Source organism: Lentimonas sp. CC4 (genome assembly GCF_902728235.1).
Taxonomy (GTDB): domain Bacteria; phylum Verrucomicrobiota; class Verrucomicrobiia; order Opitutales; family Coraliomargaritaceae; genus Lentimonas.
Genome location: NZ_CACVBO010000001.1, coordinates 2,122,358 through 2,237,700 on the forward strand (window position 1 = coordinate 2,122,358; position 115,343 = coordinate 2,237,700).

Below are 115,343 nucleotides of genomic sequence, written 5' to 3' on the forward strand. Positions count from 1 at the left end.
CTTAATCTAAGTTGATGCACTGACTGGGGCCGGCTGCTTTAGCTACCGAATGGTTGAAGCCTCCGAGACGGTCCGCTTCTGTGAGGGATTAAGAGTCAGAATGGAAGAGTGCCTCTTCCATTACTTTTCGGCAGGCTGGAGCTGGCTGGCTTGGATGGTGCGTTGCCAGAGTTCTTTGCCTTCCATACTCATCACTTTGATGCTGATCGCGCGGTCTTCTTCGGGGCCGGTGAAGTCGAGCAGTGCGAAGTGGCGTTCGAAGGTGCTAGTGCCGGGCATGCGGAAGAAGTTTAGCTCGTCCTGATTTTCCTTCGGGTTCGCAGTGAGTGGCCCGAGTGTCAGGTCGAACAGGTTGTAGCTGTTGGCGTGCACGAGTCGGGTGAGCTCGCCATAGTATTTGCCGCCACTGATGAAAAAGAGGCCTGCGATACGCTCGTCGCGGAGCATTTGCAGGAGGTCGGAGTGCTCGCGTTCGGCGTAGCTGAGATTGCTACGGTTGTCGGCGGGGTTGAGGATCGGTGCGCCAGCGACGATGACTTTAAAGGTGGCGGTGCTGTTGATGATCTCTTGGCGGAGCCACTCGATTTGCGCTTTGCCGAGCATTTCAGGTAGGTGATGGCTGCTCGCGGCGTCGTCGCGGTAGCTACGAGTGTCGAGCATGAAGAAATCAACGTCGGAGCGGCGGAAACGTGTAGTGATGCCGTCTAGGCTGACGACTTCGACTGGCTGAGGCCAGTAGGCTTTAAAGCTGTCTTCGGCGTGCTGGCGGTAGGAGTAAAACTTGCCAGCGTTTTCGGTGCCGTAGTCGGCGTGACTCCAGGTTGCGTAATGCGGAAGGCTGGCGAGCAGCGGTTGGAGTTCGGAGACGCTGCGTGCTGTGCTGAAACGCTTGAGTGTGCCGCTTTTCGATGCCCAGTCGCTATCGCGCAGGTGGGCGGTGTTGCCTGTCCAGATCATGAGTTCGGGCTTCTCGGCAAGGATCGTGGAAAAGATCCCGTAGCCGCCGCCCAGTATTTGATAAGGTGGTTCGAAGCCTTCTTCAGTGACGTAGTGTGAGCCACCGACTGCGATCCTAAGGTCGGGTGGCGGAGTGCGGCCGAGGTAGTTGTCGGGCGTTGTAAAGGTGTTTTGATCTTCGGTCAGCTTGCCGTCGAGCTCGATGCGGTAGTTGTATTTTTTGCCTGGCTCGACTGCATTGAGCATGAGTGTGGCAGTGTTGTTTTCGGCGTATTGAGTCTCCACTGTGTGGCTCCACCGAAGTGCATCGGACTTGCCTTGCTCGGCATAGGCAACGCGCACTTTAGTGGGGGCATCGGTCTGCACCCATACATTGGCTTCGCGCATATCGATGTGTCCGAGCATGGGGCCGGCGACGATGTCGGCTTGGAGCGCGGCGCTGGTAGCGATGAAGGCGAGGGGAATCAGTGCGGAGAGGTGGCGGGGGGATAACAACATTATGCTACGATACTTTGATTTTTGAATGGCGTGAGAAGTGCACGGTATTGACCATGCGATCTACGAGTGCGGGGCGCTGCATCGCCTCGGCAGCAGTGGCATCGAGTATATTGGAGAGTAGTTCTTCGCGATCTTCTAAGTTGAGCACATAGCGCATGCGCACTTCGACTAGCTCGGGGCGTAGCTCCAGCCATTGAGCTTTAATTTCCATAACTCGGGGGTGCTTGCTGGTGCGTTTGTTCAGGGCTTTGTTGGCGCTCACAGACGAGCAGGTGTCGAGCGTCGCACTGATTGCTTCGAGGCATTCACGTTCTTCGCTGGAAAGTGATTCCCAGCTGATACTGCACAATTCGCAGCGTGCTTGAGAGAGCAGGCTGTGTAGCGCTGGTGTTTTGATGCGCATGACGAGCGCTACCCAGCGAAGTGGCCAATTGCCAAAGGCGTAGGCGAGACATGCAAAGCGAGAGGGGGCGTTGAGCAGTCGCAGTTTGGTGACGAGTGCCTGCTTTGATGTTGTCAGCTTTTGATCTGAAGTGCTGTCGATCAGTGCTTGAGCAAGCATGAATTCAAAGTCAGAGAGTCGCTCTGCGTAGGGTAGGTTTTGCCAGAGCTCGTTAAATAGCTGCGTGACGCGTGCCATGCGCAGACCGGTGGGCTCTGAAAAGGAGCAGCCAAAAAACGTCTGTGCGAGGTCGGTATAGTTGGCTGCAAGTGCCAGATATTGCTCCCGGTCACCGCGTTTAGCGGCTTTGAGGTGAGAGCGTGCCGCTTTACGGGCAGGATCTGATCGTTTGAGCCAACAGAAGATACGGCGTATGAAACCCATGGTCCTCTTCCTGGTTAATATTAGTCTAGGTCTCCGCCGGGGCGACGTTGGCATTCTATGCGGCAGTCGCTCATCACGCGGATCCATACCTCGCGTAGGTCAAAGATACGGATGTGGTTTTCCTTGCGAAAGCCTGCAAGGAACTCCGGATCCGGATGTGTGACTTGGTCGAGCAGGGCTAAAGTTTGGTTAAGCGCACTCAAGCTGTTCTTGAGGTGGCAAATGGTCAGGCCAAAATCACCGAGATCGATGGCCTGAATGGATAAAAGCACGTTCATCTCGGCCTGATGCAGGCTGTTGGCATATTTCCAACAGAGTTGCGGCGAGAGATAATTCTGGCTGTGCGCCATGTAGTGTTCCCAGCTCTGGTGCAGGTAGCGGTAAAGGGCGCGAGTCACTACGATCACCGGGTGGCGGTGCAAAGTGTAAGGTGCGTCGTGAGCGTCAAAAGGTGTCTCTCCTTCGCCCTCGTCCTCGGGTTCAGGTGCGCTGAATTCGTCTGTGAGCGAGATGTCTTCTGCGTCCCAGCCCATTTGAATCGCCACTTCATCGAGGTGATTCGGCTTGTCCTTGAGACTATTGTAGATCGAAAGGAACTTGGCGGTATCTCGGTCGGAACCTGTCAGATATTTTCGCCATTGGGATTCACCCCAAGTCGGTTCGCTGGGAGTGTCGTCCCAGTTGCCGTCGGAATGTTCAAAATTTGGATCGCTCATAGTTTTCGGATCAGATCCGATGGGGCTGAATCTGTGTTCTTCCTCTCAAAAATCAACTCCCTTTTCAGTTTGAGCTGATTTTGATTTGATTGAAGAGAGAACGCATACATACATTATCAAATATAAGGCATATCTCGTGCCATTTTCGCACTAACTCCCCAATTATTCCAGTAATGTCTCAAAGTGTTTTTCGTATGAACTGTTGGTTTGAAGGCCACGTCCAAGGCGTCGGCTTCCGCTACCAGACTATGAGTGTGGCGAAGGGCTTTGAAGTTTCTGGCACCGTGCAAAATCTGCCCGACGGTCGCGTGCTCCTCTGCGCCGAAGGCGAAGAGTCCGAGGTGCAGGCCTTCCAAGAGGCAGTCGCTGACGAACTGAAGAGCTACATTCGCAAATTTGATATCAAGACCGACAGCGGTTCGCGCACCTGCCAGAGTTTCCGTATTCTACAATAAATATGAGTCATCCAGCTATCAGTATTAAAGGTCTGACCAAGGATTTCTCCGTCGGCATGCGAGGCGTGAAGCTGCGCGCGGTGGACGATCTGAATCTAGAAGTCGGCGATAACGAAATTTTCGGTCTGCTTGGGCCGAACGGTTCTGGTAAGAGCACCACGATTAAGGTCATTCTCGGTCTGCTCGACGCCTCCGTGGGCGAGTGTAAAATCTACGGCAAGCCCAGTCATACGGTGGCGGCGCGTCATAGTGTAGGCTTTTTACCGGAAGCCCCATATTTTTACCGCTACCTCTCAGGTCGTGAGCTGGTGCGGTTCTATGCTCGAATTTGCGGAGTTTCGCGCGGTCAAATTAACGCGCAGGTCGACGAGGTGATTGAGCTTGTCGGTATGACGGAGGCGGCGCATCGCCGCGTCGGCACTTATTCGAAGGGTATGTTGCAGCGCATCGGACTCGCTCAGGCGCTGGTGCATGATCCGCAACTGGTGATTCTCGATGAGCCCACTGCGGGCGTCGATCCGCTCGGCTCGGCAGCAATTGCAGAAATTATTCGCGAGTTGAAGCGCCGTGGCAAAACCGTGCTGCTGTCCTCGCACTTACTCGCTCAAATCGAGGGCTTGTGTGACCGCGTCGCGATTTTGCACCGCGGCAAGCTGGTGCGCGAAGGCCGTGTGGATGATTTGGTGCAGGATAAGAATGCGGAGTCGCTCGTTGTTGAGGGGCTAAGCGCCGAGGGGCGTGCTGCGGTGGAGCAGGCAATTGCGGAACAAGGCGGGAAGCTTTGCCGGGTGGAAAAGCCGCGTTTGAGTTTGGATTCGCTCTTCTTACAGGAAGTGGAGCGTCGCGAGGCAGAGCGCAGCACAGGATCTAAGACAGAAGGAGGCGCACAATGAGCGGATTAATTGGTTCTATTTCTCGTATTCGGCTGATCGCCGGAAACACATTCTTGGAGGCGGTTCGGCAGAAGTTTTTCAACTCGTTGCTGCTGATTTCGGTGGCGCTGGTTGCGAGCTCGACCTTCTTTCAGCAGTTCGATTTCGGCACGGGTGAGCTCAAGTTTATCACGGACTTCGGCTTTGGGGCGCTATTTTTCTTTGGCTCGATTCTATCGATTGCGGCGACGACACAGCTGTTCTTTAGCGAGATCGAGAATCGCACTGCGCTGACGATGCTGGCGAAGCCGATCTATAAGTTGGAGTTCCTTGCCGGGAAATTTCTTGGTGCGCATTTGCTGATGTTGGTCTTTACCACAGTAATAATGCTCGTGCTTGCTGGGATTCTCTACTGGCGCGAGTCGGCCTTGATGTTGCGTCTCGGTGAGGAGTTTGCCGATGGGCGATTGATCCGCTATAGCGATTTGTTTATCTTCGGTCTGCTGCAGTGGATCAAGTTTGGCATCTTGAGTGCGATGGCGCTGTTTATTGCGAGTTTCTCAAATACCAATCTCTACACTGTGGTGGTGTCGTTCTTTATGCTGATCATTTGCCAGCTGCAATATATTGCCCGAGATGCGTATTCCAGTATGGAGCAGGGAATCGGTCAGTGGTTGGTGCGTGTGCTCGGTCTGGTCTTTCCGAACTTCCAATTGTTTAACGTCGGCGATCAGCTGGTGTTCAGTGGGAGTCGTCCGCTGCCGACTAGCGCGGTGCTGCAGATCGTGGGATATGGGCTGATCTATACCGTCGCCTTCATCCTGCTTGCCCAGGTGAATTTTAAAAAGCGGGAGATTTAGACAATGTCTGAGAGTCGTTGCCTAACTCATCCCTTTTTCTTGCGAGTGTGCAATGTGTGCCTCGTGCTGCTGGTATTGCTCGTGTTGGGCGTGGTAACACGTCCGATTGAAGCACCAGCATGGAACCTAGTGAAAGCCGGGCAGCCTGAGATGAATCTGGAAGCGATCGAAGGGTCGCTCGGGCAAGGATTAGTGGTCGGTGTGCTGGGTGGTTTTCGCGCGGTGATGGCGGATTTCTTGTGGATTCGCACCAATACGATTTGGGAGCGGCGTGATCGCGTGAAACTCGATGCGATGGTGCGGTTGGTCACCACTTTAGATCCACGGCCCGATTTTTTCTGGATCAATGGTGCGCGTATGATCGCGTATGATGTGCCCAACTGGCGGATTCGCGAAGAGGGGGGCTATACGGATGTGCCGGAAAGTCGTCAGCAAGAGTTAGACCTGGAACAAGCCGAGCAGGCTTTCGTGATGTTGAAGCGTGGGCTCGAATTTCACCCAGAATCGGCCAAACTGTATCTGGAGATCGCGCAGATTTATTTGAATCGTTTGGATGATATACCGAATGCTGCGAAGTGGTTTCTGCTCGCGTCGCAGCAGCCCTATGCGCCGTTTTTTGCTGCCCGTATTTATGGCGAACTCTTGCGCCGTCAGGGGCTAAATGCCGAGGCCTATAGCTTCCTTAAGCAGTTACATCGTGATTTACCCGACGATCCTTACGCGCAGAAACCTATCATTCTTGACCGTATTCGCGAGTTAGAGGGAGAGTTGGAAGTCCCAGTTTGGGAGCGTTTTCAGCCGCAGGCGTCTGATACAGTCGTGCCTGAAGCCAGCTTGCAGGACAAGGTGCGTGCCTTCGAGCAAGCGCATAGCCATGATCATGGGCATGCGCATTGATGAGCCTGTGTGGTATCTGGAGTCGGAGCCCTCCGGACCGGCTGAATCGACACCGATCCTCCAACGGTCGAGCACCTAAAGGAACTCGACTACGCGCGCATTGAGTTTATCGGTAGTTGCATTGAATCCGATAGTAGTAATACTAGATGACTCTAGTTGACTGCGTTAGTATTTAGTGCTATGACTGGTAGCTCACTTTAACAGAAGGAAATATTATGATGATAGCATTGATTATATTAGGAGTTTTAGCCGTATTTTGTATCGTTGTGGGGCTCTGGGTGATGGGCATCTACAATGGTCTGGTGACCTTGAGGAATCGCTTTAAAAATGCGTTCGCGCAGATCGATGTGCAGTTGAAGCGCCGCTACGATTTGATCCCAAATCTAGTTGAGACTGCGAAAGGCTATCTCTCACATGAACGCGAGACGCTCGAAGCAGTGATTGCGGCGCGTAATGGTGCGGCCTCTGCCGGGCAAGCGGCCGCTGCGGATCCGAGCGATCCGAATGCGATTAAGCAATTGATGGGTGCGGAGACCGCTTTGACCGGTGCGATGGGCAAGTTCTTCGCGCTATCGGAAGCGTATCCCGATCTGAAAGCCAATCAGAACATGATGCAATTGACCGAGGAGCTGACTTCGACTGAGAATAAAATTTCGTTTGCACGTCAGGCCTACAACGACTCGGTGATGACGTATAACACCAAGCGCGAAGTGTTCCCGGCGGTATTGTTTTCCGGTGCATTAGGCTTTCGTGAGGCGCAGTTGTTTGAAATTACCGAAGAGCGTGAGCGCGATGCGGTAAAGGTCAGCTTCTAGTCGATATCGTAATCCGACAAAATGGACTTTTTCGAAGCACAAGAGTTGGCTCGCAAACGCACACGCCTGATGGTGGTGCTGTTCGCTTTGGCTGTCCTTAGTATTGCTGGCGCGCTTTATGGCGTGGTGGTGTATGTCATGGAGTCGGGTCTGCTCGATTCCAAAGACGCCGTGCCGACGCCGATGGTGCTATGGCAGCCGGATTTGTTTTTCTATACGCTGGCGGGTGTTGTGGTGTTGGTGACATGTTGCTCGCTGTTTAAAGTGGCGCAGTTGCGTTCCGGTGGCGGCTATGTCGCTCGATCCATGGGCGGGCGCGAAGTCGAGCAAACCACGAAGGATGCCGATGAGCGCATGTTGATGAATATCGTCGAGGAAATGTCGATTGCATCGGGCGTGCCTATGCCAGAAGTCTATATCTTGCCCGAAGAAGGGATCAACGCCTTCGCGGCTGGTTTCAATCCAGCCGATGCGGTGGTCGCGGTCACGCATGGCTGTATTCGCACCTTGAATCGCGATGAGTTGCAAGGCGTCGTCGCGCACGAGTTTAGCCATATTCTGAATGGCGATATGCGTCTGAATATTCGCCTGATGGGTGTGTTGTTTGGGATTCTTGCGATTGCGGTCGTCGGGCAGTTGGCGTTTCGTAGCACTGCTGAGGCCAGCTTCTGGAGCGGTCGCCGCCGGAGTAAAGAGGGCGGTGGTGCGGTGCTCGTCATTATGGCGATCGGCCTCGCTGTCATGGCGATCGGTTATATCGGTGTGTTTTTCGGTCGTATGATTCAAAGTTCGATTTCGCGTCAGCGTGAGTTTCTGGCCGATGCGGCTGCCGTGCAATTTACGCGTAATCCCGATGGGATCGCTGGCGCATTGAAAAAGATCGGTGGCACTCCGCTGCATGGCGCCGTGAGCAATGCGCACTCGCAGGAAGCCGCGCACTTTTTCTTTGCGAGTGCGTTGAAGTCGAATCTGGGCGGTGCGTTTGCCACGCATCCACCGCTGGATCAGCGCATTGCCGCGATTGATCCGAACTGGGATGGCAAATTCGTCAGTGGCGCGCGCAAGTCAGCGCGTCGACAATCCGGCCAACAGCCTCCGAAGATCAATCGTGCCGCCGCCCAGTCACATGATTTTATCAATGCCATCGGACAGGTCAGTGCGGCGGCAATCCTCAGCGCACAAGAAATTCATGGGCAGATCGGCAACGATTTAGATCGCCTCCATCAGAGCAACGACTCCGCACGCGGCGTCTTGATCGGGCTGCAAATCTCAGCCAGTGACGCAGGGGATGATGCGGCTCAATTAAAAATGGTGAAGGGGCGCATTGATGGTGCGGTGTATCGTGAGCTTGAGGCATGGTTGCCACGTTTGCGCGCGCTTAATTTGAACCAGCGCTTTGCCTTGTTTGATGCTGCGTTGCCAATGGCAGCCGGGCGCGACCTCGATACATTTGCTCAGTTGAGTCAATTGATCTACGATCTTGCGCACAGTGATGGTGCGATTGAGTTGGAAGAATTCGCGCTTATGCGTGCGGTTGCTGGCTATTTAGAAGACCGCAGGAATCCTTCGCGTAAGGTGGCGCCGCTCTCGCCAGCGAAAATGGAAATGCCACTGTGCGTGATGCTTTCGGCGATCACTTACACCGCAGCGGTTGAACCTGCAGAGCGCGAAGCCGCGTTTAAGGCAGGTGCTCGTAAATGTAGTCGTTACTTACTTAAGGAGCCGCTCTTGTTGCCGGAAGAGGCGATTACCTTTGATGCCTTGGAAGCCGCGTTAGATCTTTTTGTGCAGCTGCCGTTGCCGCAAAAGAAAGTGATTTTTGAAGGTGCGCTGGCTGTCGTGCTCGCCGATGAAAAAGTTGCGCAAGAGGAACTTAGTTTGATTCGTGTGATTGCGACCAGTCTCAGTTTGCCGATGCCGCCATTGATTAGTGAAGAGGCCGCGTAGCTGGGCGAAATTTTATTTAGATATTCTTTGATATGAGTCCTGAAGCGATTCCTTTTATATTTATTTTCTTCATTATCATTGCGATCTTGTTTCGTCTCGCGGCGGGTTCGTTTGATGGAGACCGTGTTAAAGGGTATATTGAGAATACTCTTGGCGGCGAATTGATTGACCAAAGCTGGGCACCTTTTGGTCCTGGTTGGTATGGGGAGAAGGACTCGCGCATTTATGAGATCATCTACAAAGATCGCGCCGGGGCGACGCATCGGGCCAACGTAAAGACTTCGATGCTTAGCGGTGTGTATTTGACGAATGATACAATCATTGAGCAACCTGCGGTTGCGCAATCGACTGTGCGCCGATCATTGGATGAAGAAGCGGAGGCGCTCAAAGCGCGTCTGCGTGAGATCGAAGATCTGAAGGAACGAGGGTAGTTTCTCCGGCTATCGCGTTCATACTGCCTCGCGCAGCATTTTTTAAAAGCTGTCATCAGTAGGGGCTTTGCTTTGTCAGCGACCATGAGCTTGTCGTATTGGCGAAGACCGCGCACAGGCCACGAGCACACGAAGGTTCGGAACGCCTCAAGCACCACAGACCTAGCAAATTACTTGCGCGCCTGTTACTCTCTTAATCTTACTCTTTATCGTAATCTTAATCGAAGCGTAGTGATTGAAGACCTTACGAATGAGTCCAGAGGATTAAGATTATGAGTAAGATTACGATTATGACGTCGAATATCCTTATATCTCTATTTGTGAGACAGTCTCCAAGCAGCACCCCTGCAGAGTTTACGTAATTGAAACAGGACTGTCACCTGTTTGAGCTGGTTGTCATATATTCTTCGCAGTGTGAAAATTGCATTGGTGACAGAAACCTATCCGCCAGAAGTCAATGGTGTGGCGATGACGCTACATCGTTTAGTTGCTGGTATTTTGTCTGTGGGGCATACGATGCAGTTGGTGCGTCCGCAACAAGCTCCTCAGGTTGAACCGACTGACTTAGAGTGGCAACTGGAGGAGTTGCTCGTTAGTAGCGTGCCACTTCCAGGCTACGATGGCCTACGTATTGGTATGCCTGCCATGGGGCGCATGAAGCGTTTATGGAAGCGCTCGCGGCCAGATGTGGTGCACATTGCGACTGAAGGGCCACTCGGCGCTGCGGCACTTTGGGTGGCACGGCGCATGCGGATTCCAGTGGTTTCGAGCTTTCATACCAATTTTCATAGCTATGGGGCGCACTATGGAGTGGGTCTGCTACAAGGTGTGGGCTTCGCCTATCTGCGAGCCTTTCACAATTATACGGCAGCGACGTTTGCGCCGACGCGCGCCATTTGCGAGGAGCTCGCTGCGCAAGGCATTCGTCATACACGAGTGATGAGCCGTGGGGTGGATTGTGATTTGTATCAACCGAGTGCGCGTTGTGAGGCACTGCGCGCGAGTTGGCTGGGTAACATGACTGCTCCAGTGGTGCTCTATGTCGGACGCATTGCGCAGGAGAAAAATATGGCTCTAGCGATTCGTGGGTTTTACGAGATCCAGTGCAAGCAGCCTAATGCCTGTTTCGTGTTGGTGGGCGATGGGCCGATGCGTGCGGAGCTGGAAGCGGCGCATCCCGAATTTATTTTCACCGGATTTCAACGCGGAGCGGATCTAGCGAAGTGCTATGCCTCGGCGGATGTCTTTTTATTTCCGAGCGTGACCGAGACGTTCGGCAATGTGCTAACCGAAGCGATGGCGAGTGGCTTAGCCTGTGTCGCCTATGACTATGCCGCTGCGAGGGAATATGCAACAGACGGTGTCCACGCACTCTTGGCTGCTAAAGGGGATGAGGCTGGCTTTATTGCGGCCGCCGGGCGGTTGGTAAATGATGAACGATTGATTGAACAACTGGGCGCTGCCGCTCGGGAATTGGCACTGCAGCTAAGTTGGAGTTCCGTCGTTCGTGCTTACTTAGCCGATACCTCCGCGATTCTGCAGGAGGAGCACACCGCTGTGGATGCTCCCTTACACACTTTAGAAACGATATGAAAAAAATACACTACAAGACGATTATACTATCGGACGTTCACTTGGGAACGCCACATTGCCAGATTGATGAGGTAAATGATTTTTTGAAATACACACGTTGTGACCAGTTGATATTAAATGGCGATATCATTGATGGATGGCAGCTCCGGCGATCCGGGAAATGGAAAACCAGTGATAGTCGGTTTGTGCGATTAATTCTTAAGAAGATGGAGAAGCAAGATACAGAAGTAATTTACCTGAGAGGGAATCACGATGATGTGCTCAGGCGGTTTTTACCGTTAAATTTCAGTAAGCTTCGGTTTTGCGAAGACTATATCTTCGAGACGAACCAGAAGAAATATCTCGTGCTACATGGTGATGTCTTTGACCTTGTAACGACGCATATGAAATTTCTCTCACACATTGGTGATTTCGGTTACCAATGGCTATTGCGCTTTAATCGACTTTATAGCCGCTGGTGGCGTTGGAAGGGCAAGGGCGAGTTCTCTCTCAGTAAATATATTAAAGGGCGCGTTAAGTCGGCTGTGAGCTTTATCTCTAACTATGAAGAACAAGTGGCGAAGTTAGCGAAAGCACGTGGCTGTGATGGTGTGATGTGTGGTCATATTCACAGTGCAGATGATAAGATGATTGATGGTATTCACTATTTAAATTCAGGTGACTGGGTAGAGTCCAAAACTGCGATCGTGGAACACTTCGATGGGCAGATGGAATTAATCACTTACGATCAATTTCGTGCGCACCTGAATCACCAGGTCTTTGAAGGCGGCGATGACGATCTCAATGACGAGGATGAAGATGGCTTCGAAGTGGTCGAAGATGGTATCGATGTGCTCGAAGATGTGATGGCAGTCTAAGGTGGCTTTGTTATTGTTGTTTTGTGCCGTTAGTGGTTTCAACTTAACTGTCTAGCGCGACCAAATCTTGCCTCTGTTAGGTCCAGTCGCTTATCAAGGGCCGATCGTTCGAGTTGGCTCAATCATGAGCATTTTTCGTGTTAAAAGATACCCCCAAAAAAGGCGCAAAGGACGCAGAATATAAGTGAATATGCCCGAATCGCACGAACTTAAGGGGCTTTGAGATAGTCAAGGCTAACTGGGATCGGCTGCTTCAGCTGCCTACAGTGTGCATGTATACGTATACTCACGCGTATCATGATTTGTGAAAAGTGCATTCAAGCGACTTCTCTGCCTAAGGTAGGGGCTTTGCTTTGCGAAGACCGCGTAAAGGCCTTAAAGTCATGGAGTTTTACAACGTCTCCTGCCTTCGCGGTTCGCGCACGCACGACCCCTACGCATATTTCTGAACCATCAAGAACCACAATTCTTGATGCGCGGCAGTATATGTTCGTAGTTGCTTTTGCTCGGCGGTAGCTAAAGCAGCCGGTCCCAGTTTGCCAGTGGAGGGGCATTAAGTGCGTGCCATTCTGCAGACTCCGTGGTGTTTCAGTCTTTTGAGCCGTCGACCTTTTTTTCGACAATCGTGCGCAAGGTGCGGATGTCGTTTTCCATTCGCGAGAGCAGGTGTTTGAGGTCGGCGTCTGGCACATTGGGGTCGGGCAAATTACTGAGTTCCTGCATGGTGGATACGATGATGCCGATGAAGAGATTCAGAATCGTGAAGGTGGCGATCACAATAAAGGGCACGAAGAACATCCATGCGAACGGCTGCACTTCCATGATGGGACGCACAATGCCCATGGACCAGCTCTCCAGTGTCATGATCTGAAAGAGTGAGTATAAGCTGAGCCCAAGTGAACCAAACCAGACCGGGAAATCTTCACCGAACAGATGCGTGGCTAGCACACCTGCGGTGAAAAAGAAGATACACATGATCGCGATCACACCTGTGAGCCCTGGAATCGAATGCAGGAAGGCGGCCACCACTTTTCGCAGTGAGGGAATGGCAGTGAGTAAGCGTAAGACGCGAAAGACACGTAAGGTGCGCAGCACGGAGAGTGGGCCGCTGCCTGGGACGAGCGACACGGCGACAACAATGAAGTCGAACCAGTTCCAGGAGTTGCGCCAGAAGATGCCGCGATAGACGCAGAGTTTGATCAGTAACTCGACGACAAAGACCGCTAAGCAAATTTGATCCACCCAGTGTAGCAGTGCTCCGTGCTGTGCTTCAATGGATGGGAAGGTTTCCAGCCCGAGCACGGCGGCGTTGATGAGTATCACTGCAATGATGAAGCCTTGTATGCGCGAAGATTCCACCCAATGCGCTAGCTTTGAACGCCAATGGGGCAGGTTGTCTATACGTAGCAATCGAATCAGATCTAGGTCGCTCATGTGCGATATTAGCGCTTAGTGATTCATGAAATGCAACTCGTAAGATGGCTGTTTACGGCGCGAGAAAGTTGGACGGCAAAATCCATGATGGCATTCAACTGCGCCACGCTTTGGAGGCGCATCGCACCATCGGTGATGTTTTAGAGGTGTTGGTGGATCGGTAGTTTTATGTGGGCAAATAAGTGACACAGGCATTGCTACGCCATCTCCGGACTTCGGCGAGCTCAGTCGAGTCGCAGACCTACGTCCTGCCTGTTTTTTCCTTAGCGTTCGATATTCGATGCACTATCGCTAGGGGCGCGGACAGACAGGAATGTCTGTTTCACTTCTACACACTAGCGCGCAAAGCGCTTGTTCTGTCGCACACACTCAAACAGGACGATGGCTACGAATATTAGGATCATACCGACGAAGGCGACGCCTCTGGGTGCTGAGTTACTTAGAATCCAATAACCGATGAAGGGCGCCATGGTTCCACGGAAACCAGTCAGTGCCATGTGAATGCTCATGTAAGAAGAGACTTTTTCGTGAGGTGCGATCTTCGTAACCCACAGGCTCCAGATGATTTTGCCACCGCCTGTGGCGAGGCCGACTAAGGTCATCGCAAAGGTCAGCATGAAAATATTCTTGGTGAAAAAGAAGCAAGCGATGCCGAGCAGAAAGAAGAGGTTCAGCAAATTACGCGTAGTGATAAAGTGTAGCTTGTCGAACAGGCTGCCCCAGACCTTGGTGCTGAGGATGCGCCCCGCAGCGGGCACGACGACGAGGAGAAATGCGATCGTGGCATTGTCGGCGTTGATGCCAAACTCAGGATTCGCCAGATACTCGACGCGGATTGGAAATGTGATGAGGTTCCCTAGTCCGAGCAGCATCCAACTGCCGAGCAGGTAGCCGAATAGCTTATCCTTCCAGATCAGGCTGAAGTTTTGCCATGGATTGCCGACGTGCTCGATGGAGAGCGGTGTGCACGGTATACGATTTGTTGCCCAGCCACAGGCCGCGGCAGAGAGCACCATGATGACAAACAGGATGTGGTAGTAATTGATCGAGATGTCGAGCAACCAGCCGCCGAGTAGTGAGAACAGAATCATACTCGATGCGGTGAGTATGAAGGGCGTCGTCATACGTTTGCCACGTTCGCTGGCAGGATAGTTCTCCGAGTAGATTTGAATCATCAACGGGCCTTGCTGAACGGTGGCCATTTGGCTGGTGATGATGAATACGGTGAACACTGTTAGGCTCTGAACTACAGTGGCACCGACCATGAGCAGTGCCGCGAGCGAGAACATACTAGCAGATGCGAGGCTCGGACGAAATTGTCGCTTGGCGACGAAGTAAAGCGTGAGCGGTGTGAGCAAAAAACCAATTGGCCACGCTGCTGCGATAAACGCTTTATAGCTTTCCGGCGCATCGAAGTGGCGAATCGCAATCAGCAGAGCAAAGGTCGACCAGCCTGCCTCTAGAATGCCATAAAAAGGCGCGCGCAGGACGTCGTTACGATACGTCGCTTCCGCGCGGTCGTCGTCAGGGAGACTTGAGGACTGAGAGCTGAGACTTGAGATGGGAGGAGATTAGAGGTTTGAGAGCTGAGAGCTGAGACTTGAGATGGGAGAGCTGAGACTTGAGACCTGAGGGTTGAGGTGGGAGAACCGACGAAGCGTGCGTGATGGTCTGCTAGGACGGCTGAGTTTGCCCCGTCGGTCTGACGGCTTTGGGTGCCCGTTGGACAGCTGAAGGAACAGGATTGAAGTGTTTCAGTTCTGAGCCTCAGGTTTCAAGTCTCAGACCTCAGGTCTTAGTTTTCAGCCCTCAGCTCTCAAGTTTCAGGTCTCTTCTCCTCCTACTTGCTCCAATCAAGCATACGCTTGAGGGGCACGTAGGCTTGTTTGCGCACGTCTTCGTCCATCTCGATCTGTGGGCTCATGTCGCGGAGGCAGTTACGCAGCTTTTCGATGGTGTTCATCTTCATGAAGCGGCAATCGTTGCAGGCGCACGTATCCGTCGGGCCAGCGATGAACGTTTTGTCCGGGGCTTCACGTTGTAAGCGGTGGATCATCCCGGTTTCGGTGATGATGATAAATTGCTGAGCGTCGCTATTTTGGCAAAAGCCGATCATCTTCTCGGTGCTGCAAACCACGTCCGCATTGTCACGCACGGTTTCCACGCATTCTGGGTGAGCGACGACGAGTGCTTCTGGGAATTTGAGCTTAAGCGCTTCAATGGCTTGCTGAGTGAATAACACGTGCGCGTAGCATGAGCCCGGCCATAGTTGCATTTCGCGGCCAGTCTGCTTGGAGACCCATTGGCCGAGGTTCTGGTCTGGCACGAACAGGATGTCGCGATCGGCAGGCACATTCTCGATGATGGTCTTGGCGTTGCCGCTGGTGCAGATCACATCGCAGAGCGCTTTAACTGCAGCCGAGCAATTAATGTAAGCGACCACGTAAACATTTGGATTGGCGGCTTTGTAGGCAGCCAGTTTTTCCGCTGGGCAGGAGTCGGCGAGCGAGCAACCTGCTTCCATATCGGGCAGTAGCACTGCTTTGGCCGGATTGACGATCTTGGCAGTCTCAGCCATGAAGTGCACGCCGCAGAAGACGATTGCGTCGGCGTCGGCTTCGGCAGCCTGGTAGGCGAGTCCGAGGGAGTCGCCCACGTAGTCAGCTACGCGTTGTATCTCATCCACTTGGTAGTTGTGCGCCAAGATGACGGCGTTGCGTTCTTTTTTGAGCGCCAACACCTCAAGTTGCATTGCGGAAAGTGGCGCTTCTTCCCCGTTGCGTGGGTTGAAGACCATAGGTTCGTAGTTGAGAGTCGTAGTTGCCATGGGTGGAGTCTTAGGAAAAAGCCGACGAACATCTAGTGAAGTGGCACTTAAGTCAAGCTGGCAGCCGCTGTGTTCTTTGGGGGTGAATCGTGGGGAGGGACGGCCTCTGCGCCGTCAGCCGAGCCGCAGCACAGAACCAAAACACTGGCACACCGCAAGACGAGGCAGAGCTCGTCTCTCCCGGATGTGTTGTATTGATAAATCACAAAACATGATGCATCTCAGTATCAGATGCGGTAGACTACTTTTGAATATTAGAGATTTGACGGTCTTAGATCGTTTGCGCTACAACGCGTTACATATGGCAAAGCTTTTATTATTCTGCATGATATCCCTTTCATTATGCTTGGGTGCAATCGGTGGTGAAGTTGGATTCCCGTCGTCTGTGAAGCTAAAGGATGGGACTTCCTATGAGGGGGTGAAGCTAATGAGTCAGACGCCTGCTGAAGTCGTGTTGAGGCATTCGAATGGAGTGGCGAATATTAAGATTTCTGACCTCAGCGATGAGCTACAGGTGTTGCTCAATTACTCAGAGGAAGAGGCAAAGGCTCTTGAGGCGGCGCAAGCGGAGGCAACTGCCTTGCGGCTGAAGCAGGTGGAGCACGATAAGCAAGTGCGTGAAGCCGCTAAGATACTCGCCGAGAAGAAGATGAATATGTTTATGGTCCGTGGCTATGTGCACCGAGTGCTGGAGGAGGGGATCGTGGTTCAAGCAGGTGTGGCGACTAATTCGGTCTATAACCGGATTCGAGTTTCAGAAGAAGAGGTCTCGAAGCGACAATATAAAGCTTACCGAGTTCCTCGGCCAATACGTGAATTTGGGTTTGTCTATATCGAAGGGCACCCGCGCTTTGAGTCACTCACAGATCGGGATGTCATTGATGTGGACGTGTATCGCGATGGGATCTTTAGATCTGGCGGAGAGACGATGAAGCGGTTTGTCTATTTACAGGAATTCTAGTGCCTCAGCCTTCAAGTCTCAAACCTACCTCAGTCCAGCTGCGGTCAAAATTTCAAATGCCTTTTGGCTATGCTCCATCAGCTTGCCGAGGTTACGTAGTGTCAGGAGTTGAAAGGTCATTTCGCTCTCTGTCACATGAATATGCAGATCCAGCGGAATTAGGCGCAGCTCAAAGCTGCTGCCGTCGGGTTCGTAGGCCAAGCTATCCGCAATTTCGGGCATATCCTCGATCGCATCGATCTTGTCGTCGATATTGATCGATCCCGGGAATTCGACAACGAGCGTCTCGCAGTGGTGCGTGAAGCAGGCTACAAAGCGCTCGTCCGTTCCGATGTCGGGCGTGTGCAGTGCGACGATTTCGGTGGTTAGCACGTAGTTTTTCGGATCGTCTGGGCTTTGATCAATCCGCACCTGCAGATCGAAGTCAGGTGTCTTGATACAGCCAAATCCATCCTCGCAGGTGTATTGAAACTCGCGCCGCTTGTAGCCGAATAGGCTACGAATGTCGGCGTAGAACTGATCGATGATCTCTTTGACGTCTTCCTGGCCGATCTTACGAACAAATGCTTGAGCGGCGGGATGATGACCGTCCGGCAAATGATGATTCTTTGCGTAGCCTTTGAGTCGGCGCACGCGTCCCTCCACGGTGCCGAAGATGCGGCTTTGCGGGGCTGGAGCATTCAAATCTGAAGTTGTGGCTGTGATGGCTGAACGAATCGGACGGTGGGTCAATAAATGAGAGCCGAAGTTGTGCCACAGCCAGCGGAGTGGCGTCAATGTTTACAGGCGCTCCCTCATATCTTTTAGAGAGCTGCGCGTGTTGCTTGCGCACTCTCAATTGTAGCGGAAGCGGGAGCCGGTTTCGACCAACCGAGCAAGAGCCATTCAGCGGCGCACGGTTTCATTTTACCTTAAGTCGTCGCTTCCTGCGCATGAGGATGGGGATGAGGAATAGATAAATGCCAGTTAGCCACAGTAGTAGTAGAATTGCGGCTGCGGGTAGAAAGAGCCAGATGCTTGCCTTGGAGTGAAAGAAGGTGCCCTCGTGTAGGGATAAGATCCAGGCTGAGCGTTTGTAGGCGACTTGTAGGATCTCTGCGCTCTGGCCATCTATTTGAACTTCCCATTGATTCTTCGCTAGGACTTTAATGACCCCGTGGCTAGGGCGTATGTCGACTTTCTTGATGTCTGCCCAGTCGGCGATCTGTGCTTCAGGCACGCTCGCTGCGGTATCGATGACTTGCTGCAGGCTGATAGTTGGCGTGTTGCCTTGCCCCTGCATGGTTGCTGGCTGAACCCATGCGATGTCTTTGCGTAGTAATAAGAGAATGCCAGTGATGATGATAATCAGCACCGGAAGAGCGCAGAGTAGTGCACCCCAATAATGGACTTTTCTCCAGAGTAACTTCCAGTTGGTTTTCATTGCTGATATTTCGATTGAGCTATGGGAGTGTGTAAATGCTTAATTTTTTGTTTTAGAGGAGGGCTGGCCGCGTCGCATTTTTTGTGGGCCTCCTGAGCCGTGCTCCTCAGTGTAATGTTGGTCATACCAACCTGGTTTTTGCAGGTCTGCGTGCCTGAGGAAGTTGGCAATTTGTTTGAGGTCTTCGTCCGGTAAGGGCAGGGCGGGCATCAGGCCGAATTTTTCGTGTGCGCCAGGCATTAGCGAGCTCTCTTCGGTCGGGTGCTTTACGTAGTCGACTACGGCTTGGATCCATTCGTCATCGTCTTGATAGACGCGGTTATAGTGGTCGCGCAGTGCAAAGACTGGAGGTGCGAGCATGGGTTGCCCTCGTTGATATTTATGGCACGCCATGCAAATGGCTTCGAATTTCTGCTGCCCGACTGACACTGCCTCGATGGTAGCTGTTTCGGTCTGGTCGGTTTTGCTTTGTTGCTCTAGTTGGCTCACGCGTTGTTCCAGTTTTTGCACGGTTGCCTGTAGTTCGGCGATCGTCGCTTGCAAATCAGTGGCGGGGGGATCGGTGGCTGCCATGAGTGCTAGCGGAGCTAGTGCGTAGAGGGTGAACCATGTTCGTTTCATGTGGAGGATTGTATTTAGATACACCTCTTCTGCCAATCTGTATCAGGTAATGTCGGGGATCTGTAGCAGGACTTCTGAGTGCCATTAGTGTGGTGGACGCGCTAGGGCTGTGGGAGTTTTTGAAGCAATTTCATATTCTAGCTTGCTGTTGTGGGAATATTCCCATAACTATGTGGGTATGTCAGATAATTTAGATCGCTTTCAGTTGCTTGAGTCCGTGCAGGTGTCGCTATTGGTGGAGAATACCGCGCGTGGTGCGGGGATCCTAGGCGAGCATGGTTTGTGTTGGTGCTTACAGTCAGAGGGCAATCAAGTGTTGATGGACCTCGGTCAGGGCCAAGTGCTGGAGCGCAATGCGTCTCGTATGTCGGTGGATTTGACGGCAACGGATGCGGTGGTGTTTAGTCATGGGCATTATGACCATGTCGGGGGCTGGCAGGTGGCTGCCAGTGCATTGGCTCAGGCAAAGGTGTTTCTGCATCCGGATGCGTTGCAGGCAAAATTTCAAAAGCGCGCGGATGGGCGTATGGTGCGCGCAGGGATTACGTCGTTTGCCGCTGCGGTTCAGAATGAAGCGGTGAAGTTGGTGCGTTCGACGGAACCGTGTGAAGTCGCTCCTGGCATTTGGATGACTGGCGAGGTGCCGCGTTCGAATACGGTCGAGGATACGGGCGGAGATTTTTATTGTGGGCCTCAGGCGGAGCAGGTGGATCAAGTGCTCGATGATCAATCGCTGTTCTTTAAAACGACTCAAGGCATTGTAGTCGTGCTTGGCTGTGCGCATGCGGGGGTGGTGAATACTTTAAACTATGTCTCTGAACTGACTGGAGAACGCATTCACGCGGTGGTGGGTGGTATGCATCTATTACATGCGACTGCAACGCGGATGGCTTTCACAGTGGATGCTCTGCGTGAGATCGCGCCAGACTGGTTGGGGCCGAATCACTGCACGGGGGATGCCGCAGTGGCTCAGCTGTGGCAGGCTTTTCCCGGGCAGATGTTAGAGATGCATGCGGGGCAGTCATATGCGTTCCCGCTACCAAATAAGAATTCAATGAAAGGAACCCATGCCTAGACCCTGTAAATCTCGCACTTTAGAGGGAGTGCCGAATCCGGTGCTCTATATCCCATCTGGTTGGACGCGCGATCAAATCGATCCTGCGAGTTTGGCGATCGAAGATTTCGAAGTCTTACGCTTGGTGGATGGACATGTGCATACGATCGAAGAGGCCGCAGCGAAGGTGGGTGTTTCGCGGAGCACTGCGGGTCGCATGCTAGAGCGTGCGCGACGTGTGCTTGCGTTGGGACTGGAGCGACGTGCGCCGATTCATATTGATGCGTCTGATTCCAGTGTGATTGCACCACCTGTGAGTGATCCTGCTGTAGCTCCGATCGATTCGGGTGTGCTAGCAGTTGCTGTGAAGGATTCGAATCCGGATTGCGAGGTGGCGCGTGTCTTTGGGCGCGCGGCAGCGTTTGCTCTAGTGGCAGCGGATGGGCAAGTGAGTTTCGTGGTCAACCCAGGTGCGAATGTCAAACGAGGAGCCGCCACGCTGGCCGTCGATTTACTGCGTTCGAATGGAGTCGGGCGTGTCGTCGCTGGGCGCTTTGGAGCCGATGCCTTGGAGGATTTGGGCACTGCGGAAATTGAGCCCTGCCTGATGGTCGGCGTGAAGCTTCGGCAGGCAATTGAACTTTTAACCGTAAGAATATAATGAATACATTCATAAAAATAGACAGATCCCGCATCGCGATACCAGTCGTCGGGCATAACGGAATTGACTCACGCGTCTCGAAGCACTTTGGCAGCGCGCCGGGTTTTATTGTGACGGATGATACCGGTGGCGAATATGTCTATCTAGATACTGCGAAGGCGAAGCAGGGCAGCGAGTGCGCGCCTGTTCGCGCCTTAGCCAGTGCGGGGAGCAAAGTGGTCATCGCTTCTGGAATGGGGCGTGGCGCGATGCAGCGCTGCCATAATGCTGGGATGCGGATTTTGCATGCAGTCGGAGGTAACACAGTTGCAGAAGTGCTGGAGTCGTATCGTGCGCAGAGCTGTCCTGATTTTCCTGATTCGGCGCTTTGTGCGCACCACAAGCATGATCATGATCATTCGCATGATGACGGTGAGTGCTGTAGTCAAGGAGGAGACGAATGAAAGGCGCGAGTGTCATGAAGTTGAGCCGTTTGCGTCGGTCGGGACATCATCACTGCTTGGCGTGCACGCATCCGGATTTGAAGTTGAATTTTACCTTGGATGGGCCGCACCGTTTGCGCAGTTCTATCGACTTTACTAAGGAGATGACGAGCTTCAATGGTATGATTCATGGCGGGCTGATTGCCCTGCTGATCGACGAGGCGATGACCTGTGCCTTGATGGCCGAGGGGCATTACTGCGCGACGGGCGATCTTAAATTGCGCTACCATCAACCGACGCGACCGGAGCCCACGGCTTATATTACCGTCACGGTGGATTCCAAATTTGGTAAGCTATATCGATTGAGCGCCGAGCTAAAGCAGAAGGGTGTTCTGTGCGCCAGTGCGCAGGCGCGTTTCATGAAGCAGGCGATTGCTAGTTAGAGAAGGAACAGGGAGTAAAGAGGTGTTGGTTCGGTTTGTATTATGCTCATTCGCATCATGTATTGTGATTCTTGATGGTTTAGAAATCTTCGCAGGGGTCGTGCTCGCGCGAACCGCGAAGGCAGGAGGCGTTCGAAACTCCATTACCTTCTGGTCTTTGCGCGGTCTTCGCAAAGCAAAGCCCCTACCTTAGGCAGGGAAGTATAATGAAGGCACTTTTCGCAAATGATGATGCGCGCCAGTATACCATCGGAGCTTTTTTCTGTTCAAAATTTTTTTGCAAAAATCTGGACTTCACTAAGTCATTGATCGAAAAATTACAAATAGGGCGACCATCCGTGAGCGGGTTCCATGCTCCCGTTTTGGTCTGTGCTGAACAGCTGGCAGTTTTCCTCAGGCCTTGTGGTGAGCAGTTGATAGTGCTCCAGTTGTTGGCGCACTCGGCGTGCCACGGCTGCACCGGTGTCGATGAGCTGCATCTCTGGGCCGGCGACTTCACGGATGACAGGTGCCAAGAAGGGATAATGCGTGCAGCCGAGCACGAGTGTGTCGGCGCCTGCTTGCAACAGGGGCAGGATGGTTTCTTCCACCGCCGCTTGGACTTCTGGGCCAGTGAGCATACCCGCCTCGACCAACTCGACGAAACGCGGGCAGGGACGGGTGATGACTTTGATGTCGCCAGTGGCGTGGTGATTGAGGAGTCGGTGGAATTTCTCTCCAGCGAGCGAAGTCTCAGTCGCCAGCACGCCGACGACGCGGCTCTTGCTGAGTGCGCAGGCGGGCTTTAATCCGGGCTCCATGCCGACGATGGGGATGAGTAATTCGGCGCGCAGTGTCTCGACAGCGGCGATGGTGGCGGAATTGCAGGCGATAACGATGAGCTTGGCTCCACGCGCAATTAGCCAGTCGCTGAGATGGCGAACCCGCTCGATTATGACCTCTGTGGTCTTCCCGCCATAGGGGCAAAACGCGGAATCGCCGACGTAGAGCAGCGACTCATCAGGCAACTCGCGACGGATTTCCCGCAGCACGGAAAGGCCTCCCATGCCTGAATCTAAGATGCCAATTGGTGCGCTGCTACTCATGGTGGCAGAGCATTGCAGTGTCTACGGTCAGAGCAAGTCGATTGGTTTGGGAATTGTGCGGGCAGGTATGAGCCATTGAACGAGTGCTTGGGGGCGCTTGTGTTAAAACGTAGATGCACGCGGATGCCGCAGATTTGTAGAGATTCTGATTCACTGCGGTTCGTTGATCCTAAATTCGGCAGTAGGCTTAGGCTCTGTTTTAGAAACCACGAATGGACACGACGTAGGTCTGCCGTCGATGGCGTAGCAATGTCGGTGTCACGCGATGGCTTTGATGCATCAACGCTCATTTTTGGTTCACCTTCAGTTCATTGGTATCTAATAGAGTGTGTTTTATGAAACTACCCACGATGTTCGTATGCTCTCGCCTAGTGCTTTGCTTGGCTGCCTTTTTCTCTATGAGTGCCTTATCGGCTGCGCCTCTAGTCGTGGGAGAGCGCTTCCCTCAGTGGACGGAGATGAAGGATCAACATGGGGTCGTCTATGAGATTCCGAAAGAGACTAAATACATCGCGGTGGCCTACACAATGAGCGTCGGTAAGGCGGCGAATCGCTATTTGGCGGAGCAGGGGAAGGACTTCTTGCCGACAGCGCATGCGATTTTTGTGGCAAATATCTACGGCATGCCGGGCATCGGGCGTTTTTTCGCGATGCCGAAGATGAAGAAATACCCGCACCGTATGATGTTGGCCGATGCTGAGGGCTTGTTGGACGCTTTTCCGCAGGAAGACGATAAAGTGACCGTGTTTGAGCTTGGGGCTAAGGGGGAAATTAAAGCCATTACCTTCTGGGATCCGGAGTCGGATTCGAAACCATTTTGATTTTCTGGCTTTTACCCTTTACAAGCACCCGCAAAAGCTGTGTTTTCCCCATCTTTTCCAACTTTCTCATGCAGAAAACACGTAAATCCATCGCCAAACGCTTCAAGAAGACAGGCACCGGTAAACTCTTGCGTCGCACGCCAGGGCACCGTCACCTCCTTCGTAACAAGAGTGTCAAGCAACGTCGCCGTGCAGGTAGCAGCAAATTGGTCGCCCCCGGCCAACGCGCTAACCTCATTCGCGGATTGCCTTTCGCTTAAGCTGAAGAAGTCACGTTTGATCTTAAAACTCACGCTAGCAGGGTAACATGAAAATGGGCGACCCTGCAGCGACTAAATCGAGAGATATATAAAACATGCCTAGAGCAACCAATGGTCCGGCAACCTTAAAACGCCGTAAAAAAGTTCTGAAGAAAGCCCGTGGCTACTTCGGTAACAAATCCCGCCTCTTTCGCTATGCGAAGGATGCAGTCGATCGCGCTGAAGTTTACGCTTATCGCGACCGCCGCAAAAAGAAGTCCGAGTTCCGTCAACTCTGGATCGTTCGTATCAATGCTGCATGCCGTGCAAATGGTATCAACTACAGCCGTTTCATCCGTGGCCTCAAGGCTGCTGGTATCGAGATGGACCGTAAGCAGATGTCCGAACTTGCGATTCACGACGAGGCCGCTTTCAACGTTTTGATTGAAAAGGCAAAGGAAGCAAACGCAGCTGCGTAAGCTCCGGACTTACTATAAGTCTTTCTAAAAGGCCGATCCTATTAAGGGGTCGGCCTTTTTTCGTGGCCGAGGTCGGGGGCTGTGGTTCGGGACAGACAGGAATGTCTGTGTCACGGTTTGGTTCGGGGCAGGCAGGAGTGTCTGTATCACACTTCAGTGGGAATTTCGCGGTGTGTTGGGTTGCGTGTTTCAGGATCATGGCTTTCGTCTGAGTTGTGTTAGTTGATTCACTTTTACATTTAGTTCGGGCGAGCGTTGCTGCTGTAACGCTCTGCTGGCTTGCGGGTTGCGGGACGATACAGTCGATCCAGTTGCCAGACGAAAATGCCTATGCGCCAGCGGATAATGCGGTGTGGGCAGCTGTTGGCGAGGTGCGTGCGCATGATTGGGGTGTGGTTCTCAATGTCGGGGATGAGGCCTTGGAGTGGCGCTTGCGCTTGATTGATAGCGCGACGAAGTCGATCGATCTGCAGACTTTTCTTTGGTATGATGATCAGGTTGGCTTGTTGCTGTTGCGGCATTTGATGGATGCGGCGGATCGGGGCGTGCGTGTGCGCTTATTGCTCGACGATACCTATACTGCGACGCACGCGGAAGCGATTTGGGATATCGATCATCATCCGAATGTGGAATATCGGGTCTATAATCCGTATCGCCGCCGCATTCATAGTATGGTGCTGCGTCAGTTGATGAACCTTGGAGATTTCGGTCGTTTAGACCATCGTATGCACAACAAGATTATAATTGCTGACAATCGTGCTTCAATTCTTGGGGGCCGCAATTTGGCGGATGAATATTTTGGCTGGCACGAAGAGGCCAATTTTCGGGATTTAGAGTTGCTGACCGTCGGGCCGCGTGTGCAGGAGTTGAGCGATTTATTTGATGAGTATTGGAATAATGACTGGTCGTTCCCGGAGGCGATGGTGAATTATCGGTCGGGGGCACTGAGGACGCCGGAGGAATTTGAGCTGTGGTTACGTGAGACTGCACCTCGGCGGTTGGATGAGAGTGTGTCGCAGCAAGTTGCCGAGTGGCGTGATCTTGCGGCTGAGGGCTTGCAGTTTCCCTATCGGGTGATTGCGGATACGCCCGCACCCACGCGGCCTGAGCTGGCGGATGAATTCCCGAATCAGTTGGCGCAAGAATTGGTGGTGGCCTTCGACCAAGCGCAGCAGGATATGCTGATTGTGACTGCGTATTTGATTCCGACTCCCGAGCTCGAGGCGGCCCTCGAGCGTGCGACTGCGCGCGGCGTTCGTGTGACGATTCTGACGAATTCACTGCGTTCCAATAATCATCTTTCAGCGCATAGTGCCTATCGTAAGCATATTCGTCATTTGTTGGAAATCGGCGTGGATCTCTATGAGGTGCGCACGTGGGCAAAGGATCGTGGTCGTTATATGCAGGAGCCGGTTGATACCAAGCACCTTGGGCTGCATGCTAAATTCGCGTTGATCGATGATCGCATTTCGTTTGTCGGCAGTGCGAATCTCGATCCGCGCTCTTTGCGCTTGAATACTGAAATGAGCTTACTGGTCGACAGTCCTGAGCTCAACGCCGAGCTGCGTGACTTGCTGGGGGTGGACTTTTTGTTGCGCAATGCGTGGCATTTGCAATTGCAGCCGAATGGTTCGGTTCACTGGTTCGGTGATGACGGTATAGAGCTGAAGCATCAGCCTGCGGACTCGAATCTGCAGCGTCTTGAGGATTGGTTTTTTAGTGTCCTGCCGGAGGGGCAGTTGTAAGAGGGTTGAGAGGGGAGGCTTGAGAGCTGAGAGGGGAGACTTGAGGGCTGAGAGTGGGAGACTTGAGAGCTGAGAGTGGGAGGCTTGAGAGCTGTATTGGGGGAGGGCTGGCCTCCGCGCCGGCTGCCGAGCATAAGAGCGGTGCAACTGCACTTTTCGTCGGCACTTGCACACTGCAAGACGAGGCGGAGCTCGTCCCTCCAGCACGCAAAAAAGCCCGCGATGACTCGCGGGCTTTTCGTGTTTAAATAGTATGGATCCCTTAGATCTTGTCTACGATCTTATCGGCAAGGCCGTATTTGATGGCTTCTTTGGCGGTCATGTAGAAGTCACGGTCGGTGTCTTGCTGGATTTTTTCGAGTTTCTGTCCGGAGCTGTCTGCGAGGATCGCGTTGAGCTCGTCGCGCAGGCGCTCCATCTCTTGTGCTTGAATGTGGATATCAACCGCTACAGCGACCATTTGGCCGGAGATGAGTGGTTGGTGGATCAACACGCGAGAGTGCGGGTAGAGATAGCGCATGCCCTTTTCGGCGCCGCAGAGCAGAATCGAGCCCATGCTGGCTGCCATTCCGGTGACGACGACCTTGATCGGAGAGCTGATCAGTTTCATGGTGTCATACACGGCCATGCCAGCTGTAATAGAGCCGCCCGGTGTGTTGATGTAGAAGGTGATCTCTTTGCCCGGAGCATCTGCTTCGAGGTAGAGGAGCTTTTCGGTGATGTCGCGAGCCGACTTGTCGGAAACTTCGCCCCAGAGGAAGATTTTACGCTCCTTCAGGAATGTTTCCTGGATCTTTGGAGTGGAGTCTTTTTCAGCGTCTTTAGATTTTTTGTCTGCCATAGGAGAGTGGTGTGATTAGTTGAAGTGTAAAAATGAGGTGGAGAGCGAAGGGGGTTACCCTTCGATTTTTTCGACGCGTCGCTGGTGGCGACCGCCTTCGTATTCAGCGTCGAGCCAGATGCCGACGATTTTAAGTGCGAGTTCTTCGGAGACTGGACGAGCACCAATGGAGATGCAGTTGGCGTTGTTGTGCTCTTTAGTCATCTGCGCGGACCATTCGTCCCAGCAGAGGCCGCAGCGCACGCCTTTTACTTTATTGGCGACGATTGCTTCGCCGTTGCCACTGCCGCCGAGCACGATGCCGTAGTCGGCTTTGCCTTCGGCGACCGCTTCGGCTGCAGGGCGGATGAAGTCAGGGTAGTCGCAGGACTCGGTGGAGTCGCAGCCGCAGTCGATGACTTCGTGCCCGCGATCGCGGAGAAATTGAATGATCGGTGCCTTCAGGGGGAAGCCTGCGTGATCGGTGCCGATGGAAACTGTGAGGGTCGTTTTGCTCATGGAAGCGAAGAGTAAAAGCGTTCTGCGGTGAATAGGGCAATACGCAATCTACTGAAATACAGTGATGGCTATTTTCCTTTGAATAGGGCGGCATCTAGAATCGACCAGAGATGGATGATCCAGCCGAGTAGGATGACCCAGAGTGCGGCAGCTAGGACGAATTGGATGATGGCGATGAGTAGGCGGCCTTGCACGAGTTGGCCGAGGCCTGGGATGAAGAAGCTGCAAAGTGCGGCGATAACGTTACCTGTGGATCCTTGTTCTGGCATGTTTTTACGATATTGTTGGTGAGAATGACTGTCTCAGCTTGTGTTGTATGGCAGTGTCCTGTGATTTCAAGCTTAGGTCGGCATTAACAAATGAAATTCATTTGAAAAAAGGGTTGCGCTAGACCTCTAAGCACCTACTTTCCGCTGTTTTTCCAAATCCACCTTTAGAATTTTTTAGTTATGGCCAGAGAACACGTAATGATCGAATGCACTGAGGCACGCGCCGAAGGCAAACCAGTATCCCGCTATATGACTACTCGCGATAAAAAGCAGCAGCCAGACCGCGTCGAAAAGAAGAAATATAACAAGTTTCTTCGTCGCCACACATTGCACCGCGAAATCAAGAACTAATCTTGGTTGGCGACACTGCCACTTTACTAAAACCGCCTTACGAGGCGGTTTTTTTGTGTCTGGAGGTCGTGCTCAGGTTGTAGGGGCTTTACTTGTGAAGCCCGCGACTGGCGGGGCATGCATCTCAGTAAACGTAGGTCTCCGAATCTTCGCGGGTGCCGCAAGGAGACTGTCTCACAAATGCCACAGACCTAGTAAATTGCTTGAGTGGCTGTTACTCTCTAAATCTAAATCTTAATCTTAATTTTACTCTTTATCGTAATCTTAATCGAAGCGTTGTGATTGAAGACCTTACGAATCAGCTCAGAGGATTAAGAGTATGGGTAAGATTACGATTATGACGTCGAATATCCTTATATCTCTATTTGTGAGACAATCTCTAAGCAGCACCCCTACGTCAGGCAAAAAAAAACCTCAGCGCTTGGCTGAGGTTTCTGGAAAGTTATTTTTTGGTGATTGAACGATTACTACGCCAGTTTTCGCGGTGTTTGCGAATCCAGTCGAGTAAGGCGCGTTCGAAGCCGATGTCTTTGCCTTTCTTTTCCGATTCGATCCATTTGTGTCGCAAGATCTCTTCGCGCTCGGCGAGGAACTCTTGATACAGACTGGAACGCTCCGCGAAACCTTTGGAGGAATTAGCGGCTGGTTGTGCGGTAGGCATGTCTTTTTTTTCCTTATTCATTGCAGGCAATGTGCCATTTGGGTGAACAATATGATTCAAAACATAGTGACACGGGTTTCGGTGGCTAGTTCAAAAATAAGAACGAGGCAGTTTTAACAAAAAATCATGTGTTTAACTGATCGATGATCTGCTGTGCGACTTTGAAAAACTCCTTTGCGGCTGCAGATTCCGGATCGCTCACGACGATGGGGATGCCGTTGTCGCAACCGATGCGGATCGATGTGTCGATCGGGATCTCGCCCAGAAGTGGCGTTTCGAGCGCAGTTGCAGTGGCTGCGCCGCCGCCTTCGCCGAAGAGGTGTTGGCGTGTGCCGTCGGCGCCTTCGAGGTAGCTCATGTTCTCGACGACGCCGAGATACGGCACATTGACTCTTTCAAACATACGTGCGCCACGGCGTGCGACATTGGATGCGGCTGGCTGTGGCGTGGTTACGATGACTGCGCCATCGAGTGGAATCGTTTGCACGAGAGAGAGCTGTGCGTCGCCGGTGCCTGGTGGTAGATCCACGACGAGGATCTCTAATTCGCCCCATTCCACGTTTTGTGCGAACTGCTGAATGGTCTTCATGATCATCGGGCCACGCCAGACAACTGGTGTGTCTTCGTCGACGAGGAAGCCCATGGACATGGTGCTGACGCCGAAGTTTTGAAGTGGCACGATTAAATCGTTCTCAATCTCGGGGCGGCCTGCGGCGCCGAGCATGAGTGGAATGGAGGGGCCGTAAATATCGCAGTCCATGATGCCGACACCCGCCTTGCCGTCTGCTTCGAGCAGGCGTTGCAGTGCGCAAGCGAGGTTCACGGTGACGGTGGACTTGCCGACGCCGCCCTTGCCGCTGGCTACAGCGATAGCGAATTTGACCTTCTGCATCGCTGCGCTGTTGGTCGGAGTGCTGCCATTTGCGCCGTTGGGGCTTGGTTGATTCTTCGGCTGCGAAATTTCCATACGGACTTTGACGTCCTTGATGCCTTCGAGTGCGCCGACGGTGGACTTGATGTCAGCAGCGATTTGCTCGGGGATTTTCGCATCCCCGGTTGTGATTTCGACGCCGATGAGGACCTCGCCGTCTGTCAGTTCGACTTCTCTGACGAGGCCGAAGGAGATGATGTCGCGGCTAAATCCTGGGAATTTGACCGTTTTGAGAGCTGCTTTGATGCTTTCTGTATCCACTGTAAGTATTGGTTGAAGGAAGGAAGCAGATTGGAACTCTCTGGCGCTGACTCAACACGAATCGGACGATTTATTGCGAAAAACTGGAAAGTTATTCACTTCGTGGATTTGCGTTTGCGGTTTTCGCAAGGCTGGCACTATTTCTTTGCCATGCGCTTTTTACACTGCCTTTTACTTCTAGTTACTTCGTTTTCGTTGCTGCCGATCGTTTCGGCGCAGCAGCCTATGGATATTGGTGATGTAGTTTGGAAGCGAGAGGGGGTTAGGCCCATTGCGGTGGATAGCACAGATGCGTCGATTGCAAAGTTAGCGCGTCGTGCCTTTGGTTTGCATGGTGGTTGTGTGGTGACGACGCCTTCGAAGTCGGCCTATGTGTTTAACATCGAGCGTGCGAGTGGCTCGTCGGTCACGTTGTCGATTAGCTCCGGTGGTCAGGAGCAACTGCGCCGCACCGTGCTAGGGCGTGATCTGCAAAATGCGGTGTTGCGTGCCTGTGATATGGCGGTTGAGGCGACCTTGCATACGAAGGGCTTTTTTGCGGGTAAGTTGGCATTTGTTGGCAAGCAGCGCGGAGTGTCAGAGGTTTATACTGCGGATTTGTTGTTTAATCGCGTGCGCCCGTTGACGGCAGACCGCGCATTGGTGACGGGGCCGAGTTGGTCGCCAGACGGCACAAAGCTACTTTACACGACTTATTATAAGTCTGGTTTTCCTGATATTTACATGATCGACCTGAACAGTGGGCTTAAGAAACCTGTCGCAACCTATCAGGGCACAAATACCGGCGGGGCGTATAGCCCGAATGGCCGTAGTATTGCGATGTCGCTCTCTAGCTCCGGTAGCGCTGAGATTTTTATGGCTGAATCAGTCGGCAAGAAGCCGCGTCGTTTGACCACTAATAAGAGCCTCGAAACTTCGCCAACATGGTCGCCCGATGGTCGCCGCTTGGCCTTCACTTCGGATGCACGTGGTAAGCCGCAGATTTATGAAGTGCCAGTCAATGGTGGTCCGATGCGCCGTATTCCTACGAATGTAAGCAGCTATTGCTCAGAGCCTGCATGGAATCCAGTGAAAGAAAATTTGATCGCGTTCACCGCAGCAGTGAGTGGAGGCTTTCAGATTGCGGTCTATGATAGTGAGCAACAGAAGAGTGATATTGTAACGACTGTCACGGAATCGGCAGTTGAGCCGACTTGGTTGAATGACGGTCGCCACTTGGTATTTACGCAGCGTCAGAGTGGACGCACACGTTTGATGCTCTTGGATACTGAAACGAAGAAAATCAGCGCGCTGCATGTGCCAGACTTCGGCGATGCGTCGTCAGCGAGCTTCGTTTATTAATTGTAATTGTAGGGGCTTTACTTGTGAAGCCCGCGCAAAGGCCTTGAGGTGACGAATTTCTGCAACGTCTCCTGCCTTCGCGGTTCGCGCAAGCACGACTCCTACGTTCTCGAACAGTGGCGTTGCTTTTCGTATAAAAGGCGTCCTATCTTATCGCCATGAATTGGAAAAAAGCCCGCGAGTTTGAAGAGATTATTTACGAAAAGTGCGATGGCATTGCGAAAGTGACGATTAATCGTCCACATCGTCGTAACGCATTCACACCGGATACGGTATCCGAGATGATCGAGGCCTTCACGGATGCGCGTGAAGATACAACGATCGGGGTCGTTTTACTGACAGGCTTCAATCCGCAGACAGATGGTAAGTTTGCTTTCTGTGCCGGCGGCGATCAAAAGATCCGCGGTCATAAGAAGGGCGGCTATATCGGTAAAGACGGTGTGCCGCGCTTGAACGTGCTCGAATTGCAAAAGCTCATTCGCTCGATGCCGAAGGTGGTGATCGCGCTCGTCGCAGGCTACGCGATTGGTGGTGGTCATGTGCTGCATGTCGTCTGCGACCTGACGATTGCTGCGGACAACGCGGTGTTCGGTCAAACAGGTCCGAAGGTCGGTAGCTTTGATGGTGGTTTCGGCTCTAGTTATTTGGCACGTATTGTCGGGCAGAAGAAGGCGCGTGAGATTTGGTATCTGTGCCGTCAATACAACGCGCAGGAAGCGATGGATATGGGGCTCGTTAATAAGGTCGTGCCGTATGAGCAACTCGAAGCCGAAGGTATTGCATGGGCGAATGATGTGCTACAGCACAGTCCGTTGTCGATTCGTTGCTTGAAGTCTGCGTTCAATGCCGATGTCGATGGACAACAAGGCCTGCAGGAGCTCGCGGGCAATGCGACCTTACTTTACTACATGACCGAAGAAGGCGAAGAAGGCCGCAAGGCCTGGAACGAAAAGCGCGAGCCCGAGTTTAAGAAGTATCCGTGGCTGCCGTAGTGTTGGTGCAGTCTTAATCATACTCTTACTCCTAATCTTAATCCAAATCGAAAGAGATTAGGAGTATGAGGTGGAGCTTCACGATGCCATGGGCATGACTTCGCGCTCGATTTTTTTGCCGATGATTCGCTCAGCGGTGAGGAGGTCGTAGGCGGATTGTAAGTTCATCCAGAACTGAGCGTCGGTTCCGAAGAAACGTCCGAGGCGGAGGGCGTCGTCTGCGGTTAGGCGTCGTCGACCTTGTAGGAGTTCATTGACGCGTGGTTGAGTGAGACCCAGGGCTTTGGCGAGCGCAGTCTGAGTGATACCAGAATCTTCGAGGAATTCTTCTCGTAAAATGCGGCCTGGGGGAGCGATTTCGTAGAGCTTATTGGGTTTCATAGCAGAGTGTGTTTTAGTGGTAGTCAGTGATCTCGACGTCATGAACGTTACCGTTGTCCCATCGAAAGCAGATGCGCCACTGTTTGTTAATGCGGATGCTGTGTTGTTCTATGCGGTTTCCTTTTAGTGCTTCGAGGTGATTGCTTGGCGGGATACGGAGTGCATCGAGTGCAGTGCTGGCGTATAGAGTGATGAGTTTATTGTGGGCGCGGCGTTGGATGTCCGATGGTAGCTTTGCTGAATGCATCGCGCGAAAGACTTTTTCTGTTTCTTTATCGGCAAAGCTTAGAATCATTAAAATTGCAAATTATACGGTTTTTCGTATAAGTCAATCGGGATTCAATTTAGGCTAGATTGTTTGTTTTGTAGCGTAGGCTACTGCAGCAGATCTTCGACGAAGGCCTTAGCTTCGGTTAAACGCATGCCGTAACTTTTTCGAGTGAGTTTGATCGCGGCTAGCATATTACCGTGTTCGGCGAGCTGTAGGATCTGATCGTCTTGAGCAGTTTGCTCACTGGCCGTCTTGGTGAGATCGTGTGTCTCCTTTTGTAAGGGATCGATCCGGATGCCTTGGCGGCTGAATGCTTTGAGTGCCGTCTTGATGTTGGGCGTAATGCGGTCACTGGGCGAGCGCCATGCGATGCGAACCGTATGTTCGCCGACGATGGATACCGGGTAGTGCTGATATTTGCTGCTGCTTGTGACGAGTCGCCCTGTTTTGGGAGCTTTGCAGGTTCGCTCATATTTGAGCTGCGCTTTGAGTGGTTGGAGATCTGTGCTTGGGGTGTGCAGATCTAAAAAGGTGTGGAAAGACGTAGTCGTGGCGTTGTCAGCGCCGGGGGCTTTCAGTGTTTGCTTGGTGATGTTTGCGGATTCGATCTCTGTCAGTTTGAGTTCGGCGACTTGTGGATCCTCTTGTGGGAAGTTGCGTTGAGATACGAGCGGAACTTGATCTGCACCTGTTGGGGATCGACTGTAAGGATCCAGTTCGTTGCGCGGAGTGCATGTTTGACTGTGGAGAGCGCAAACAGGCTGATCAGCGCACAGCTTCCGGCTGAGAAGAGCATGATGATGCGCGGTAGATCGCCCATCACATGCCAGCATACGATCGCACCAGTGATGGTGAGTAGGATGAGCGCGAATAAAATGCTGCTGGTCGGCGAGTGCCGAAATCGACTCGCGGAGGGCGAGCGTGATGCGGCCTGCAGCGTGTGGAGTTGCATGGCTACAACTGCACGTCCACCGCACTCGACGCGCGGCAGGCTTTTTCACGTGCCGCTTCAATTGTTTCTGCGCGTGCTAGGGCGACCCCCATGCGGCGCTTGCCGTTCACTTCAGGTTTGCCAAAGAGGCGTAGCTGCGTGTCGGGCTCGCTGAGGGCTTGTCCCAAGTTGCCGAAGCTAACTTGTTTGGACGTGCCTTCGACTAAAATCACGGAAGAGGCGCTCGGGCCAAACTGACGGATCGTCGGGATCGGCAGGCCGAGGATGGCGCGGGCGTGCAGCGAGAATTGCGGAAGATCCTGTGAGATCATGGTGACCATGCCAGTGTCGTGTGGGCGTGGAGACACTTCGCTGAAGATTACGGTGTCGCCTTTGACGAAAAGCTCGACGCCGAACAGGCCGTAGCCCCCTAGGCTGGCGGTGACGGATTCGGCCATTTGCTGCGCACTCTTGAGTGCCGCATCGCTCATGGCTTGTGGCTGCCAAGACTCGCGGTAGTCGCCGTCGACTTGAATGTGCCCGATGGGGGCACAGAAACTGGTGCCACCAACATGGCGCACGGTGAGGAGAGTAATTTCGTAGTCGAATTCGACAAAGCCTTCGACGATGACTTTGCCCTTGCCGGCACGGCCACCTTCTTGCGCGTAGTCCCAAGAGGCTTGGATGTCGGCCTCGGTTTTAACGACGCTCTGTCCTTTACCCGAAGAACTCATGATCGGCTTGATCACGCAGGGCATACCGATCGAGTCGATTGCGGCGCGGAAGTCTTCGAAGGCGTCGGCAAACTGATAGGGAGAGGTGAGATGGCCGAGTTCTTCAGCTGCGAGGCGACGAATGCCTTCGCGGTTCATTGTCAACTGTGTGGCGCGTGCGGTCGGGATGACGGTGACGGCTCCTTCGCGCTCGAGTTCGGCCAGTGTGTCGGTGGCGATTGCCTCGACTTCCGGCACGACGAGGTCGGGCTTTTCGAGCTCAATCACGGCACGCAGCGCCGCACCGTCGAGCATCGAGACGATGTGGGAGCGGTCTGCGACTTGCATGGCTGGTGCGTCGGCATAGGCATCCACGGCGATCACTTCGACGCCGTAGCGCTGGAGTTCGATGGCGACTTCTTTGCCCAGTTCGCCTGAGCCACAGAGTAGCACTTTTTTTGCTGTCGATGTAAAAGGAGTCCCGAGAGTCGTCATTTGCCGAGTGAATGTGCCCGAGGCAGGAGACTCAATCACAAATCAAAGGTTCTGCGATCAACCCGCAAATTGCCAATAGAGGCTGTAGCCGTAGGCACCGACCATCACGACTGCGATGAGTTTGGGAAGGCGGCGAAAAATTACAATACAGGCGAGGTGTAGTAGTGCGGCGCCTGCGATCAAGAGCAGGCCGATATCAAACATGTCGGGTAGCGGCATCGGCTGGAAGATGGCATAGAGGCCAATGCAAAGCGGAATGCAGATATGTCCGTCACCGACTTGTGAGCTGTAAACGACATCGGCTTTACGTTTGTAGGCGTAGTAAAAAGCGAGCACGGCATTGGGCAGCACCATCAACCAGCCCGTTAGTAGGCCGAGTTGGTTCGCGCTGAAAAATCCGCTCTCGCTGTTCATGATCGCAGTGACGATACCGTCGACGGATACCAATGTGAGCACGCTGCCAATCAGGATTAGGACTAGGTCAATGATGATCGCAGGGTGCCATGAGCTGCCGCTGCGGGTGTTTTCTTTGAGCACTTCATAGACGTGGAAGCATTGCCAAAAGAGGAAGAGGCCGACGAGTGCGAAGCCGTCGAAGCGATCAATCGTGCCGTCTTGGCCGAGCACCCAAACCATGAGGCTGAAGAACAGCATCGCTACTAGGGTCAGTGCGAGCGACAGGCGGTGAAGCTTCGAATCGCGCTGAGCCTTTTTAGCTTTGGATTGGGAGCCGAGTTGCAGTCCCCAGATCAGTGCCGGCACAGCAAGTAGCAGGCACAGGTTGGTGATGTTATTCGTCCAACAGTTGATCGCAACTTCTTCTGCAGGGCCTTTGTTTTTCAGCACGACGGCGATGAACACCAAATTGCCTAGTCCTGAAAAGTAAGGCATGAAAAGCGTGCCCAGCACGGTGCCTTCAACGCCGCGATGCGTCATTTTTTCTAGACGCCAGATGATCAGCAATGAGCTGACGAGGAAAATGCCCACGAGCGCGAGGGGCGTCCATACGCCTGCGAAGTATTCAATCTGTGCCTGTATCAATTCCAAGCCGCCAAGTTGTGAGGCTGTTTTCGTGAGTGCAAATTATTATCACCGCTCTGCTTGAAAATGAATGGAACGCCTTATGAAGAGCTTGAATCAAGCGCGTAGCTGAATTTTTTCTTGCGCACTACTGTAGTTACAGTAGGCATATCTACTGTAAATACAGTAGTCCTTTAAATTAGCACGCGCGATGATCAAGAAAAAGCCTTCAGACTTCGAACTACACATACTCAGTATCCTTTGGGAGACGGCTCCGTTGACCGTGCGTGAAGTGCGCGAGCGTCTAACAGATGGTAAAGCGCGTGCCTATACGAGTGTGCTCTCTGTCATGCAGGTCATGGAAAAGAAGGGCTTTCTGCGGCGTGAGCGGCCTGCGACGGGTAGTGCGGATCATTGGTTGCCAGCGGTGGAGCGTGATGTGGTGGCGACGCCGTTGATGCAGCGCTTGATTAGTCAAGTATTCGGAGGAAAGCCGAGCGCGGTGATGCAGCAATTGCTACAGGCCGACTCTGTGGATGCGGGTGAACTGGCCGAGATTCGTAAATTGCTGGAAGCGCATGAGTCGAATCAGAACGACGAGGCGAATCAATAATGGATTGGTTTGCTGAGCTTTCTGTCGACGTGATTGTCGAGGCATTGTTGCACCATCTCTGGCAGGGGGCTGTCATTGCAGTGCTGCTTTTTGTTGTGCTACGATGTTTGCCTGGCAGGCGAACGGATGTGCGCTATGGCATTAGCTTGGTGGCTTTCGGGCTCGCCTGTGCTGCGGTTCCAATGAGTCTTTCGGTAGTGCAGCACCGGGCTGAGCAACAGTTAGATGGGTTGGTTGCTTCGGTTCAGGCTTTGGAGCCGATCGAAGTTTTGGACGCTTCTATGGCAGTCATACCAGAGTCGCGAGTGAGCCAGACTTTAGCGCCAGAGGCTGCTACGTCGGTTGGTGTTTCCTCTGAATGGGGCTGGCGGCAGATTTGTTTTTCGCTGTGGTTGATTGGATCGGTGATTGGGATTGTGCGGGTGATTGCTGCGGTGAGTGGAGCGCGGCGCTTGAAGCGGAGTGCGGAGCCGATTTCGACCGAGCCTTTCTTGCGGGTATTTAAGAAGGTCGGGATGCGGCGCTTGGTGCCGATTTTATCGAGTGCGCAGGTGCCGGTTGCGGCCGTGTGTGGATTGTTGAAGCCTGTGGTGTTACTGCCGCTGAGTCAGTTGACCGCGTTGAGCCCCGAGCAATTGGAAGCAATCATTGCGCACGAGTTAGCGCACATTCGACGCTACGATCACGTCGTCAATTTCTTTCAGTTGATTGCGGAGGCGCTGCTCTTTTTCAATCCATGTCTATGGTGGATCAGTGGGCAGGTGCGGGCGGAGCGTGAAGCATGTTGCGATGCCATTGCGGTGGAGGTGACTGGGCAAAAGCTGACTTATATACGCACCCTAGTCGATGCGGCCGAAGGGCATGTGCCGGTAGGGCTTGAGCTTGCACCTGCATTTGCAGGGGATGGTCGGTCGGCCTCGTTGCTGAGCCGAGTGAAGCGTTTACTGCAGCCGGCATCGACTCCGGATCTGCACCTGCGACTGCCTGTGGTAGCGGGGCTGATTACGCTGAGTCTTGTTGGCATTGGACTTTTTCAACTGACAGCGACCGTTGCGGTGCAGTTGATGACGCCCGAAGAGCGTATTGCGGAGATCGCTGAGCTGCAGGCTGTTTATCCGGACTATCGTTATCGTGCGAGCTCGGCCTCGGATCCGAAGTTTACGGTTCGTGGGCAATTTCTTCTGCCTGGCGGCGTGGTGCCTGATGAGCGGATTACCTTTTATAGGTATTCTCAAACGAGCAGTGGGCAGTCTCATATCTCTGGTCGAACTGATAGGTCTGGGCATTTTGATTTTACCGTAGGGAATGGGGAGTCACAGTTAATGGCAAAGGCTGACGGTGTGGCTCCCGTGTATCATGATTTTGGTTACATTGAGGAAGATGTTGACGGTGTGGTGCTTGAATTAAGTGAAGGTGATCGAGCTAAAGTGCGTTTTGTCGATGAGGAGGGTGAGGTGCTTGAAAGTGTGAAGGTCCAGGGGAGTTACGACTTAGGCCCAGGGCAAAATATTCGTTTTGATGGATTGTCAGGTGCAGACGGTATCGCGAACTTTGAGCATCTTGCGCACTATCCTGTGAACTTGAAAACCTCGTCGGCGGGGTATGAGCAAGGGGTTTTTAAAGGTGTGACGCTTGCTGAGGATGAAATGGTGGAGTTGCGTTTGTCACGCACTGAGCCGACAGAGATCCGAGTTGTTGATCAAGTGACAGGCGAGCCAATTGCGGGCGCTGAAATCGGTTTGAAAGGCAGGAGGAGCTCTGAGGGCGTTCATACATATGGTTCACCACCGTCAGTTGCACCGAGTAACAGTCAGGGAGTCGTCGTGTTGGATGGTTTGCGTAGTGATACTCACTATTATTATGTGGCAGAGATCTACGGTTATGCAGGTGCCGTGCTTGGGCCAGTGACTGCTGGGCAATCGTATGACTTGCCTATGTTGTCAGTGAAGCCCTTTAGTTTTGAATTAAGGGGCGTGCCTGCAGAATGGCTAGGTGAGGGGGAGACGATCAAAGTGAATATCGCTCCAACTTTGAAGATTGATGACGATGGTGGGTATACTCCGTTCGGTGAGGTGCAACAAGTTACAGTCGTCGATGGTATTGCTCGATTTTCATATTTGCCACGCTATCAGTCCGAGATCCGAGTGCGGGTCAATGATGCTGATTTTGAGTATACATGGGCGGATTTACAGGATGAGGACGATGTCGTTCTGATCGATTTGACGCCATTGAGTGCTAGAAGTAAATCGGGGCTTCAGCAGGTCCGTGTTCGATTCAATGTGCCGGATGGGCAGCCTCCTGTGAATGGTTCAATGATTGCGCAGCATCTGAAGTATGCTGAGGGCTCGGCCGCAGTGAGACAATTAGTGCGCAAGCGAGTCGATGTGCTGGATGGAGTCTCAACGTTTTCGGTGCCTGCTCCGAATCGCGTGGAGCTATTACCAGAAGGGTTGACGGGATATTGGATTCAGCGTCCCACTGGCAGTCTTCGTGATGAGGTTCTTTTCAATGAGGATGGTTCAGTCTTTGAAATTGAAGTCGATGCAGAGCCTGCGGGTGCGATCATGGGAAATGTGCATGAAGTCGATGGTAGCCCTGCGCGGGGTGCTCACATCTCTGTGTTTGTGGCTGATGTCGAAGGAAACACCATGAGGGATCGTTCGCTACGTGTGGAAGTGAAAAACTCTAGCTTGAGCCATGATCTAAGTGATCGCTATTTGGCGACGCCGTTGCCAGTTGGTGGAGTGTATGTTATTTGTGTGAATCGTAATTATACACATGTATTGTCGGAACTTATTGAGGTTACCGAAGAACAGCCGCTGCATCAGTTCGATTGTGTGCTGCCTGTCGGTGAGACGATTGCTGGGCGTATCCTAGATTCAGAGGGTCGTCCTGTGGCATATCAGAAAACTCGATTTTCGTTTCAACCTGATGCAGGACATGGGTTTTCTAGAGATGGGCCGATGACTGATGCTGAGGGACGTTTTCAGATCGAGGGGCTCAACTTTGATGTAGATGGCTCCTACTATTTGATGGTGGATTCGGTTCTGGGGCATCAGCCTAGCCGACTTAAAATTAAGTCTAGAAAGCGTGAGCAAGTGTTTCCGTTGAAACAAGGCTATCGGATCGTCGGAGTGGTGCGCGAAGCGTCGACTGGCCGAGTCATTCCGGGAGCTGAAGTGTATGCAACACGTGCAGAATATGTCGAAGGTGCCTATCCCACATGGTTTGATTGCGAGAACACGGATGCGCAGGGGCGGTTCGAGTTTGATAATTTACCGGAGGGAACGTTTGAGATCGGTTCGCGTTCTGGTAAATTTGTGAGTGGGTATGCGCCTTCAGCTAAGGCGGGGGGAGGCTCCGAAGTAGAGCTTCAAATCGAACTCTATAAATGGTCGGGGCTCGTTCCGGTGGATGCGAAGTAGGGATTCGGGAATTCGCTCAAAGGCTGGTGTTGGGAGACTCTATCCCGCACATCTAGGAGTTGTCCTCAGGCACTTGTTGCCAAGCCAGAGGTTGTAGATTCCTTGGTTAGATGGGTGAGTGTCGCAATTGTCGACGCGGGTAATTGCTATAAAAATATGGAAAATTGGACAGCCGCCAATGGCGGCCTTCAGCCCTTAAGCTCCTGCCACTTGACCCAAACTGCATGCGATCGGCTTGCTTAGTCCTGCGTTTCGATCTCCACTAAATGAGAATAAATCCTTATCTCATAGTTACTAGTGTCGGCGAAGGCGATGTATGGCGTGCCCTCCTTGTTGTCCTTTCTTTGAAGATGAAATGTAATGCTTGAGCCTTTCTCTGCATCCGCAGAGAGATTGGGGATGAGTTCTCTGATTTCGTATAGACCGCTCCTTGGCACGCCGGATTCTATATATAGTTTCCAACGTGGTGAGTCAAAGAGGGCATTCTTACCGAACTCTTCAGGGGCGATCGCGATATAAAGATAGATCCCGTCCTCAGCGTTACGAGTGTTCTGATGAGATAGGCTACAGACTTGCATCTCTTTCTCCTGCTCCTTGTCATAGATCATCACTTGAACGGTGAGGAAGTGAGTGGATGAGTCATATGGCTCAAAATTAACCTTTATATCAGATATATCTAGAAATCGTTTGAAACTGTCTTTGGTCCATGTGCTTTCAGTTTTATATTTTGGGTAGGGGGCATATTTCGCTGGCCAAGTGTCGTGAGCTGGAGCAGGGGCCCAGAACCAGTATGAGGGCCATTCTGCTTGAGTGACTTCCTCACTTTCATTGCAGCCTGAGAGTAGTGCCGCAGCTGCGATGAGAATGAATGCTATAGGATGTTTCATATGCTGGAAGGTGGGATGTAAGCTCGCGTTGAAAGAGTGACGTAGGTTAATTATGGTAAGTCAATGAACTGCCTGCATCTGTGATGTGCAATGCTATTTAATGGGTTTGGGAGACTGAAAAGGGAATGTTTTGCGACTCTTAAAGTCGCTTATTCTTTATCGTTTGTTGCCCGCTTAATGTGCGCTTAACCACGATGGCGGATCCAAACGATAGATCGCATTTTTTAAACCGCAGAGTTCACTGAGGGCGTAGTCGAGTTCCTTTAGGTGCTCGACCGACATGGCGATGGGGTGTCTCCTTACCAAGGCGGTGACCACCTGAAGGATGCCACCTACGATTGAATGCCTGCTCTGGGCATCAATACATTGTTCACTGGCTCTGTTTGTTTTTACTATGCCGTATGTGATTTACGTTTATGAACGTCCATTAACGGTTGAAAACATGCGTTGGACTGGTGCTGCAGGTCGTAGTTCCCCTCTCAGTGTGCGTGGCATCGGTAGTTGGTCAGTCTATCGCGGTATTCTCTAATTCGCGCAGCAGCAGGATTTCGTGGCCTGCTTCGGTTGGCGCATGGTGTAGAGTGAGACGAATAAAATCACAATCAAGGCAACGCCGCTGGCGTGTTGCCAGAGTGCGGGTTGCATGTCTGCGTGGTCGTGTGCGGCGTGCTCCATTGCACTTGAAGTGAGACTGCTATTGAGCAGCCAGCCTGCGAGCCATGCAATCACTGTGAGGCAGCCTAGGTAGATGAGTGTGGCTTTGCGCCCAATAAGTTTCCAGATGGTGACAACCGTCGTGGTGTTGGTCGCGGGACCGGTGATTAGAAAGATGAGGGCAGCGCCGGGTGAGAGCCCCGCGGCCATCAGGGCATAGGCCATCGGGATGGAAGCGGTGGCGCAGATGTAGAGTGGCAGGCTGATCACAGTGGCGAGCAAGAAGGCGAGTGGGCCAGTGCTAAAGGAGCCGCTGATGAGGTCGGCTGGGAGGAGTGTGGTGATGAGTCCTGCGAGTCCGAGGCCGACGAGTAGGGCGACGGCCAGGTCGGCTGGGAGGTTGATGAAGCCGTAGCGGAGAGCGGCGCTTAGGCTCCGCTTGGGGAGACCTGAGGGGGGAGACTTGAGGGGGGAGACCTGAGGTTGGAGGCCTGAGACTTGAGGCTTTTCTGTCTTAATCATGCTCATACTCGTAATCTTACTCGGTGTGGGGGCTGCGGACGGAGGAGTCAGGGACTGATTAGGGTTAAGAGTAAGATTAGGATTAAGGCTGAGGTTCGGACTGAGATTGATTGTGGATGGAGAAAGGTTTGGGCTTGGAGTGGTGTCTTCCACTTTCTCTTTGCAGAAGAGCTCGATTAGAAAGCCAGTGACGATGCCGCTGACAAAGGCCACTGCGACGCGCACTGCGGTGAAGAGGCCGCCCATGAGGGCATAGGTGGCTAGGATGCTATCGACTCCGGTTTGTGGGGTGGAGCTGAGGAAGGCGGCGGTGGCGCCGCGGCTAGCGCCACTCTTTCGTAGGGAGGCGGCGACGGGAATGACGGAGCAGGAACACAGCGGCATCGGCACGCCGATCGCGCAGGACTTGAGGACGGAGCTGAGTCCGGGCTTGCCGAGGAGGCGTTGCACTTGCTCCTTGCGAATTAAAATGTGCAGGAGCCCCGCGATGGCGAAGCCGAAGATCAGGTAGGGCGCCATTTCGGCGACCATCTCCCATGTGTTGAGAGCAAATGCTTTGAGGAATGCGGACATTTTACGAAGTGGAGAGTGAGGAGTGGAAAGTGGGGAGGGGGAGAGCCTTAATCGTAATCTTACTCATACTCTTAATCTTCTTTGGGTCGAGTCTTGGATTAGGATTCAGAGTCGTGTGTGGGTGACTGAACGCCAATGCCATCGCATATTAGCAAAAGTTGAATCGGATGAGGTTCTATCCATGAGTATTTTATGGCCACAAAGAGGCGCAAAAATACACAAAAATTTCTGCTGTTTAGTTTTTCGTGCTTCTTTGTGCCTTTTTGTGGCTGAAACTCAAGTGGCCTGGAGTTCTTTAAAAAATGATCTTGGGTTGTGGGCACTTCCAATGCCATCGCATATTAGCAAAAGTTGAATCGGATGAGGTTCTATCCATGAGTATTTTATGGCCACAAAGAGGCGCAAAAATACACAAAAATTTCTGCTGTTTAGTTTTTCGTGCTTCTTTGTGCTTTTTTGTGGCTGAAACTCAAGTGGCCTGGAGTTCTTTAAAAAATGATCTTGGCGTTGTGGGCACTTGAAGTGATCGTGTGCGCGTCATGGCTAGTTCTACGGTAGAAGATTATATAAAGCACATTTACTTGGTTTCTGAGAAATCGGGGAAGGATCAGGTATCGATGGGCCATGTGGCTGAAGCGCTCGGTGTGGTAGCTGGCACGGCGACGACGATGGTGAAGGCCTTGGCGGATGCTGGCCTCGTTGATTATGAGCCGCGGGTGGGGGTGCATTTAACGGAGCATGGCCGTAGGTTGGCGCTGCATGTATTGCGCCGACATCGCTTGATTGAGCAATTTTTAGTTGAAGTGCTAGGCTTCGACTGGTCTGAAGTGCATGAAGAGGCGGAGTGCTTGGAGCACGTGGTCTCGGATCTGTTACTTGAGCGAATTGATAAAAAATTAGGCCACCCCACCGAAGATCCGCATGGTGATCCGATCCCATCGGCAGAAGGTGAGCTATTGCACGGGAGTTCGGAGAGCTTGGTGGCTTGTCCGTTGGATATGCCACTTTCAGTGGCGCGTATCACTGATCAAGACCCTGACTTTTTACAATACATTGCGCGTGCGGGCTTAAATCTCGGCATCGAGTTGCAAGTCGTCGAGCGCAGCATGAGTGCGGAATCGGTGCGTTTGACTGTGACTGAAACAGGCGAAGGCCTGACGCTGGGGTTAGGCGCCGCGGCAAAGGTGCTGGTGCGCGAAGCGTAGCGCTTTTGTTGCAGAACGGTGGGCAAACGAAAGAGCCCCATGTTGTATCAACATGAGGCTCTGATTGCGAAAGGTTTGTGTTTACGTAGCTAGTGTCGATGCACTGGGTAGTAAGCGGTCAGTGCTTCGATGCTTTCTGCAAGTGCGGTGGCATATTTGCTGTCCGCATTCTGCTTGGCCTTCATCGCGTTGACGATGACGGTGTGGTGCTTGACGAGGCGCTCTTTGTAATCCTCTTGGTCCGCTTTGACGCGTTGTGTGAGGAAGTAGTTGCTGATGGTGTCGATGATCTTTTGAGCGTGTTCCTCTTTATTGGCAACCCAGCGTGTCATTTGATTAATGGATTGTGCGTCTGTTTTGCCTTCTAGTTCGGCCATCATCTTGGTGGCTTTGGCGATGGTGGCTGCGTCTTCGAGCATGCTTTCGACGCGTGCGCCGTCGTTGTAGATGCCGCAGGGCACCTCGCAGTGAGCTTCTGCTGTCTGCGTGGCGATGAATGGTGTGGTGACGAGCGAGAGCGCAAATGCGAGTTGGGCAAGTTTGGAGGTTTTCATGGTTTTGTATGAGTTATGGGTGAATTACTCTGCGTTGTCGGTCGGAATCTTATTCTCGACTGGTAGCACGAGGAGTGGGGTCTTGGATTTGACCCAGATATTCTGCTCTTTAAAGAATTTTGCAGGGATGACTTCGCAGGCTTCGCCGACGGTTTCGACAGGCATGCGGATACCTTTGGGCGTGGTGTTAAATTCGTGTGCCGCGCTGTGGATGCGCCCTGGTGAGGTGGCGAGGTCGTCATCTTCAGGGATTTGAGCGATCCAGCCGACGATGTCTTTTTCCTTATAGATGCCATCGGGATCGGAGATCATGATGACGTTTTGCTTCTTCACTGGTGGTGGGCGAAGTGCCTTTTCTTCTTCTTCAGCTTTGAGTTCGAGCTCAATTTCTTGCATGATGCCGGCGATCTTGCGGATGTCGGGCTCATTACGTTGAAGGATGAATTTGAGGGTTTCGATATCGATCTTAGGCATGGTAAGGAAGTGAGACTTGAGATTTGAAAGCTGAGACTTGAGAGAAGTTAAGAGCGTGCTATCAGGCGGAGAATTTTGGTGTCGGGCAATCGAAAAGTGCGTGAACTTACTTTTCGTAGATCAGTTCGGCTTCATCGAGGGATCTGCCAAAGGCGTCCATCGATTCGATGAAGGTGTAATTGGGTGTCGCTCCCCAGTCCCACGTCTTGCCTAGGATATAGTGGCGCACTGTCAGCGTATCATCATCGCTTACGGGAATACTGACGGCATCGGATACGGTGCTGATGACGGCTGCGGCCATATCGCCATTGTGTTGCAGTTGGCTGATAACGATGAGGCTTTCGTTGGTGCGATAGACTTTCTCGATTTCGATGCCCCACCCTGCGTCGGGTGCGTCGAGTCGCACGGAGAGTGATTGTTGCTCTAGTATGGTGGTGGGTTCTTCGGTTCGCGGCTCTTCGAGTGAGCCTGCGATCACGAGTTTGTTGAGCTCGGGATTTAGGTGTTTGCGAATCGTGGAGTTCACCTGCTTCGCGGTGACGGATTGTAGGCGCTTTGGGTATTCGTCGATGTATTCTGCAGGGAGTCCGCGTTGCATGAAGCTGAGCACTTGGCCTGCGACTCTACCAGTGGTAGAGAGGCCTACGAGGTAGGAGCCAGAGAGCGTTTCGATGGCTCTGTGCGCTTCATCTTCGTTGATACCTTGCTCATACCAGTCGGTGAGGACGGATTCGGTGGCTTCGAGGCCTTGATCAAGGAGCGCTGGCGAGAAGCTTGCGCTTAGGCCCCAGTTGCCGGGAGTCAGAATGTCGCCCGAGTGGGTGGAGTGGATGCTGTAGGTGAGGCCTTGCTTCTTGCGCACTTCTTGCATGAGGCGGGAATTGAAGCTGCCGCCGAGGATGTAGTTGCCGAGCATGAACGGGATATAATCGTCATCGGTGCGCTGCAGGCCGGTGTTTTGTGCATAACGCACTGCGACACTCGTCTTATCTGTGATGTAGATATGTTCAGATTGTTGGCTGTTTTCGAGTTGGTCGGGCTGCTTGGTAGGGTAGTCTACGCCGCCGGTCCAGCCGTCGAAGGCAAATTCGACTGCAGCTGTGAGTTGCTCGAAGTCAATGTCGCCAGCGAAGACGAGGCGCATGGATTGTGGGCCGTAGTGATCGGCGTGGAATTGTGCGATGTCTTCGATCGTCGTGCTTTTTAGGTCTTCGAGGAGCACTTCGATCTCATCTGTGTAGTTCGGGTGGCCTTTCGGGTAAAGGAGGCGGGCGATTTGAGCGTCGGCTCTGTAATCGGGGTTGTCGATGGCTTGGAGGTAGCCTGCGGTTTGGCGACTTTTCAAGGTTTCGAGGACTTCGGCATCGAATGCTGGTTCGCGAAGTTGCTCGGCGAGTAGCCCCATGATTGCACCGGCGTCTGCACGTAGAAATTTACCAGAGAATTCGAGGCTGTGTGCGCTGGCGTTGAAGCTGATGTTTGCTCCTAGGTTATCGAGGCGTTCGGCGATGGCGAAGCGATCGTTGCGCTTGGTGCCTTTGTCGAGCATGGCAGCCGTGAGGCCTGCGAGTGCGGGCGCATCGGTAGGACTGAGTGTTTCGCCTGCGGCAAAGCTGCCCACGAAAGAGACGACGTCTTTGATCGGCATATCGATTGCAATCAGTTCGATGCCGCCGACGGTGGCGCGTTGCATATGGCTAGAGAAATCGACGAGTGGAGCAGTTGTAGTGACTCCGGCAGCTGTTGCCACCGCTTCTGCTGAGTTGTGTAGTGGGCCGTAAATGGCGGGATCGCGGAAGTAGCGCGGGCCGTGGTGAGCGTGGTTTGTGAGTTGTGCGACGGTGCTTGAATTTTGCGGAACGAACCAGCCAGTTGTGCTGTTGTTGCGGATGAAGTATTTTGCGGCGACGCGTTGAATGTCAGCGGTGGTAACTTTCTGTATCGCTTTGGGCAGGTTGACGTAAGTCGTCCAGTCGCCCATGGCGATGGCTTCATTGATCTGGTCGGCGATAGCGTAGGGGCCGTCGCGTCCATAAACCGTGTTGGCTTGGATGACGGCCTTGGCACGTGCGAGCTCGTCTTCTGTCACGCCGCCGCTGATGAGTTTTTTAATTTCGTCGAGTATGATGGATTCGGTTTCTTCGTGAGTCGCCTCGGGGGTGAGGAAGGCTGCGAGTATGAAGAGGCCGGGGTCGCGAAGTTGTGGCGCGTAGGTGAACGTCGCGCTGGCTTTGCCCTGGTCTTCGAGTGCGCGGTAGAGGCGCCCAGTCTTATCAGCACCGAGTATTTGCTCGATCAGCGTGAGTGCTGCCCAGTCAGTGTTGGCACCTTCGGGGGCTTTAAAGCCAGTCATGACGACGCCGACCTGACCTGTGCGTTCGATTATTAAACGGCGCGGGCCGAGTTGCTTGGGTTCGGTGGTTTCAACGGTGGGTATTGGGTTGGGCGCTGTCGGCACGGCGCCGTAGAATTCTTTGACGGATTCGAGAGTGGCATCCATGTCGAAGCCGCCGATCACGGTGAGCACCGCGTTTTCCGGCCAGTAGAAGTCGTTATAAAACGCGCGCAGCTTCTCTGGGGAAGTGTTCTCGATGTCTGAGCGCCAGCCGATTGTCGGGTGCGAATAGGGATGGGCGACGAATGCTGCAGCATAGACCTCTTTGATTAAGGTGCTGACTGGATTGTTTTCGCCGCGTTCATACTCGTTGCGCACGACGGTCATTTCCGACGCGAGATCCTCTTCGCGGATGCGAAGGTTACGCATACGGTCGGCCTCTAGCTCGATGGCGCGTGAGACATACTCGCTTGGTAGCGTGGCGTAGTAGTTGGTGCGGTCGAAGTAAGTAGTGGCGTTTGAGCGTGCGCCGATACGCTCCATGACGCTGGAGTAGTCGGAGCCATTCTCGCTATTAAAGCGATCCGTGCCTTTAAACATCATATGCTCTAAAATGTGAGTGGCTCCCGTCGTTCCTGTCACTTCGTTGCGAGCGCCGACGTTGTAGGTCACCATAACCGTAGCGACTGGCAGACCTTCGTTGGGCATGAGGAGCACGCGCAGTCCGTTCTCGCTGAGTTTGTATTCCTGTATCTCGTCCAGGGTTTGAACGTGTTCAATTCCTTCGGGGAGCGCCGACAGGGAGGAGCAAAGGGCAAATGTGCAAGTCGTAGTTAAGGCAGTAAAGAGCTTCATAGTTTGAATTGAATGGAGTCAATCAGTGGGCAGTAAAAGTTCCGATCGAATTACTGCAAGCACCGCGCGAATTCTTCGGCACTTTATTCGCGTAGAAGATTGGGCACAAAAAAACGAATGCCTGTGAGGGCATTCGTTTTGTATAAACCTTAAAAGAGTCGTTAGGAGCTGTATGTCAGTGTTTTATGAAGAATCTTCGATTCGCCAAATGGCTTCGCCCTTCGGTTGCACCTAAGGGCATAATGAAGTGTCGCTGCGCTCGGTAGGCGACCGGGAATGCTCTCGCAAGCGCTTCATTACCAAGGGCTAACTCCTAACTCCTGAATCTAGGATAAAGAACTGAAGCGTTCGCTATTTCGCGTCGTCGCCTAGGTCGGCGATCTCTGCTTCGACTTGTTCGAGGCGGTTGAGGTCTTTCGAGGTTAAGAGATCGATCAGTTTTTTGATCGCTGGTGTGAGCACGCGGCCCTTGCGATGAATGAGTGCAAGCGGACGTTTGTAAGTCTTGTTCTTGAACTTGAGGACTTTGAGCAAGCCTTGGGCTTCTTCGCGCACCACAGTGGTCTGGGGAAGGATCGCGATACCAGCGTTGATCTCGACGGCGCGTTTGACGGTTTCGACGTTATCAAACTCCATGACTGGCTCATTCTCGATCTCAGCTTCCTTAAAAATGATATCGGTTGCTTTACGAGTCGGGATGTCTGGCTCGAATCCAATGAATTTCTGACCAGCGACTTCTTGAATATCGACACTCTTGAGCTTCGCGAACGGGTGTTCTGGGCTCACGACGAGCACGAGCACGTCGTCGTGGAACGGAAGGACTTCCAGTTGTTTGTGCTTTTGTGGGTATGCAATGAGGCCGAGGTCGATCGAATTGGTAAGGATATCTTCATAGACCATGTTGGCTCGGCGATACTCCACGCGTATGTTCACCTCAGGGAACTTCGCTAGGAAGACTTTCACGTATGGCGGCAATTCGTGCAGCCCGATACTATAGACGGTGGAAATGTGGATCGTGCCGCTGATGACCTTCTTCATCTCCTGCAACTCGCTGTTTAGCTTGTCGTAGAGGTAGAGGATCTCTTTGGCTGATTCGAAGAGCTTTTTACCTTCGCGTGTGAGGCGGAATTGCTTCTGGCTACGATCAACAATGAGAATATTGAAATGCTTCTCCATTGCTCGTAGTTGTTGGCTTACGGCAGATTGTGTGATTCCGTTTAACTTTGCGGCTCGCGAGAAGCTTTCGCTCTCTACAAGGTCGGAAAAAATCTTAAAGTTTTCAATGTGCATATTTAATGGTATAACAGTATCTAATGGAAAAGCAATATCATAAAAAGCATTTCTTATTTTAAATTCTACGAGTAACACATTTGCTAATAGGCTATGATTTCATTTGAAAGTTTTGAGGGTAATTTGAGGGATGTGAACTCCCGTATTGAGACTGCGTGTCTGGATGCGGGGCGTGATGTTGGCAGTGTTCAGTTGTTGCCTGTTACGAAGAACCATCCGGTGGATGCCGTGCTGTATGCCGCGCGTGCTGGGCTGACAGCGGTGGGAGAGAACCGCGTGCAGGAGGCTAGTGAGAAATATGCGATGCATCTTGCCGACGTGCGTTGGGAGTTGATTGGGCATTTGCAGACGAATAAGGCGAAGGATGCGGTGGCGATCTTTGATCGGGTGCAATCTGTGGATTCGCTCAAGCTGCTGAATCGTTTAAATCGTTGTGCGGAGCAGTTGGGGAAAACGCTATCAGTTTTACTACAATGCAATACGGGAGAGGATCCGAATAAGCACGGCTTCTGTGTTGGCGAGATGGAGGGTGCATTAGAAGCCGCACTGGCGGCAGCGAATTTACAGGTCGATGGGTTGATGACGATTGCGCCGCTAGATGATAATCCAGATGTGGCAAAGGCAGCTTTCGAGGGCTTGCGTGACCTGCGAGATCGGTTATCAGCGCAGTATGGATTACCTTTGGCTGAATTGTCTATGGGGATGACGGGAGATCTTGAAAGTGCGATTGCGGCCGGTTCTACGCAAATTCGTGTCGGCACGGCGCTATATGGAGCTCGGGTGTATTAGTGATTGTGAAGTGAGTGGCGGCGATTAGTGAAAGTGATAGGGCGCGGCAACGGGGCAGTCTGTGGTCCGGGGGTGTTGTAATTATTTCTTTCGGATTGGATGGAATCGTCTCGTCTCCATGTGAATTACAGAATTAGTTCGTAGACAGTTATCTTTATATTTACGCAGTGGACACCGAAAAAACTTATACCCTCAGGGATCTAGAAGCGACCGAATTTAGCGGCACTCCGTTGGCCGTCATTGGGCATCCGATTAAGCACTCCGTTAGCCCAGCGATGCACAATGCTGCATTGGCTAAATTGAGAGAGGCGGATTCTCGCTTTGTTGATTGGGCCTATTACCGTTTTGATATTGCTCCGGAGGATTTTGCTCAGGCCTTGCCGCTGTTTCATCAGCGCAACTTTTTGGGGTTGAACCTTACGATTCCGCATAAGGTGCAGGCGATGGACTTGATTAAAGGCGTCTCGCCAGATGCTGAGGTGGCGGGAGCAGTCAATACTTTGGTCTGGGGCGAGTTGGGCTATGATGGCTTTAATACCGATGGTTACGGACTCTCGAAGGCGTTGGAGTTGGATCTCGGAGTGAGTCTGAAGGGGGCGAATGTGATGCTACTCGGCTCGGGCGGAGCGGCGCGTGGTGCTGCGGTGCAGTGTGTGCTCGAAGAGTGCGCACAATTATATGTGGGCAATCGCACACCCTCGCGCTTGCAAGAGTTGATGGATGTGATTGGTGGTATGTCCGGCGGAGAACGTGCGCAAACTTTTGCGTTTAGTCAGCTTCCAGAAGACCTGCCAGAACAGGGTGTGGTGGTGAATGCGACTTCGCTTGGCCTAAAGGAGGGAGACCCTGCGCCCATCGACGTGAGCCGACTTCCCTCCGGGTGGAAGGTCTATGATATGATCTATAATCCATTGACCGCTCTACTGGTGCAGGCGCATGCAGAGAATCTTCCAATCGCCAATGGGCTTTCGATGCTGGTGCATCAAGGTGCCCGCTCTTTAGAAATTTGGTCGCACAGTGTGGTCGATGCGCATGCGATGATGACTGCCGCCTGTCACGCTTTGAACCTACCTCCACGTAATGATTGAGACTTTTTCATATATCAACGCCGACTTCCCTTGGTTTTTCGCGACCATCAGCTTTATTTTTGGAGCGATTACAGGCAGCTTTTTAAACGTCTGCATTTATCGTATCCCTGCGGAGCGCTCGGTGGTGTTTCCTGGGTCGACTTGTGCATGCGGGCAGGCAATCGCATGGTATAACAATATTCCGATCCTGAGTTGGTTTATTCTACGCGGGCGAGCTCCTTGCTGTGGTGAGCGATTCAGTGTGCGTTATCCCGCGATCGAGATGCTTACAGGGGTTTTATTTTATGTATGCTGGCTGATGCACCCTCCCGTTGTGGCGATCATTGGCTTTGTTTTTATTTCATTTTTGATCTGCTCCACGTTTATCGATTTCGATCATATGATTATCCCTGATCGGTTCTCGATCGGTGGCATGGTGCTCGGTGTGGTGCTTTCTTTTTGTTTCCCCGCGCTGCATGGTGTGGAAGGTCAGCCGATTATGGAGAATGTTGAATCAGGCGTGCGTTCGATTGTCGGTGCCTTGGTCGGTGCAGGCTTGGTGTATTGGATCGCGGTGCTCGGTGAGATCGTGTTTCGAAAGCCAGCAATGGGGGAGGGGGATGTGAAGTTTGTTGGTTTTATCGGTGCGTTTTGCGGATGGCAGGGGGCGGTGTTTTCTATGTTTGGCGGCGCATTTATCGGCTCTATCGTGCTGTTGCCGCTGCTGTTGATTGGCCGTATTTTTGGTTGGAAACAGACGATTGGTAGTGATGAGGGTGAGGATGAAGAGGGCGAAGAGACGGTTGCATTCGGCTCACAGGTGCCTTTTGGACCGATGCTCGCGCTGGGTGGATTGGTTTATTTTCTAGGATTTGACTACTACGTGGATTGGTATTTTGCGGATTTTGTAGCCAACTTCTTTGGGCAGTAGGTTCGTGCTATGGCCGATTAATTATTGTGAGTGGTGTGCAATCAACCGGTTCAGGAGAGTTCCTCATCGTGAGCATGGCGTATTGCATGACTTGGGAGCTGACTGGCACGCGGGCAAAATACCATTGGTCGAAGATTCACGCATTGCTTGCTGGTGAGAATGGCCTGAGTGAAAGGCAACGTTGGGCGATTGAATTGTATGAGGAGGGGGCGCCGACAGCACAAGAAGAGCGCTCGATTCGTTCCCGCATTGATGCGTATTTGTTGCAGCCTCGGGATGTTGCCTATTTCCGGTGCGGTATTCTTAATTTATTACCTGATCAATTGCGCCGAGGCGCCGAGGCGCATAGTTTGATGCGTGGTCTGGTGTTGCCGTCGACCGAGTTTGGCTTGTTGAAGTCATGGGTGATGAGCTGGAAGAGCTCACGTGTTCAAGCGGCGCAGGCGCGTGTGTTGCCGCTGGCTGAACGCGAAGCAGATTTCGGTCACTTTTTAGAGCAGCCGCATTTTGTGGCGAGCTTCCGTAAGTTTTGGAGGGTTGCACCGAAATGTCGAAGTAATCGGCGCACACGTGTTTTAGTTTGTATTGGTGCAGCGCTGAGTCAGATGGTGCGCGTGGATGAGACAGTGGACTTTGATTTGTGGACGGATCGGTTGGCGGTCACGTGTCACTTTACCGAGCAAACCCGAGTGGATCTGCGCTTGTTGATCGATGAAATGTCGAACGTCTCTTATGATTTGCAGGAATTAGCCTATCGCTTGTTTGTAGATGCGCGCGAAATCGACCAGCGGAATTTGCAGAGCTTTATGAATCATTACGGCGATGAGTTGTCTGCCTTGGCTCCAGAACTCGCGCGGAGTATGCAGTTTAATTCCAATGTCATGACATATTGAAACATTTCGAATGGATCATTCGAGCTCCGCAAGGGGAACGGTCTGCCTGATCTAGGGGTCTAAGGTATCTTCAATCGCGTTTTGCTGGCGGGCGATGTCGTGCAGGGTGACGATCCCTAGTAGCTTCGTTGGGTCCTTGCGGCTGACGATCGGTGCCTGTAGCACATCCTTAATGACTAATGTATTGGCTGCATCGCGGATGGAGTTGTCTGGATAGATTTCGATGATCTTGTGTCCCTCAATCCATTCACTTATTAGCTGATCGTTGCCTTCGGCGACAATCTCTTCGAGTTCGTGGTGAGTGATCACTCCGAGTAGTGCTTGCGAGTTTAGATCCGTGACAACCGGATAGCCGTGGTGTTTGTGTCCATATTCTGCGATGCGCTCTAAGTTTTGCTGTGCGTTTAAACTGCCGATCACTGTGCGCGAATCGTGCGTCATGATCGTGCTGACGGGTAAATTGCGCCAGTCCTGTTCACCACGGTAGGCTGGCAGCTTCTTCAGGCTAATGCCGTCTTGTAGTAGTAGGGCATCGTAGATGGGTATCGGGCTGAGCTTCGATGAAATTAAATGTGCGAGGAAATTGCCAATCATCAGCGGCAAAATCAACGAGTAGTTGGCCGTCATTTCAAAAATGATGATGACAGAGGTCATTGGGCATCGAATCACCGCGGCGAAGAACGCGCCCGTGCCCAACAGTGCAGCACCCGCTGCCACGGTGGAATCGTAGCCAAAGTTCATGAGCAGCACTCCAAAGAGCCCACCTAGCATACTGCCGATAAAGATGACCGGAGCAAAAATACCACCACTACTGCCAGATGCGTAGCAGACTGTCGTGGCGACCAGCTTTCCAACGAGCAGTAGTAGGATGACGGTCCAAGCCAGCTCGCCATTGAGTGCTGAGTTTAGATCTGTGTAGCCTATGCTGAACACGCCCAGATGCCCGCCGCTGAAGTGATAGACGGTGACACCCATCATGCCGACACTGAGCCCGCCGATGGCAGGTTTGAGCCAGTTGGGGATGGATTGCCATTGCTTGAAGTGGCCGCGCAATTTGAGGAGTGACTGTGTAAATAGGTGTCCAAGGAGTCCTGCTGTCGGTCCCATTACTAAGCAAACGAGCATCCACCAGGACGTGTGGAAGAAGGTGGTGTCAGCTTGAAGGGCTGCGTGCTCGCCGAGTAATGTGCGCTCTACCACGGCCGCGACGACGACTGCGATCAAAATACCGCCGAGCGCCTTACTGCTGAAATTATCGAGAAGCTCTTCAAATACAAAAGTAATGGCCGCGATTGGCGCATTGAACGCCGCCGAGATCCCTGCGCCCATGCCCACTGGGATCATTGCTTGCACGCGTAATTTGCCCAACCCGAACAGGCGCCCCAGCTTCGAGGACACCGCGCTGCAAATATGCACTGTCGGGCCTTCGCGGCCGAGGCTATTACCGAATGCCACCGAAATTGTGCCGATAATGAAGCGCCAAAATGCTTCCGAAGTCTTGATGACGCCGAAATTTTGATAATAGGCCGCTTTGGTTTGTGGGATACCCGAGCCGCTGGCGGTCGGGGAAACGTAGCGGATCATTAGGCCGACAATTAACCCCGCAAACGCAGGAGAGAGGATCATGGCAGGAATTGCCCATACGCCTAAACTCTCAAAGAATCCGAATAATGCCTCGAAAATACCAGTGATTGCTAAGTGGAAACTGACGCCTACTAACCCGCAAAGCACTCCAGCGCACATGCATAGCATTAGGAAGCGCTGGGAGTCGTTGAAGCGACCTCGCATCCAATTTGGCAGATTATTAAGGCTGAAGCGTTCCTTTGGCATGTCTGGATCCGTGAGAAAAAGAAAAGCTGTCGAGGCGTTTCCCGACAGCGCTATCTTGTATTACAAAACTCTATTATGAATGCACGGAATAAATTTTTTTAAAAAATGCTTGGCAAAGTAAAAGTTATACCTAGCTTCCCGATCTTCCCTTGGTGAGATATGCAAGTGGCTAAAGCACGCAGACTGTAAATCTGTTCTCTTTGAGTTCGCTGGTTCGAATCCGGCTCTCACCACCACTTTTTAAAACCCGCTCGAAAGAGCGGGTTTTTTTGTGCCTGATCCTGAGGTTCGGCCGTCTGCTGAACATTTATTGTGTCTAGTGGTTCGTGTGAGCCTTGAAGGTGCTTGTTTTGTCCAATTGTTGGGGTGTAACCTTTATTTTATTAGGGTAGTTGAAATTTTGTCCAGACCTGCTTGAGGGTTCGTAAGTTGCTCTATGCTAGTTCTTTGGTGTTGTAGTGGAGCGGGTCCTGGTGCGGATTACTTGTTATTTAATTTGTTTATGCGAAATTGGCACGCTCTATGCTGAATGTAGGCAAGATCGCATTTCTGCGTTCTGAGTCAGCTCCAATTTTTCGGGTAAGGGCTCATTTAATTCCTACAATACAAAAAAACAACAACCAGACTAAATATAATCATGAAGATTAAGAAAAACCTTCTCGCTTTGCTACTCGGTAGCTCGGCGTTTTTGCTAGCCGGGACACTCGGTGCGCAGGAACTCCCTGTTAATGAGGCAGCTGAAGTTGTTGAAGCAGTTGCTGATGCAATTCCATTTGAAGACGGTTATGCCGCATTTATGGAATCGCCCGGAGCTGCATTCTTTACAATCAGTAACTTGTGGCTCCTGATCTCGGCAGCCTTGGTGTTTATCATGCACCTCGGATTCGCTTCGGTTGAGTCTGGCCTGGGGCAATCCAAGAACACAGTGAACATTCTCTTTAAGAATGTTTTCATCATTTCTATGGGTTTGATCACATATGCGCTTTGGGGCTTCAATGCGATGTATCCTGGTGATGCATGGACAATTGGAGGATTCTTTGCAATGGGTTCTTGGTTCGATGTGGATCCTTCTGTTGCGCTGATGACTGCTGAGTATGCAGATTACACATGGTATACTGACTTTATCTTCCAGGGCATGTTTGCTGCGACTGCTGCAACCATCGTATCTGGTGCAGTTGCTGAGCGCGTGAAGCTTTCTTCGTTCATGGTTTTCGCAACATTGCTTGTGACATTTGCTTACCCTGTTACTGGTTCGTGGCAGTGGGGTGGCGGCTGGCTTGCAGAGCGTGGTTTCTACGACTTCGCTGGTTCTTCGCTCGTTCACGCTTTCGGTGGCTTTGCTGCTCTCGCCTGTGTGCTTGTTCTCGGCCCTCGTGCTGGTAAGTATGTGAACGGTCAAATCCGTCCGATCCTTGGTCACAGCATGCCGCTTGCGACGATCGGTGTTTTCCTTCTGTTCCTCGGTTGGTTCGGTTTCAACGGTGGTTCTGTTCTCAATGCCGATCCATACTTGGTATCTCTTGTATTCGTAACAACTGCTCTAGCTGCGGCTGCGGGTGGTCTCGGTGCAATCTTCACTTCTTGGATCTTCTTGAAGAAGCCTGACCTTTCGATGGCACTCAATGGTATCCTTGCTGGCCTCGTTGGCATCACTGCCGGTGCTGACTCTATCATGCCATTCTGGGCAATCGTTACTGGCTTGATTGCTGGTATCCTAGTGGTCTTCTCCATCATCTTCTTCGATAAGATCAAGATCGACGATCCTGTCGGTGCGATCTCCGTTCACGGTGTGTGCGGTATCTTCGGCACATTGGCAGTGGCGCTCTTTAGCGACGCGGCTGGCTTCGGTATCCAGTTGATCGGCACTCTGTCGGTCGGTGCTTTTGCCTTCATCTTCTCGTTCGCAGTCTTTGGTCTGCTCAAGGTTGTCATGGGTGTCCGCGTATCTCCTGAAGAAGAGTCCGAAGGTCTCGACATCGGTGAGCACGGTCAAGAAGCCTATCCTGACTTTAGTGGTGCACGGTCTCACTAATTAAGCCTAGCCAATTAACAAAAACATCACATAAATTAAATTACTATGAAATTGGTCAAAGCAATCATCAAGCCCTTCAAGCTAGAAGAGGTCAAAGAAGCACTCGCAGATATCGGCATCGAAGGTATGACCGTAACTGAGGTAAAAGGATTCGGTCGCCAGAAAGGTCACACTGAAATCTACCGCGGTAGTGAATATACAGTCGACTTCCTTCCGAAGGTTATGGTCGAGATCGTCGTCGACGATGCAGACACTGATAAGTCAGTGGAAGCTATCGTGGCAGCTGCTAAAACTGGCAAGATCGGAGACGGTAAAGTCTTCGTGATCCCAGTCGAAAGCGCGATCCGTATCCGCACCGACGAGTCGGGCCCTGAGGCTCTCTAGTCTTAGTTAGGCGATTCTTACATTTCACCGGCCATCCCTTTTGGGGTGGCCGGTTTTTTGTCTTATTATCATTCACAAAGGAAGGGGCAGGAAGGCACGATGTTGTTGCCCCTGTCAGAATGGCGTCTCGAGCGCCCCTTCGTATTACAAAAATTACTCTTATTCCTAAATGAAAAATATCACTCGTTTTATTGTTTTGTTAGCGTTCATGTTCGCGCCAAGCTTTCTAATGGCAGAAGCAGCTGAGTCAGTGGAGGTTGAGCTTGTCGTTATGGCTGAACCGCTAATCGAGGCTGCAGCTTCAATCGACAGCGGCGACACGGCATGGATGATTGTCGCGACTGCACTCGTGTTGTTTATGACTTTGCCGGGCTTGGCGTTGTTCTACGGCGGCCTTGTTCGTTCGAAGAATGTGCTATCGATCTTAGTGCAGTGCTTTGCGATGGCTGGCGTGATGACGTTACTGTGGATTATCTATGGTTACAGTCTCGCATTCAGTGATGGCGGTGCATGGCAGACTTACCTTGGTGGTTTTGATTATTTGTTCCTGAAGCACATGACGGTGGACTCTGTCAGTGGCACGATTCCGGAGTCGGTCTTTGTCACTTTCCAGATGACCTTTGCGATCATTACACCTGCGTTGATCGTAGGTGCGTTTGCAGAGCGTATTAAATTCAGTGCTGTGTTACTCTTTAGTATTCTTTGGTTTACGTTTTCTTACCTGCCGATCTGTCACATGGCATGGGGCGGGGAAGGTGCACTATTTCACCATTGGGGTGTAATGGATTTTGCGGGTGGCACGGTGGTGCATATTAATGCCGGTGTCGCTGGTTTGGTGACTTGTATTATGCTGGGCAAGCGCCGTGGATATCCTGGGCCGCAAATGCGTCCGCATAACTTACCTTTTACCGTGATGGGAGCTGGCATGCTATGGGTCGGCTGGTTTGGTTTCAATGCTGGTAGTGAGTTGGCTGCCGATGGCACTGCCGGTATGGCAATGTTGGTGACTCAAGTTTCAACTGCTGCGGGTGCGACAGTTTGGATGCTGATTGAAATGGTAAAGCATGGTAAGGCCTCGGCGCTCGGTGTTGCCACTGGCGCGGTTGCTGGTTTGGTTGCGATCACGCCAGCTTGTGGTGTTACCGGACCACTCGGTGCGATCTTGCTAGGTGCGGTTTCGGCAGTGACCTGCTTTATTATGGCGACTAAGCTGAAGCAGAAGTTCGGCTTTGATGATAGTCTTGATGTCTTCTGTGTGCACGGTGTCGGTGGTATCGTTGGTGCGGTGTTGACTGGTCTAACAGCTGCTGAGTTCATGGGCGGTGTCGGACTCGACGGTGTCTCTGTTGGTTCGCAGATGTGGGCGCAGACTTTGAGTGTCTTTGTGACTCTGGCCTGGAGCGGTGTGGTCTCTGTGGTTGCTTTCTTTGTTGTCGACAAGCTAGTCGGCGGTGCGCGTGTGTCTGATGAGTCTGAGACGACTGGTTTGGACCTCTCTGAACATGACGAGCAAGCCTACGAAATACTCTAATACGGCGCGCTCGTTTTAAAATTGAGCGACCTAAAAGCCGACTTCCCGTGAGGGGAGTCGGCTTTTTTATTAGTTATAGTGCAGATTAGATCTTTAATTTTAAGATTAGATCTAGTAATGCTACGCTTTTGTAGGATAAGGCCCCAATTTCGTGTGACGTCATGTCACAGTTCCATTTTTTACCCAAACCATACATATATGAAAAAAATACTATATTTGATTACGGCCCTGATGCTCGTTGGCATTTCGGGCATGCTCAATGCGCAGGAGCCCACGATCGCACTTGAAGAAGTGGCGGTTGAGTCCATCGAAGTTGCGAGTCTTGCGAGTGCAAGTGCTGGAAATACGGCGTGGATGCTGACTGCGACAGTGCTGGTTTTGTTTATGACACTACCGGGCCTGGCGCTGTTCTACGGCGGACTCGTGCGTGCGCAAAACGTCTTGTCAGTGTTGATGCATTGCTTCGCGATCGCGTGTTTGGCGTCAGTGTTATGGGTGTTAGTGCTCTATAGTATCGCATTCTCGGATGGTTGCGGCTGGGCTGGTGGCCTTTCTAAGCTGGGTCTTCAGGGCATCGGCCTAGATAGCCTCACTGGGGATATTCCTGAGACAGTCTTTGTTATGTTTCAGATGACGTTTGCGATCATTACTCCTGGTTTGATCGTAGGTGCATTTGTAGAGCGTATGAAGTTTAGCGCTATTTTACTATTTACTGGTCTTTGGCTGGTGTTGGTCTACGCGCCGGTGACACACTGGGTGTGGGCTGAAGGCGGTTGGCTCTTCGAGCGCAATACGATCGACCTCGCGGGAGGGATCGTGGTGCACGCGACTGCAGGTATTTCTGCATTGCTGTTGGCTTACTTTGTTGGGCCTCGCGATGGCTTTCCGAAGAGGTTACATGTGCCGCATAGCCCTGGCATGGTGATGATCGGTGCGTCGATGCTATGGGTTGGTTGGTTTGGCTTCAATGCCGGTAGTCAACTCGCAGCGAATGAGTCTGCTGGTATGACAATGCTGGTGACGCATATCTCAGCGGCTGTCGCGAGTTTGACATGGATGACGATCGAATGGAAAAAGACGGGTAAGCCTGGTCTGGTCGGTATTGTGACTGGTATGGTCGCAGGTCTTGCCACGATTACACCTGCGTCTGGTCAAGTCGGTCCGCTCGGTGCGATCATACTCGGTTTTCTTGCTGGGGTGGTTTGTTACTTCATGTGTGGTATCGTTAAAGAGAAGCTTAAGATTGACGACACGCTTGACGTGTTTGCGGTGCACGGCGTCGGAGGCATCATGGGCACAGTGCTCGTTGCCATTTTTGGAACTGCGACCTTTGGAGGGTTCGGCACGTTTAATATGGGCGAGCAATTAATGACACAACTGATTGCACTTGCTGTAGTGATTGGCTGGTCAGCCATCGCGACCGTCATTATCGTATTTGTTTGTAAAAAGACTACGGGGCTACGTGTGGATGAAGAAGTTGAGTTCACTGGCCTCGACCAAGCAGAGCATGGCGAGACTGCGTATCACTTCGAATAGTCAATCAGTTGACACCCATTACTTTTTAACCAATATCCATAAATTAATATGAAACTCATCAAAGCAATTATCAAACCCTTCAAGCTTGAAGACGTGAAGGAAGCTCTCTCTGAAGTCGGTATCGATGGTATGACAGTTTCCGAAGTTAAAGGTTTCGGCCGTCAAAAAGGCCATACCGAGATTTACCGTGGCAGTGAATACACGGTTGATTTCTTGCCGAAGACGATGATCGAAGCCGTGGTCGGCGACGATATCGCAGACAAGGCTGTGCAAGCGATCGTGGATTCTGCCAAGACTGGCAAGATTGGCGATGGTAAGGTTTTCGTCATCCCAGTGGAAAGCGCTGTGCGCATTCGCACGGATGAAGAGGGAGCAGAAGCGCTGTAGGCGATTCTACCAATTCAACTTTAAAACGGTCACCCTTTCAAGGGTGGCCGTTTTTTTGTTGCTTAGATTGTGGACGAAGCGCGTTCCTTATCTTAATCCTTAAAAGAGTCGTTAGGAGCTGAATGTCAGTGTTTTATGAAGAATCTTCGATTCGCCAAATGGCTTCGCCCTTCGGTTGCACCCAAGGGCATAATAAAGTGTCGCTGCGCTCGGTAGGCGGCAGCTAAAACGTTCGTAAGGGTTTCATCACCAAGGACTAACTGGCTGCGCCATCTGCGGCAGGCCTCCGTCTGACTCCTGACTTCTAACTCCTGAATCTAGGTTAAACGCTGATCGATTCGAAACGGCTGTGGTGCGCTGATGGTGTAGTTCTTAAATTCCGGATGGTGCGGATTGATTAAGAAATTATTTTCGATCGGCACGATGCTGCTCGGGACTTGTAGCACGGGAGAGTCAGCGGTTTTGAGCCAGTGATCGCCGAACTCACGCGTTTGACGTAATCCCAAAGCGAAGTGCATCGCATCTGTTGAATGGGGCGGGCGCGCCAGATAGAAACGGCTTCGCCGATCCTCTACACTAAGAGGAGCCGGGCTTGTTTATGTTGCAGTCATAGGAGTGTGGGCGGCCCGCCCACGTTGAGCTGATGTTGATCCAAACGAGGGCGCGTCGCCCTCGCTCCTTCGTTTTGTTGCCCGCCTTAAAGGATGCCTTTTTGCTGCATCTTTCGCAGCTGGTTGGCGTCGACGACGTCAGGGGCGCGTTTGTCTTTACCGGCGGTCTTGTTGTAGCGGCCAGTGACTTTGTCTTTCTCGTAGCGAGTGAAGCCGTGCTTTTCGACGTTCTCGTCGCTTAATTTCTTCTTGGTGCTTCCTTCGGTGTATTTACTTGAAACATTCGGGGCGTGAAAGACCTTACGCACCGGGTTACCTGTTTTGGGGTGTGTTTTGAGCGCGTCTTCGGACATACTTTGAATGTATTCAAAGGCTTCGCCGTCGCTGCCGTCGGGAAGGATTTCTTGATAAACGTAAGTGGGCATTGAGGAGTGAAAGTGAGAAGTGAAAGTGAGAAGTGAAAGTGATTTGAGTGCGCCTCGCAATACTGCTCTTTGTTGATTCGGGCTAGTCAGTTTGGCGGGGGCATGTCTTTGGCGCTAGTCCGCGTGGTCAGGTCTGGCACATCATGGATACTAGTAGTTTCGCGAGTTAGGGTGGAGAGGAGTTGCCGCCGTCGGTGTCAGAGTCGATGGCGTGTAGTTTGCTCTGCTCGGCTAGCATTGCCTTTAGTTGGGCTTTTTTATCTTCGTCCAATTTCGGACGGGAAGGCTCCAGCGTATGCTCACGATCTTTATAACAGCGGCACATTTCGTGAGATTCCATGACTTGGCGATTGAACTTTCCGCAGAAGAGGCAGCATTTGACGTGAAACTTGACCCACAATTTCCTGAGAGGAGAAAGTTTATCGTAATCTTCTTTCGATAATATTTTGGAGATTTGTTTGCAGGTTAACATTTGAACGGTGCGCTTTATTTTACGTCTTTGCCTGTCCACTTAGCTTCGAGGGCTACTTTAAGTTGTAAGCGCGCTCGGTGCAACAGCACCCACAAATAATTCGGTGAAATATTCATCACTCGGCAGACCTTATCTGTGGTTTGGTCTTCTAATATACGGAGAATAAATGCGTCGCGCTCGGGGTTCTTCACTTCACGAATGCATGTATCAAATACTTCCCAGAACTCGGTGTTGTCGTAGTGTTTGCGAGGACTGAATTGCCATGGGGCAGGGTTGGCGGTGGCGGTGCCGCTATATTTAAACCAGAAGCTTTCGAGTAGCGCCTCGTCTTCAGTGTCGATGTTGACCCGCTTTTCTTTTACGGACTTTCGAATTTCATCGACGATTTTATGGCTCATGATCCCGCGTAACCAGAACTTGATATCTCGACTGCCATCAAATTGATCCAGGGCTTTGATGCCTGCCATAAAGGTGTCTTGCACGCAGTCCGCCGCGATTTCGGGATCATGTAGCCGAGACATCGCGTAGCCATATAAATAATCTCCATAGCGATCCACCCACGTTTCTGGCGGCGCAATTTTGACTTTCGGGGGGGCAGATCCGGGGGGCATCAAAGAGAGACCATGCAATAATAAAATATCGGAGTCAACCTTAGTTAATTTGGTGGGTAATGTCGCGTGATTCTGCTCATTTCAACAGAATTGCAGTCAAAGCTTGCCATGCGGCTCAGATCAATTTTTCTTCCACCTCTTTGGTAAGGAGAAGTGGCAGAGTGGCCGAATGTGACTGACTCGAAATCAGTTGTCGTGGAAACGCGACCGGGGGTTCGAATCCCTCCTTCTCCGCCATTTAAGGCGCAGCCGCAAAAGGGCGGTTAGAAGGATGAGATGCGAACCATAGGGTTCGACGGAGCGCAGCGGAGATGGGGCACCAAAGGTGATCTCGTAGAGATTTTGCGCAGCAAAACCAATCCCTCCTTCTCCGCTCCCACAAAAAAAGACCGCTAACCCACGATTCATCGGGCTGAGCGGTCTTTGTGTTGAATCAGAGGCGTTCAGTCTACAACGCGGGGTCGATCTCGACGAGCAATTGCTTGTTTTTAACCAACTTACCTTCTTCGGCCTGGATAGAAATGATGGTGCCATCAAATGGCATCAGGATGCAATTCTCCATCTTCATCGCCTCGAGCGTGAGCAGTGGGTCGCCTTTCTTGAGTTTTTGGCCTTCTTTGGCAATAATCTGAAGCACTGTGCCTGGGATGGCCGCGAGTAGGTGATTGGGATTGGGTGGACGCCATGCGCGGCTCGCTTTCCACTTTTCAGTGATAATCGTGTCGTAAACACCTTCGATGGTGCGCAGTTTGCCGTATTCGTCAGGTTTATCGATCATATGAACGGGAGAGAAATGGATTACTGTTTAATTGCGGATTGAAGTCTGGTGTGACGTTTAAAACGGTGGCACGCCGTGCTTCTTCTCTGGCCAATACACCTGCTTGTCGCGTGAGACCTCAAGTGCATGGATCAAGCGGTCGCGCGTTTCCGTGGGTTCAATGACTTCATCGACATAGCCCTTAGAAGCCGCGACATAGGGATTCGCAAATTTTTCGCGATATTCAGCGATTTTTTCCGCACGCATCGCTTCTGGGTCGGCTGCTTCTTCAATTTCGCGACGGAACACAATGTTAGCGGCGCCTTCTGGCCCCATGACTGCGATTTCTGCCGTTGGCCATGCGAAGACGAAGTCGGCACGCATGTGGCGTGAATTCATCGCGATGTAACCACCACCATACGCCTTGCGGATGATGACGGTAATCTTTGGCACAGAGGCTTCGGAGAATGCGTAAAGCACCTTGGCCCCATGGCGAATGACGCCCATATGCTCTTGGTCAATGCCGGGTAAGTAGCCTGGCATATCTTCGAACACAAGGAGTGGAATGCCGAAGCTATCACAGTAGCGAATGAAACGGGCTGCTTTGTCGGAGCTGTCACAATCGAGCACCCCTGCGAGCACTTTGGGTTGATTCGCTACGATTCCTACGGTTTCACCTTTCATGCGACCAAAGCCGATTACGATGTTAGGTGCAAAGTGTTCCATGACTTCGAAGAAATCGGAGCTGTCGACGACCGCACTGATGACATCGCGGATGTCATAAGGCAGCTTCGGGTTGCTGGGCACGATCTCTTCAATGTCCTTCGAGCGCTTGGGCTCGTGCGGTGCGATATTGGGCGATCCCTTCTGGTTGTTACGAGGAAGCAGAGAGACTAGTTTCTTTATCTGTTCAAAGCATTCTAGCTCGTTATTCGCATAGAAGTGGGCATTCCCTGTGGTTTGTGCGTGCACTTTTGCTCCGCCAATCTCTTCCATCGTGTAATCTTCGCCCAACACGGTTTTGATCACGCTTGGCCCAGTGATGAACATCTTGGAGATGTTTTCGACCACGAATACGAAATCAGTAAGCGCTGGCGAATACACCGCACCGCCGGCGCAAGGCCCGAGGATCACGGATATTTGCGGGATGACGCCGGATGCCATGGTATTGCGGTAGAAGATCTCTCCATAACCAGCTAGAGAGTTTACGCCTTCTTGGATACGTGCACCGCCAGAGTCATTGATCCCAATGATCGGCACGCGGATCTTAAGCGCGTGATCCATGATTTTACAAATCTTACGCGAGTGCATCAAGCCGAGCGATCCCCCAGCAACAGTAAAGTCTTGTGCGTAGATACAAACGGGCGCTCCGTCGATCGTTCCAGTTCCAATAATCACGCCGTCCCCTTGGAGCTTCTTCTTCTCCATGTCGAAATCGCGTGCCACGTGCTCCACAAACATGTCGTATTCACGAAAGGAATCGTCGTCGAGAATCGCAACAATACGCTCCCGAGCGGAGAGTTTACCCATGGCCTTCTGTTTTGCTTGGGCTTTGGTGCCACCTCCTTTTTCGGCGGCCTTCTTACGATTGCGCAGATCTAGTATAAATTTCTTGAATGACATAACCTTTTAATAGCAGCGTTGCTAATGTCTTCAACTGTTAAATTGTATGTTAAGCAATAAAACTACCTAAAGGTCGATAAAGTGGAGCGTCACCTCCGATTTTATCGATTTGGGGTCTAGTCGAAGGTTCGAATCACGAATTCTTCGGGGGGATGTGTAATTCATCGTGAAATGTGACCCGTGGTGGTTGACCTTCGGTCGGAAATAGTGCGGATTTTTCGCATGGAACCGAATTATTCAAAATTGGCTAAAGTGTTGACCGGATTCTCGACGAATTTGCAAAAAGGCGAGCGCGTCTTGATCGATGCATTTGATATCCCGCAGGCGATGGTAGTCGCGTTGGTGCGCGCGGCGCGTGAACTCGGAGCAATTCCGTTTGTGAATCTGCAGAATGCGCGTATCAGCCGCGAACTGGTGAATGAAATCGACCCAGAGCAGTTTGAAACGCAGGCGGTCTGGGAGTTGGCACGAATGCAGAAGATGGATGCCTATATCGCTGTGCGCGGTTCGGATAATATTTTTGAGATGTCGGATGTCGATCCCGCGAAGGTCTCTCGCGTCATGAAGGCGATGAAGGCGACGCTCGACTACCGTGTGAACAAGACAAAGTGGGTGATCCTCCGTTGGCCGACACCTGCAATGGCGCAACAGGCGATGATGAGCTCGGAAAGCTTTGAGGATTTCTTCTTCCGCGTGTGCACGCAGGATTACTCACGCATGGTGGAGGGAATGCAGGCGCTAGAGACACTCATGGCCAATACCGACCAAGTGCATCTGAAGGGGCCGGATACAGATCTGCGCTTTTCAATTAAAGGGATTGGTGCTGTCGCTTGTGGTGGTCGCCATAATATTCCTGATGGCGAGGTGTTCTCATGCCCAGTGAAGGATTCCGTCGAAGGTGAGATTACTTACAATGCGCCGACGATTTATCAGGGTGTATCCTTTGATCGGATACATTTGAAATTTGAAAAGGGTAAGATCGTGCATGCAGACGGTTCGAATACGGAGCGCTTGAATCAGATCCTCGATTCGGATGCGGGTGCACGTTATATTGGCGAGTTTGCGATTGGCTTCAATCCGCACATTCTAGAGCCGATGCGTGACATTCTCTTTGATGAGAAAATCGCGGGCTCGTTCCACTTTACACCAGGTCAGGCCTACGAAGAGGCGGACAATGGTAATCGCTCGCAAGTGCACTGGGATATGGTGCAGATCCAACGCCCAGAGTATGGCGGTGGTGAGATTTGGTTTGATGGCGAGTTGATTCGTAAGGACGGCTTGTTCATTCGAGACGACCTCAAAAAGCTCAACCCAGAGTATCTGCTGGCTGAGAGTTGAGCGTTTACACCCTCTCCAGCGGATCTCCTCATTCCTAATTCTAAATTCCTAATTATCCAGTGCATCCTCCAATTACTCCTAAAACTGCTGGTTTCATTCACCGTCTGCCAAAGACAGAGACGCATCTACACATTGAAGGTGCGTTGCCGTATCAGCTATTACAGACTTTAGACCCTGAGCAATTCAAAGAGCCACAAGCTTGCTGGGCACAGGATTTTAAGTGGAAGTGTTTTGAGGATTTTGAGCACCATCTGATCGAGCATGCGATGCAGTGGTTTACCACGCCGGAGCGTTATCACGAGGCGGCGAAGGTCATCTTCGAAGGCCAACTTGCGCGGAATGTGCGCTATGTCGAGACGTCGTTTCACGCCGGGATGATTCAATTCATTGATATTCCTGGGCCAGAAATTCTGGCAGCGATTCGTAGTGCCGCGCCTGCGGGGATGGAAGTTCGGGTCTTCATGGGAATGGCGCGTAATTCGTATAATGATGTGCTGGCTCCCGTATTAGAGGAGTGCGTGCATTGGGATGGCCTTGCGGGCATTGACCTGCATGGCGTTGAGTATTTGCCGTTAGAAGATTGGACGCCGAAATTATGGGCGAAGGCTCAGGACGCAGGCTTGGAGATTAAAGCACATGCTGGTGAGTTTGGGCCAGCGGCGAATGTGCGTGAAGCGATTGAAGTGCTAGGCGTGCGTCGTATCCAGCATGGCGTGCGTGCGATCGAAGATCCCTCAGTGGTGGATCTGGCGATCGAGACAGGCACGACCTTTGACGTATGTCCGATTAGTAATGTGAAGCTCAACGTGGTGAAAGGGCTCGAGGAGCATCCGATCCGTCAGTTGGTCGATCGTGGCTTGCGTTGCACCATTAGCACGGATGATCCATTCTCATTTGGCAACAATGTCGAAGACGAATATGCGGCACTGAGTGCGGGCTTACAGTTTAGCCATGCCGAACTCGCGCAGCTCGCGAAGAACGGATTTGAGGTCGCGTTGGTCGATGATGCTACGCGTGCAAAGTGGATCGCAGAGGTGGATGCAGTTGCAGAGTGAGTGATACAGACATCGCTGTCTGTCATTCATGTGTAAGAACAGACAGGACGTAGGTCTGCCGGAGATGGCGTAGCAATGTCTGTGTCACTTCTTACGTTTACGCAACCATAGTGAGACGCCGAGCGCACTGGTCAGTAGTATCAGCACACATACAATGACGGTGAGCCAGTCGCGCACTTCCTTGCTGATCGGATCGACGAAATGAAACTTGTGTAGATTGATGAAGATCAAGGCTTCCGCGATGTCGCTTGGTTTGGTGCGCTTACTTAAGTGTGCGTAAGGCGTATCGACGGCGATACTCAGGTAGGGACTGTTTGTGAGTTTCACGACCTGCACGGGTAATCGCTTATAGATGAAGCCGTATTGGTTGGTGAAGCTTGTAGTGAGTTTGGTCTGTGTGGCTTTAGCGGCAGGGCTTTCGCTGAAATGGATCGCGAGTTCAGACGCATAGCGTGCATCGCCGTCTTCAAGGATGGTGCCGTCATCGCAGTTAGCATAAATCGACCGGTCGGGTGTTTCGCGGCTCATCAAGCTGAGGCGGTAATAGGCTTTGCCGTCAATACGCGCTAGCGCGACATCATGCACGGGTTGTTTGATCTGTGCGATACTGTCAGTCAGGGAGTGCTGGAACTCGGTGGTTTCAACGACTGGGTGATGCGCTTCCATGAAGCCCCAATCGAAGGTGTATTTCTTGAGCACGTGCGTGAGTCCAGACAGCGCAGTCATGATATAAAAAAGCGCAGTAACGATGCCGATCAGTCTATGGAAATACCGATCCTTACGCATCTTTCGTTTTGAGCCATTGCGAAAGGTGGACGGTAGAAACGCCCAGATATATACGCCGCTGGCGCCAACCCAAAGTGCGAGGGCGATGAAGATACAGACGAGTGTGACGCGTAGCGGACTGGATTCGTTGCCGAGGAAATACCAGGTGTGCAGATGTGCGAAGAGTGCTTTCTGTATGCGTGTGGTGGCGTTGGAGTAGGTGGCTAGCTTACCTGTAACTGGGTCGACGTAGACTTCGAATGAGTTGTCGGTATCGAAGCGCACGCGGTAGGCGGGTAGCAGTCGGTTGATGAAGCGGTAGCTGGTGCGGAACTCGGTGATGCGTTCGATCTCTGTTATCTGTTCGGCGCTGTAACCCGTGTAGCCGAGTGCGAGTTGTTGCACGAGTGCGTCTTCTGCCTCGGGTGCGGCCTCGCCGGTGCGTATCGAGTAGTAGTCATTCGTGCCGTCGCTGTGGACGATCTGATAATACCACTGCCCGTCGATTTGCTTCATGTGCAGGTTGTCGACGCGGTCGATGGCGTGCCGCTTGAGCACGTCCTCGATGTCGACTTTTAATACCGCAGCAGGGATCGGTTGCGGGCGTAAGAAGCGATGGGCGATTTCCGGTTTGGACCAGTTGGCCATGAACGGGTGCAGGATGCCGCTGAGCGCCCATAGGATGACTGGTAGCGCTAGGATGCGTGCGAACCAGCGGTGTGATTTGTAGAAAGCTGTTTTCATTATATGTATTTATAAAATGGATACAACTATTAGAACTGCATGCGCACTCCCATATAGGCGCTGATGCCGTTGCCGGGGCTGTAGGCGCTGGACGCGTTAAACGGATTAATGGTCACAGTGTTGATGGTGCGCTCGTCAAATAGGTTGTCCACGCCGCCGTAAAGTGAGAGCTGCTCGTTGATTTTGTAGTCGCCCGAAAGGTTAACGAGAGTGAAGGGTTCGGTGCTTTCGAGATCGTTAGTGTTATTCACTTCTAGGCCGCTGGCGAGGCGCTCGACGGTCAGGGCGATACGCCATAGGCCTGTTGGCTCTTCGATGCGTAGGCGGGTGGTGATGACGTGCTCAGCAATGCCTGGGATTTGATTGTCATTATATTCGCCACCATCGAAGGAGAAGTCGTTCCATTGATAGCTAGCATCAAGGAATAGATTCACAGGTGCTGTCTCGGAGAGATCCGGCCAGAGGTTGACAGTCCATGCGGTTTCGATGCCTTGGCGTAGCGTGTCATGGTTCTCGGCGATATAGCCACCACCGCTTGATTCAGCGTCGATGAAGTCGTCCTCGATCTTAGAGTAGTAGAAGGTGAGTTCGCCGCTGTAGCGTGGGCGATTGACACGGGTGCCGATTTCGTAGGTGTGTGCGGTTTGCGCATCGAGTGCTCCGGAAGACTCTCCAAAGGTCGGTGCCTCGAAGGACTGGCTGTAGTTGGCAAAGGCTGTCCACTCGTTGGTGAGTGAGTAGATGACCGCGAAGCGCGGTGTGTAACCGTCGTAGCTCTCATCGAACTTGCTGATGGTGCTGCCAGGGTCGTTTTGCTGCCCGCTGTTGAGGTGCCGATCGCGCTGTGCGTGTTGCCAGCCGATACCATAGATCAGTGAGAGCGCGTCGGTTAAGTGGCTCTCGTTTTCAAGGTAGAGTTGGAAGTTTTCAGCACCGTCGGTGTAGTCGTTGTCGAGTGAGCGTGGGGGGCCGAAGCCGTAAACGCTTCGATAGCCGCCGATGTCATTGTCGCCCCAGCTGTAGAGTAGGGAGCTGCGTAGGGTTTGGTCGATGTTAGCGACGTTGAAGTCTGATGTGCTGCGCCAACCAAGTCCGTATTCCTTGGTGTCGTAGTCGATGAGGTTCGCTGGGCGAGTGCTACGTGTCAGGTGATCGAGGTCAAGGATCTGGTAGTAGTTGAAGAGCTCGAGTTGTGTGTGATCCAAATCGAGTGCTGTCTTCTGAGACAAGCGGAAGGTGGAGAGATCGCGGTCTTCCGCGCCCGTGTTCTTTGACTCCTTCGGATCGTGAATGGCGTCGTATTTACTAAGTCCGGATGCGAGGTCGGCATCGGAGTCGCTATACAAAATATAAGCGCGGGTGATTGCGGTGTCGCTCCAGCGGTGGCCGTAATTGGCAGTGGTGTTGAAATCGCGCCAGCTTTGGTGGCTGCGGTAGCCGTCGGACTCGTTCCAACTGGCGCTGACGTAGGCGTCACTTTGGCCTTCTTGGATGCCATAGCCGACGTAGCTGCGTGTCGTCTCGAAGCTGCCGTATTCGAATTGTGCTTCGCCGCCGGGGTTCGAGATACCGGTTTTTTGCACGAAATTAATGACGCCGCCAATTTGGTTGCCACCATATGCGAGGCCGTTGCCGCCGCGGAAGACTTGCACGTAGCTGGTGTTCATCGGGCTATAGGCACGGGTGTAGAATGAGCCGTCGATACTGTTGGCAGGCACGCCGTCGATGAGCAAGCTGAGCCCGCGGTTGCCGTAACGCCGCGTCGCGCCACTGCCGCGCACGGAGAGTCTGGCGTCTTGAATGACTGATCCGGCTTGCGCATAGACGCCTGGGTCGAATCGGAATATGTCGGCCGTGGTGTTCACGCCGCCGATGAATTCGGAGTCGAGATCGATGACAGACGTGCCGCCGGCGGTGTCTTGCGCGAGAGCCTCGGCGTCGAGTGCGGTTGCATCGAGCAGTGGTGCGTTGGTTTCTTCGACCGTAAGGGTCGGTAGTTCTTGGACGTCGTTGGTCGATGTGGCAGTTGCTGAAAGTGTTGCACAGAGGAGTGCAAAGGTAAGGGTGTGTCGTTTAGTCATTCGGTAGAAAAGTATGTGAGCCATCGCCGATGGGCGTGGTCGGGTGCGCGCGTGCCTTGGATATGAACAGGCTCAATGCCGTGTTACGATGCGGGTGCGCTTTGGATGTGGGACAGGCAGGAATGCCTGAATCACGATGGAGTTGGTTTAGACGTGTGCGGCTTTGGGAGGCGGCGGGTCTAGTTTAGCTCGTTGGCAACCGATGAGTTTCGACTCGGTGCGTTGCCATTTACTTTCCTGTGGTGCGTTGTGTAACGCTAAATTGTGAGTGATTCCTGTGGGAGTCAGCAATGTCAGCTTAAGTGAACTGGCAAACTGAACGGACTGCTTTTTGAGCGAAGTCTGCTTTTGCACGAAGTCGCACATTCCGCAGATTTCTTGTCCTTCTAGAATCAACTCGAAGGCCTCGTTTGCTGGCATGTAGCGAGACAGTTGATTCGTCATCTGCGTCCATGCCGTCAATTGAATACACAGCAGGAATAGGCCGCATTGGCCTAGCATCCATAGTAGTAGCGCGATGCGCACTGTTCGCTGTGTCGTCGTGTTCAAGAGTGGAGAGGTTTATCAGAAGCGCTGAGCAGTCAAGTGAATCTGCTGAGTTGCATGCATGCCTGCACTCAAAGGGCCTGACACGCGATAGCCACATGTCTAATATACTATCAGTTTGATTTGCAGATTAATATGATATCTCGCGAGTTGCGATTAGTGCGCTTCCAGCCAGTTGTCGCCTAGGCCGATGTCGATCTCGATCGGGCATTTCAAATCGAGGGCGTTTTTCATGCCTTCGGTGATCAATGAACGCACCGCGGTCTCTTCGCTTGGATCGAGGTCGAAGATCAATTCATCGTGCACTTGAAGGAGCATGCGGGTGTTGAGCTTCTGTTTGGTCAATGCGTTCTGCACGTTGACCATCGCGATTTTGATCATGTCCGCGGCGGTGCCTTGAATCGGAGTGTTGATCGCATTGCGCTCGGCGGCCGCGCGGATGGTGCCGTTTCTGGAATTGATGTCCTTTAAGCTGCGACGGCGTCCGGTGATGGTTTCGACGTAGCCTTTCTCTTTGGCGCTTTCCTGAATGCGCGTCATGTAGCCGGGAATGCCTGGGAATTGCTCGAAATAGTTATTGATGATTGCTTGAGCTTCGGTGCGTGAGACGGTGCCGAGGCGTTGCGCTAGACCAAACGCGGAAATGCCGTAAGGGATGCCGAAGTTGACCATCTTCGCGGTGCTGCGTTGTTCGCGGGTGACGGCGTCGAGTTCGACGTCAAAAATCTTGGCTGCGGTGGCGGCGTGAATGTCGCGGCCTTCGCGGAAGGCGGTGAGCAGGCCTTCGTCTTCGGTGAGTGCGGCGAGGATGCGTAACTCAATTTGCGAGTAGTCGGCCGACATCAGCTTCCAACCGGGGCGCGCGATGAAGGCCTTGCGGATTTCACGACCTTGGGCGCTGCGCACGGGAATGTTTTGCAAATTCGGGTCGTTGGACGAGAGACGGCCAGTTGCTGTTTGCACTTGTCCGTAGTTCGTGTGCACGCGGCCAGATTTGGCATCGATGGAATTCGGCAATGCGTCGATATAGGTGCTCTTGAGCTTGGTGAGCTGGCGGTATTCGAGAATATTGGCGACAATCGGATGCTTCGGCGCGAGCGAGGAGAGCACTTGCTCATTGGTCGCGTATTGGCCGGTTTTGGTTTTCTTCGGCTTTTCAACGAGCTTGAGGTCGTCGAATAAGACTTCGCCCAGTTGCTTAGGCGAATTGAGGTTGAACTCTCGACCTGCGGCGGTGCTGATGGACTCGTGCAGTTCGGCGATGTGGCCTTCCAGCGATTTGCCCGTTTCGGCGAGTGTTGCTTTGTCCATCAAGATGCCTTCGCGCTCCATTGCGACCAGCACCGGGAGCAGGGGCGTTTCGATTTCGTAAAAGACTTTGGCTTGGCCGCTCTCTTCGAGTTTGGCTTTAAACAATTCCCAGAGTTGTAGGGTGACATCTGCATCTTCGATTGCGTAGTCGGCGAGGGCTTGTGGATCGACGCCGGAGTAGTCGATCGGCGCGCCTTTCTTGGCGTCTGGGACGAGTTCGTTAAAACGAATCGTGGTGTATTTCAGGAAGTCTTCCGAGAGCGTATCTAGGTTGTGACGCTGCTCGGGGTCGATCAATGCGTGCGCCAGCATGGTGTCGTAGCATTGACCTGCGACGGCGATGCCTTGTTCGGCGAGGATCGAGAGGTCGAACTTTAGATTGTGACCGATCTTATTGAGCGATGCATCTGCGAAGACTGGGCGCAGTGCCTCAAAGGCATCAGCACTGAATACTGAAATCGGCACAAACCAACCGCTGTGCGGCTTCGTGCTAAAAGAGATGCCGACAAGGTCGACGCTACGCGGGTTCAGTCCAGTGGTTTCTGTGTCGAAGGCGAAGCTACCAGCGGCACGCAGTTCGGCGACGAGCTCGGCGAGTGTCGTGGCGGAGTCGGCGATGCGGTAGTCGGTCTTGGTGTCGGCGAAGGTTTTGAGTGCGATGTCGGTTAAGAAATCGAGTTGACCTGATTCAGGTGCGGAGGCTCCACTGGTTTTGGTGGCTTTTGTCTTTTCGTCGTCTTCGCTCATCAGGACGAGGTCGGACGCCGCTTCTTGGAATTTGAAATCGTTGCCGAAGATACGTTTGCCGAGGGTGCGGAATTCGAACTCGGCGAAGAGTGGCACGAGTTTGTCTTTGCTCGGTGCGTCGAGACGGAGACTGTCCCACTCGGCATCGATCGGCACATCGAGTTGAATGGTGGCTAAAGTTTTCGAGAGACGGGCTTGTTCGGCGTTATCGCGCACGCGCTCTTGCTGCTTGCCCTTGAGCTTGTCGACGTTGTCGATGATGTTGTCGACATTGTCGTAGGCTTTCAGGAGTTTAGCGGCGGTCTTCGGGCCGATGCCAGGAATGCCGGGGATGTTGTCGGACACGTCGCCGCAGAGGCCGAGCATGTCGATGACTTGATCGACGCGTTCGATGTCCCATTTCGCGAGGATCTCATCTATGCCAAGGATTTCAGCGCCGTCACCTTGGCGTGAAGGGCGATACATTTTGATCTTCTCAGTAACGAGTTGGCCAAAGTCCTTATCGGGCGTGACCATATAGACTTCGTCAAACCCGTCGGCCTCGGCGCGGTGGGCGAGGGTGCCGATGATGTCGTCGGCCTCGTAGCCATCCATTTTGAGCACGGGAATGCCGAACGCTTCGGCGACGCGACTAAGGTGCGGCATGGCGGCGGCGAGGTCTTCTGGCATCGCCTCGCGCTGTGCCTTGTATTCGGGGTGCAGAATGTGGCGAGCCGTGGGCGCAGAGGTGTCAAAGACGACGGCGAGGTGACTTGGTTGCTTTTTGGTGACCAGCTCAATCAGTGTGCCGGTGAACCCAAAGATCGCCGAAGAATTGAAGCCTTTGGAGGTATAAATCGGGCTGCGGATCAGGGCAAAGTGTGCGCGGTAGGCGAGGGCCATACCATCGAGAAGATAGAGCGTCTTAGACATGGGAGAAAACGTCCAACATTGAACGCCGAACGTCGAACCTTGAATCAGGTTTTTTTAGAAGGTTGGCGATGACCTGGATTCGAGTTTGTCGGCTTGTGAAAATAATATTTGCCATCGCTATAAGTGTAACCCATTGTAGCACGTATTGATGGAGGTCACATTTTATGAAACCACTTCGTTTACTGAAGGTGTCAGCAAACTCAGGGCACAGGCTCAATGCCTGGAACTCAAAGAGGAACTCACTCGGAATCCCGAAAAAGGCAATCTACTGCGGGGGACAGGTGGCTTCCGTAAAATAAGAATGCGTTTGCAGGGGCGGGGTAAAAGTGGTGGTGCCAGAGTGATTTACTATTATCTCAGTGACGATGGGGTGGTTTATCTCGTCTCGCTGTATGCGAAAAATGTGCAGGAAGCATTGACCGCTAAACAAACCAAGCAATTGAAGGAATTAAGCACCGTGATTAAGGCTAAATTACAGGAGACAAAAGACCATGAATGATACAGATTTTAACCAACTCGTTGGAGACGTGAACGAGGTAATTGCGCACCTCGAAGGCAAACAGACGCTGCGCAAGACCGTGATTACTGTGCCGGACGAACCGCCAGCCTATACGGCAGCTGATGTCCGCAAATTGCGTGAATCCTTGCAACTGAGTCAGGGCCTTTTTGCCAAGATTTTAAACGTCAGTGTCAATACTGTGCGTAAATGGGAGCAGGATGAACGTCACCCGTCCGGATCGTCTGCGCGCCTACTTCAGATCGCCCAACTGCACCCTGAATACTTATTGAATGACTTGAAGGGCCGGAGTGTTGCCTAGCAGGTCTTGCATCGCGGGGTTGGCGATCTAGCTGCGAGCCCTTCACGATTCGGAATATTAAGTTGTCAGTTATTAAAGTATCACTATAGTGTCACTTATGAAAACGGAATTGGTCACAACTTTAAAAAGGCAAGCGACTCGTATTATCGAAGACCTCAGGACGGAAAGAGATCCAATTTTGATCACTGAGCATGGCAAACCTGCGGCGTATCTAGTCGATGTTGAAACGTTTGAAGCTAAAGAAAAAAGAATGAAGCTGCTAGAGGGACTTGCTCGTGGCGAAAAAGCGTTTTCAGAGGGCAGGGTTCTGAGTCATTCAGAAGCAAAACAGAAAATGTCGCGATGGCTGAAGTAATTTGGACTGAAACCGCATTACAATCTTTAGACGAAATTGCTGATTACATTGCGCTCGATGAGTATCGACGCGGCATGTCGCTTCGTTCGAAAAGTTTTTGATAAGGTCGATTTACTGCAAGAGAATCCAGACATTGGAACGGCTCCAAGAGAGCTGAATGGCACTCCTTATCGAAGATTAGTCATCAAGCCAGTTTATGTTTACTACAGGGTTGAAGGTCAGAGTGTTGTGATCGTTTTTGTGGATCGTAACGAGCGAGAGTTTTCGATTTCTCGGTTTGCGAGATAGATGAATCTACTGGCTCAGTGCCTCGACGGCTTGGCGTGTTGGCAGAGCGCTGCGCGCTCCGGCTTTGAGGCAGGTGAGGGCGCCAGTGGCGCTGGCGCGGCGCATGTTTTGCTTGGGCGATAATCCTTCGGCTAGGCCGAGGGCGAACGCGCCGTGAAAGGCGTCTCCAGCTCCGGTGGTATCGACGGGCTCAATATCAAAGGCGGGCGTGTGGTGTTGGCCGTATTCGTCTTGCCAATACACGCCATCGGCACCCCAAGTGCAGGCGATGAAGGGGGCAGTGCCATCGAGTGCGGCGAGCGCGGTGCGCGGATCGTCTTCGCCGCTGTAGTGTTTGGCGAATTTCTCGGAAGTGATCAGGTAGTCGACCTTGTTGAAGAGCAGCATGGTGCCGTCGCTGACGGAGCCGGCGTCGAGCACGGTGGGAATACCGAGTGTGCGTGCTTCTTCGACCAGTGCGAGTGAGAGCAACGGTTGATGGCCGTCGATTAGCAGCACCTTCGCGGGGTGCTTGTGCAAGCTGATGGTATCATCGGCTGCGAGGGCAGAGGGTGCTCGATAATCGATAATGGATCGCTGACCGTTGGGCTTGATGGTGACGGCTGCGACGGGTGTCGGCGTGTCGCCACGATGAAGGACATCGGCGAGGACATTGTCGGTCGCAAATTCACGCAGGTGTGCGTCGCCGAATGCGTCGTTGCCTAAGTAGCCGCTGAAGCGAGCTGTGCCGCCGAGTCGCGCGATGGCGACAGCTGCATTGGCAGCAGGGCCACCGCCACAGGTGTGCATCTGCGTAGCGCGTAGTTTCTCGTCCGCAGACGGATGGTGTGGCGCATTAAAATTAATGTCCACACATGCATAGCCTACGCATAATACGTCGACTGGTGCATGGGTGGACATTGATCAGAAGTTAGGAGTTAGAAGTTAGAAGTTAGAAGTTAGAAGCCTGCTTTGAGACTAACTCCTGAATTCTGTCTTCTAACTTCTTTTCTAATATACGTCGCGCAGGTAGCGCTTGTCGGCTTTGAGTTGTTTGACGTAGTCGGCCGCGGCTTCTTCGCTGAGGCCGCCTTCTTGGGCGATCACATCGTGGAGCGCTTGGTCGACGTCGTGTGCCATGCGAGTGGCATCGCCACAGACACAGAAGGACGCGCCTTCTTCGAGCCATGCGTAGAGCTCCTTCGCGTTTTCACGCATGCGGTCTTGGACGTAAACTTTTTCCTTTTGGTCGCGGGAGAAGGCGACGTCGAGCTTCGTCAACACGCCATCTGCCAAGTAGTCTTGCCACTCGGTCTGATAAAGGAAGTCGGTGAGGTAGTGCTGGTCACCAAAGATGAGCCAGTTCTTGCCTTTGGCATCTGTTTCCTTGCGCTCTTCGATGAAGGCGCGGAAGGGTGCGATACCAGTGCCAGGGCCGACCATGATGAGTGGTGCGTCTGGGTTGGCTGGGACTTTGAAATGTTTGTTCGGTGTGACGAAGATGTCGACCGTGCTACCTTCTTCGATGCGATCTGCGAGGAAAGAGGAGCAGACGCCATTGCGTGAGCGATCGTTGGTTTCGTAGCGAACGACGCCGACAGTGAGGTGCACTTCACCTGGGTGTGCCTTCGGGCTCGATGCGATCGAGTAGAGGCGAGGTGGTAGTTTGCGCATGGTGCCAGCGAGTTGATCGGCTGTGATGCTCTTCGCCGGGAAGTCGACGAGCACGTCGATGATTTCGCGCCCCCAGCTGTAATCCTTGAGTGCTTCTTTGTCTTCGATTAGGGCAGCGAGCTTGGCATCTTGTGCAAACTCGTTGTAGCGCTTGAGCACTGGCAGTGAAATTGCAGTCGCGTCGAGCTTGCGTGTGAGCGCATCGCTGAGTGTGCATTCGCCGTCTTTGAGTGTGACCGTGCTGCTACCGTCGAGCTTGGTTGCTTCGAGGATCGCATCGACGACCTCTTGGGCGTTGTGTGGGATGACTGCCAGCGCGTCGCCAGCTTCATAGGTGAGCCCAGAGCCTTCGAGGTTGAATTCGAGGTGGACGGTTTCCTTGGCAGAGCCTTCGCCGTTGAGCATGACGCGTTCGGTGAGCTCGGATGGGAATGGGTTCTTGCGCGAGTATTTAACAGTCGCGGTGGTTGCCGGAGCTGCTGCTGCTGCGGAAGTCGCTGCTGCGGGTGCCGCCAATGCTTTGAGAGCGCCGAGGGCGCCAGTGCTCCATGCGGCGTAGTCGTCGTCGAAGTCAACGTCGCAGTCTTTGCGGTCGTATACGCGTTGTGCGCCGAGTGCTTCAAGGCGGGCGTCGATATCGATGCCCATCTTGCAGAAATGTTCGTAGCTTGTGTCGCCAAGACCGAGCACGGAGAAGCGTGTGCCTTCGAGCTTCGGTGCTTTATCGCCTAGGAATGCTTCGACGAAATCGACGGCATTTTCAGGAGCATCGCCTTCGCCCCATGTGCTGACGAGCACGAGTAGGTTGTCGGTGCCTTTGAGCTTGGCCGGCTTGATGTCGCCCATGCTCACTGCCTTCGCTTTGAAGCCCAGCTTTGTGGCGGCTTTCACGGTTTGGTCGGCGAGGCTTTCTGCATTTCCAGACTCGGAGCCGAACAATACGGTCAATGTTGGAGCCGCTGCTGGAGCAGCAGGTGCGGCGACTGTGGCACCACCTTGACCAGCGCGCAGGCCGCTGATGTAGCCTTCCATCCAGATCAATTGATCGGGTTGGAGATTCGGTAGGAATCCGTTGAGCCATTGCACCTGATCCGGTGTAAATGGTGCTGTGTTTGGTAGGAAAGCGTTTGAGTTGCTCATGATTGGTAGCGGTTTGAAAGTGTGATGATGAAAGCACTGCATGGCGGAAATGCTAGCATGAATTCGGCTTTTTGTTCTTTTCTTAGGTTTATGAGTGACAAACTAAAGAAAGGAGGTAGGTTGAGTGCAAGATTTATCTGCGAATCCAGTAATCTTCAAGATTTACAAGGCTTCGTTGAACGCATTTAGTCCCCACACGATTATGATTTCCGACAGTCAAACACCACAGAAACTGCACAAGAACGAAGGCATCAAGGATAGCAGCAACTATCTACGCGGCACTATCCTTGAGGGATTGGCCGATGTCTCCACTGGTTCGATCGCTGCTGATGACCAGCAGTTGACGAAATTTCATGGTCTTTACCAGCAGGATGACCGCGATGTGCGCAGTGCGCGTCGCAAGCACAAGTTGGACAAGGCATACTCGTTTTTGGCACGTATTTGCCTGCCCGGTGGTATTTGCACACCAGAGCAGTGGATCGTGATGGATGAGCTCGCTAACTATTGCGCGTTCAACACGTTGAAACTGACCACGCGTCAGGCCTTTCAGTTGCACGGTATCTTGAAGGGGAACCTCAAGGATGTGATCAGTCGCTGTAATGACGTGGCGATGACAACGCTTGCCGCTTGTGGTGACGTGAACCGCAATGTGATGTGCAATCCTAATCCGTTTGAGACTGAACTGCACGCTCAAGTGCAACAGATTACGGACGAAATCGATGCGCACCTGAAACCGCAAACGCCGGCGTTTTCCGAGATGTGGTTGGATGGCAAGCCATTGAAATTGACTGTGCCTCAGGCTGATGAGCGCTCTCTGGATTGTGGTGGCACCGATGTGGAGCCGCTTTACGGTAAGACTTATTTGCCACGTAAGTTTAAGATCGCAGTCGCGATTCCGCCTTATAACGACGTCGATATTTTCGCAAACTGCCTCGGCTTCATCGCCATTATTGAGGACGGCAAGCTGGCGGGCTTTAATGTGACCGTCGGTGGTGGTATGGGCATGACGCATGGCAACGAGAAGACTTTCCCGCGTCTTGCAGACGTCATGGCATTTTGCACGCCTGAGCAAGCAGTCGCAGTGGCAGAGAAGATCGTCACGATTCAGCGTGACAACGGCAAGCGCGAGGAACGCACCAACGCACGTTTCAAATACACAGTGGAGCGTCTCGGTGTGGATTGGATTCGCAACGAACTCGAAAACCGTCTCGGCTACAAACTCGAAGATGCACGCGACTACAAATTTACCAGCACGGGCGACCGCTACGGCTGGTGTGAAGGCACGAATGGCAAGTGGAACCTCGGCCTCTTCATCGAAGGTGGCCGTATCGTCGATACTGAAGGCAGCCCACTTAAGACAGGTATGCTTGAAATCGCGAAGGTGCATACGGGCGACTTCCGTCTGACTGGTAATCAGAACATGTTGATCGGCAACGTCGATGCTGCGGATAAGGGCAAAATCGATGCGATGGTTGAGCAATACGGTCTCGATGCTTATAAAACCGCTTCTGGTATGCGCCGCAGCCAAATCGCTTGTGTATCGCTACCAACGTGTGGACTCGCACTTGCTGAGTCCGAGCGTTACCTGCCGACTTTGGTCACTGATCTCGAAGTGATTCTTGAAGAAGCTGGCCTGCGCGAAGACGAAATTGTGATCCGCTCGACTGGTTGCCCGAATGGGTGCGGCCGTCCGTATCTCGGTGAAATCGGCCTAGTCGGTAAGGTTCCCGGCAAGTATAACTTGTATCTCGGTGCTGGCTTTGACGGCGAACGCCTGAACAAGCTCTACCGCACCTCGATCACTCACGAGCAAATCATCGAAGAGCTCCGGCCGATTCTTCTCGCTTATGCGAAAGAGCGCAACGAAGGCGAACGCTTCGGCGATTTTGTGATCCGCAAGGACTACGTGAAAGCGACGACTGCGGGGAATAACTTCCACGCGAATATCAAGTAAGGACGAAGCAGTCAGGAGCTAGAAGTTGGTTTCTGTGCATACCACTTTTCATCAGCCAATGTTCGCTAGAGCATTGGCTGATTTGTTTTTGATTCATCCTAAAAAGATTAGTTAGAGGTCAGAAGGTGGACGGAGGTCTGCGGCACGACTGAGCTCGCCGAAGTCCGTGGATGGCGAAGCAAGTTAGCATTTCTGTGGCAGAGCCTTACGGAATGCAGGGGACTCGCCAAATGGGGGCATAATAAAGTGTCGCTACGCTCGGAAGATGAACCTCTATTATATTGTAAATAACTGATGATCTGAGACTAACTCCTGACTACTACCTTCTAACTACTTTTTTTAGGTTCATGTCCTACTCACGCATTGCACGGTTTTATAAACTAATCGAAAAGGTTACGATTGGCCGTGCTTTGCTGGATGCGCGGCTCGCACATTTGAATCGACTGGCTAAGGGCGCGCCGATCCAGCATGCGTTGTTGATCGGCGAAGGGAACGGTTCCTTTCTGTTGCCATTTGCGCAGCGTTTTCCTGAGACTCAAATCACAGTGGTGGATGAGAGCGCTACGATGTTGCAAGTCGCGCGCTCCAGGCTACAGGCCGCAGGCGTGAATACCGGTCGGATCGAATTCAGGCAGGCTGATATGACGACCGAACTACTGCCCGAAGCGCATTATGATTTGATTGTCACGCTGTTCTTCTTCGATAATTTCAACGAGACGACGGTTCGACAGCTCGTGCCGGTGATTGAGCGTGCCAGCGCTCCAGTGGCGCAATGGCTACTGTCTGATTTTCAGATTCCTGCGAGTGGATGGCGACGCGTCCGCGCGAAGGTCTGGCTCGCGGTGCTCTATGCCTTCTTTCGCTGTGTCGCGGCGATCCCCGCACGCTGCGTCCCACCGACCGAGGCGATTGTTGAAGGAGCGGGTTTCAAGCCAGTGGCTCGACAAACTTTCTGTGGGGAGATGCTCTACAGCACGCTGTATGTGAGCAATCAGGGTGAGGTTTCATCGTCTTGAAATAAAAATCAAAATTTACGGAACTTATGTTCCGCGCAGCGGACTACATAAGCGTCATGTAAAACATGACTTTTTCATATGTTAAGTTAGGGGTAACTTATAAGGTATAAAACAGACTCCCCACCTTTCTTCGGAGAGGTGGGGTTTAATGTATCTGCGATTCCGCGGTCGTCGTCGAGACATACTGCCGTGCATCAGGCGTTATACTCACGCGCATCATGATTTGTGAAAAGTATTCATGCTATTTCGCTATCTTGCTGTAGGGGCTTTGCTTGCGAAGACCGCGCAAAGGCCACACGCATAGGAAGTTGTAAAACTTTAGCTGCCTTCGCGGGTGCCGCCCTTCGACAAGCTCTGGGCCTTGAGCCTGTCGAAACGGCAAGCAGCACCCCTACGCCAGATTCTTCGATTTCACAAATCATAATACTTGATGCGCGTGAGTATAGCGTAGACGCGTTCCTTTAGGTGCTTGGCCGTTGGGAGATTGAAGCTGCTTTGGCCAATCGGGTGGCCAGTTAAAGCAAGCCACCTACTTTCGAATCCCCTTCAGTTTACAACTGTTCAAGGAAGTCGAGCACGGCGAGGCCGTAGGCTTTGTCGGAGACGATGCCATTACTGCCTTTTGTCTGCGTCAGTGCTTTGATGGTTGGATGCGCATTCGACGGGCATAGCACGCGGTGGAACTCTTCGAAGACAGGTAGGTCGTTGAGGAAATCGCCGACGGCGAGCGCGTGGTCGAGATCCATTTTTAGATGCGCGGTGAGCAAATGGATGCCGTCCAATTTGTGGATGCCGGGCAGAATGTCGATATAGCGGTCTGATCGGAGGAATTGTAAATGCTCCTGATGTTCGGGTGCCAGTTGAGCACGCGCGAGCGATTCGATCCGTTTTAGGAGTTCGTCCGGGTCGATCTGCTCAGGAATGTAGAAGGATAGGTTGCCAACTTTGTCGAGGGCAGGGAGCGGGCATTGATAGTGTGCTTCTAGTGTGGCTTGGCCTTCGGTGCGATACCATTGGTAGAGCCGATGGATGTTTTCGACGCGTGCGTAGCGTTTGGCTAGGTCACTCAATCCGCATTTCGCGGCAAGCTGTGCACAGTCGAGATACGAGTCTGTCTGCCGGTCAAAGAGAACGCAGGCATGCTCGAGTAGAACGTAGCGTGCTTTGGCTGTTGGCAGATGTGTGAGGATTGAGCGCACCATCGCCAGTGGTCGACCGCTATTGATGATGAAATGCTCGATAGGGGAGGCTTCGACTGCTTGATTGATCGCATCCAGCATGTTCACCTGATTCGTAGATGGCGCCTCGCCTTCAATCACGCTGAAGTGCTCGCCGTCCGCTGGATTGAGGCAACCGTCGATGTCTTCGAAAATGATTTTGAGTCCTGCTGTCTGCATACACTCATTCCGTGGCAGACATCGGGGAGGGTGTAAACTGTTCTTTGAGGCGCCTGCCTCGGGGGTTGGATCGTTTCCAAAATGATTCATTCTTTGCGGTGTAAGACAGGATCGACAAGGGCTCTGGGGGTGTTCAGGTTCGCTTCCTTATGAAAAACAAAGCATCCACGAATCAGGGTAAAGAAGTGTATAAGGAGCTGCGCACGCAGTCGTGGGAGACTTTGTGGACTGCCGAAGTGCCGCAATTTGATGCAGGCACACCTGAATATCGCCTGGCGCGTGTGGGCTTAGTGCGTGCGCTCGGTGTAGTCGCGCTGCGCAAGGCAACAAAGGAACAACGCGCACAGACGAAGCAATGGCTGATGCACTTGCTGCAAGATCCGCAAGAGAAGGTGCGTCGCTATGCGATGGCTGCGCTGCCGAAGCTCGGTGGTAATGAAGAGAGTGAGCGCGCGCTGCTGGAGTTGCTGGATGCCGAACGTGACGAGCGCGAAGTGAAGCACCTGAGCCGCACGCTGGACAAGGTGGGGGGTGTTGCAACTTTAGAGAAACTGCAGGGCCTCGACGATGCGGAGGAAATTCGTCGCCAAACCGAGCAAAAGGTGAAGGCCAAGTTGGCCCGCAGCGAGCAGCCAAGTGCGGTGCGACTGGACGCTAAGATGAGTCAGGTGCGCGGGTTACGCATTCACCTACGCACGCGTCGTGGTTTGGAAACTTTTGTGCGCGACGAATTGCAGGCGCATCCAAAGCTCAAGGATCGCTTTAAACTACTCAAGGTGAGCGCGGGCTGTGTGGCGATTTCGTCTATTTCTGGATTTACGCTGAAAGAGCTTTATCAGTTGCGCACGGTTGGTTCGATCAACTTTGTGCTCGGCGTCGTGCCGACCTCTAAGGGGGTGAATGTGCCCGCTTTGGCAAAGGTCATCGCGTCGCCTCTTGCGCAGCGTCTTTGCAATAAGTTGACAGATGGTCAGCCGCGCTACCGTTTGAAGTTTATGCGCTCAAAGGTGTCTCACGGTAAGACGCAAGCGGTCGTTAACGCGGCTTTCGCACTGTGCTCCGATCTACTGAATGATCCGCGTCAATCACCATGGGCGATTGATATTCACCCCGAGAAGGTGGGTAATTCGATTGAGTTACGCCCCCGCATCTCGCCAGATCCTCGTTTCTTATACCGCGCCGACGATGTGCCGGCATCCACGCACCCGCCGCTTGCCGCCGCCATGGCCATCTTGGCAGGGAAGGCAGAGGGCGAGGTGGTGTGGGATCCATTCTGTGGCTCAGGTTTGGAGCTGATTGAGCGTTCGTTGCTTGGTGGCGTGAAAGCACTGATCGCTTCGGATATTGATGGCAAGGCGACTGAGATTGCGCAGAAGAATATTGAGAAGGCCGCTTGCGCGGTCGAAATGGTGTCTGTGCAAAAGAGTGATTTTAGGAAGCATCGTAATATTGAGGGTGTGTCCTCTCAAGGGGTGAGTTTGATCATTACAAATCCGCCGCTGGGGCGTCGTGTGCGGGTGGCCGATATGCAAGGGCTCTATGAAGAGATCTTTAAAGTCGCTTCGATTAACTTATCGCCGGGGGGCCGCTTGGTGATTCTGAATCCGTTGAAGCTTGAGAACCCCAATCCATTTTTGACATTAGAGAGTCGTCACATTGTCGACGTGGGCGGATTTGATGTGCGCTTAGAGAAATGGGTCAAGGCGACGGGGCTCAGAGGGCGGAGCGAGACCGGGGACAGCTAAGCGCATCGCTTTACATCACGAGCTGGTTTCCTATAGTCGAACACTTCTGCGATCAATTGCTATAGATATAAATGGATGATATAAGGCGTCAGTCGTTACCAACTGAAGGTGATCAATCGAAGTCGCGAGTGCTCGTTGTCGAGGATGAGCCTTCGATTCGAGATACGATTGTCTATGCGCTGGAGTCGGAGGGGATTGATGTGGATTGGACCGCGTCGGGTGCAGAGGCTTTAACGCAGATCGAATCAGTCGATTATCAGTTGATCGTGCTCGATGTCGGACTGCCTGATATGAGTGGCTTTGATGTGTGTCGCACGCTGCGAGAGAAAAATCCTGTTCCGGTTATTTTCTTAACGGCGCGTGCTTCTGAGATAGATCGAGTCGTGGGCTTAGAGATCGGAGCAGACGATTATGTGACAAAGCCGTTTAGCCCGCGTGAGTTATCAGCGCGGGTGCGTGCTAATATTCGTCGGACGAGTTTAAATACAACGGCGACTCCATTTCCTGCGAAAGTGACTGAGGCTAAAGTCGCGACGTCGGGCTTACCCTTTGAAATCGATCACGATCGTTGGGTGATTCATTACTATGGGCACGCCTTGGTGCTGTCTCGTTACGAGTTTCGGTTACTTGCGGTGTTGGTCGAAAAGCCCGGGCGCGTGTATTCGCGAGCGCAATTGATGGATGCCGCGTGGGAAGAGCCCGATGCGTCGATGGAGCGCACCGTCGATACGCATATTAAGAGTTTGCGCGCGAAGTTAAAAGCGCAGCGTGCGGATATAGATCCGATTCAAACGCATCGCGGGCTCGGGTATTCAATGAAGGAGCATTGGTGAGTTTAACGGTTCGGATCTTGTTAAGTCTCGGGCTGATGGCATTGGCTGGTTTTGCATGTTTGCTCAATCCAATGCTGGATCGAGTCGAGCGGCAATATCTGGAAGCAACGGAAGAGCCGATGGTCGATGTGGCTGAAATTTTGGCCGCGTTGCTTTCGAATCAACCCACGCATGACCTCGCTGCGCCTGAGGCATGGCAGTTGGGCATGTCCTCAGTTAAGACTCGGCCGTTGCATGCGCAGATCTATAATCTGATGAAAGAGAAGGTCCTGATGGACTTTTACATCACCGATACCGAGGGCACGATTGTGTATGACTCCGGCGAATTAGCAGCGGTGGGCGATGATTTTAGTATTTATCGTGATGTGCGTCTCACGTTGAAGGGCGAATATGGCGCACGCTCGTCGCGGACGGATGAGGAAGATCCGACTTCGTCTGTTATGTATGTCGGCGCGCCGATCATGCATGGTGAGGAGATTATAGGAGTGCTGTCCGTCTATAAACCGCAACGCAGTATGTTGCTCTTTATTATCGAGACTAAGCGTCGCTTGGTATTTTTCGGAGTGATGGCGATGCTTTTGGTGCTCACTCTCGGGTGGTTTCTTTCGCGTTGGGTGACGCATCCGCTACGCCGCTTGACTGCCTATGCTGCGGCGGTGTCGAAGGGCGAGCGTCCCGAAGCACCGAAAATGCCTGGTTATAACTTGCGTATTCTGGGCGAAACGACCGAGGCAATGCGCGAAGCGCTGGAGAATCGTAAGTATGTGGAGTCGTATGTGCAGTCGTTAACGCACGAGATGAAGTCGCCCGTGGCGGGAATTCGCGGTGCAGCCGAGTTGCTATACGAGGATTTAACCCCTGAGAAACGTGATTTGTTTCTCGGCAATATCCAATCGGAGTCGATTCGTTTACAGACTTTGGTGGATCAGTTGCTGGCATTGTCCTCGCTTGAAAATCGAAAAACACTGGGCGCGCCGGTGTTGGTGTCGCTCAGTGCGATGGTGCGACGTGTCGTCAATCATTGCGAATCCAATACCTTGCAGAAGCAGATTGTCTTCGAAGTCGTTGACTGTGAGGCGGACACCGTGTGGGGGGAAGAGTTTCTGTTAGAAACCGCGATTAGCAATTTGCTGCAAAATGCGATCGATTTTTCACCGGCAGGTGGACGGATTGTCCTGCGTATTAGTTCTACGGAAGAAGAGGTGCAATTATTGATCGAGGATTCTGGTGCAGGAATACCAGAATTCGCGTTGGATCAAATCTTTGATCGGTTTTATTCACTGCCGCGCCCAGGTTCCGAGCGTAAGAGCTCTGGTCTCGGGCTTTGTTTTGTTCGCGAGGCGGTGGCGCTGCATCGTGGTAAATTGACGATTTCGAATCGTGCTACGGGCAGCGGTGTCAGTGCAGAGCTAGTATTCCCACTGGGAGTTGCGCACTAGGCGAGAGATGTGGGCACAAAAAAAACGCCTATTACAGGCGCTTTTCGAGTGTGACGCCGAAGCGTCGTGCTGCAAAGTTTATGCAGAGGTTACATTTGTTGCGCAGGGGCCTTTTTGTCCCGAGCCAACTTCGAATGTTACTTTCTGACCTTCATCAAGGGAGGCATAGCCATCCATCTGAATTTCTGAGTGATGAACGAAAAGGTCTGTAGCACCACTATCTGGAGTGATGAAACCATAACCTTTTTCCGAGCTGAACCATTTTACTATTCCTGTTTCCATATATATATTTTCCTGAATTGAAGAGTCCTGTTTAGGGGCTAATTTCATAAATGCCACATAAATCGACAATAATAACTGAATAGTGTGATTCTTTTGTCGATTGGAGCGTATCAGTTCTGAGAGCTGAATGTTTTCGTGCGTTTTTTATCAAAAACACATTGACAGAGGGCGCGAATTTAGAATTCTTTGCGACTTCTTCCAAAGAAGCGAGCGTAGCTCAATTGGTAGAGCACCACCTTGCCAAGGTGGATGTCGAGAGTTCGAACCTCTTCGCTCGCTCCATTTTTTAAACCCTCGGTCTAGATGATCGGGGGTTTTTTTATTATACCGATGAGAGAGGCCAGAACTCTCCCGAGAGTTTGACGGAGCACGATTGCTTGGGTAGATGGCCCCGCGTTCAGGCCGCTGATCAGGAGTGAGGCTCAGCCTGAGGCAAGCGCTTCGTTCGCTCTATTTGTTGTCTCCTAAGTGTTTAATGATTTAGGGCTTTTGTTTTTGCGAATGGCGGCCTCGGTGCAGTTGTGCATTTAAACGATCTTTATGTTGCTGATCTTGGCAATCAGCTCTCTGGATTTCTCCGTGTTTGTCCATTTTTCAGTAAGTTGCTGGCGCTTGCGGCGATTGCCGAGTCGAGCCGCGTGATTGCCAGCGGGAGTAAGCGAGAGGTTTGCCTTTTGGCCACTACGTCTCGGATATCAATCAGTCGTTGATCCCATTGGATGTCGGATTCAGCCATGCGTTTAACTTCGCAGGCTCTGAGTCCTGCCTGCGCCCGGAGTGTGAGGCCGGAAATCAGGCGGGATCTATTTTCTCAGCGGCACGGAAGAGGCGGCAACTCTCATCCATGTGCGCATTTCAGCTATTTCTTCTTCTCGCTGGCGTAGATGGTGATGTTTGCGCTCTCTTCTCCGAGAATCTCCTGTGCGCGTTTGAGGGCGTGCTTAGTGGAGAGGTTTGGTTGGTTTTCGTGCCAGCGGTGGAAGTTGTCTTCACCGAGTTCGTCTAGTAGGCCAGAGTTGCGGAACACGCGTTCGACTTCCTCGTGTGCGCCGCTGACGATGATGTCGCGTCCTCTGGAACGGGCGAAGCGTATGAGATCGCGAATGGCCATGGCGGCTGTGCCGTCAAGTGCGTGCGCGTTACGAGTGCGCAGAATGATGATGCGCATTTCGGGGTGTTCGACGAGGTTACGCATTTGCTCTAGCAGCGTGTCGCATGAGGCAAAGAACATGTCGCCGTCGATATGCACAATCGCGATACTGGGGCGGCGTTGCTCGGGTGGTGCAAGTTGTTTCTCGACCAAGGCACCTTTCTCGTCGAAGGCGATTTCTTTGAGCTGTGGGCGTGCCGCTTTGCGGATAAATAACACGATGGATGCGGCGGTGCCAATATAGATAGCGGTATCGAGCGAGAGCACGAGCCCGCTGCCCAAGGTAATGAAGAAAACGCTGGCATCGCTCTTGGTCGTTTTAACGAAGAGACGTATGTGCTCTTTGTTGATCAGTGAGACGCCGACGGTGATCACGAGTGCGGCGAGTGCGGGCTTAGGGATATAAGCGATGGCGGGCCCGAGCAGGATCAATCCTGCGACCATGATCAGACCGCTGATCATACTGGACATTGCGGTTTTTGCGCCGCTGTTAAAGTTGAGGACTGAGCGTGTGAGCGAACCGGACACGGACATGCCTGAGCCGAATGCGCCGACGGCGTTGGCGGCGCCCATGCTGAGCATTTGTTGATTTAGATCAATGCGGTCGCCGGCTTGTGCGGCAAGGGTCTTGGCGATGGAGGCACTTTCTAGCAACGATAGAAAGGCGATGGCCAGTGCGGTGTTTGCCAAGATTGGAAGATCGGTGAGCGAGGCAGAGGGGAGGGTGAGTGGCCACGAGCTAAAGGAGACGCCACCGAGCATGGGCACTGTGATTGCAAACGGCTTCAAGGCGAACTCTGTGATGACGGCGATCAGTGCGAGTGTGATTGCCACGGTTGGCAGCGCTTTGCCATAACGCTTGAGTGGTAAATAAATGGCGAGTGTGATGCCTGCGACTAGTAGTGACGTCCATTGGCTGAGGTGAATGGACTTAATAATAATGATCAGCGAGGCAAGGAAGGTGCCAGCGCGTTCGACCTCCAGCCCGCAGACAGTCTTGAGCTGATTGACGATGATTAAGCAGGCCGCGGCGGTAATGTATCCAGTCACGACCGAACGAGAAACGTATTGCACGATGCTGGCGACTTTGCAAAACGCCCCGAGGATCATGAAACCTGCGACCATGAGCAGCAGCACGGGTAGGGCGGCCATCGCTTGCGCTTGATCATAGCCGAGCGTTAGAAACGCGCTGAGCAACATGACTGCGGTGGCGTTGGTCGGCCCAAGCATCACAAAGCGCGAGCTGGCGAGCATGGGGCCGGTGATCGACGAGAGCGCTGAGCAGTAGATGCCGAGTTGCACGGGTAGGCCGGCGATCAGCGCGTAGGCCATGGCTTGCGGGAAGTCGAGTAGGGCGACGTTGACGGCGGCGCGCGAGTCTGCCTTGGCTTTGGCGAGGGTATAGTTTTTTAGAACGTCTTTAAGTGGAAAGAGACGTAGCCCGCTGGCTCTAAATGCCGATGTGATCTTTGAAAATAGTGTGAACCCCATGTTGCTGCCCGTTTGCTTGAATAGTGTGTGATGTCGGCAATGTGGGGCAGGGAGGTGGCCACGGGCGGTTACGGTTTTGCGTTTGGGGTATCGTAACCACCCGGAGCCTGTAAATTATCGAGTGAAGTTTTCGGTGATGAGCACTTCGGTGTCTTGGAGTGCTTTGTATTCAAATTGTTGTGACGCTGGCAAGAGTGCATTATCGCCGTGCTGGAGTTTAGCGCCGTCAGTCGCTTCTTTAAGTGCACCGACAACGACGCTTAATATACGCGGCTGTGTGGCGTCGAAACTCAGTGTTTCGCCTGCCTTTAGGCATACTTTGCGTAGGTCGAACACGTCGCTTTCGGCGAGTGTTTGTGAGCCTTCATTGGGCTTCATTGTCTTCGGCTCGAAATCATTGAAATCGGAACTCTTCAGCGACTCTTCAATATGCAACTCGCGCGGTGAGCCATCGAGTCCGACGCGACCCCAGTCGTAAACACGGTAAGTCGTGTCAGAGTTTTGCTGAATCTCGAGGATGAGATTGCCTCCGCCGATGGCGTGAATGCGACCACTCGGGATGAAAATCGACTCCCCCGCTTTGACGGACATCGTGTGCACCAACGGTTCGAGGGTGTTGTTGGCTAGGCCTGCTTCGAAGTCTTCGCGTGTGACGCCTTCCATGAGGCCGGCCATCAATGTGGCGTGTGGTTCGGCATCTGCGATATACCAGCACTCGGTCTTCGGCTCGCCGTTGAGGCTCGGTGCGATATCGGCGGGCGGGTGAACTTGGAGACTTAATTTCTCTTGGCAATCGAGCCATTTAACAAGAATCGGGAACGGGCGGTCTGCAGGCCAGTCGGCCCCCATGATGCCTTCGGGATCGGCTACGATGAGTTCGCGGATCGTTTGGCCTGCAGCGGTTGTGGACTGTGCTTCGGGGCGATCGACGATCTCCCAGCTTTCACCGATCACTCGATCATCGGGCAAGGTGCGATTGAGTTTATGGCTGAGGCTACGGCCCCCCCAGACGCGTTCTTGGTAGATCGGACTAAATAGTATGTGTGTCATATTCTATGATGTATTGAAAGGTGCTTACTTTTTATTTTTTCGCTGCTCGGCCATGATTTGCATGACGTCTGCCGGCGGACGTTTTTCAAGATAGAGTTTTGACATGATCTTCATCGCAGGATCGATATGATTGAAGAATTTCTTGTATGCAGGACACAAGTAGTTGAGTCCCCATTCGCCGTCGGGTGTCCAGGTGAAGCGATGCTTCGGGCACTCGCCGTTGCAGGCGAATTTGACGCTACACTCGCGGCAATATTTAGGTAGTGCGTCGCGCTTGGCATTGCCGAAATCGCGTGCCATTGGGCTATCGGCGAGTTGCGCAAGCGAGGTATTCATTAGATTGCCCAGCTTGTATTTGGGATAGACGTAGTGGTCGCAGGTATACACGTCGCCATCGTGCTCCATGGCGAGTGCACGGCCACAGGTCTCGGCGAAGTAGCAGAGGCCGCCTGGTATTTTAAGCCATTTGCCGAGAGCGACATCGAATAGCTGCACGTAGGTTTTGCCGACGTCGCGCTTGATCCACTCGTTGAAAATTTTGATTAAGAAGTCGCCATAGGCTTCTGCTGGCACGGCAAATTCTGACATGCGCGGATTTTCCTTGGTGGCAGGGGCTTCTGTCAGCTTGGGTGGTTCGGCGAAGTCGAGGCCGAGTTTGGCCGCGGCTGTGTCCACTTCACGCTCTACGATGGGGATGAATTGTATATACTTTGAGCCGATACTCTTCAGGAACTTATAAATGCGCACGGGGTGCTGCACCGTCACAGAGTTGACGCAGGTCAGGGTGTTAAACTCGACCTTGTGTTTGCGCAACACGTTGAGCCCACGGATGACATCCTTGTAGGAATCGCCGCCATTTTTATCCACGCGGTTGGCATTATGCAGGTCTTCGGGGCCATCGATGGAGAGCCCGACGAGGAACTTGTTTTCGGCTAGGAATTCACCCCATTCATCATTGAGCAGGGTGCCATTGGTCTGAAAGGCGGTCTCAATTTTTTTGCCGTTGGCGTGCTTTTTTTGAAGCTCGACGACTTTGCGGAAGTAGTTGACACCCAGTAGTGTCGGTTCGCCGCCTTGAAAGGCAAAGCTCACGTCGTTGCTTGGCTGTGCGGCGATGTAGTCGCGAATAAATGTCTCTAACTTTTCGTCGGACATCTTCCACTTCTCATTTTCCGGGTAGAACTGTTCCTTTTCTAGATAGAAGCAATATTTGCAGTCTAGATTACAGATCGGTCCGATGGCTTTGGCCATAACATGGAACCCTTCGGTGGCGCTGGGAGTTGTCTGTGGATCTGGAATCATTGTGTGTGATCGAATAGCTCGCTGGCGTTATAATGCAAAAAGTGGTTCACGTGACAGTAAACCACTTCGCATCTAAACGTTGGATTTTTTCCCTTATCCTACGGGTTGCCAAGTGAAATCCATGAAATATTGGTTTTGGTGCCAGTGTTCTTGTTTATGCTCCTTCAATGCGAAATAAAGCTCTGGCTTGTTGGAGGTGACTTCAGCTTTGATTAGAACGCGGTGCAGGCCGGCATCAAGCTGTTGATCGATACTGAAGGACACGGGTGTGAACTGCTGATAGCTGTTGGATTCGAGTCTCAGTTCGCCGTCGATCCAGACCTTGAGTGGGCCGGAGGAGCCCAATAGGAGCCAGACGCGCTCTGCCTCTTCGAGGCTGAGTTCGGTGTAAGCGTAGTAGCTGTATGGGCTACGTTGTGGCCAGTTTAGGTCGGCAGTAGGAACGCGATCGTCCTGGGCTTGTATGAGTTGAGCGATATCTGCCGGTAGCATTGACAGGCTTGCGTTGTCGAAAGTGGCTTCGCCGTTGAGGTAATCGGTGTTGAAACCGGCAGTGTTCATTGCGCAGTATTCCACCGATGGCATGGTTGGGTGCCCATGATCAGGGAAGTCGGTGCGTTGTGCGAGGCGCTCTGTCCAAGGGCGTGTAAAGGGGCCGATCATCGCCCATTTCGCGTGTTGAGGGGTCTCGGCGATCTTTGTTGGTAATGGCTGTGGAGCGACTGCAAGCGGCGTGTAGGTGTATTCGCCTTCGAGCTCTAGCGGTGCATTGTGGTGCGTGGCGATCTTTTGTGCCCAGTGGCCACATGCGTTACAGAGTTCGTCGAGACTGCCTTCGCGTGGGAACCCTTTCATCCAATCACTTAACTGGTAGGAGTTCGGCACGGCTGACTTTAGATGCTCGGGGAGACCGCTGAAGCCGAGAATGCCGCCAATGATCGCACCTGCAGAGGCTGCTGTGCAATCCGAGTCGTAGCCGCAGTTGATGGCTGCGCAGATTGTTGCGCCAAAGTCGCCCTTACCTTGTATGAGGCCGAGAATGATGAAGCCGAGATTTTCCAGCACGTGTGTCATTTCCGGATGACCGTAAGTATTGATGATCTTGCGGCGGCAGGTTGCCCAGTCGTCATTCGTTGCCCATTGGCGTGCATCGCGAACGAGCGCGTAAAAAGTAGAGGCGGGGTCGACGACAGCTTGGCCGATGTCTAGCAGGCGCTCGATATCTTTCTCGACGAATACGGCAGCATCAATAGCCGCTAGGAATTTCTCTGCCTCGACGGAATCGCCGTGATGATCGAGTGTGCCATCCATTTCCGCAAAACGTGCCGCAAGCTCGGGTGATCCTGCGCAGACAGCGCCCCAAATTTCTGAGCGAATCGGGCAGCCCATGCCTTCGTGGTAGAACCAGTTGTTGTGCTTGCCGGTTTCAGGTGGTTGTAGGCCTGAGCGCCAGTTCTTCATCATGATGCCATACTCACACCATGGGGTGGGGTAGTGCTCCATCCACTCTTCGGCTAGAATCTTACCTGTTAATTCCACGCCGTGTTCTTCTAGGGCGTGTAGCCATAGCAGTTGCAGGTCGGTGTCGTCGTTCTCGGCGAGTTCTGGTTGCAGGTCAGCAGGGGTAAAAGTGTGTATATCTTTAATGCCTTCGATTGGTGCGCCCAGTGTGCCGCCAAGGAATTTTCCCACCCACATGCCGCGGATAGTGTCGAGATAGTGCTGTGAAGTGATTTTTTTAAATTGCTGCATTGTTAGTGTCTTTTTGATAGGTGGCACTTTATGTTTAATGTTCTAGGTTGCTTTTTATGCTTATTAGTTATCTTTTATGTATTCTGTAGTTGCAAGATAAATATAGCATCGGTGTCTTGTTGTTGCTTGTTAACTAGGAGGATGCTACCAATCTCAATCCATGGCCACTATTCAGCCCAACATACTTTTTCTTTTCACTGATCAATTGCGATTCGATGCTATTGCGGCGCATGGGAATCCGATGATCAAGACACCTAATATTGATCGTCTCGTTCGTGAGGGGACGTCGTTTAGTCATGCCTATACGCCGAGCCCCGTATGCGTGCCTGCTCGCTGCTCGCTAGTGACGGGGCAGCCCGCGCATGTGACCGGCGTGGTCGATAATACGGCGATGCCGTTTGAGCGTTCTACATTTATGCAGCGTCTGACTGAGTCGGGTTACCGAACTCATGGCGTGGGAAAGATGCATTTCGATCCAGATTATAAGAATCTATGGGGATTTCAGACGCGTGACATTTCTGAAGAGGGTAAGTCTGACACTGATTATGCTTTATATCTAAAGGAGGAGGGGTATGGGCACATTGATAATCTCCTGGGTTTGAGAAGTGAGTATTACTATATTCCGCAACCATCCCAGTTACCAGATGTGCACCACGAAACAACATGGGTCGCGGATCGTTCGATTGAATTCTTGAAGCAGCACGATGGTGAGCAGCCGTTCTTTTTGTGGTCGAGTTTTATCAAGCCGCATCCGCCTTTTGAGAGTCCGAATCCTTGGCATTTATTGTATCGCGCCTTTGAAATGGATGAGCCATTTCGTCCAGATGATATGGAGTCGTTTCATTGCCTGTGGAATAAAATTCAAAATCGCTACAAGTATAAGGACGGCGGTTATGATAAGCAGTTGTTTCGCACGATGCGGGCGGCGTATTATGGATGCGTCTCGCATATCGATTATCAAGTCGGTCGAATCCTAGATGCGCTAGGTGATGCGATCGATGACACTTTGATTGTTTTCTCCGCAGATCATGGCGAGATGCTCGGTGATTATGGCTGTGTTGGTAAGCGCTGTATGCTGGAACCTTCGGCGCGCATCCCGATGATCGCACGCCAACCTGGGCGTTTTGCTGCGGGGGCGACCTGTGAAGCGCCTGCGTCGTTGATTGATATAGGCACAACGTTTTTATCGGCTGCAGGTGGGGATTTTGAAGATGCGCATACAACTTCGCAGGACTTGTCGGATGTGGCGCAAGGATCTGTATCGCGCGAGGTTGTGATTTCGCAATTCTCAGATAAGCAGTGGGGGCTTTACCTAGTCACCGATGGTGAGTGGAAATATATCTATTCGGCCGGCGATGCGCAGGAGTGGTTGTTTGATCTGCGTGAAGGCGTTGAGACGGTTAACCGAGCGGAGCACCCGGACTGTGCTGCGATTCAGTCGCGTCTAAAGGCGGCTCTGTTTGGCCAATTTGCAGCGGATGGTTACTTTGACCCGATTGAAGCGGGTGATTGGAGGCCATATGCCTGCACCACACTGCCGAAGGATCCAGATTATGGACTATTGTTGCAGGATGCTGAAGTTTTACAGCAACGTGTGAATGAGTTGGGGCCAGGGTATGCGCGTTCAGTGACTAAGAAGACGGATGAGAATTTTAAAATTATTTTTGATCATATGAATTCCCCAAAGGCGAGTGCGGCAGAGGTCACGGAGTCGGGGGAGTGATGCCGATCACGGTGATTTTTTGGGGCATGAATGGAAAGTGGTTTAAGATTATATTCGTTAGAATTTTTGTTTTTCTCGCTACAGATTAGTTGCATGGCTTATGCGCTCTCTGGTGATATAAGCTCGGGCGTGTAGGTGAGCGTGCCTTACGTTTACTCAAAGACTTCCCGCAATCGGTAGAACTCCGCCTGATTTTCGCGTTCGCCGGAGAGGATAGTTAGCTCTGTTTCGTTTCCATCGCCTTCGATCTCCGACATGCTGGGGACTGGATCCCATTGGCTCAGGTTGGTCGAGTATTCGACTACAAAGCGCCGTCCGCTTGGCGGGGTGAAGGTCATTGTGTTGAATTCTTTGAGGTTCAGTCCTAGATCGATTCGTCGTTTCTTGGCACCATCCGGGTCTGCCCAGATCAGTGCAGCAGCGAGTAAGGTGAGCCCTTGATCGGTTAGGGAGTTATTGACATAGCGCATAAAGAATCCCACGCGGCGCGCGGGTGCTGTAAAGTCATCGGCCATTGCGTCGCCTGTCTCATAAGCGAATACCAGCGCTTTGGTTGTGTCGGTCGGTAGTGTTGCCACGGATACGGAAGCCCCTGCCGGAGTGCCCCAGGAGACATTGCTTGCTTGGGTCAGCGCTGCGATTGAGTTCCCGCTTAGGCCGCCTGCCGTTGGGTGCTCAGGTTGTTGTATGGTTACGGTTGCGGCGCTCGTGAGCCCGAAGTCTCCAGACTCAGTGAATGCGAGGTCGTCAAAATCTGTGTAGGTAGCGCAGACGAGGCCAGCGCTGGTATTACGGAAGGCGCCTCCTGTTGAGCTGGATCCAGGGACGAACACGACGTCGATTCCATAGGTGTCGGTGAGATTGCCAGCATCCACATTGCGCAGCACGATCTCGAATCCGAGTGCTCGCAATTGATTGGCGAGGTAAGTCTCAGAGGGGTTTCCGCGTGTGATGAATAAGACGCGCGTGCGGATCGGTTCGTCGGACTCCCCAGGGCTGTCGGGACCTGCAAAGTTGCCGTCGATTCGTTGTCCGTTGCCGAGACCTGGTTCGCTGATGTTGCGGCGATGTAGCCCCATGCCGCTACTCGCGATGTGGAAGTAGTTGTCACCTTGCGTCTCAAAGACTCTGCCACGTCGAGCTCTCGGGTAGAGTAGGGCGTCGGCACCTGTATCGGTGAAATCATACCAAGCCACTGTGCCATCGGCAGCGATCACTCCCTTCAGAGCGGCATAGCCATGGCGATTATCACTATCGATGGTTAAAAACAAGCGGTCGCCTTGTCCGGCCATGGCACCATATTTGATAGCAAAATCGCTTTCAAACCATTGCTCCAGTTCGGGGGCGTGCACTGCGAGAATCAATTCGCGGTCTAGGATTGTATCAAAGGTGTCGCCTCGGTCAGACGAGAGAAACAGGTCGCCATTTTGGTGCCCCACTGCGAGATAGACTGGGGCTCCGGGCGCGCTGTAGAGTGGATCATCGATTGCAGGAACCCACGCTGCGATGGCGCGTCCGGTGCCGTCGCCTGACGCTTGGATCGTGCTGATCTTCAGCCATGTCGGATTGCTGGCTGTGGCTGCATTGCTGACGCGGTAGGTGCCGTCGTTTTGGAGCACATAGATTGTGCCGACTTCGCGTGGGTCGGCCACGACTTGACGAATCGATAGATCGCCACCGCCGATGCGCTGGAATGTTTGTTTGTCCACGCCCTTCATTAAGGAGAGAAAATCGGTGGTCCGGTAGAGGCCTTTCTCAGTCGCGACATACAGCACGCGTGGATCATTGGCATCGGCTACGATGCTGTTTGGTCGAGAGCCACGCGCTTGCTCGCCGCTCCAGTTATGGATCATTCCGTTGAGGCCAGTATTGCCGCCTCCAATGGTCACCCAGTCGCCATCCCACCCGCTAAGATCGCTGTTGAGACGGCGCGCGTAGACGCTGCCAACTGCCCATGATACGCCGCCGCCATAGGCACCTGAACCACCTGCGATAAGGTAGTGACCATCATCGGATCCATGGCCTGTGACTTCAGCTAATACCAGTGAGCGATTATCATTGAGCCCGTTCGGGCCTTCACGCTTCCAAGTGGCGCCGCCATCGAAGCTAGTGACCAATCCATTGTCGGCTTGTCCTTGTGCGACAAATGATGCCTTGCCGACCATGTCCCAGTTGAATGTCGAAACGACACCGCGTGAGCGATAAGTTCCATCGCCTACGGCCTCCGTCCACATTGGCTGCCAACCAGTTAAATAGTGGTCGCCGTCATCGAGCGCATAGAGTCCCTCATCGGAGGAGACCCATGTCTGGCGTGCCCAATTTGCAGGCGTATAGCCGTAGTTGCGGCAGACGGCGTTGGTGCCTTTCCAGCCATGGTCGTAGTTCCACTCCGTGCCGGGTGTTTTATTGAATATTTTTGTCCATGGTTGAAGTAGGGCAAAGGTAGTCTCAGTGGTATCCCACTCAAGCTCTGCTTCGAAGAGGCCGCGATTCCCTTGTGAGATGCCTCCGACTAGTAGGTGAAAGGTATTACCCGTATCACGCGGATCCGTTCGTGGACGCCAGCACTGCGCATCGGGGCCGACTTCTCCTTCGAATCCGGAGAGCTGCGTCCAAGTCGAGGCCGCGCTGCCGAGGTCGGCTTTTCGGGCAGCAAAGATGGCGTAGTTGTCGGTGCTGGTTTCAAACGAAGCGATGACGAACTGAGCGTTGCCTGCGAGGCAAACACCTTGCGATTGTGCGGATGGCGTATCAGGAGCCTGAGCGGGGGAGGCGATGGGAGACCAGGTTAAGGTTTGTCCGCTGATAGCGCCTCGAAAAAGTCCGGCTTCTGAGCTCAGGTAGATGTCTCCGTTGCTAGGGTCGACCTCGATGTCAAAGGTGTTACGCGGGCCTTCTCCACTGGTATAAGTGGAGAAGGTCCAAGTCGCGCCACGATCGAGCGAATAGGCCATGGTGTAAGGACCCTCTTCATTCTGGTCGACTTCGCGTAACTGGTTCTGAGTCTTGTTTGCCCAGCCATTGCCGATGTAAATGCGGTCAGTGTCGACAGGGTCGATTGCGATTGCAGCGATCGCAGCAATGGCTTTGCCTTCGCCAAAAGTCGGATCGTAGCGCCAGGTGAGGCCGCCGTCGTCGGAGATGTCGAGACCACCTAGGCCGACACTGTAAACGCGATCACCATCTTGCGGGTCGACTGCTGTGACCCATTTCATCAAATGGTTTTGTTGACGCGCGCCAGTTGGATTCCAAGTTGCACCATAGTCGCTTGAGATACTGGTGCCTTCCATATCAGAACTGAAAAACAGCTTACCTGGACCCGTAGGAGAGGCATCGAAGTGAATGCCCTGAACCTGTCCACCGCCGCCGGGATTTCGACTTTCCCAGCCAGCCTGCGTGGTTGTCGGGGGGGCTAAAACGAATAACAAAAATGATGCGAATACGTGAAAGAATCTAGATGTCGTCGTAGGAGCCGTCGATCTTTTGTCGGGTGATTGGGTATTGCGTGGCATGGTCAGGGAGGGAGTTAGGAGGGAAGGGAAGGCGTATTGTGACGCACTTTAAGGAATGAGGGCCTTTGAATGAATTGCAAAATAAGCATATATTCAATCGGATAATTGATATTAAAAATCAACATGAAGAATAAAATGTGTTTTATTGATCTGCTTTGGGATGTTCCGATATGAGTTGAGAATCAGTGTGGTGACGCCGCTTGCGGCCGTCCTGCGTCAGAGTGAACCGATCCCGAAACCGCATGAAAAACTAGCACGCTGGATATGCGCGCAACAGGCTTCGCCCGTCAAGAGCGCGATCACCACAAGGATCTGTTCTTCAAAGGTTCATCGTGTGGTGACGCCGCTTGCGGCTGTCCTGCGTCAGAGTTAAACCGACCTCTTGCATCAGTTTTTCCGGGCACCGTAATGCAATTTAACTGTTCGCCTTAGCGCTGGATCGGTCATGTTCAACTAACAAAATTGTATTATTATGCTTAGGTATATTGTTTCATTGGTATCTGTTGTTAGGTTTTTATATATAACAAATTGTGGCTTAAAATGACTATAAATATCAACAGGGAGTATTAATAATGTATTGATATTGTTCGTTAAATCATTTGTGTGCCGTTTTCGAATTGGTGTCATCCTAATGGATTCTTTGCTGTTCTATTGGTTGTTAGCGTGTGTTAGCAGCCGAGGCAGATCCTCTGACCCTGAGATGACTCAATACATCGAAAATTATATTTCTTACTGAAAACAACCCATACAAACAATGCACTCGTTTCATCTACGACTCACCATCAGGCGTCTATTATTGATAGGCACCTGCCTCCTCTCAGTGCTCTTCTGCACTCAAGCACTGCAAGCGCAGCAGAAGAATATTATGTTCATCGTGATTGATGATCTCGACATGGCACTGAGTGCTTATGGCAACACTACGACGCTTACACCGAATATTGATCGTTTAGCGGCTGAAGGCTTAGTCTTTGATCGAGCATATACGAGTGGCACGATTTGCAGCACCAGTCGTAATTCTTTTCTGGCTGGGCAGCGTTTAACGATTGGTAATTCCTTGCGTGATGTCTTTCCTGATATCGTATCGCTACCGCAACATTTCCGTGAGAACGGTTATCAAACTGCAGGCGTGGGCAAGATCTATCACGACGAAGAGGATACGGATGCACGTGCGTTCGATTTCTGGGTGAATCACGAATATGACGGCGACATTCAAGGCATTGGCGCATATCAAATTCAGTCGATCGAAGAGCAGGCTGGTGGTGAAGCCGATCATATCATCACACGCCCAGGTCGTAATGATGATGATAGCCAATATATGGACGGCATGAACTTCTTAGAGCTAGAAGACTATGTCCTCAATCAGCTAGACCCGACACAGCCTTTCTTTATCTCTTACGGCATCCATAAACCACATTCGGGCCTGACTTGCCCATCGCGCTACTACGACCTGTATGCAGCTCCCGATGCGAATGGTAAATTACAGCCGGGCGATCGTGATGATATCACGCTGCCGTATGTCCCATCAGACTGGATCAAGCCAAACGAATGGTGCCTCAATGGTAAAAATGGCGCGACTTATACTGAGTCGGATTGGCGTTACCTGCATCAAGCTTACTATGCATGCGTGACATGGGCCGACCAATTGGTCGGGCAGGCGCTGGATCTTTTGGAGAGCCGCGGCTTACTGGACGATACCTTGATCGTGCTCACCTCGGATCATGGCTTTCACCTCGGTTCGCATGAGCATTTGCTAAAGCATACACTGTTTAACAAAACCGCGCAGGTGCCGTTCATCGTTCGCCTGCCAGGTCAAGTTGCCGCGGGAGCGCGCACGAATTCGATGGTCGAGTTGATTGATTTATATCCTACCTTTATTGATTGGGCGGGGCTTCCTGAGCCTGAGCATCCATTGGAAGGTAAGTCGATCGTTTCACTCTTTAGCGAGCCCGATGCGGAAACAAACTATCATGCATTCTTGTTTCGCACAGACAAAGATCGCGACACTGGGGTGCGTGCCCTAGGCGAGCGTGTGCGCACAGACGAGTATAGCTACATTCGCTACACCCTTCTGGGGAATACGATTCCATCCGAATTCGAACGCACCTACTATCAGCTCTACAACGCTGTGTCTGATCCAGATGAATATGTTAATTTGGCCTATCAACCCGAGTATGCTGGTTTGTTAAGCGAGCTGGATCAGGTGCTCGATACACGTGATAGCACACCGGATAGTGAAGTGGGCACGACCCCCGATGCGGGCGGCCCAATCGCTACCGAAGGATTCGAATCACAAGACCTTGCTGCGACGCAGGAGACTGTGAGCCCAAGTGCATGGACTGAAGCTGGTTGGACTGTTGTGGATGCGGACGACGCGCAGGTCATTACCTTCAATGGCCCTGAGGTTGGGAGTGCACATGCCCTCGTGCGCCGTGATGGTTCACTTGAGCGTGGTATCCAGTTAGGTGGCTACGATAGCGCTACGATCGTATTTACTGTGAAAGCGAAGAACTATAGCGGCTCTGAATCAGCGGTGCTAGAGTTCTATAATGGTAGCGAGTTGGTCGAATCGCAGACGATTATAACCGCCGCAGATACGGTTGAATTTAGCCCGATCATTGTGAGTGTCGTATTCCCAGCTGCAGCGCTGACAGATGATTGCCGAATTCGCTTTGCTTCCTTCGGTGGCGGCGCGGGTGATTCTATGTTTATCGATGCGATAGAAGTGTATGGAGCATCAGCTGCAGGCTGGGAAGTCTCGGACTTAGGGGAGATCGCAGTGCCTTCTACCTTCAACTATGACGATGCTGCAGGTATTCTAACAGTGGATACAAACACACTCGGAACGAACAACGCTGGCGACTCCATCGCACTCATGTCGATCGAGCAGCAAGGCGATCATGTGATGACGGCTCAACTGGGTGATTTCACCGTAGGCAAAGGATCCGCTCGTGCAGGGCTTCTGGTGCGCGCCAACTTGGTCGACGCCGAGGCGCCGTATTTTGGTGTCTTTGAAAAGAAGAATGGCCGCATCGTATTTGAGTATCGTCGTGAGACGGATGTCTCGCTCACGCGTGCAGAGTTTGATGTCGGCAGTGTCAATACCACCCTCCAGGTCGAACGTATTGGCGATGAATTTGTTGCGCGCTATAAGCTCAACGGCCTAGGTGATTGGATTGAGGCCGGTCGTTATACATTCGCAGGCACAGTGCCGACGAGTGCCTTCTGGGCAGTCGCGGCATCATCTAACCGCACGGATTCCAATGTTGTGGTGACTGTCTCTGATATCGAAGTGGCCGAGTAGTTTCTAGATATAGACTCGTTTTCGATCCCTGCACCAAATGGTGCAGGGATTTTTTTTACTAATCCCACGAGATCACTTCCAATTCTTTAGAATCTGTTCTATTTCTTAGTGTGCTACCATACCCCAATCAATGAAATCGAAGATATCCATGCAATCAGTCGCCTCTAAGGCAGGCGTCTCGCGAATGACGGTTTCATTAGCGCTGCGTAATGATCCGCGGATTTCAGAAAAAACGAGAGCGAAGATCGTAAAAATAGCTGAGGAGCTTGGCTACAAGCCGGATCCTAAAATACAGCGATTGATTGGTTATTTGCGCGATACGAACCTGAAGGATAATCATTGCACGGTCGCGTATATCGATTCGGTCGATAGTGGAGGCTTAGTGATCGACTCGTATCTTCATCGGCTGAGGGCTGGTATGAAGGCGAGGGCCGCCGATGTCGGCATCGCATTGGAGCAAATCGACCTAAGAAAGGAGGATTATTCCGCGGCTCGCTTGCAGCAAATATTGGTGAATCGTGGGATTTCCGGAGTGATTGTGCTTCCGCCTGCCGAGTCATTTGATGAATTAAAATCGGCATGGGAGCCGTTTCCTCTAGTGCTCGGGGTCTCTCGTCCCACGGCAGTGCAGGCGCACCGCGTGATTACTGATAATTTTAGCGCAATGAGCCTCGCTGTGAAATCTGTCTTGGCACGTGGATTTAAGCGCCCGTGTCTAGTGACGAATGTGATCAATGAAGCACATCAAGCGTATCAAAATACTGCTGCATTTGTTCGCACCTTACAAGTGAATGAGGCTTCTTCGAGTGCCGAGATGATTTTCTACTTAGACCACCGCGCGCCAAGTGCGGAGCAGGATCGTATTTTTTGTGAGGGCGTGGTTCAAGGGGGGTATGACGTCGTGATTGTGGATGTGTGTGGTGCGGGTTACAGCCGAATTCGTCAGCTGTTGGCACAGTGTGCTTCAGTTGCCACATGTGATATGAATTTGAATCACACGATTAGCTCGGCAAGTGGGGTCGACCGCAACCCCGAGCGCATTGGAGCAATCATGGTCGAGCAACTGTATAGCGCAATCCAGCATAACCATAAGGGCATGCCGAGCACTCCGACTACGACAGCTGTTTGCGGGGAGTGGTTTGATGGCGATTCTTTGTCAGTTTATTGAACCTGCTTTATCGGACTTCAGTGTCGTTTTATTGTAAAATGAATGGGGGATTGTGGCTGTCTGTTTTTTGGAGGATGACAGAGATGTTGGAGTGTGTGTGTTGTTTTACAGACTCGACTTCAGCCTTGTCTAATTCGAGAAACCTCAACCCCCATCTAGTCTCCACCCCTTCAGCTTGAAACGTTCCTAAAGTTTGGGCACACTCTAAAAACCTAGCCTCTTAGGGGCATTGTCTCCCATTAAAAATGGCGCAACGGTTGATGAGCGTGATACGTATGTCAGGTCGTTTGGGTAGGAATCCAAAAACGCATGTATCGTAAAAAATTACCCCTTACCCGAATTGCTGGACTTGTGTCTTGTCTGGCAATCACTACCGCGTCTTTGAGCGCGACGACCAATGGCTTCAATGTGCTGGTGCAGACCGTTGACCAGCAAGACCTCGCAGATATGAAAGCCATGGGCTCAGAGGTCGTTCGCATCTCACTCGCTCAACGTGCCCTGATGCGGTGGAAAGCCGACGGCGATGGCTATGGCCAGTTTCAAGACGGCGAAGATTATAATTTCATTAACAGCAACGGCGTCGTCAAATATCCGGACAATTTTGCGAAGATGCATGAAGCGATTCAGGCTGCCATTGATGAGGGCCTGAAAGTCATCATCGATCCGCACGCAGTCACTGGAGCCAACCAGCACTATACGATGCGTGAGACCGATCCATTCTGGCAAGATCCGGTGCATAAAGACAATTGGGTGCGTCTATGGAAGCGCGTTGCTCAAGAAATTAAGGATGCAAACTACGGTGACGCCATCTGGGCATTCGACTTGATGAATGAACCAGCGTCTTCGGAAGGTGCGCTCAATCGTGGGGGAATTGTGGACCTCAACGACACTTACAAAGAGTTGGCCACGGAGATTCATCAGATTCTACCGTCGGTTGATCTTATCTTAGAGTTTGTCGAACGAGATTTTGCAAATGGCTATGTCAAGGCACCTTCTTTCTATAGCTCGAATCGTGAAGATCAGCTCATTTTCGGGCCGCACATGTATTGGCAGCTCGAATACACACACCAAGTGCGCAATGATAATAATCTAGCATATCCTGACTTAGACAAAGAGTTTACGTATTTTGACATGCTCCATGGAGAAGGCCATTGGCAAGATGTGATCGACTATAAGAACGATCACAATACACGTATTTTCATTGGTGAAGTGGGTGTCGAAGCAGGCCCTGATGCCGGTTGGGATACTAATGACGAGAACAATCCAAATCCAGCAGGAGGTGGTGACATTTGGTATAAGGATGTGATCGAAATGTTCGAAGCCAACGGATTCGACTATACCTTCCATAGCTACAACACCCCTCAGCCTGGGTTCGATCATAATAATTCACATGCCGCTCGCAAAGCGTTGACGATTGAAATGTTGAACGGCTCATATGTGGATCGCTTGCCGCCAACACCGCCGACACCATCGGGCGCATACATCGCATTCGATAGTTTTGAGGATTGGCGCACGAATGGTCCATTTACAGGTGCTGAAGGCTGGCGCTCCGCGACATGGGCGACGGCCGAGGATAACGGATTCTTGCCAGTCGTATCTTCCATCGATTCGACGGATGGTGATTTATCCGCTAAAATCATCCGTGCTTCTTCGATCACTCGCACCATTGATCTCGGTAGTGTAGAAAACGTCACGATCAACTTCGATCATCGCACAGGTGGTCTCAACGATGAGAACGATGAAGGCCAAGACTTAGAAGTCTTTGTGAACAGTGGCAGCGGAGACGTGCTCGTTTACACCGGCACTCGGGGCGATAGTTTTCAATCCGCTACGATTAACTTAAACGACTTCATCGGCAACGGTCTCGAATACCGTAATAACACATCCATTACTTTCAAAGGTAATGGCAATGGCGCTACCGAATTCTATGCGATTGATAACGTAGTGATTCGCACCAATGGCACAAATACACCGCCTCCGTCAGGAGACAGTGATGTGCTCGCTGGCGATACCTTCGATGACAATACCTTCGCCGGTGGTGAGGGCGCATGGGCATCCACAGAATGGTCCATCGATGAAGATGAACCTGTGATTGCAAACGGCGGCACCACAGAGACCGCTGGTCAAGCTAAGGAACTCAAGCTCGTTCGTAAGGATACCGTCAGCCGTGCAATCGACTATGGCAGTGCGACCAATGTTAGCCTTCGCTTTGCGCGCCGCGTCCATAGTCTTGAGTCAACCGATGCCGCATTCGTTCAGATCAATGCGACTGGCAATGAGTCTGATTGGGTCAACTTGTTTAGTTACGATGCGAATAGTGAGCAGAGCGCGACAGACTACGTCATAGAAACCGTGGACATCAGTAGCTACAAGAGCTCAAATACCATCCTTCGCTTCAAGTCAGTCAGTAGTGGCAAAGGTGATTATCTCTACGTGGATGATATTCAAATTATCGACCTTGATGCAGATAGTAGTGAAGGCGGTTCCAGCGAACCACTGCCGATCCCAGCTAATTACCAAGCTGAGAATCGCACCTCGCAGTCACAAACGCAAATCGGCTCGGCCACGCCTGGCTTCAGTGGCACTGGCTACGTCGACATGAGCAGTGGTGCAGGAGCCTTTATCGAATGGAACGACGTCAACGTCGGCGAGGGTGTTTACAAGCTCCGCGTGTTCTTCGCAAATGGTGATGCCATTGACGAGACACGCCCTTGCGAGCTCACTGTCAATGGGGTGTCGTATGGTGACTACTCCTGCGTCTCGCGCACTGGTGCGCTTGATTGGAAGAACCAAAACAAGCGTGATATCCCGCTGAATGCTGGTGATAATACGATACGTTTGACTGCAACTACCGACGTGGGTGGTCCACTCATCGACGAACTGTTTATCTTGGAGAACTAGACGATTCTAGCCGAGTGGACTCGCGAGTGCGCCATGGCATAGTTTTCAAATCTGTCAGATATGTCATGGTCTAGATCACCATTCATTTTAATCTCGGGGGCAGGGCTACTGAGCCTGTGCCCCCTTTTTTATTTTTTTCTGCAACCCTCCTCAAATTCGCAGGATGAGTCGGTGCCGGCTTTGCCTCAATCTGGTTTAGCTGTGAGCGCGGATTCGTCGACCATTGGACTCATAGAAGTTTCAAGCGAGCAGTTTGAGTCATACCCGGAGGAGTTTTCGCAGGCCTACGTATCCATACTCTCTCAGTTGAGGAGCCTGCACGACGAACCCGATTGGGCGGTCTATGAGGCAAATCTTTCATTACTCTATGGAGATGAATTTGAGACCTTGGCACGCTACATAGAGTCTCACCCCGAATTGTGGGAGCAGGGCGACTGGGTCACTCGATTAATCAACGCTTGGAGCGACCGATCGGGTGGAGCAGTTGCTTTCACATTTCTCGAAGACACTTTCATTGACGTGGACATGCATGTTCGTGAACAAGCACGGCGCCGCTCATATGCCGTCTGGGTTGCGGCGTCGCCGGTAGAGGCACTGGCCGTGCTCAATCAACCTGACTTGGGCGATGAGCGAGACTATTTAACGGATGCCGCCATTCAGAGTCTCAACATTCAGCGCATTGATACTGCGACGATGTGGCTGACATATTTCGAACACTCGGACTCTAGGGATATGGCTCAGGCAATGATCGTTCGCTATCTCGATACTGAAGCACTCCAAAGCGCGGCTCATTGGCTCCGTGAAAATCAGGGCATTGAATCAGTGGATGCCGCCAGTCAACTCGCAGTGCGCTGGGTTCAGTATGAGCCAGAAACTGCATTCCAGTGGTTTTTGGATCTCCCTCGAACTGCTGCAAAAGATCAAGCACTCGTTATGGCACTTAAGGTCTGGGTCTCCAATGATCCCGAACAAGCAGGTGATTATATTAACCAGCTGGACCCATCTCCAGATCTAGATGTTGCGGTTAAATCCTACGCGCTTGAAGCCGCTTCCTATGATAAAGCCTCTGCACTCGAATGGGCCGATTCGATCTTCAACGATCAAGTGCGTGAGCAAACAAAGAGTGAGATTCGTGACCGACCGGACGAGTAGCGACGCGCTACGGGCTGTTCCAGTTGATCTACTGCTTCCCGTTGTGACGACACCGAGAGCACTACGCTGATGGCATTCGAATGTTGACATAGTTCCCTCATTAATTGCCAATTAAGATTCTATATTGATAATTAATAGCATAATTAACCTAAAAAGGATATATAAAATGACTTCTACTGCATGGTTCACTCACGATCGTTTCGGCATGTTCATCCACTGGGGCTTATACAGTAACCCAGCAGGCGTGTGGAAAGGCCAAAAGATGAAGCATCCCTATTCAGAGTGGTTGCAAGCCTCTGAGCACATCCCACGTGAGGAATACCGCGCGCTTGCCGCGTCGTTCAACCCTAGCGATTTTTGTGCGGATGAGTGGATACGCACCGTGCGTGACGCGGGCATGAAATACTTTATCATTACTGCGAAACACCACGATGGATTCGCTCTCTGGCCCACGAAGGCATCGACCTTCAACGTCTTCGACGAAACTCCTTTCAAACGCGACATTTTGGGCGAACTCGCAGACGCCTGTAAAAAATACGACATCAAGCTCGGATTCTACTATTCGCACTGGCAAGACTGGGAAGGCACCGGCGGCGACATTTGCGAGGTGCACATGGCAAACGAAGAGTATACCCACCCAAGCCAGGACGAGTTCGAACACTATTGGCAGAACAAGTGCCTGGTGCAGATCCGCGAGTTAATCGAAAACTACGATCCTGACATTCTGTGGTTTGACTCGTGGCACGACTACAAAAAACTCGGCTGTGATTATACTGCCAAATATGTGCCTGCCGCGCGTCAAGAAGAGTTGATCTCACTGATCCGCAGTCTCAGCGATAAGTGCCTCGTCAACAGTCGCATCAACTATTGCAACCCATCGGACAACGTCGACTACCTATCCATGATGGACAATCACTTTCCAGAGGAGGCTTTCGATAAGCCATGGGAAACCTCAGGCACGCTGAATGAATCATGGGCGTATCACTCAGAAGACTACAGTTGGAAATCCACCCAACAGCTTATCCAACACCTCACGAGTAACGCTTCCTTTGGAGGCAACTACCAACTCAATGTCGGCCCCATGGGCAACGGACGCTTTCAACCCGCCGCGACCAAACGCCTCCGTGAAATCGGCACATGGTTCGACGCCAATAGCGAATCCATTTACGGCACCGAAGCCAGTCCACTCGGCAAAATGGCATGGGGACGGATCACCGCCAAAGACCTTTCACAGTCTACGACAACGCTCTACCTCCATCTCAATCCACTACAACCGGAAGCGGCGCTCTTCATCGAAGGTGTGACCGCACAATCGGCGAACGCTAAAGTCCTCGAGACTGGCCAACCGGTAAAAACCGTATTGAGTGAGGAAGGCATTTGCGTGCGCCTACCCGCTGAAATCAATGGGTGCACCTCTCCGGTGATTGAGTTGCAACTGACTCAAATGACACTCCCCAAATAGCCGCGCTGAAAATGATATGAATGACTAGCCTGTAAATCGTGCGCGGTAAGCCTTCGGCGACATGTGATACTGCTTACGGAAGTCGCGGCTGAAGTGGGCGCTATCGGCGAAGCCATAGCGATGGGCGATTTCGCTGAGAGAGTGCGTGCTGTGGATGACTGCGAGCTGGGCGTGCTGCAGGCGGCGGCGCTGATAGTAGGTGCTGGGGTTTTCGCCTGTCTGTGTTTTGAAACTGCGTGCCAGATGATCAGGTGAGTAACCGAGTTCTGTTGCCCAGCCTGCGACATCGCTGCGGTCACCGTTGTTGATCGTGCGCTCGATTTGCTGCTGCACTTGTTGCACCAGTGGACTGCTTAAATAATGCTCTGCCTCAGTCGCGGTTGGAGGGAACGATCGGTTCCAAAGTGCCAGGCATTTGAGTAAAGTCGTGCGTGTGATGAGTCCGGTGTCAGTCTCGGATTTAGACAAGTTTTCGATGAAGGCTAAATCGCGTTCGGTTTGCTGAGCACATAGCTGGTCGATCTCGCAATGCAAAGGTGCGTCGTAGCTGCGCTGTGGGAAGAGTGCATCGCCGAGGAATCGCAGGCAGAGCGCGGGCGCTTCGATGGGCAGATGAGGATCGCGTAGCAACCATTCACTGAGGTAGTAGATGTTAAACAGTTCGAGTTGATCGATGTCTTCGAAGGAGTGGACTTGTCCAGGGCGCAGGATTAATAAGCTACCCGCGGAGATGGGGTAGCGTGCGACACTAGTCCGATGGGTGGCACTGCCGGAGCGGATCAATGCGACTTCGTAGAATTCATGATCGTGCGCGGCGATTTCGCCGCTAGCCAGTGTGACTTCTGCGATGTGAATGGGGCAACTTGCCGAGAGCCGGACGTCCTCTTGGGTAATGGTGTATTCGGCTCTAAACATATCGGATATATTCAAATAGTAATCAGGCGTGGTTCAAGCTTGGATTGGTCGGTTTTGTTACTGTGGTGCCATGCAATTATTGAACCTCTTTCCTGAGTTGAGCACTGTGTTGGATGGTGCCTCTGTGAGTGCCCCGCGTCTCAGTTTTGCCAAGCATGGCTGGCGCACGGATATCGTAAATTGGGATTTTAAGCTACTATCGGCTGACGGCGAATTGATCGACGCGGGGCAGAATGAGAGTTTGTTGCTGCGTCGTCCTAATAGTGGCGAGACGGGGATCGTGCCGCATGTGTTTGATGGCAGCTGTGTGTTTGAGCAGTCTTTTGACTTGCCGAAGGCGGAAGAGGGGCAGGCGATCACATTATGCTTTGGCGGCTGGAATCGTGAAGATTGGCAGCAGTATGCGGTGTATTTGAATGATGTGCTGCTGTTAGAGTCAAAGACGCCTTGTGGTTGGCACGAGCCGCAGCGAATCGTGCTGCAGCCCGAGCAAGCCGACGATGCTCAGCTGAAGTTTGGTGCGGCGAATACCTTACGGATCGAAGTGGTTGGTTTGGATCGTCGACAGTCGTTTATATCCGAGGCGGCTTTGCCGATCTATTTGTATGATCACTTCTTGTGCGATCAATGGATTGCCAGTGGTGCGCCCGACGTCGTGGTCGAGGATTGGCAGTGGTCGGACTGGGATGCGGCGGCGCAGTCTCGCACGGGGCGTGCGCAGGGATTCGTGCTGGAGCAGCGTTGTGTGCGAGAGGGCGCAGTGTTGCGGATCGAGCAGACGCTGCGTAACGAATCTGAAAAGGCGCAGACCTTACTCGACGTGCATTTGTTTGAAGCGCAGGCGCTGACTGCGTTGGAGGCGACCGAGGTGGGGCATCCCATGGCGCTCGGTGCGCATGGATTTATTGGTCTGAATCATCCGACGGCGTGTCTGATGGATTTACCAGGAAATCGTGTGCGCGCATCAGTGCTTTATGGGCAAGTGATTGCTGCGGGGGAAACGTTGGCACTGCCTGAGATGTTGCTCGGTGTGGATGCCACTCGCACGCCGCAGGCGCAGTTCCATGCGTGGCTCAATGGTGTGAGTCCTCGCGGCGAGGAGATTTTTTCGATGTATGATCCTTACGGGCATAATGATTATGGCTTCGGGGAAACACCGGAAACGCGTGACTTATCGCCGCAGCAGCTTGCGGGTGCGTTTGAACAGCTCGATCGCTGTGCGGAGGGTGGACTGTCGTTTGATTATTTCGTGTATGACGTCGGCTGGATTGATCCCACGGGTGATTTCAAAGAGCCGCGTAAGGATTTGTTTCCAGAGGGGTTCGGCCCCATGGTGGAAGCGATTAAGGCGCGTGGCATGCAGTTCGGGCTGTGGTTCTCGACGAGCTTTGCGGATTGGGGCGTGGGTGAGCATGCCGGGCTTGAGGGCAGTCGTATTCCTGGGCCGAATGGTGCATGGGCGCCGCGTGAGTATTTCGAGAATGGTTTATTGAAGTGGGACTTTACTCGCCGCTTTTCGTTGGCTTCGGACTACGCTGATATTTTGGAGGCGGGGATCTTGCATCACATTCGTGAGAACGGCTTGAAGTTAGCGAAGTTGGATGTGGGTGACTTTTTCAGTAATGGTAGAACGGAGTCACAGCTTCCCGGGAAATATTCAACACGCGCGATGCATGATCGGCTGCTGCAGATGGCGCGTCGCTTTCGTGAAGAGGATCCAGAGTTTCGTTTGATTTGGTATTGGGGCGCACGTTCGCCGTTTTTCTTAACCGAAGGCGATCTACTCTTCGAGCCGCGCTTGAGTATGGAGGGCAGCCATGCGTCGGAGTTGCCGTGCTGGCGCTATCGCGATAGTGCACAACGCACGATCGATCTCGGCGTGGCGAACACGCCGTGGTTACCGCAAAGTATGCGTGATACGCTCGGCATTTGGTTGGCACAAACAACTTGGGGCAATCATATGGAGACGGATGCCTTAGAGGTTGCGATGCAGATGGAGCAAGCGCGCGGGCATTTAGTCTTTCCGCAAGTGTGGGGGGACTTGAGCTTTTTATCGGATGCGCAGGTTGCAGCGATGGGACAGGCTTCGGCCGAACTCAAGGCGCAACACACGGCGGCTTTGCAGCCACGGCAGATTTGTGGTGATCCATCAGGAGCGAAAACGTATGGCTATCGCTCTGAGCCAGAGTCGGCATGGGCGACGACGCAGTATCCACAGGATGCGGTGATTGCCTTTGATGCAGTGCTGTTGGACACGGTGACAGACTTTCAGGAGTCTGTGACTTGTGCAGTGCCAGCAGCACAGGATGGTCAGGCGCTGATGGTTTTGGTGGAGGCTTTGGATGCCGACGGAGCATGGTGTCGCGTTGAATCTGCGGCGGAATGGCCGCAGGTTCAGGGACTCGAATGGACGCGCGTTTGTCCGGCGGTGGATTATATCTGGAAGGGCAGCAGCTGGAAGTATTGGGCGAGCGCAGGTATCGTGGGCGATGCGGTCGTGACGGTCAGTGCGCCTGAAGAAGCGAATCGTGCTGTGTCGCAATGGCGTGTGCAGATTGGCTGGGTGCCATCGGTTCGGGTGTGATCAGCTACGGATATTTTTTTGCCTGCTAAGGGGCGCGAAGGATACGCGAAGCTGTAGCCTCGAAACTTTGGTTCGGGGTTTTACGCAGGGCTCCGCACTGTGCCGAGAATGAGTGCGGTGGACTGCCGAGAATGAGTGCGGTGGACTGCCGAGAATGAGTTGTGGTGACGCCGCTTGCGGCTGTCCTGCGTCAGAGTCGAACTGAGGTTTAGCCACTGCTCTCGCACGCAGCATATACGCGCAAGCGCGATAACCACAAACCACAAGGTTCTGAATCTGCGCGGTGCACTGCACCGAGAGTGAGTTGTGGTGACGCCGCTTGCCGGCTGTCCTGCGTCAGAGTCGAACTGAGGTTTAGCCACTGCTCTCGCACGCTGCATATAGGCGCAAGCGCGATAACCACAAACCACAAGGTTCTGAATCTGCGCGGTGCACTGCACCGAGAGTGAGTTGTGGTGACGCCGCTTGCCGGCTGTCCTGCGTCAGAGTCGAACCGAGGTTTAGCCACTGCACTCGCACGCTGCATATACGCGCAAGCGGCGTCACCACAACTGAATACACTGTGCGGGCTGCTTGGAGCCCCATTAACAGTCACTTTCGATGATTGCTTTCAGATTACACTCCTCTGATTCTTGCAGCCACTCAGGCTGCGGGAATTGTCCATCTTTCAATGACAATGAAAATTCGGGACGGTAGCTCCGATTCAATGTCCACCACGGCCAACTCTCATTCACCTCAATCAAGTGCTTTCTGTAGGGATTCAGAAATATGTAGTAGGCGAATTTTTCTAATGAGGCATCGTGCCGAAGGTGGTGGTCGAAGTAATTGGACTGCCAATGTAATTCGGCAGTCGCCAAAGCTTGATTCGTGAACGTTTTTAGCTTCGCTTGGACTTGAGAGAGCGTCAATGTGTTGCCGAGTGTGTAAAGCAAGTGCACATGGTCGGGCATTATCGTGGCGCAGTGCAGGTTGATTTGCTGCGCTCTTTGTATTTCACGTAACGCCTCAATGATTGATTGTCCGATTGGATTTTGAGTCAGTCCAGGTTTTCTCGGTTTTGTGCAAATTGTGATGAAATAACGACCTCCTGGAGTTGAGTAGCGCCCACGCCTTAAATTAGTTTCTGGGTTATGATAGAGCCGGCTCATCTTATATTTGTTTAGCATTCGATGCGCAGTGGCACAAACTCGAAATTAGAAGCAATATTGCTCGGCGGAGAGCGGAAGTTTGTGGTGATCGCGCTTGCGCGTATATGCGGTGTGCTGGCTTTTCGTTTGCTGGTGGCTCGGTTCGACTCTGACGCAGGACAGCCGCAAGCGGCGTCACCACAACTCATTCTCGGCATTGATCGGCGGAGAGCAGAAGCTTGTGGTGATCGCGCTTGCGCGTATATGCGGTGTGCTGGCTTTTCGTTTGCGGGTGGCTCGGTTCACTCTGACGCAGGACAGCCGCAAGCGGCGTCACCACAACTCATTCTCGGCATTGCTCGGTGAGAGCGGAAGTTTGTGGTGATCGCGCTTGCGCGCATCTGCGGTGTGCTGGCTTTTCGTTTGCGGGTGGTTCGGTTCGACTCTGACGCAGGACAGCGTCACCACACACACTCATTGATCGGAGGAGCGTGGCTGCACTACTGGATGCGCAGCGTCTGGATGGCTTTCCGTGGTAGGCTGAGTAGTGCGCGATCAGTGACTGCATCGAGCGACTTGCCTGCAAGGTCAGTGGACTGTATGGCTTCGAGTGTGGATTCGAGCTGTAGGCTGGTGCTCTGTGTGTCATCGCTGACGTTGTAGAGTCGCAGCTCGTAGTCGGCATCCGAGAGGGCGCGGAAGGCACTGACGGTGACTTCAGGGCTGACTTCGAGTAGGCTGTATGTGCTGGGCAATTGCTGTGCGTGTGTGCTGCGATATTTGTAGCGGTTGGCGGCATCGGTCTGCGCTAAGACTGGTTCTGTGGCGAGTTGTTGCGCCTCAGCGTTGAGCGCTGCAGTTGGAATTGCGCCTGCGATCGGGCGGATGGCGAATTCAAATCGATTTGCGCCTAGCACTTGTGCGCGTGGATTTGCGTCGACAAATTTAAAGAATTCGGTGCCGCGTAAGAGTGAAAGAAAGAGGGTGGTGGACTCGCCGTCTTGGCGTGCGGCGACTTCTTTGAGGCCGGGTGCTAGAATTGCTAGACCGCGGCGTTGGTTGCTGGCGGCCATCCATGACTCTTGTGGAAATCCGACGGGCACAGGTTCGCTGAGCTCTTCGGCGATATAGCCAGGATCGACGAGTCGTGTGATGGCGTCGAATGCTGTGTTG

Annotated in this window: 101 protein-coding genes and 3 tRNA genes (1 of these 104 cut by a window edge); 55 read left to right on the plus strand and 49 right to left on the minus strand. The window is 52.5% G+C overall.

The window, feature by feature from the left end; genetic code table 11:
• Window positions 1-120: 120 nt before the first annotated feature.
• From GZZ87_RS09275 to GZZ87_RS09285, 3 genes are read right to left on the minus strand one after another with little or no spacing between them, the layout of a single operon-like run.
• Window positions 121-1,455, minus strand: coding sequence for a metallophosphoesterase family protein (locus GZZ87_RS09275; RefSeq protein ID WP_162026902.1), 1,335 nt, complete (start codon window positions 1,453-1,455; stop codon window positions 121-123).
• A 4-nt stretch (window positions 1,456-1,459) separates the two neighbouring features.
• Window positions 1,460-2,281, minus strand: coding sequence for a hypothetical protein (locus GZZ87_RS09280; RefSeq protein WP_162026901.1), 822 nt, complete (start codon window positions 2,279-2,281; stop codon window positions 1,460-1,462).
• A 20-nt stretch (window positions 2,282-2,301) separates the two neighbouring features.
• Window positions 2,302-2,997 carry a hypothetical protein gene (locus GZZ87_RS09285; RefSeq protein WP_162026900.1) on the minus strand — a complete coding sequence of 232 codons (696 nt, stop codon included), beginning with the start codon at window positions 2,995-2,997 and terminating at the stop codon, window positions 2,302-2,304.
• 173 nt (window positions 2,998-3,170) lie between these two features.
• On the opposite strand from GZZ87_RS09285, the gene GZZ87_RS09290 reads away from it, so the two are divergent.
• From GZZ87_RS09290 to GZZ87_RS09330, 9 genes are all read left to right on the plus strand, one after another.
• On the plus strand, window positions 3,171-3,452 hold the full coding sequence (locus GZZ87_RS09290) for an acylphosphatase (RefSeq protein WP_178092113.1): 282 nt from the start codon (window positions 3,171-3,173) through the stop codon (window positions 3,450-3,452).
• 2 nt (window positions 3,453-3,454) lie between these two features.
• Entirely contained in the window at window positions 3,455-4,345 is an 891-nt protein-coding gene (locus tag GZZ87_RS09295) for an ABC transporter ATP-binding protein (protein WP_162026899.1), read from the plus strand.
• On the plus strand, window positions 4,342-5,184 hold the full coding sequence (locus tag GZZ87_RS09300; protein ID WP_162026898.1) for an ABC transporter permease subunit: 843 nt from the start codon (window positions 4,342-4,344) through the stop codon (window positions 5,182-5,184). The genes GZZ87_RS09295 and GZZ87_RS09300 overlap by 4 nt, the downstream gene beginning before the upstream one ends.
• Window positions 5,185-5,229: 45 nt before the next feature.
• Window positions 5,230-6,081 (plus strand): hypothetical protein, encoded by an 852-nt coding sequence (locus GZZ87_RS09305; RefSeq protein WP_206753326.1) that lies wholly within the window; start codon window positions 5,230-5,232, stop codon window positions 6,079-6,081.
• 215 nt (window positions 6,082-6,296) lie between these two features.
• A complete protein-coding gene (locus GZZ87_RS09310; protein WP_162026897.1) occupies window positions 6,297-6,896 on the plus strand; it encodes a LemA family protein in 600 nt (199 codons plus the stop codon).
• 21 nt (window positions 6,897-6,917) lie between these two features.
• Window positions 6,918-8,843, plus strand: coding sequence for a M48 family metallopeptidase (locus GZZ87_RS09315; RefSeq protein WP_162026896.1), 1,926 nt, complete (start codon window positions 6,918-6,920; stop codon window positions 8,841-8,843).
• A 32-nt stretch (window positions 8,844-8,875) separates the two neighbouring features.
• Window positions 8,876-9,274, plus strand: a complete 399-nt coding sequence (locus GZZ87_RS09320) for a hypothetical protein (RefSeq protein ID WP_162026895.1) — start codon at window positions 8,876-8,878, stop codon at window positions 9,272-9,274.
• Between the two features lie 414 nt (window positions 9,275-9,688).
• The gene (locus GZZ87_RS09325; RefSeq protein ID WP_162026894.1) at window positions 9,689-10,867 is read left to right on the plus strand and encodes a glycosyltransferase family 1 protein; all 1,179 of its coding nucleotides are present in this window, start codon (window positions 9,689-9,691) and stop codon (window positions 10,865-10,867) included.
• Window positions 10,864-11,724: a UDP-2,3-diacylglucosamine diphosphatase gene (locus GZZ87_RS09330; RefSeq protein ID WP_162026893.1), complete on the plus strand. Its 861-nt coding sequence runs from the start codon at window positions 10,864-10,866 to the stop codon at window positions 11,722-11,724. The genes GZZ87_RS09325 and GZZ87_RS09330 overlap by 4 nt, the downstream gene beginning before the upstream one ends.
• Before the next feature lie 588 nt (window positions 11,725-12,312).
• On the opposite strand, the gene GZZ87_RS09335 is transcribed toward GZZ87_RS09330, so the two are convergent.
• From GZZ87_RS09335 to nadA, 3 genes are all read right to left on the minus strand, one after another.
• Complete coding sequence (locus GZZ87_RS09335) at window positions 12,313-13,158, minus strand: ion transporter (protein WP_162026892.1); 846 nt, start codon at window positions 13,156-13,158, stop codon at window positions 12,313-12,315.
• Between the two features lie 335 nt (window positions 13,159-13,493).
• Window positions 13,494-14,720 (minus strand): MFS transporter, encoded by a 1,227-nt coding sequence (locus GZZ87_RS09340; protein WP_162026966.1) that lies wholly within the window; start codon window positions 14,718-14,720, stop codon window positions 13,494-13,496.
• Window positions 14,721-14,998: 278 nt separating this feature from the next.
• Window positions 14,999-15,955 carry a quinolinate synthase NadA gene (gene nadA / locus GZZ87_RS09345; RefSeq protein WP_244648026.1) on the minus strand — a complete coding sequence of 319 codons (957 nt, stop codon included), beginning with the start codon at window positions 15,953-15,955 and terminating at the stop codon, window positions 14,999-15,001.
• A gap of 355 nt (window positions 15,956-16,310) precedes the next feature.
• Here nadA and GZZ87_RS09350 point away from each other — a divergent pair, with 355 nt between their 5' ends.
• Window positions 16,311-16,946: a hypothetical protein gene (locus GZZ87_RS09350; RefSeq protein WP_162026890.1), complete on the plus strand. Its 636-nt coding sequence runs from the start codon at window positions 16,311-16,313 to the stop codon at window positions 16,944-16,946.
• Window positions 16,947-16,970: 24 nt separating this feature from the next.
• Here the strand turns inward: GZZ87_RS09350 and GZZ87_RS09355 are convergent, their stop codons facing one another.
• The 3 genes from GZZ87_RS09355 to GZZ87_RS09365 all read right to left on the minus strand — a co-directional run bounded on the left by GZZ87_RS09355 (window position 16,971) and on the right by GZZ87_RS09365 (window position 18,990).
• Window positions 16,971-17,723, minus strand: coding sequence for a hypothetical protein (locus GZZ87_RS09355; protein WP_162026889.1), 753 nt, complete (start codon window positions 17,721-17,723; stop codon window positions 16,971-16,973).
• Between the two features lie 124 nt (window positions 17,724-17,847).
• Window positions 17,848-18,369: a PepSY domain-containing protein gene (locus GZZ87_RS09360; RefSeq protein ID WP_162026888.1), complete on the minus strand. Its 522-nt coding sequence runs from the start codon at window positions 18,367-18,369 to the stop codon at window positions 17,848-17,850.
• 39 nt (window positions 18,370-18,408) lie between these two features.
• Entirely contained in the window at window positions 18,409-18,990 is a 582-nt protein-coding gene (locus tag GZZ87_RS09365; protein ID WP_162026887.1) for a cytochrome c, read from the minus strand.
• Between the two features lie 178 nt (window positions 18,991-19,168).
• Between GZZ87_RS09365 and GZZ87_RS09370 the strand changes: the two genes are divergently transcribed.
• The 4 genes from GZZ87_RS09370 to GZZ87_RS09385 are packed head-to-tail and all read left to right on the plus strand — an operon-like array spanning window position 19,169 to window position 21,570.
• Window positions 19,169-20,065 carry an MBL fold metallo-hydrolase gene (locus tag GZZ87_RS09370; protein WP_162026886.1) on the plus strand — a complete coding sequence of 299 codons (897 nt, stop codon included), beginning with the start codon at window positions 19,169-19,171 and terminating at the stop codon, window positions 20,063-20,065.
• Window positions 20,058-20,705, plus strand: a complete 648-nt coding sequence (locus GZZ87_RS09375; RefSeq protein ID WP_162026885.1) for a DUF134 domain-containing protein — start codon at window positions 20,058-20,060, stop codon at window positions 20,703-20,705. The genes GZZ87_RS09370 and GZZ87_RS09375 overlap by 8 nt, the downstream gene beginning before the upstream one ends.
• Window positions 20,705-21,148 carry a NifB/NifX family molybdenum-iron cluster-binding protein gene (locus tag GZZ87_RS09380; RefSeq protein ID WP_162026884.1) on the plus strand — a complete coding sequence of 148 codons (444 nt, stop codon included), beginning with the start codon at window positions 20,705-20,707 and terminating at the stop codon, window positions 21,146-21,148. Before GZZ87_RS09375 ends, GZZ87_RS09380 begins: the two co-directional genes overlap by 1 nt.
• Window positions 21,145-21,570 (plus strand): PaaI family thioesterase, encoded by a 426-nt coding sequence (locus tag GZZ87_RS09385; RefSeq protein WP_162026883.1) that lies wholly within the window; start codon window positions 21,145-21,147, stop codon window positions 21,568-21,570. Before GZZ87_RS09380 ends, GZZ87_RS09385 begins: the two co-directional genes overlap by 4 nt.
• A gap of 317 nt (window positions 21,571-21,887) precedes the next feature.
• On the opposite strand, the gene murI is transcribed toward GZZ87_RS09385, so the two are convergent.
• Window positions 21,888-22,655, minus strand: a complete 768-nt coding sequence (murI, locus tag GZZ87_RS09390; RefSeq protein WP_162026882.1) for a glutamate racemase — start codon at window positions 22,653-22,655, stop codon at window positions 21,888-21,890.
• A 398-nt stretch (window positions 22,656-23,053) separates the two neighbouring features.
• On the opposite strand from murI, the gene GZZ87_RS09395 reads away from it, so the two are divergent.
• From GZZ87_RS09395 to GZZ87_RS09410, 4 genes are all read left to right on the plus strand, one after another.
• Complete coding sequence (locus GZZ87_RS09395) at window positions 23,054-23,476, plus strand: hypothetical protein (protein WP_162051264.1); 423 nt, start codon at window positions 23,054-23,056, stop codon at window positions 23,474-23,476.
• A 68-nt stretch (window positions 23,477-23,544) separates the two neighbouring features.
• Window positions 23,545-23,736 carry a 50S ribosomal protein L35 gene (gene rpmI, locus GZZ87_RS09400; protein ID WP_155418040.1) on the plus strand — a complete coding sequence of 64 codons (192 nt, stop codon included), beginning with the start codon at window positions 23,545-23,547 and terminating at the stop codon, window positions 23,734-23,736.
• 95 nt (window positions 23,737-23,831) lie between these two features.
• Window positions 23,832-24,194 (plus strand): 50S ribosomal protein L20, encoded by a 363-nt coding sequence (gene rplT / locus GZZ87_RS09405; RefSeq protein WP_162026880.1) that lies wholly within the window; start codon window positions 23,832-23,834, stop codon window positions 24,192-24,194.
• 215 nt (window positions 24,195-24,409) lie between these two features.
• Window positions 24,410-25,939, plus strand: a complete 1,530-nt coding sequence (locus tag GZZ87_RS09410; RefSeq protein WP_244653999.1) for a phospholipase D family protein — start codon at window positions 24,410-24,412, stop codon at window positions 25,937-25,939.
• Window positions 25,940-26,201: 262 nt separating this feature from the next.
• On the opposite strand, the gene GZZ87_RS09415 is transcribed toward GZZ87_RS09410, so the two are convergent.
• The 3 genes from GZZ87_RS09415 to GZZ87_RS09425 form a co-directional block, all read right to left on the minus strand.
• Window positions 26,202-26,780 (minus strand): ATP-dependent Clp protease proteolytic subunit, encoded by a 579-nt coding sequence (locus GZZ87_RS09415; RefSeq protein WP_162026879.1) that lies wholly within the window; start codon window positions 26,778-26,780, stop codon window positions 26,202-26,204.
• A 54-nt stretch (window positions 26,781-26,834) separates the two neighbouring features.
• Window positions 26,835-27,278 (minus strand): ribose 5-phosphate isomerase B, encoded by a 444-nt coding sequence (gene rpiB / locus GZZ87_RS09420; RefSeq protein ID WP_162026878.1) that lies wholly within the window; start codon window positions 27,276-27,278, stop codon window positions 26,835-26,837.
• Window positions 27,279-27,346: 68 nt separating this feature from the next.
• The gene (locus GZZ87_RS09425) at window positions 27,347-27,547 is read right to left on the minus strand and encodes a hypothetical protein (RefSeq protein WP_162026877.1); all 201 of its coding nucleotides are present in this window, start codon (window positions 27,545-27,547) and stop codon (window positions 27,347-27,349) included.
• A 180-nt stretch (window positions 27,548-27,727) separates the two neighbouring features.
• On the opposite strand from GZZ87_RS09425, the gene rpmG reads away from it, so the two are divergent.
• Window positions 27,728-27,898, plus strand: coding sequence for a 50S ribosomal protein L33 (rpmG, locus tag GZZ87_RS09430; RefSeq protein WP_162026876.1), 171 nt, complete (start codon window positions 27,728-27,730; stop codon window positions 27,896-27,898).
• Between the two features lie 442 nt (window positions 27,899-28,340).
• On the opposite strand, the gene GZZ87_RS09435 is transcribed toward rpmG, so the two are convergent.
• Window positions 28,341-28,559, minus strand: a complete 219-nt coding sequence (locus tag GZZ87_RS09435; RefSeq protein ID WP_162026875.1) for a hypothetical protein — start codon at window positions 28,557-28,559, stop codon at window positions 28,341-28,343.
• Between the two features lie 124 nt (window positions 28,560-28,683).
• Entirely contained in the window at window positions 28,684-29,751 is a 1,068-nt protein-coding gene (locus GZZ87_RS09440) for an Mrp/NBP35 family ATP-binding protein (RefSeq protein ID WP_162026874.1), read from the minus strand.
• A gap of 150 nt (window positions 29,752-29,901) precedes the next feature.
• On the opposite strand from GZZ87_RS09440, the gene GZZ87_RS09445 reads away from it, so the two are divergent.
• Complete coding sequence (locus GZZ87_RS09445) at window positions 29,902-31,092, plus strand: PD40 domain-containing protein (protein ID WP_162026873.1); 1,191 nt, start codon at window positions 29,902-29,904, stop codon at window positions 31,090-31,092.
• A gap of 152 nt (window positions 31,093-31,244) precedes the next feature.
• On the plus strand, window positions 31,245-32,084 hold the full coding sequence (menB, locus tag GZZ87_RS09450) for a 1,4-dihydroxy-2-naphthoyl-CoA synthase (RefSeq protein WP_162026964.1): 840 nt from the start codon (window positions 31,245-31,247) through the stop codon (window positions 32,082-32,084).
• Between the two features lie 78 nt (window positions 32,085-32,162).
• Here menB and GZZ87_RS09455 read toward each other — a convergent pair whose 3' ends face one another.
• The 5 genes from GZZ87_RS09455 to GZZ87_RS09475 all read right to left on the minus strand — a co-directional run bounded on the left by GZZ87_RS09455 (window position 32,163) and on the right by GZZ87_RS09475 (window position 35,922).
• Window positions 32,163-32,465, minus strand: a complete 303-nt coding sequence (locus tag GZZ87_RS09455; RefSeq protein ID WP_162026872.1) for a HigA family addiction module antitoxin — start codon at window positions 32,463-32,465, stop codon at window positions 32,163-32,165.
• 13 nt (window positions 32,466-32,478) lie between these two features.
• Window positions 32,479-32,760 (minus strand): type II toxin-antitoxin system RelE/ParE family toxin, encoded by a 282-nt coding sequence (locus GZZ87_RS09460; RefSeq protein ID WP_162026871.1) that lies wholly within the window; start codon window positions 32,758-32,760, stop codon window positions 32,479-32,481.
• Window positions 32,761-32,840: 80 nt separating this feature from the next.
• The gene (locus GZZ87_RS09465) at window positions 32,841-33,737 is read right to left on the minus strand and encodes a hypothetical protein (RefSeq protein WP_162026870.1); all 897 of its coding nucleotides are present in this window, start codon (window positions 33,735-33,737) and stop codon (window positions 32,841-32,843) included.
• Window positions 33,691-34,875: a formate-dependent phosphoribosylglycinamide formyltransferase gene (gene purT / locus GZZ87_RS09470; protein ID WP_162026869.1), complete on the minus strand. Its 1,185-nt coding sequence runs from the start codon at window positions 34,873-34,875 to the stop codon at window positions 33,691-33,693. Before purT ends, GZZ87_RS09465 begins: the two co-directional genes overlap by 47 nt.
• A 57-nt stretch (window positions 34,876-34,932) precedes the next feature.
• Window positions 34,933-35,922 (minus strand): sodium:calcium symporter, encoded by a 990-nt coding sequence (locus tag GZZ87_RS09475; protein WP_244648022.1) that lies wholly within the window; start codon window positions 35,920-35,922, stop codon window positions 34,933-34,935.
• Between the two features lie 184 nt (window positions 35,923-36,106).
• On the opposite strand from GZZ87_RS09475, the gene GZZ87_RS09480 reads away from it, so the two are divergent.
• Together GZZ87_RS09480 and GZZ87_RS09485 are read left to right on the plus strand one after the other, a co-directional pair.
• Entirely contained in the window at window positions 36,107-36,508 is a 402-nt protein-coding gene (locus tag GZZ87_RS09480; protein ID WP_162026868.1) for a BlaI/MecI/CopY family transcriptional regulator, read from the plus strand.
• A complete protein-coding gene (locus tag GZZ87_RS09485; protein ID WP_162026867.1) occupies window positions 36,508-39,933 on the plus strand; it encodes a M56 family metallopeptidase in 3,426 nt (1,141 codons plus the stop codon). Before GZZ87_RS09480 ends, GZZ87_RS09485 begins: the two co-directional genes overlap by 1 nt.
• 239 nt (window positions 39,934-40,172) lie before the next feature.
• Here GZZ87_RS09485 and GZZ87_RS09490 read toward each other — a convergent pair whose 3' ends face one another.
• Window positions 40,173-40,820: a hypothetical protein gene (locus GZZ87_RS09490; RefSeq protein ID WP_162026866.1), complete on the minus strand. Its 648-nt coding sequence runs from the start codon at window positions 40,818-40,820 to the stop codon at window positions 40,173-40,175.
• 325 nt (window positions 40,821-41,145) lie between these two features.
• Between GZZ87_RS09490 and GZZ87_RS09495 the strand changes: the two genes are divergently transcribed.
• Window positions 41,146-41,349: a hypothetical protein gene (locus GZZ87_RS09495; protein WP_162026865.1), complete on the plus strand. Its 204-nt coding sequence runs from the start codon at window positions 41,146-41,148 to the stop codon at window positions 41,347-41,349.
• Here the strand turns inward: GZZ87_RS09495 and GZZ87_RS09500 are convergent.
• The gene (locus GZZ87_RS09500; RefSeq protein ID WP_162026864.1) at window positions 41,346-42,569 is read right to left on the minus strand and encodes an SO_0444 family Cu/Zn efflux transporter; all 1,224 of its coding nucleotides are present in this window, start codon (window positions 42,567-42,569) and stop codon (window positions 41,346-41,348) included. The two genes, GZZ87_RS09495 and GZZ87_RS09500, sit on opposite strands and share 4 nt — an antisense overlap.
• 539 nt (window positions 42,570-43,108) lie before the next feature.
• Here GZZ87_RS09500 and GZZ87_RS09505 point away from each other — a divergent pair.
• Complete coding sequence (locus GZZ87_RS09505) at window positions 43,109-43,774, plus strand: metal-dependent transcriptional regulator (protein WP_162026863.1); 666 nt, start codon at window positions 43,109-43,111, stop codon at window positions 43,772-43,774.
• Between the two features lie 89 nt (window positions 43,775-43,863).
• Here the strand turns inward: GZZ87_RS09505 and GZZ87_RS09510 are convergent, their stop codons facing one another.
• From GZZ87_RS09510 to GZZ87_RS09525, 4 genes are all read right to left on the minus strand, one after another.
• Window positions 43,864-44,328, minus strand: coding sequence for a superoxide dismutase [Ni] (locus tag GZZ87_RS09510; RefSeq protein ID WP_162026862.1), 465 nt, complete (start codon window positions 44,326-44,328; stop codon window positions 43,864-43,866).
• Window positions 44,329-44,352: 24 nt separating this feature from the next.
• Entirely contained in the window at window positions 44,353-44,802 is a 450-nt protein-coding gene (locus GZZ87_RS09515; RefSeq protein WP_162026861.1) for a hypothetical protein, read from the minus strand.
• Between the two features lie 106 nt (window positions 44,803-44,908).
• On the minus strand, window positions 44,909-47,992 hold the full coding sequence (locus GZZ87_RS09520; protein WP_162026860.1) for a pitrilysin family protein: 3,084 nt from the start codon (window positions 47,990-47,992) through the stop codon (window positions 44,909-44,911).
• Between the two features lie 351 nt (window positions 47,993-48,343).
• Window positions 48,344-49,282 (minus strand): LysR family transcriptional regulator, encoded by a 939-nt coding sequence (locus GZZ87_RS09525; protein ID WP_162026859.1) that lies wholly within the window; start codon window positions 49,280-49,282, stop codon window positions 48,344-48,346.
• A gap of 93 nt (window positions 49,283-49,375) precedes the next feature.
• Here GZZ87_RS09525 and GZZ87_RS09530 point away from each other — a divergent pair, with 93 nt between their 5' ends.
• The 4 genes from GZZ87_RS09530 to GZZ87_RS09545 all read left to right on the plus strand — a co-directional run bounded on the left by GZZ87_RS09530 (window position 49,376) and on the right by GZZ87_RS09545 (window position 52,962).
• On the plus strand, window positions 49,376-50,071 hold the full coding sequence (locus tag GZZ87_RS09530; RefSeq protein ID WP_162026858.1) for a YggS family pyridoxal phosphate-dependent enzyme: 696 nt from the start codon (window positions 49,376-49,378) through the stop codon (window positions 50,069-50,071).
• Between the two features lie 167 nt (window positions 50,072-50,238).
• Window positions 50,239-51,159, plus strand: coding sequence for a shikimate dehydrogenase (locus GZZ87_RS09535; RefSeq protein WP_162026857.1), 921 nt, complete (start codon window positions 50,239-50,241; stop codon window positions 51,157-51,159).
• Window positions 51,152-52,069 carry an A24 family peptidase gene (locus GZZ87_RS09540; protein ID WP_162026856.1) on the plus strand — a complete coding sequence of 306 codons (918 nt, stop codon included), beginning with the start codon at window positions 51,152-51,154 and terminating at the stop codon, window positions 52,067-52,069. The genes GZZ87_RS09535 and GZZ87_RS09540 overlap by 8 nt, the downstream gene beginning before the upstream one ends.
• Window positions 52,070-52,104: 35 nt before the next feature.
• Window positions 52,105-52,962: a hypothetical protein gene (locus tag GZZ87_RS09545; RefSeq protein WP_162026855.1), complete on the plus strand. Its 858-nt coding sequence runs from the start codon at window positions 52,105-52,107 to the stop codon at window positions 52,960-52,962.
• 51 nt (window positions 52,963-53,013) lie between these two features.
• On the opposite strand, the gene GZZ87_RS09550 is transcribed toward GZZ87_RS09545, so the two are convergent.
• Window positions 53,014-54,792, minus strand: coding sequence for a chloride channel protein (locus tag GZZ87_RS09550; protein WP_162026854.1), 1,779 nt, complete (start codon window positions 54,790-54,792; stop codon window positions 53,014-53,016).
• 151 nt (window positions 54,793-54,943) lie between these two features.
• Here GZZ87_RS09550 and GZZ87_RS09555 point away from each other — a divergent pair.
• The 6 genes from GZZ87_RS09555 to GZZ87_RS09580 all read left to right on the plus strand — a co-directional run bounded on the left by GZZ87_RS09555 (window position 54,944) and on the right by GZZ87_RS09580 (window position 60,662).
• Window positions 54,944-55,028, plus strand: a tRNA-Tyr gene (locus tag GZZ87_RS09555).
• 401 nt (window positions 55,029-55,429) lie between these two features.
• Entirely contained in the window at window positions 55,430-56,824 is a 1,395-nt protein-coding gene (locus GZZ87_RS09560; protein ID WP_162026853.1) for an ammonium transporter, read from the plus strand.
• Window positions 56,825-56,869: 45 nt separating this feature from the next.
• Entirely contained in the window at window positions 56,870-57,208 is a 339-nt protein-coding gene (locus GZZ87_RS09565; protein WP_162026852.1) for a P-II family nitrogen regulator, read from the plus strand.
• 271 nt (window positions 57,209-57,479) lie between these two features.
• On the plus strand, window positions 57,480-58,739 hold the full coding sequence (locus GZZ87_RS09570; RefSeq protein ID WP_244648025.1) for an ammonium transporter: 1,260 nt from the start codon (window positions 57,480-57,482) through the stop codon (window positions 58,737-58,739).
• A 198-nt stretch (window positions 58,740-58,937) separates the two neighbouring features.
• A complete protein-coding gene (locus tag GZZ87_RS09575) occupies window positions 58,938-60,275 on the plus strand; it encodes an ammonium transporter (protein ID WP_162026850.1) in 1,338 nt (445 codons plus the stop codon).
• Window positions 60,276-60,323: 48 nt separating this feature from the next.
• Complete coding sequence (locus tag GZZ87_RS09580; RefSeq protein WP_162026849.1) at window positions 60,324-60,662, plus strand: P-II family nitrogen regulator; 339 nt, start codon at window positions 60,324-60,326, stop codon at window positions 60,660-60,662.
• A 317-nt stretch (window positions 60,663-60,979) separates the two neighbouring features.
• Here the strand turns inward: GZZ87_RS09580 and GZZ87_RS09585 are convergent, their stop codons facing one another.
• From GZZ87_RS09585 to GZZ87_RS09600, 4 genes are all read right to left on the minus strand, one after another.
• Window positions 60,980-61,180: an RES family NAD+ phosphorylase gene (locus tag GZZ87_RS09585; protein WP_162026848.1), complete on the minus strand. Its 201-nt coding sequence runs from the start codon at window positions 61,178-61,180 to the stop codon at window positions 60,980-60,982.
• Window positions 61,181-61,359: 179 nt separating this feature from the next.
• On the minus strand, window positions 61,360-61,698 hold the full coding sequence (locus GZZ87_RS09590; RefSeq protein ID WP_178092114.1) for an FmdB family transcriptional regulator: 339 nt from the start codon (window positions 61,696-61,698) through the stop codon (window positions 61,360-61,362).
• A gap of 166 nt (window positions 61,699-61,864) precedes the next feature.
• Window positions 61,865-62,038 (minus strand): hypothetical protein, encoded by a 174-nt coding sequence (locus GZZ87_RS09595; protein WP_162026847.1) that lies wholly within the window; start codon window positions 62,036-62,038, stop codon window positions 61,865-61,867.
• Window positions 62,039-62,184: 146 nt separating this feature from the next.
• Window positions 62,185-62,781 carry a sigma-70 family RNA polymerase sigma factor gene (locus GZZ87_RS09600; protein ID WP_162026846.1) on the minus strand — a complete coding sequence of 199 codons (597 nt, stop codon included), beginning with the start codon at window positions 62,779-62,781 and terminating at the stop codon, window positions 62,185-62,187.
• Window positions 62,782-62,928: 147 nt separating this feature from the next.
• On the opposite strand from GZZ87_RS09600, the gene GZZ87_RS09605 reads away from it, so the two are divergent.
• A tRNA-Ser gene (locus GZZ87_RS09605) sits at window positions 62,929-63,018 on the plus strand.
• Between the two features lie 211 nt (window positions 63,019-63,229).
• Here the strand turns inward: GZZ87_RS09605 and GZZ87_RS09610 are convergent.
• Both GZZ87_RS09610 and GZZ87_RS09615 read right to left on the minus strand, forming a co-directional pair.
• The gene (locus GZZ87_RS09610) at window positions 63,230-63,559 is read right to left on the minus strand and encodes a biotin/lipoyl-containing protein (RefSeq protein ID WP_162026845.1); all 330 of its coding nucleotides are present in this window, start codon (window positions 63,557-63,559) and stop codon (window positions 63,230-63,232) included.
• Window positions 63,560-63,616: 57 nt separating this feature from the next.
• Entirely contained in the window at window positions 63,617-65,161 is a 1,545-nt protein-coding gene (locus GZZ87_RS09615; protein ID WP_162026844.1) for an acyl-CoA carboxylase subunit beta, read from the minus strand.
• A gap of 222 nt (window positions 65,162-65,383) precedes the next feature.
• On the opposite strand from GZZ87_RS09615, the gene GZZ87_RS09620 reads away from it, so the two are divergent.
• Window positions 65,384-66,499: an aminopeptidase gene (locus GZZ87_RS09620; protein ID WP_162026843.1), complete on the plus strand. Its 1,116-nt coding sequence runs from the start codon at window positions 65,384-65,386 to the stop codon at window positions 66,497-66,499.
• Between the two features lie 59 nt (window positions 66,500-66,558).
• The gene (locus GZZ87_RS09625; RefSeq protein ID WP_162026842.1) at window positions 66,559-67,554 is read left to right on the plus strand and encodes an adenosine deaminase family protein; all 996 of its coding nucleotides are present in this window, start codon (window positions 66,559-66,561) and stop codon (window positions 67,552-67,554) included.
• 84 nt (window positions 67,555-67,638) lie between these two features.
• Here GZZ87_RS09625 and GZZ87_RS09630 read toward each other — a convergent pair whose 3' ends face one another.
• The 4 genes from GZZ87_RS09630 to polA all read right to left on the minus strand — a co-directional run bounded on the left by GZZ87_RS09630 (window position 67,639) and on the right by polA (window position 74,660).
• Window positions 67,639-69,063 carry a PepSY-associated TM helix domain-containing protein gene (locus GZZ87_RS09630; RefSeq protein ID WP_162026841.1) on the minus strand — a complete coding sequence of 475 codons (1,425 nt, stop codon included), beginning with the start codon at window positions 69,061-69,063 and terminating at the stop codon, window positions 67,639-67,641.
• A 29-nt stretch (window positions 69,064-69,092) separates the two neighbouring features.
• Complete coding sequence (locus GZZ87_RS09635) at window positions 69,093-71,144, minus strand: TonB-dependent receptor (RefSeq protein ID WP_162026840.1); 2,052 nt, start codon at window positions 71,142-71,144, stop codon at window positions 69,093-69,095.
• 147 nt (window positions 71,145-71,291) lie between these two features.
• Window positions 71,292-71,693, minus strand: a complete 402-nt coding sequence (locus GZZ87_RS09640) for a hypothetical protein (protein ID WP_162026839.1) — start codon at window positions 71,691-71,693, stop codon at window positions 71,292-71,294.
• A gap of 153 nt (window positions 71,694-71,846) precedes the next feature.
• Window positions 71,847-74,660 (minus strand): DNA polymerase I, encoded by a 2,814-nt coding sequence (gene polA / locus GZZ87_RS09645; RefSeq protein WP_162026838.1) that lies wholly within the window; start codon window positions 74,658-74,660, stop codon window positions 71,847-71,849.
• A gap of 148 nt (window positions 74,661-74,808) precedes the next feature.
• On the opposite strand from polA, the gene GZZ87_RS09650 reads away from it, so the two are divergent.
• From GZZ87_RS09650 to GZZ87_RS09665, 4 genes are all read left to right on the plus strand, one after another.
• Window positions 74,809-75,159 (plus strand): type II toxin-antitoxin system RelE/ParE family toxin, encoded by a 351-nt coding sequence (locus tag GZZ87_RS09650; RefSeq protein ID WP_162026837.1) that lies wholly within the window; start codon window positions 74,809-74,811, stop codon window positions 75,157-75,159.
• Window positions 75,152-75,478, plus strand: a complete 327-nt coding sequence (locus GZZ87_RS09655; RefSeq protein WP_162026836.1) for a helix-turn-helix domain-containing protein — start codon at window positions 75,152-75,154, stop codon at window positions 75,476-75,478. The genes GZZ87_RS09650 and GZZ87_RS09655 overlap by 8 nt, the downstream gene beginning before the upstream one ends.
• A gap of 97 nt (window positions 75,479-75,575) precedes the next feature.
• Complete coding sequence (locus GZZ87_RS09660) at window positions 75,576-75,833, plus strand: type II toxin-antitoxin system Phd/YefM family antitoxin (protein WP_162026835.1); 258 nt, start codon at window positions 75,576-75,578, stop codon at window positions 75,831-75,833.
• Between the two features lie 57 nt (window positions 75,834-75,890).
• Window positions 75,891-76,121 (plus strand): type II toxin-antitoxin system RelE/ParE family toxin, encoded by a 231-nt coding sequence (locus GZZ87_RS09665; protein WP_244648021.1) that lies wholly within the window; start codon window positions 75,891-75,893, stop codon window positions 76,119-76,121.
• A gap of 6 nt (window positions 76,122-76,127) precedes the next feature.
• Here GZZ87_RS09665 and GZZ87_RS09670 read toward each other — a convergent pair whose 3' ends face one another.
• Together GZZ87_RS09670 and GZZ87_RS09675 are read right to left on the minus strand one after the other, a co-directional pair.
• Complete coding sequence (locus GZZ87_RS09670) at window positions 76,128-77,021, minus strand: PfkB family carbohydrate kinase (protein ID WP_162026834.1); 894 nt, start codon at window positions 77,019-77,021, stop codon at window positions 76,128-76,130.
• A 90-nt stretch (window positions 77,022-77,111) separates the two neighbouring features.
• Entirely contained in the window at window positions 77,112-78,914 is a 1,803-nt protein-coding gene (locus GZZ87_RS09675; RefSeq protein ID WP_162026833.1) for an assimilatory sulfite reductase (NADPH) flavoprotein subunit, read from the minus strand.
• 202 nt (window positions 78,915-79,116) lie between these two features.
• On the opposite strand from GZZ87_RS09675, the gene GZZ87_RS09680 reads away from it, so the two are divergent.
• Window positions 79,117-80,868: an NADPH-dependent assimilatory sulfite reductase hemoprotein subunit gene (locus GZZ87_RS09680; protein WP_162026832.1), complete on the plus strand. Its 1,752-nt coding sequence runs from the start codon at window positions 79,117-79,119 to the stop codon at window positions 80,866-80,868.
• Window positions 80,869-81,215: 347 nt separating this feature from the next.
• The gene (locus tag GZZ87_RS09685) at window positions 81,216-81,884 is read left to right on the plus strand and encodes a class I SAM-dependent methyltransferase (protein ID WP_162026831.1); all 669 of its coding nucleotides are present in this window, start codon (window positions 81,216-81,218) and stop codon (window positions 81,882-81,884) included.
• 551 nt (window positions 81,885-82,435) lie between these two features.
• Here the strand turns inward: GZZ87_RS09685 and GZZ87_RS09690 are convergent.
• Entirely contained in the window at window positions 82,436-83,281 is an 846-nt protein-coding gene (locus tag GZZ87_RS09690) for an HAD hydrolase family protein (RefSeq protein WP_162026830.1), read from the minus strand.
• A gap of 149 nt (window positions 83,282-83,430) precedes the next feature.
• Between GZZ87_RS09690 and GZZ87_RS09695 the strand changes: the two genes are divergently transcribed.
• The 3 genes from GZZ87_RS09695 to creC all read left to right on the plus strand — a co-directional run bounded on the left by GZZ87_RS09695 (window position 83,431) and on the right by creC (window position 87,298).
• Window positions 83,431-85,026 (plus strand): methyltransferase, encoded by a 1,596-nt coding sequence (locus tag GZZ87_RS09695; protein WP_162026829.1) that lies wholly within the window; start codon window positions 83,431-83,433, stop codon window positions 85,024-85,026.
• 71 nt (window positions 85,027-85,097) lie between these two features.
• On the plus strand, window positions 85,098-85,859 hold the full coding sequence (gene creB / locus GZZ87_RS09700) for a two-component system response regulator CreB (protein WP_162026828.1): 762 nt from the start codon (window positions 85,098-85,100) through the stop codon (window positions 85,857-85,859).
• Window positions 85,856-87,298 carry a two-component system sensor histidine kinase CreC gene (creC, locus tag GZZ87_RS09705; RefSeq protein WP_162026827.1) on the plus strand — a complete coding sequence of 481 codons (1,443 nt, stop codon included), beginning with the start codon at window positions 85,856-85,858 and terminating at the stop codon, window positions 87,296-87,298. The genes creB and creC overlap by 4 nt, the downstream gene beginning before the upstream one ends.
• A 78-nt stretch (window positions 87,299-87,376) precedes the next feature.
• On the opposite strand, the gene GZZ87_RS09710 is transcribed toward creC, so the two are convergent.
• Window positions 87,377-87,580 carry a cold-shock protein gene (locus tag GZZ87_RS09710; protein ID WP_162026962.1) on the minus strand — a complete coding sequence of 68 codons (204 nt, stop codon included), beginning with the start codon at window positions 87,578-87,580 and terminating at the stop codon, window positions 87,377-87,379.
• A 206-nt stretch (window positions 87,581-87,786) separates the two neighbouring features.
• Here GZZ87_RS09710 and GZZ87_RS09715 point away from each other — a divergent pair.
• Window positions 87,787-87,862: transfer RNA gene (locus GZZ87_RS09715), tRNA-Gly, on the plus strand.
• Between the two features lie 577 nt (window positions 87,863-88,439).
• On the opposite strand, the gene GZZ87_RS09720 is transcribed toward GZZ87_RS09715, so the two are convergent.
• The 4 genes from GZZ87_RS09720 to GZZ87_RS09735 all read right to left on the minus strand — a co-directional run bounded on the left by GZZ87_RS09720 (window position 88,440) and on the right by GZZ87_RS09735 (window position 94,325).
• Window positions 88,440-90,221 carry a SulP family inorganic anion transporter gene (locus GZZ87_RS09720; protein WP_162026826.1) on the minus strand — a complete coding sequence of 594 codons (1,782 nt, stop codon included), beginning with the start codon at window positions 90,219-90,221 and terminating at the stop codon, window positions 88,440-88,442.
• 114 nt (window positions 90,222-90,335) lie between these two features.
• Complete coding sequence (locus GZZ87_RS09725) at window positions 90,336-91,271, minus strand: type I phosphomannose isomerase catalytic subunit (protein ID WP_162026825.1); 936 nt, start codon at window positions 91,269-91,271, stop codon at window positions 90,336-90,338.
• 24 nt (window positions 91,272-91,295) lie between these two features.
• On the minus strand, window positions 91,296-92,573 hold the full coding sequence (locus GZZ87_RS09730; protein WP_162026824.1) for an anaerobic sulfatase maturase: 1,278 nt from the start codon (window positions 92,571-92,573) through the stop codon (window positions 91,296-91,298).
• 93 nt (window positions 92,574-92,666) lie between these two features.
• Entirely contained in the window at window positions 92,667-94,325 is a 1,659-nt protein-coding gene (locus GZZ87_RS09735) for an ADP-ribosylglycohydrolase family protein (protein ID WP_162026823.1), read from the minus strand.
• 160 nt (window positions 94,326-94,485) lie between these two features.
• Here GZZ87_RS09735 and GZZ87_RS09740 point away from each other — a divergent pair, with 160 nt between their 5' ends.
• The gene (locus tag GZZ87_RS09740) at window positions 94,486-96,048 is read left to right on the plus strand and encodes a sulfatase-like hydrolase/transferase (RefSeq protein WP_162026822.1); all 1,563 of its coding nucleotides are present in this window, start codon (window positions 94,486-94,488) and stop codon (window positions 96,046-96,048) included.
• Window positions 96,049-96,200: 152 nt separating this feature from the next.
• Here the strand turns inward: GZZ87_RS09740 and GZZ87_RS09745 are convergent, their stop codons facing one another.
• Window positions 96,201-99,560, minus strand: coding sequence for a hypothetical protein (locus GZZ87_RS09745; RefSeq protein WP_162026821.1), 3,360 nt, complete (start codon window positions 99,558-99,560; stop codon window positions 96,201-96,203).
• Window positions 99,561-100,314: 754 nt separating this feature from the next.
• Here GZZ87_RS09745 and GZZ87_RS09750 point away from each other — a divergent pair.
• The 5 genes from GZZ87_RS09750 (at window position 100,315) to GZZ87_RS09770 (ending at window position 109,544) form a co-directional block, all read left to right on the plus strand.
• Complete coding sequence (locus tag GZZ87_RS09750) at window positions 100,315-102,861, plus strand: sulfatase (protein WP_162026820.1); 2,547 nt, start codon at window positions 100,315-100,317, stop codon at window positions 102,859-102,861.
• Window positions 102,862-102,991: 130 nt separating this feature from the next.
• Window positions 102,992-104,029 (plus strand): LacI family DNA-binding transcriptional regulator, encoded by a 1,038-nt coding sequence (locus GZZ87_RS09755; protein WP_162026819.1) that lies wholly within the window; start codon window positions 102,992-102,994, stop codon window positions 104,027-104,029.
• Between the two features lie 309 nt (window positions 104,030-104,338).
• Complete coding sequence (locus GZZ87_RS09760; protein WP_162026818.1) at window positions 104,339-106,930, plus strand: cellulase family glycosylhydrolase; 2,592 nt, start codon at window positions 104,339-104,341, stop codon at window positions 106,928-106,930.
• 180 nt (window positions 106,931-107,110) lie between these two features.
• Complete coding sequence (locus tag GZZ87_RS09765; protein ID WP_162051182.1) at window positions 107,111-108,082, plus strand: hypothetical protein; 972 nt, start codon at window positions 107,111-107,113, stop codon at window positions 108,080-108,082.
• A gap of 166 nt (window positions 108,083-108,248) precedes the next feature.
• A complete protein-coding gene (locus tag GZZ87_RS09770; RefSeq protein WP_162026816.1) occupies window positions 108,249-109,544 on the plus strand; it encodes an alpha-L-fucosidase in 1,296 nt (431 codons plus the stop codon).
• A gap of 24 nt (window positions 109,545-109,568) precedes the next feature.
• On the opposite strand, the gene GZZ87_RS09775 is transcribed toward GZZ87_RS09770, so the two are convergent.
• Window positions 109,569-110,474, minus strand: a complete 906-nt coding sequence (locus tag GZZ87_RS09775; protein ID WP_162071436.1) for an AraC family transcriptional regulator — start codon at window positions 110,472-110,474, stop codon at window positions 109,569-109,571.
• A 55-nt stretch (window positions 110,475-110,529) separates the two neighbouring features.
• Here GZZ87_RS09775 and GZZ87_RS09780 point away from each other — a divergent pair, with 55 nt between their 5' ends.
• Window positions 110,530-113,043, plus strand: a complete 2,514-nt coding sequence (locus GZZ87_RS09780; RefSeq protein WP_162026814.1) for a hypothetical protein — start codon at window positions 110,530-110,532, stop codon at window positions 113,041-113,043.
• A gap of 584 nt (window positions 113,044-113,627) precedes the next feature.
• Here the strand turns inward: GZZ87_RS09780 and GZZ87_RS09785 are convergent.
• Window positions 113,628-114,209: a transposase gene (locus GZZ87_RS09785; RefSeq protein WP_162028359.1), complete on the minus strand. Its 582-nt coding sequence runs from the start codon at window positions 114,207-114,209 to the stop codon at window positions 113,628-113,630.
• 461 nt (window positions 114,210-114,670) lie between these two features.
• On the minus strand, window positions 114,671-115,343 hold the 3' portion of the coding sequence (locus GZZ87_RS09790) for a glycoside hydrolase family 38 C-terminal domain-containing protein (RefSeq protein WP_162028232.1). Its footprint extends 1,973 nt past the window's final position; only the last 673 of its 2,646 coding nucleotides appear in the window; its start codon lies off the right edge, out of view — the gene reads right to left on this strand; its stop codon occupies window positions 114,671-114,673.

Excerpts from the sequence above, each read along its gene's own strand:
- GZZ87_RS09615 (WP_162026844.1), bottom strand. The coding sequence starts at position 65,161 with ATGTCATTCAAGAAATTTATACTAGATCTGCGCAATCGTAAGAAGGCC.
- creB (WP_162026828.1), top strand. The coding sequence starts at position 85,098 with ATGGATGATATAAGGCGTCAGTCGTTACCAACTGAAGGTGATCAATCG.
- GZZ87_RS09315 (WP_162026896.1), top strand. The coding sequence starts at position 6,918 with ATGGACTTTTTCGAAGCACAAGAGTTGGCTCGCAAACGCACACGCCTG.
- GZZ87_RS09425 (WP_162026877.1), bottom strand. The coding sequence starts at position 27,547 with ATGCCAGAACAAGGATCCACAGGTAACGTTATCGCCGCACTTTGCAGC.
- GZZ87_RS09730 (WP_162026824.1), bottom strand. The coding sequence starts at position 92,573 with ATGATTCCAGATCCACAGACAACTCCCAGCGCCACCGAAGGGTTCCAT.
- rpiB (WP_162026878.1), bottom strand. The coding sequence starts at position 27,278 with ATGAGCAAAACGACCCTCACAGTTTCCATCGGCACCGATCACGCAGGC.
- GZZ87_RS09550 (WP_162026854.1), bottom strand. The coding sequence starts at position 54,792 with ATGCCAAAGGAACGCTTCAGCCTTAATAATCTGCCAAATTGGATGCGA.
- GZZ87_RS09490 (WP_162026866.1), bottom strand. The coding sequence starts at position 40,820 with ATGAAACATCCTATAGCATTCATTCTCATCGCAGCTGCGGCACTACTC.
- GZZ87_RS09580 (WP_162026849.1), top strand. The coding sequence starts at position 60,324 with ATGAAACTCATCAAAGCAATTATCAAACCCTTCAAGCTTGAAGACGTG.
- GZZ87_RS09665 (WP_244648021.1), top strand. The coding sequence starts at position 75,891 with ATGAGTATCGACGCGGCATGTCGCTTCGTTCGAAAAGTTTTTGATAAG.
- GZZ87_RS09485 (WP_162026867.1), top strand. The coding sequence starts at position 36,508 with ATGGATTGGTTTGCTGAGCTTTCTGTCGACGTGATTGTCGAGGCATTG.
- GZZ87_RS09585 (WP_162026848.1), bottom strand. The coding sequence starts at position 61,180 with ATGCACTTCGCTTTGGGATTACGTCAAACGCGTGAGTTCGGCGATCAC.
- GZZ87_RS09335 (WP_162026892.1), bottom strand. The coding sequence starts at position 13,158 with ATGAGCGACCTAGATCTGATTCGATTGCTACGTATAGACAACCTGCCC.
- rplT (WP_162026880.1), top strand. The coding sequence starts at position 23,832 with ATGCCTAGAGCAACCAATGGTCCGGCAACCTTAAAACGCCGTAAAAAA.
- GZZ87_RS09275 (WP_162026902.1), bottom strand. The coding sequence starts at position 1,455 with ATGTTGTTATCCCCCCGCCACCTCTCCGCACTGATTCCCCTCGCCTTC.
- GZZ87_RS09495 (WP_162026865.1), top strand. The coding sequence starts at position 41,146 with ATGCCACCTACGATTGAATGCCTGCTCTGGGCATCAATACATTGTTCA.
- GZZ87_RS09445 (WP_162026873.1), top strand. The coding sequence starts at position 29,902 with ATGCGCTTTTTACACTGCCTTTTACTTCTAGTTACTTCGTTTTCGTTG.
- rpmI (WP_155418040.1), top strand. The coding sequence starts at position 23,545 with ATGCAGAAAACACGTAAATCCATCGCCAAACGCTTCAAGAAGACAGGC.
- GZZ87_RS09380 (WP_162026884.1), top strand. The coding sequence starts at position 20,705 with ATGAATACATTCATAAAAATAGACAGATCCCGCATCGCGATACCAGTC.
- GZZ87_RS09395 (WP_162051264.1), top strand. The coding sequence starts at position 23,054 with ATGAGTGCCTTATCGGCTGCGCCTCTAGTCGTGGGAGAGCGCTTCCCT.
- GZZ87_RS09740 (WP_162026822.1), top strand. The coding sequence starts at position 94,486 with ATGGCCACTATTCAGCCCAACATACTTTTTCTTTTCACTGATCAATTG.
- GZZ87_RS09560 (WP_162026853.1), top strand. The coding sequence starts at position 55,430 with ATGAAGATTAAGAAAAACCTTCTCGCTTTGCTACTCGGTAGCTCGGCG.
- GZZ87_RS09415 (WP_162026879.1), bottom strand. The coding sequence starts at position 26,780 with ATGGCAGACAAAAAATCTAAAGACGCTGAAAAAGACTCCACTCCAAAG.
- GZZ87_RS09510 (WP_162026862.1), bottom strand. The coding sequence starts at position 44,328 with ATGAAAACCTCCAAACTTGCCCAACTCGCATTTGCGCTCTCGCTCGTC.
- GZZ87_RS09650 (WP_162026837.1), top strand. The coding sequence starts at position 74,809 with ATGGAGGTCACATTTTATGAAACCACTTCGTTTACTGAAGGTGTCAGC.
- GZZ87_RS09370 (WP_162026886.1), top strand. The coding sequence starts at position 19,169 with ATGTCAGATAATTTAGATCGCTTTCAGTTGCTTGAGTCCGTGCAGGTG.
- GZZ87_RS09690 (WP_162026830.1), bottom strand. The coding sequence starts at position 83,281 with ATGCAGACAGCAGGACTCAAAATCATTTTCGAAGACATCGACGGTTGC.
- GZZ87_RS09320 (WP_162026895.1), top strand. The coding sequence starts at position 8,876 with ATGAGTCCTGAAGCGATTCCTTTTATATTTATTTTCTTCATTATCATT.
- GZZ87_RS09360 (WP_162026888.1), bottom strand. The coding sequence starts at position 18,369 with ATGAAAACCAACTGGAAGTTACTCTGGAGAAAAGTCCATTATTGGGGT.
- GZZ87_RS09300 (WP_162026898.1), top strand. The coding sequence starts at position 4,342 with ATGAGCGGATTAATTGGTTCTATTTCTCGTATTCGGCTGATCGCCGGA.
- GZZ87_RS09770 (WP_162026816.1), top strand. The coding sequence starts at position 108,249 with ATGACTTCTACTGCATGGTTCACTCACGATCGTTTCGGCATGTTCATC.
- GZZ87_RS09285 (WP_162026900.1), bottom strand. The coding sequence starts at position 2,997 with ATGAGCGATCCAAATTTTGAACATTCCGACGGCAACTGGGACGACACT.
- GZZ87_RS09735 (WP_162026823.1), bottom strand. The coding sequence starts at position 94,325 with ATGCAGCAATTTAAAAAAATCACTTCACAGCACTATCTCGACACTATC.
- GZZ87_RS09760 (WP_162026818.1), top strand. The coding sequence starts at position 104,339 with ATGTATCGTAAAAAATTACCCCTTACCCGAATTGCTGGACTTGTGTCT.
- GZZ87_RS09570 (WP_244648025.1), top strand. The coding sequence starts at position 57,480 with ATGGCTGAACCGCTAATCGAGGCTGCAGCTTCAATCGACAGCGGCGAC.
- GZZ87_RS09385 (WP_162026883.1), top strand. The coding sequence starts at position 21,145 with ATGAAAGGCGCGAGTGTCATGAAGTTGAGCCGTTTGCGTCGGTCGGGA.
- GZZ87_RS09480 (WP_162026868.1), top strand. The coding sequence starts at position 36,107 with ATGATCAAGAAAAAGCCTTCAGACTTCGAACTACACATACTCAGTATC.
- GZZ87_RS09330 (WP_162026893.1), top strand. The coding sequence starts at position 10,864 with ATGAAAAAAATACACTACAAGACGATTATACTATCGGACGTTCACTTG.
- GZZ87_RS09695 (WP_162026829.1), top strand. The coding sequence starts at position 83,431 with ATGAAAAACAAAGCATCCACGAATCAGGGTAAAGAAGTGTATAAGGAG.
- GZZ87_RS09435 (WP_162026875.1), bottom strand. The coding sequence starts at position 28,559 with ATGCCTACCGCACAACCAGCCGCTAATTCCTCCAAAGGTTTCGCGGAG.
- GZZ87_RS09655 (WP_162026836.1), top strand. The coding sequence starts at position 75,152 with ATGAATGATACAGATTTTAACCAACTCGTTGGAGACGTGAACGAGGTA.
- GZZ87_RS09670 (WP_162026834.1), bottom strand. The coding sequence starts at position 77,021 with ATGTCCACCCATGCACCAGTCGACGTATTATGCGTAGGCTATGCATGT.
- GZZ87_RS09680 (WP_162026832.1), top strand. The coding sequence starts at position 79,117 with ATGATTTCCGACAGTCAAACACCACAGAAACTGCACAAGAACGAAGGC.
- GZZ87_RS09600 (WP_162026846.1), bottom strand. The coding sequence starts at position 62,781 with ATGCCCCCCGGATCTGCCCCCCCGAAAGTCAAAATTGCGCCGCCAGAA.
- GZZ87_RS09540 (WP_162026856.1), top strand. The coding sequence starts at position 51,152 with ATGATTGAGACTTTTTCATATATCAACGCCGACTTCCCTTGGTTTTTC.
- GZZ87_RS09295 (WP_162026899.1), top strand. The coding sequence starts at position 3,455 with ATGAGTCATCCAGCTATCAGTATTAAAGGTCTGACCAAGGATTTCTCC.
- GZZ87_RS09635 (WP_162026840.1), bottom strand. The coding sequence starts at position 71,144 with ATGACTAAACGACACACCCTTACCTTTGCACTCCTCTGTGCAACACTT.
- GZZ87_RS09780 (WP_162026814.1), top strand. The coding sequence starts at position 110,530 with ATGCAATTATTGAACCTCTTTCCTGAGTTGAGCACTGTGTTGGATGGT.
- GZZ87_RS09745 (WP_162026821.1), bottom strand. The coding sequence starts at position 99,560 with ATGCCACGCAATACCCAATCACCCGACAAAAGATCGACGGCTCCTACG.
- GZZ87_RS09460 (WP_162026871.1), bottom strand. The coding sequence starts at position 32,760 with ATGATTCTAAGCTTTGCCGATAAAGAAACAGAAAAAGTCTTTCGCGCG.
- GZZ87_RS09575 (WP_162026850.1), top strand. The coding sequence starts at position 58,938 with ATGAAAAAAATACTATATTTGATTACGGCCCTGATGCTCGTTGGCATT.
- GZZ87_RS09610 (WP_162026845.1), bottom strand. The coding sequence starts at position 63,559 with ATGATCGATAAACCTGACGAATACGGCAAACTGCGCACCATCGAAGGT.
- GZZ87_RS09720 (WP_162026826.1), bottom strand. The coding sequence starts at position 90,221 with ATGGGGTTCACACTATTTTCAAAGATCACATCGGCATTTAGAGCCAGC.
- purT (WP_162026869.1), bottom strand. The coding sequence starts at position 34,875 with ATGACGACTCTCGGGACTCCTTTTACATCGACAGCAAAAAAAGTGCTA.
- GZZ87_RS09455 (WP_162026872.1), bottom strand. The coding sequence starts at position 32,465 with ATGAAACCCAATAAGCTCTACGAAATCGCTCCCCCAGGCCGCATTTTA.
- GZZ87_RS09500 (WP_162026864.1), bottom strand. The coding sequence starts at position 42,569 with ATGTCCGCATTCCTCAAAGCATTTGCTCTCAACACATGGGAGATGGTC.
- rpmG (WP_162026876.1), top strand. The coding sequence starts at position 27,728 with ATGGCCAGAGAACACGTAATGATCGAATGCACTGAGGCACGCGCCGAA.
- GZZ87_RS09290 (WP_178092113.1), top strand. The coding sequence starts at position 3,171 with ATGTCTCAAAGTGTTTTTCGTATGAACTGTTGGTTTGAAGGCCACGTC.
- murI (WP_162026882.1), bottom strand. The coding sequence starts at position 22,655 with ATGAGTAGCAGCGCACCAATTGGCATCTTAGATTCAGGCATGGGAGGC.
- GZZ87_RS09750 (WP_162026820.1), top strand. The coding sequence starts at position 100,315 with ATGCACTCGTTTCATCTACGACTCACCATCAGGCGTCTATTATTGATA.
- GZZ87_RS09660 (WP_162026835.1), top strand. The coding sequence starts at position 75,576 with ATGAAAACGGAATTGGTCACAACTTTAAAAAGGCAAGCGACTCGTATT.
- GZZ87_RS09530 (WP_162026858.1), top strand. The coding sequence starts at position 49,376 with ATGATTTCATTTGAAAGTTTTGAGGGTAATTTGAGGGATGTGAACTCC.
- GZZ87_RS09590 (WP_178092114.1), bottom strand. The coding sequence starts at position 61,698 with ATGCCCACTTACGTTTATCAAGAAATCCTTCCCGACGGCAGCGACGGC.
- GZZ87_RS09675 (WP_162026833.1), bottom strand. The coding sequence starts at position 78,914 with ATGAGCAACTCAAACGCTTTCCTACCAAACACAGCACCATTTACACCG.
- GZZ87_RS09755 (WP_162026819.1), top strand. The coding sequence starts at position 102,992 with ATGAAATCGAAGATATCCATGCAATCAGTCGCCTCTAAGGCAGGCGTC.
- GZZ87_RS09280 (WP_162026901.1), bottom strand. The coding sequence starts at position 2,281 with ATGGGTTTCATACGCCGTATCTTCTGTTGGCTCAAACGATCAGATCCT.
- GZZ87_RS09685 (WP_162026831.1), top strand. The coding sequence starts at position 81,216 with ATGTCCTACTCACGCATTGCACGGTTTTATAAACTAATCGAAAAGGTT.
- GZZ87_RS09725 (WP_162026825.1), bottom strand. The coding sequence starts at position 91,271 with ATGACACACATACTATTTAGTCCGATCTACCAAGAACGCGTCTGGGGG.
- polA (WP_162026838.1), bottom strand. The coding sequence starts at position 74,660 with ATGTCTAAGACGCTCTATCTTCTCGATGGTATGGCCCTCGCCTACCGC.
- GZZ87_RS09630 (WP_162026841.1), bottom strand. The coding sequence starts at position 69,063 with ATGAAAACAGCTTTCTACAAATCACACCGCTGGTTCGCACGCATCCTA.
- GZZ87_RS09785 (WP_162028359.1), bottom strand. The coding sequence starts at position 114,209 with ATGCTAAACAAATATAAGATGAGCCGGCTCTATCATAACCCAGAAACT.
- GZZ87_RS09595 (WP_162026847.1), bottom strand. The coding sequence starts at position 62,038 with ATGGAATCTCACGAAATGTGCCGCTGTTATAAAGATCGTGAGCATACG.
- GZZ87_RS09520 (WP_162026860.1), bottom strand. The coding sequence starts at position 47,992 with ATGAAGCTCTTTACTGCCTTAACTACGACTTGCACATTTGCCCTTTGC.
- GZZ87_RS09365 (WP_162026887.1), bottom strand. The coding sequence starts at position 18,990 with ATGAAACGAACATGGTTCACCCTCTACGCACTAGCTCCGCTAGCACTC.
- GZZ87_RS09565 (WP_162026852.1), top strand. The coding sequence starts at position 56,870 with ATGAAATTGGTCAAAGCAATCATCAAGCCCTTCAAGCTAGAAGAGGTC.
- GZZ87_RS09710 (WP_162026962.1), bottom strand. The coding sequence starts at position 87,580 with ATGGAAACAGGAATAGTAAAATGGTTCAGCTCGGAAAAAGGTTATGGT.
- GZZ87_RS09375 (WP_162026885.1), top strand. The coding sequence starts at position 20,058 with ATGCCTAGACCCTGTAAATCTCGCACTTTAGAGGGAGTGCCGAATCCG.
- nadA (WP_244648026.1), bottom strand. The coding sequence starts at position 15,955 with ATGGTCTTCAACCCACGCAACGGGGAAGAAGCGCCACTTTCCGCAATG.
- GZZ87_RS09350 (WP_162026890.1), top strand. The coding sequence starts at position 16,311 with ATGATATCCCTTTCATTATGCTTGGGTGCAATCGGTGGTGAAGTTGGA.
- GZZ87_RS09310 (WP_162026897.1), top strand. The coding sequence starts at position 6,297 with ATGATGATAGCATTGATTATATTAGGAGTTTTAGCCGTATTTTGTATC.
- GZZ87_RS09620 (WP_162026843.1), top strand. The coding sequence starts at position 65,384 with ATGGAACCGAATTATTCAAAATTGGCTAAAGTGTTGACCGGATTCTCG.
- GZZ87_RS09525 (WP_162026859.1), bottom strand. The coding sequence starts at position 49,282 with ATGCACATTGAAAACTTTAAGATTTTTTCCGACCTTGTAGAGAGCGAA.
- GZZ87_RS09515 (WP_162026861.1), bottom strand. The coding sequence starts at position 44,802 with ATGCCTAAGATCGATATCGAAACCCTCAAATTCATCCTTCAACGTAAT.
- GZZ87_RS09505 (WP_162026863.1), top strand. The coding sequence starts at position 43,109 with ATGGCTAGTTCTACGGTAGAAGATTATATAAAGCACATTTACTTGGTT.